Source organism: Streptomyces sp. NPDC001832 (assembly GCF_040297265.1).
Taxonomy (GTDB): Bacteria; Actinomycetota; Actinomycetes; order Streptomycetales; family Streptomycetaceae; genus Streptomyces.
In genome coordinates this window covers 1-108,776 of record NZ_JBEOYU010000019.1, presented here as the reverse complement: position 1 = coordinate 108,776, position 108,776 = coordinate 1, and the positions used below count along the sequence as shown (strand labels likewise).

The 108,776-nt window shown below is 68.7% G+C and carries 80 protein-coding genes, 1 tRNA gene, 1 rRNA gene, 4 pseudogenes and 1 riboswitch; of the genes and pseudogenes, 55 read left to right on the top strand and 31 right to left on the bottom strand.

The window, feature by feature from the left end; translation table 11 throughout:
* Both rrf and ABT115_RS17470 read left to right on the top strand, forming a co-directional pair.
* Nucleotides 1-76, top strand: a 5S ribosomal RNA gene (rrf, locus tag ABT115_RS17475); the annotation flags it as partial.
* A 221-nt stretch (nucleotides 77-297) separates the two neighbouring features.
* Nucleotides 298-370, top strand: a tRNA-Thr gene (locus ABT115_RS17470).
* A gap of 105 nt (nucleotides 371-475) precedes the next feature.
* Here the strand turns inward: ABT115_RS17470 and ABT115_RS17465 are convergent.
* Nucleotides 476-3,091 carry a SpoIIE family protein phosphatase gene (locus tag ABT115_RS17465; protein WP_351790079.1) on the bottom strand — a complete coding sequence of 872 codons (2,616 nt, stop codon included), beginning with the start codon at nucleotides 3,089-3,091 and terminating at the stop codon, nucleotides 476-478.
* Nucleotides 3,092-3,505: 414 nt separating this feature from the next.
* Here ABT115_RS17465 and ABT115_RS17460 point away from each other — a divergent pair, with 414 nt between their 5' ends.
* The 8 genes from ABT115_RS17460 (at nucleotide 3,506) to ABT115_RS17425 (ending at nucleotide 17,180) form a co-directional block, all read left to right on the top strand.
* Nucleotides 3,506-8,932, top strand: a complete 5,427-nt coding sequence (locus ABT115_RS17460; protein WP_351790076.1) for a HAMP domain-containing protein — start codon at nucleotides 3,506-3,508, stop codon at nucleotides 8,930-8,932.
* Nucleotides 8,933-9,176: 244 nt separating this feature from the next.
* Nucleotides 9,177-9,854 carry a response regulator gene (locus tag ABT115_RS17455; RefSeq protein WP_351790073.1) on the top strand — a complete coding sequence of 226 codons (678 nt, stop codon included), beginning with the start codon at nucleotides 9,177-9,179 and terminating at the stop codon, nucleotides 9,852-9,854.
* 128 nt (nucleotides 9,855-9,982) lie between these two features.
* Nucleotides 9,983-12,763 (top strand): DNA translocase FtsK, encoded by a 2,781-nt coding sequence (locus ABT115_RS17450; protein ID WP_351790070.1) that lies wholly within the window; start codon nucleotides 9,983-9,985, stop codon nucleotides 12,761-12,763.
* 204 nt (nucleotides 12,764-12,967) lie between these two features.
* Complete coding sequence (locus tag ABT115_RS17445; protein WP_351790067.1) at nucleotides 12,968-13,759, top strand: helix-turn-helix domain-containing protein; 792 nt, start codon at nucleotides 12,968-12,970, stop codon at nucleotides 13,757-13,759.
* Between the two features lie 149 nt (nucleotides 13,760-13,908).
* Entirely contained in the window at nucleotides 13,909-15,387 is a 1,479-nt protein-coding gene (gene rimO, locus ABT115_RS17440) for a 30S ribosomal protein S12 methylthiotransferase RimO (RefSeq protein WP_351790064.1), read from the top strand.
* Nucleotides 15,384-16,181, top strand: a complete 798-nt coding sequence (gene pgsA, locus ABT115_RS17435; protein WP_351790061.1) for a CDP-diacylglycerol--glycerol-3-phosphate 3-phosphatidyltransferase — start codon at nucleotides 15,384-15,386, stop codon at nucleotides 16,179-16,181. Before rimO ends, pgsA begins: the two co-directional genes overlap by 4 nt.
* On the top strand, nucleotides 16,178-16,687 hold the full coding sequence (locus ABT115_RS17430) for a CinA family protein (protein WP_351790059.1): 510 nt from the start codon (nucleotides 16,178-16,180) through the stop codon (nucleotides 16,685-16,687). Before pgsA ends, ABT115_RS17430 begins: the two co-directional genes overlap by 4 nt.
* A 109-nt stretch (nucleotides 16,688-16,796) precedes the next feature.
* The gene (locus tag ABT115_RS17425) at nucleotides 16,797-17,180 is read left to right on the top strand and encodes a helix-turn-helix domain-containing protein (RefSeq protein ID WP_114247014.1); all 384 of its coding nucleotides are present in this window, start codon (nucleotides 16,797-16,799) and stop codon (nucleotides 17,178-17,180) included.
* Between the two features lie 651 nt (nucleotides 17,181-17,831).
* Here the strand turns inward: ABT115_RS17425 and ABT115_RS17415 are convergent.
* The 3 genes from ABT115_RS17415 to ABT115_RS17405 form a co-directional block, all read right to left on the bottom strand.
* On the bottom strand, nucleotides 17,832-18,596 hold the full coding sequence (locus ABT115_RS17415; protein ID WP_351790052.1) for an SDR family NAD(P)-dependent oxidoreductase: 765 nt from the start codon (nucleotides 18,594-18,596) through the stop codon (nucleotides 17,832-17,834).
* 36 nt (nucleotides 18,597-18,632) lie between these two features.
* The gene (locus ABT115_RS17410; protein WP_351790049.1) at nucleotides 18,633-19,433 is read right to left on the bottom strand and encodes a DNA-formamidopyrimidine glycosylase family protein; all 801 of its coding nucleotides are present in this window, start codon (nucleotides 19,431-19,433) and stop codon (nucleotides 18,633-18,635) included.
* 126 nt (nucleotides 19,434-19,559) lie between these two features.
* On the bottom strand, nucleotides 19,560-24,242 hold the full coding sequence (locus ABT115_RS17405) for an Lhr family ATP-dependent helicase (RefSeq protein WP_351790047.1): 4,683 nt from the start codon (nucleotides 24,240-24,242) through the stop codon (nucleotides 19,560-19,562).
* Between the two features lie 58 nt (nucleotides 24,243-24,300).
* Here ABT115_RS17405 and ABT115_RS17400 point away from each other — a divergent pair.
* A pseudogene (locus tag ABT115_RS17400) lies at nucleotides 24,301-24,408 on the top strand (AzlD domain-containing protein); the annotation flags it as partial.
* A gap of 159 nt (nucleotides 24,409-24,567) precedes the next feature.
* Here ABT115_RS17400 and ABT115_RS17395 read toward each other — a convergent pair.
* Nucleotides 24,568-25,482 (bottom strand): hypothetical protein, encoded by a 915-nt coding sequence (locus tag ABT115_RS17395; RefSeq protein WP_351790044.1) that lies wholly within the window; start codon nucleotides 25,480-25,482, stop codon nucleotides 24,568-24,570.
* A gap of 79 nt (nucleotides 25,483-25,561) precedes the next feature.
* On the opposite strand from ABT115_RS17395, the gene ABT115_RS17390 reads away from it, so the two are divergent.
* Both ABT115_RS17390 and ABT115_RS17385 read left to right on the top strand, forming a co-directional pair.
* A complete protein-coding gene (locus ABT115_RS17390; RefSeq protein WP_351790041.1) occupies nucleotides 25,562-25,756 on the top strand; it encodes a DUF3046 domain-containing protein in 195 nt (64 codons plus the stop codon).
* Between the two features lie 163 nt (nucleotides 25,757-25,919).
* A complete protein-coding gene (locus ABT115_RS17385) occupies nucleotides 25,920-27,086 on the top strand; it encodes an AI-2E family transporter (protein ID WP_351790101.1) in 1,167 nt (388 codons plus the stop codon).
* Between the two features lie 27 nt (nucleotides 27,087-27,113).
* On the opposite strand, the pseudogene ABT115_RS17380 reads toward ABT115_RS17385, so the two are convergent.
* A pseudogene (locus ABT115_RS17380) lies at nucleotides 27,114-27,301 on the bottom strand (short-chain dehydrogenase); the annotation flags it as partial.
* Between the two features lie 201 nt (nucleotides 27,302-27,502).
* Here ABT115_RS17380 and recA point away from each other — a divergent pair.
* Nucleotides 27,503-28,630 (top strand): recombinase RecA, encoded by a 1,128-nt coding sequence (gene recA, locus ABT115_RS17375; RefSeq protein ID WP_351790038.1) that lies wholly within the window; start codon nucleotides 27,503-27,505, stop codon nucleotides 28,628-28,630.
* A gap of 3 nt (nucleotides 28,631-28,633) precedes the next feature.
* Nucleotides 28,634-29,359 carry a recombination regulator RecX gene (recX, locus tag ABT115_RS17370; RefSeq protein WP_351790035.1) on the top strand — a complete coding sequence of 242 codons (726 nt, stop codon included), beginning with the start codon at nucleotides 28,634-28,636 and terminating at the stop codon, nucleotides 29,357-29,359.
* A gap of 33 nt (nucleotides 29,360-29,392) precedes the next feature.
* Here the strand turns inward: recX and ABT115_RS17365 are convergent, their stop codons facing one another.
* The 7 genes from ABT115_RS17365 to ABT115_RS17335 form a co-directional block, all read right to left on the bottom strand.
* Entirely contained in the window at nucleotides 29,393-30,031 is a 639-nt protein-coding gene (locus ABT115_RS17365) for a DUF6197 family protein (protein WP_351790098.1), read from the bottom strand.
* Between the two features lie 285 nt (nucleotides 30,032-30,316).
* Nucleotides 30,317-30,361, bottom strand: a complete 45-nt coding sequence (locus ABT115_RS17360) for a hypothetical protein (RefSeq protein WP_502969111.1) — start codon at nucleotides 30,359-30,361, stop codon at nucleotides 30,317-30,319.
* Nucleotides 30,362-30,432: 71 nt separating this feature from the next.
* Nucleotides 30,433-32,046, bottom strand: coding sequence for an FAD-dependent monooxygenase (locus ABT115_RS17355; protein WP_351790032.1), 1,614 nt, complete (start codon nucleotides 32,044-32,046; stop codon nucleotides 30,433-30,435).
* 211 nt (nucleotides 32,047-32,257) lie between these two features.
* On the bottom strand, nucleotides 32,258-33,169 hold the full coding sequence (locus tag ABT115_RS17350; protein WP_351790030.1) for an amino acid ABC transporter permease: 912 nt from the start codon (nucleotides 33,167-33,169) through the stop codon (nucleotides 32,258-32,260).
* Complete coding sequence (locus ABT115_RS17345; protein WP_351790027.1) at nucleotides 33,166-33,831, bottom strand: amino acid ABC transporter permease; 666 nt, start codon at nucleotides 33,829-33,831, stop codon at nucleotides 33,166-33,168. The genes ABT115_RS17350 and ABT115_RS17345 overlap by 4 nt, the downstream gene beginning before the upstream one ends.
* Before the next feature lie 74 nt (nucleotides 33,832-33,905).
* On the bottom strand, nucleotides 33,906-34,751 hold the full coding sequence (locus tag ABT115_RS17340) for a glutamate ABC transporter substrate-binding protein (protein WP_351790024.1): 846 nt from the start codon (nucleotides 34,749-34,751) through the stop codon (nucleotides 33,906-33,908).
* A gap of 66 nt (nucleotides 34,752-34,817) precedes the next feature.
* Complete coding sequence (locus tag ABT115_RS17335) at nucleotides 34,818-35,603, bottom strand: amino acid ABC transporter ATP-binding protein (RefSeq protein WP_351790021.1); 786 nt, start codon at nucleotides 35,601-35,603, stop codon at nucleotides 34,818-34,820.
* Between the two features lie 354 nt (nucleotides 35,604-35,957).
* Here ABT115_RS17335 and ABT115_RS17330 point away from each other — a divergent pair, with 354 nt between their 5' ends.
* Both ABT115_RS17330 and ABT115_RS17325 read left to right on the top strand, forming a co-directional pair.
* Complete coding sequence (locus tag ABT115_RS17330; protein ID WP_351790018.1) at nucleotides 35,958-36,650, top strand: response regulator transcription factor; 693 nt, start codon at nucleotides 35,958-35,960, stop codon at nucleotides 36,648-36,650.
* Nucleotides 36,651-36,665: 15 nt separating this feature from the next.
* Nucleotides 36,666-38,060: a sensor histidine kinase gene (locus ABT115_RS17325; RefSeq protein ID WP_351790015.1), complete on the top strand. Its 1,395-nt coding sequence runs from the start codon at nucleotides 36,666-36,668 to the stop codon at nucleotides 38,058-38,060.
* A gap of 58 nt (nucleotides 38,061-38,118) precedes the next feature.
* Here the strand turns inward: ABT115_RS17325 and ABT115_RS17320 are convergent, their stop codons facing one another.
* Nucleotides 38,119-39,117 (bottom strand): TAXI family TRAP transporter solute-binding subunit, encoded by a 999-nt coding sequence (locus ABT115_RS17320; protein WP_351790013.1) that lies wholly within the window; start codon nucleotides 39,115-39,117, stop codon nucleotides 38,119-38,121.
* Nucleotides 39,118-39,352: 235 nt separating this feature from the next.
* Here ABT115_RS17320 and miaB point away from each other — a divergent pair, with 235 nt between their 5' ends.
* Both miaB and ABT115_RS17310 read left to right on the top strand, forming a co-directional pair.
* Complete coding sequence (gene miaB / locus ABT115_RS17315; protein ID WP_351790093.1) at nucleotides 39,353-40,846, top strand: tRNA (N6-isopentenyl adenosine(37)-C2)-methylthiotransferase MiaB; 1,494 nt, start codon at nucleotides 39,353-39,355, stop codon at nucleotides 40,844-40,846.
* 62 nt (nucleotides 40,847-40,908) lie between these two features.
* Nucleotides 40,909-41,622 (top strand): class III extradiol dioxygenase subunit B-like domain-containing protein, encoded by a 714-nt coding sequence (locus tag ABT115_RS17310; RefSeq protein ID WP_351790011.1) that lies wholly within the window; start codon nucleotides 40,909-40,911, stop codon nucleotides 41,620-41,622.
* 92 nt (nucleotides 41,623-41,714) lie between these two features.
* Here ABT115_RS17310 and ABT115_RS17305 read toward each other — a convergent pair whose 3' ends face one another.
* Nucleotides 41,715-42,002 (bottom strand): antitoxin, encoded by a 288-nt coding sequence (locus ABT115_RS17305; protein ID WP_351790009.1) that lies wholly within the window; start codon nucleotides 42,000-42,002, stop codon nucleotides 41,715-41,717.
* A 295-nt stretch (nucleotides 42,003-42,297) separates the two neighbouring features.
* Here ABT115_RS17305 and miaA point away from each other — a divergent pair, with 295 nt between their 5' ends.
* The 6 genes from miaA (at nucleotide 42,298) to hflX (ending at nucleotide 50,371) form a co-directional block, all read left to right on the top strand.
* Nucleotides 42,298-43,236, top strand: coding sequence for a tRNA (adenosine(37)-N6)-dimethylallyltransferase MiaA (gene miaA, locus ABT115_RS17300; RefSeq protein ID WP_351790006.1), 939 nt, complete (start codon nucleotides 42,298-42,300; stop codon nucleotides 43,234-43,236).
* A 107-nt stretch (nucleotides 43,237-43,343) separates the two neighbouring features.
* A complete protein-coding gene (locus tag ABT115_RS17295; protein ID WP_351790090.1) occupies nucleotides 43,344-43,781 on the top strand; it encodes a hypothetical protein in 438 nt (145 codons plus the stop codon).
* 148 nt (nucleotides 43,782-43,929) lie between these two features.
* Nucleotides 43,930-44,814 carry a diaminopimelate epimerase gene (dapF, locus tag ABT115_RS17290; RefSeq protein ID WP_351790003.1) on the top strand — a complete coding sequence of 295 codons (885 nt, stop codon included), beginning with the start codon at nucleotides 43,930-43,932 and terminating at the stop codon, nucleotides 44,812-44,814.
* A gap of 190 nt (nucleotides 44,815-45,004) precedes the next feature.
* Nucleotides 45,005-47,158, top strand: coding sequence for a RelA/SpoT family protein (locus tag ABT115_RS17285; RefSeq protein ID WP_351790000.1), 2,154 nt, complete (start codon nucleotides 45,005-45,007; stop codon nucleotides 47,156-47,158).
* Between the two features lie 96 nt (nucleotides 47,159-47,254).
* Nucleotides 47,255-48,709, top strand: coding sequence for a M1 family metallopeptidase (locus ABT115_RS17280; protein WP_351789997.1), 1,455 nt, complete (start codon nucleotides 47,255-47,257; stop codon nucleotides 48,707-48,709).
* A 141-nt stretch (nucleotides 48,710-48,850) separates the two neighbouring features.
* Nucleotides 48,851-50,371 (top strand): GTPase HflX, encoded by a 1,521-nt coding sequence (gene hflX, locus ABT115_RS17275; RefSeq protein WP_351789994.1) that lies wholly within the window; start codon nucleotides 48,851-48,853, stop codon nucleotides 50,369-50,371.
* 113 nt (nucleotides 50,372-50,484) lie between these two features.
* Here the strand turns inward: hflX and ABT115_RS17270 are convergent, their stop codons facing one another.
* Nucleotides 50,485-51,696 carry a trypsin-like serine peptidase gene (locus ABT115_RS17270; RefSeq protein WP_351789991.1) on the bottom strand — a complete coding sequence of 404 codons (1,212 nt, stop codon included), beginning with the start codon at nucleotides 51,694-51,696 and terminating at the stop codon, nucleotides 50,485-50,487.
* Between the two features lie 328 nt (nucleotides 51,697-52,024).
* Between ABT115_RS17270 and ABT115_RS17265 the strand changes: the two genes are divergently transcribed.
* From ABT115_RS17265 to ABT115_RS17245, 5 genes are read left to right on the top strand one after another with little or no spacing between them, the layout of a single operon-like run.
* Nucleotides 52,025-53,404: a diaminobutyrate--2-oxoglutarate transaminase family protein gene (locus ABT115_RS17265; protein ID WP_351789988.1), complete on the top strand. Its 1,380-nt coding sequence runs from the start codon at nucleotides 52,025-52,027 to the stop codon at nucleotides 53,402-53,404.
* A 29-nt stretch (nucleotides 53,405-53,433) separates the two neighbouring features.
* Entirely contained in the window at nucleotides 53,434-55,323 is a 1,890-nt protein-coding gene (locus ABT115_RS17260) for an IucA/IucC family protein (protein WP_351789985.1), read from the top strand.
* 44 nt (nucleotides 55,324-55,367) lie between these two features.
* Entirely contained in the window at nucleotides 55,368-56,174 is an 807-nt protein-coding gene (locus tag ABT115_RS17255; protein WP_351789982.1) for a GNAT family N-acetyltransferase, read from the top strand.
* Between the two features lie 60 nt (nucleotides 56,175-56,234).
* A complete protein-coding gene (locus ABT115_RS17250; RefSeq protein WP_351789979.1) occupies nucleotides 56,235-58,139 on the top strand; it encodes an IucA/IucC family protein in 1,905 nt (634 codons plus the stop codon).
* Nucleotides 58,140-58,189: 50 nt separating this feature from the next.
* Nucleotides 58,190-60,160 (top strand): ATP-dependent DNA helicase, encoded by a 1,971-nt coding sequence (locus ABT115_RS17245; protein ID WP_351789976.1) that lies wholly within the window; start codon nucleotides 58,190-58,192, stop codon nucleotides 60,158-60,160.
* 82 nt (nucleotides 60,161-60,242) lie between these two features.
* Here the strand turns inward: ABT115_RS17245 and lexA are convergent, their stop codons facing one another.
* Complete coding sequence (lexA, locus tag ABT115_RS17240) at nucleotides 60,243-61,037, bottom strand: transcriptional repressor LexA (protein ID WP_351789973.1); 795 nt, start codon at nucleotides 61,035-61,037, stop codon at nucleotides 60,243-60,245.
* 534 nt (nucleotides 61,038-61,571) lie between these two features.
* On the opposite strand from lexA, the gene nrdR reads away from it, so the two are divergent.
* Both nrdR and ABT115_RS17230 read left to right on the top strand, forming a co-directional pair.
* Complete coding sequence (gene nrdR, locus ABT115_RS17235; RefSeq protein WP_351789971.1) at nucleotides 61,572-62,084, top strand: transcriptional regulator NrdR; 513 nt, start codon at nucleotides 61,572-61,574, stop codon at nucleotides 62,082-62,084.
* A 162-nt stretch (nucleotides 62,085-62,246) separates the two neighbouring features.
* Nucleotides 62,247-65,147, top strand: a complete 2,901-nt coding sequence (locus tag ABT115_RS17230) for a vitamin B12-dependent ribonucleotide reductase (RefSeq protein WP_351789968.1) — start codon at nucleotides 62,247-62,249, stop codon at nucleotides 65,145-65,147.
* Nucleotides 65,148-65,304: 157 nt separating this feature from the next.
* Here ABT115_RS17230 and ABT115_RS17225 read toward each other — a convergent pair whose 3' ends face one another.
* Nucleotides 65,305-65,841, bottom strand: a complete 537-nt coding sequence (locus ABT115_RS17225) for a TerD family protein (RefSeq protein ID WP_351789966.1) — start codon at nucleotides 65,839-65,841, stop codon at nucleotides 65,305-65,307.
* A gap of 320 nt (nucleotides 65,842-66,161) precedes the next feature.
* Here ABT115_RS17225 and ABT115_RS17220 point away from each other — a divergent pair, with 320 nt between their 5' ends.
* The 4 genes from ABT115_RS17220 (at nucleotide 66,162) to ABT115_RS17200 (ending at nucleotide 69,583) form a co-directional block, all read left to right on the top strand.
* Nucleotides 66,162-66,767, top strand: coding sequence for a YdbC family protein (locus ABT115_RS17220; RefSeq protein ID WP_351789964.1), 606 nt, complete (start codon nucleotides 66,162-66,164; stop codon nucleotides 66,765-66,767).
* A gap of 145 nt (nucleotides 66,768-66,912) precedes the next feature.
* Nucleotides 66,913-67,815: an ADP-ribosylglycohydrolase family protein gene (locus ABT115_RS17210; protein ID WP_351789961.1), complete on the top strand. Its 903-nt coding sequence runs from the start codon at nucleotides 66,913-66,915 to the stop codon at nucleotides 67,813-67,815.
* Nucleotides 67,816-68,192: 377 nt separating this feature from the next.
* Nucleotides 68,193-68,903, top strand: coding sequence for a ribonuclease HII (gene rnhB, locus ABT115_RS17205; RefSeq protein ID WP_351789958.1), 711 nt, complete (start codon nucleotides 68,193-68,195; stop codon nucleotides 68,901-68,903).
* 59 nt (nucleotides 68,904-68,962) lie between these two features.
* Nucleotides 68,963-69,583, top strand: a complete 621-nt coding sequence (locus ABT115_RS17200; protein ID WP_351789956.1) for a hypothetical protein — start codon at nucleotides 68,963-68,965, stop codon at nucleotides 69,581-69,583.
* A 67-nt stretch (nucleotides 69,584-69,650) separates the two neighbouring features.
* On the opposite strand, the gene ABT115_RS17195 is transcribed toward ABT115_RS17200, so the two are convergent.
* The 6 genes from ABT115_RS17195 to ABT115_RS17170 form a co-directional block, all read right to left on the bottom strand.
* Nucleotides 69,651-70,289: a hypothetical protein gene (locus ABT115_RS17195; RefSeq protein ID WP_351789953.1), complete on the bottom strand. Its 639-nt coding sequence runs from the start codon at nucleotides 70,287-70,289 to the stop codon at nucleotides 69,651-69,653.
* Between the two features lie 360 nt (nucleotides 70,290-70,649).
* Nucleotides 70,650-71,546 (bottom strand): hypothetical protein, encoded by an 897-nt coding sequence (locus tag ABT115_RS17190; RefSeq protein ID WP_351789950.1) that lies wholly within the window; start codon nucleotides 71,544-71,546, stop codon nucleotides 70,650-70,652.
* Nucleotides 71,543-72,223, bottom strand: a complete 681-nt coding sequence (locus tag ABT115_RS17185; protein WP_351789947.1) for a class F sortase — start codon at nucleotides 72,221-72,223, stop codon at nucleotides 71,543-71,545. The genes ABT115_RS17190 and ABT115_RS17185 overlap by 4 nt, the downstream gene beginning before the upstream one ends.
* Nucleotides 72,223-72,912, bottom strand: a complete 690-nt coding sequence (locus ABT115_RS17180; protein ID WP_351789945.1) for a COG4315 family predicted lipoprotein — start codon at nucleotides 72,910-72,912, stop codon at nucleotides 72,223-72,225. Before ABT115_RS17180 ends, ABT115_RS17185 begins: the two co-directional genes overlap by 1 nt.
* A 90-nt stretch (nucleotides 72,913-73,002) precedes the next feature.
* Nucleotides 73,003-73,665 (bottom strand): zf-HC2 domain-containing protein, encoded by a 663-nt coding sequence (locus ABT115_RS17175; protein ID WP_351789943.1) that lies wholly within the window; start codon nucleotides 73,663-73,665, stop codon nucleotides 73,003-73,005.
* Nucleotides 73,662-74,195, bottom strand: coding sequence for a sigma-70 family RNA polymerase sigma factor (locus ABT115_RS17170; RefSeq protein ID WP_351789941.1), 534 nt, complete (start codon nucleotides 74,193-74,195; stop codon nucleotides 73,662-73,664). Before ABT115_RS17170 ends, ABT115_RS17175 begins: the two co-directional genes overlap by 4 nt.
* A 357-nt stretch (nucleotides 74,196-74,552) precedes the next feature.
* Between ABT115_RS17170 and ABT115_RS17165 the strand changes: the two genes are divergently transcribed.
* Nucleotides 74,553-76,712, top strand: coding sequence for a RecQ family ATP-dependent DNA helicase (locus tag ABT115_RS17165; protein WP_351789938.1), 2,160 nt, complete (start codon nucleotides 74,553-74,555; stop codon nucleotides 76,710-76,712).
* A 42-nt stretch (nucleotides 76,713-76,754) separates the two neighbouring features.
* On the opposite strand, the gene ABT115_RS17160 is transcribed toward ABT115_RS17165, so the two are convergent.
* The 3 genes from ABT115_RS17160 to ABT115_RS17150 all read right to left on the bottom strand — a co-directional run bounded on the left by ABT115_RS17160 (nucleotide 76,755) and on the right by ABT115_RS17150 (nucleotide 80,412).
* A complete protein-coding gene (locus tag ABT115_RS17160) occupies nucleotides 76,755-78,182 on the bottom strand; it encodes an amidase (RefSeq protein ID WP_351789935.1) in 1,428 nt (475 codons plus the stop codon).
* 268 nt (nucleotides 78,183-78,450) lie between these two features.
* Nucleotides 78,451-79,902 (bottom strand): APC family permease, encoded by a 1,452-nt coding sequence (locus ABT115_RS17155; RefSeq protein WP_351790087.1) that lies wholly within the window; start codon nucleotides 79,900-79,902, stop codon nucleotides 78,451-78,453.
* A 300-nt stretch (nucleotides 79,903-80,202) separates the two neighbouring features.
* Nucleotides 80,203-80,412, bottom strand: a complete 210-nt coding sequence (locus ABT115_RS17150) for a hypothetical protein (RefSeq protein ID WP_351789933.1) — start codon at nucleotides 80,410-80,412, stop codon at nucleotides 80,203-80,205.
* A 111-nt stretch (nucleotides 80,413-80,523) separates the two neighbouring features.
* On the opposite strand from ABT115_RS17150, the gene ABT115_RS17145 reads away from it, so the two are divergent.
* From ABT115_RS17145 to ABT115_RS17120, 7 genes and pseudogenes are all read left to right on the top strand, one after another.
* Nucleotides 80,524-81,822: a DUF4192 domain-containing protein gene (locus ABT115_RS17145; protein WP_351789931.1), complete on the top strand. Its 1,299-nt coding sequence runs from the start codon at nucleotides 80,524-80,526 to the stop codon at nucleotides 81,820-81,822.
* 419 nt (nucleotides 81,823-82,241) lie between these two features.
* Nucleotides 82,242-83,006, top strand: a complete 765-nt coding sequence (locus ABT115_RS17140; RefSeq protein ID WP_351789928.1) for an NUDIX hydrolase — start codon at nucleotides 82,242-82,244, stop codon at nucleotides 83,004-83,006.
* A 44-nt stretch (nucleotides 83,007-83,050) separates the two neighbouring features.
* Nucleotides 83,051-83,188, top strand: a pseudogene (locus ABT115_RS30900) (ATP-binding cassette domain-containing protein); the annotation flags it as partial.
* Between the two features lie 32 nt (nucleotides 83,189-83,220).
* Nucleotides 83,221-84,157, top strand: a pseudogene (locus ABT115_RS17135) (ABC transporter ATP-binding protein); the annotation flags it as partial.
* A 160-nt stretch (nucleotides 84,158-84,317) separates the two neighbouring features.
* Complete coding sequence (locus tag ABT115_RS17130) at nucleotides 84,318-85,205, top strand: FadR/GntR family transcriptional regulator (protein ID WP_351789925.1); 888 nt, start codon at nucleotides 84,318-84,320, stop codon at nucleotides 85,203-85,205.
* Between the two features lie 322 nt (nucleotides 85,206-85,527).
* On the top strand, nucleotides 85,528-87,075 hold the full coding sequence (locus tag ABT115_RS17125; protein WP_351789922.1) for an RNA polymerase sigma factor: 1,548 nt from the start codon (nucleotides 85,528-85,530) through the stop codon (nucleotides 87,073-87,075).
* A 132-nt stretch (nucleotides 87,076-87,207) separates the two neighbouring features.
* On the top strand, nucleotides 87,208-88,038 hold the full coding sequence (locus tag ABT115_RS17120; RefSeq protein WP_351789919.1) for a S1 family peptidase: 831 nt from the start codon (nucleotides 87,208-87,210) through the stop codon (nucleotides 88,036-88,038).
* Between the two features lie 118 nt (nucleotides 88,039-88,156).
* On the opposite strand, the gene ABT115_RS17115 is transcribed toward ABT115_RS17120, so the two are convergent.
* Complete coding sequence (locus tag ABT115_RS17115; RefSeq protein ID WP_189546730.1) at nucleotides 88,157-88,390, bottom strand: DUF7455 domain-containing protein; 234 nt, start codon at nucleotides 88,388-88,390, stop codon at nucleotides 88,157-88,159.
* A gap of 435 nt (nucleotides 88,391-88,825) precedes the next feature.
* Between ABT115_RS17115 and ABT115_RS17110 the strand changes: the two genes are divergently transcribed.
* Entirely contained in the window at nucleotides 88,826-90,946 is a 2,121-nt protein-coding gene (locus ABT115_RS17110; protein WP_351789915.1) for a DNA gyrase/topoisomerase IV subunit B, read from the top strand.
* A 305-nt stretch (nucleotides 90,947-91,251) separates the two neighbouring features.
* A complete protein-coding gene (locus tag ABT115_RS17105) occupies nucleotides 91,252-92,385 on the top strand; it encodes a CobW family GTP-binding protein (RefSeq protein ID WP_351789912.1) in 1,134 nt (377 codons plus the stop codon).
* A 29-nt stretch (nucleotides 92,386-92,414) separates the two neighbouring features.
* Here the strand turns inward: ABT115_RS17105 and ABT115_RS17100 are convergent, their stop codons facing one another.
* Nucleotides 92,415-94,865 carry a DNA gyrase/topoisomerase IV subunit A gene (locus ABT115_RS17100; protein WP_351789909.1) on the bottom strand — a complete coding sequence of 817 codons (2,451 nt, stop codon included), beginning with the start codon at nucleotides 94,863-94,865 and terminating at the stop codon, nucleotides 92,415-92,417.
* A 270-nt stretch (nucleotides 94,866-95,135) separates the two neighbouring features.
* On the opposite strand from ABT115_RS17100, the gene ABT115_RS17095 reads away from it, so the two are divergent.
* From ABT115_RS17095 to ABT115_RS17085, 3 genes are all read left to right on the top strand, one after another.
* Nucleotides 95,136-96,515, top strand: a complete 1,380-nt coding sequence (locus ABT115_RS17095; RefSeq protein ID WP_351789906.1) for a M16 family metallopeptidase — start codon at nucleotides 95,136-95,138, stop codon at nucleotides 96,513-96,515.
* A 26-nt stretch (nucleotides 96,516-96,541) separates the two neighbouring features.
* Nucleotides 96,542-97,924, top strand: a complete 1,383-nt coding sequence (locus ABT115_RS17090; RefSeq protein WP_351790085.1) for a M16 family metallopeptidase — start codon at nucleotides 96,542-96,544, stop codon at nucleotides 97,922-97,924.
* Nucleotides 97,925-98,275: 351 nt separating this feature from the next.
* Nucleotides 98,276-98,443, top strand: a riboswitch (cyclic di-AMP (ydaO/yuaA leader).
* 12 nt (nucleotides 98,444-98,455) lie between these two features.
* On the top strand, nucleotides 98,456-99,256 hold the full coding sequence (locus ABT115_RS17085; protein ID WP_351789903.1) for a M23 family metallopeptidase: 801 nt from the start codon (nucleotides 98,456-98,458) through the stop codon (nucleotides 99,254-99,256).
* A gap of 227 nt (nucleotides 99,257-99,483) precedes the next feature.
* Here the strand turns inward: ABT115_RS17085 and ABT115_RS17080 are convergent, their stop codons facing one another.
* Complete coding sequence (locus ABT115_RS17080; RefSeq protein ID WP_351790082.1) at nucleotides 99,484-99,765, bottom strand: HPr family phosphocarrier protein; 282 nt, start codon at nucleotides 99,763-99,765, stop codon at nucleotides 99,484-99,486.
* A 173-nt stretch (nucleotides 99,766-99,938) separates the two neighbouring features.
* On the opposite strand from ABT115_RS17080, the gene ABT115_RS17075 reads away from it, so the two are divergent.
* The 5 genes from ABT115_RS17075 to ABT115_RS17055 all read left to right on the top strand — a co-directional run bounded on the left by ABT115_RS17075 (nucleotide 99,939) and on the right by ABT115_RS17055 (nucleotide 106,643).
* Nucleotides 99,939-102,863 carry a bifunctional acetate--CoA ligase family protein/GNAT family N-acetyltransferase gene (locus ABT115_RS17075; RefSeq protein ID WP_351789901.1) on the top strand — a complete coding sequence of 975 codons (2,925 nt, stop codon included), beginning with the start codon at nucleotides 99,939-99,941 and terminating at the stop codon, nucleotides 102,861-102,863.
* Between the two features lie 128 nt (nucleotides 102,864-102,991).
* Complete coding sequence (locus ABT115_RS17070) at nucleotides 102,992-103,588, top strand: DUF5998 family protein (RefSeq protein WP_093898945.1); 597 nt, start codon at nucleotides 102,992-102,994, stop codon at nucleotides 103,586-103,588.
* Entirely contained in the window at nucleotides 103,588-104,775 is a 1,188-nt protein-coding gene (locus tag ABT115_RS17065; protein WP_351789898.1) for an alkaline phosphatase family protein, read from the top strand. Before ABT115_RS17070 ends, ABT115_RS17065 begins: the two co-directional genes overlap by 1 nt.
* 97 nt (nucleotides 104,776-104,872) lie before the next feature.
* Nucleotides 104,873-105,523: a thymidine kinase gene (locus ABT115_RS17060; RefSeq protein WP_351789895.1), complete on the top strand. Its 651-nt coding sequence runs from the start codon at nucleotides 104,873-104,875 to the stop codon at nucleotides 105,521-105,523.
* A 241-nt stretch (nucleotides 105,524-105,764) separates the two neighbouring features.
* Nucleotides 105,765-106,643, top strand: coding sequence for a PaaX family transcriptional regulator (locus tag ABT115_RS17055; RefSeq protein ID WP_351789892.1), 879 nt, complete (start codon nucleotides 105,765-105,767; stop codon nucleotides 106,641-106,643).
* Nucleotides 106,644-106,665: 22 nt separating this feature from the next.
* Here ABT115_RS17055 and ABT115_RS17050 read toward each other — a convergent pair whose 3' ends face one another.
* Entirely contained in the window at nucleotides 106,666-107,442 is a 777-nt protein-coding gene (locus ABT115_RS17050; RefSeq protein WP_351789889.1) for a VOC family protein, read from the bottom strand.
* A 230-nt stretch (nucleotides 107,443-107,672) separates the two neighbouring features.
* Here ABT115_RS17050 and ABT115_RS17045 point away from each other — a divergent pair, with 230 nt between their 5' ends.
* On the top strand, nucleotides 107,673-108,500 hold the full coding sequence (locus ABT115_RS17045) for a sulfurtransferase (protein WP_351789886.1): 828 nt from the start codon (nucleotides 107,673-107,675) through the stop codon (nucleotides 108,498-108,500).
* Nucleotides 108,501-108,776 lie beyond the last annotated feature (276 nt).

Genomic DNA, 108,776 nt, shown 5'->3' with positions numbered 1-108,776 from the left:
GAACCCGGAAGCTAAGCCTTTCAGCGCCGATGGTACTGCAGGGGGGACCCTGTGGGAGAGTAGGACGCCGCCGGACTCCTTTTACGGGAAAGCCCTGTGCCCTTGTGGCACGGGGCTTTTCTGCATTCACCCCACACGTCTGGTCCGGATCGGACCAGGTAGGCCAGGTCCACGCCTGCGTGGGGGTGGGCGGGGGTACGGGGACCAGGCGAGCGTCCGTCAGAATCTTGTGTGGTGAGTGGTTCTGAGCATCCCTGAGTTCAGGGTATGCTTTACCTCGTTGCCACAGCGCAGCAGGCCCCAATAGCTCAGTCGGTAGAGCGTCTCCATGGTAAGGAGAAGGTCTGCGGTTCGATTCCGCATTGGGGCTCAGGCAAGTAGCAAGGCCCCCGCCACTCGGCGGGGGCCTTTCGCATGTGCCGCTTGGAGCGCGCTGACCAGAGTGTCTCGGAGGCTCCGGCCCGATGAAGTGCCGTCAGGTGGTGGGCGGTTCAGGGACTCGCATGGCGAGGATGGCCATGTCGTCGGATGCCGGCTCGGCGGCGAAGCGTTCGACGGCCCGCAGGATGCGTGCTGCTACCGCGCCTGCCGTGAAGCCGGTACAGGTGGCCAGTACGTCCGCCAGACCGTCGTCGCCGAGCATCCGAGTGCCCTCACGGCGTTCCGTGACGCCATCAGTCACGCACAGCAAGACGTCGCCCGGGGCGAGCGTCACCGCCTGCTCGTACAGTTCGAGGTCTTCGATGACGCCCAGCAGGGGTTGAGGTTCGGCCGCTGATTCCACCGAGCCGTCCTGGCTCAGGCGCAACGGCAGCGGGTGCCCTGCGCAGACCACTTTCAGGAGTGCGCTCCCGTCCTCCTGGGGCCACAGTTCCCCGTACAGGAGGGTCAGGAAGCGGCTGCGGGCGCCCTCGTCAAGGATGGCGGCATTGAGGCGTTCCAGAACGGCCGGGCCGCCGAAACCTTCGCGGGCGAGAAGGCGCAGGGCGTGGCGGGCGAGGCCTGTGACGGCCGCGGCCTCCGGGCCCGTACCGCAGACGTCACCGATAGCGAAGCCGTAGGCGCCGTCGCGGATCGGGAAGACGTCGTAGAAGTCGCCGCCGACCTCGTTGCCCTCGCCCGCCGCGCGGTAGATGACCTCGATCTCGACATTGGGGACCTCGGGCAGCCCCGGCGGCAGCAGGCTGCGCTGGAGGGACTGGCTGATCGCCGTGCGCTCCGAGTAGAGGCGGGCGTTGTCGAGGGCGAGGGCGGCGCGGCGGGAGAGGTCCTCGGCCAGTTCCAGGATCTCTTGGCGGAAGTGGTCCTCGGAGGGCTTCCCGAGCGTGAGCATGCCGATGACACGGTTTCGGGCGACGAGTGGCAGGACCACCGTCTCCCCGCCCACCGCGGCCGCGGTGGCGAGTGTCGTACGGATGCCGGAGCCCAGACCGCCGGATTCGCCGAGGCCGAGCGTCCGCATCGAGGTGTGCAGGGCCGCCTGATGGGCAGCCTCGGTGGGGGCCGCCCAGACACGGGCGCCTGGGGTCGGCACGGGGTCCGGGGGAGCGATCTTGGAGAGCAGGGCCTTGAGGCCGTCGATGCGCTCCTCGTCCTCGTGCAGCACATAGGAGAGGTACGGCTCCGAGGACTGGTCCGCGATCGTGTAGACGGCGCACCAGGTGGCGAGGGTGGGGACCGTCATCTGGGCCATCAGCGCCAGGGTCTGGTCCCGGTCGAGGGTGCCGGCGAGCAAGTCGGAGGCCTCGACGAGGAAGGAGAGGGAGCCGCGGCGCAGCCGTTCCAGCTCGCCCAGGCGGGCCGATTCGACGGCCAGCGCGATGCGGTCCGCGGCGAACTGGAGGCGCAGGGCCTCCTCGTTGGAGTAGCGGCCGGCTGCTTCCGCGGCGACACCCAGCGAGCCCGTGAGGCGACCCTCGACCTTCAGCGGAACGGTCACGACGGAGCGCATCCCCGTGCCGCCGAGCAGGGGGACGGCGCCGGGCATGTTGTCGAGGTCTTCGTGGACGGCGGGCATTCGGGCGGAGCCGTAGCGTCCGGTACCGGCCTCCACCGGAACGCGGGCGAAACGCTGGCGGGCGGAGGGCAGACCGGTCGTGGCCCGTACCTCCAGTTCCGTTTCGTCGTCCGTCGCCAGCAGCAGGAAAGCCGAATCGGCGTCGAGCATGTCGCGCGCCCGCTCGACCGTGCGTTGGAGCAGGGCGTCGAGGTCGTCCGGGGCGGGGGAGCCGATGAAGATCTCGAACGGGTCCGTCGTGTGGCTCTCGGCGTTCGCGTCGGAGACCGGTGTGCGTACGGGGGACTGGAGCACGGCGCGTTCGTAGTCGCGGACGAGTAGACAGACCGTGGACGGTTCGCCGTGCGTGTCGCGGACCCGGAGATGTGAGGCGTAGACGGGGATGGTGCGGCCTTCGGCGCCCCGGATTCCGTAACTTCCCTCCCAGCGCGAGAGCTGCAGTGCGTCCACGATGCCGGTGTTGGTGCCGGGCGTCTGCGGCCAGGCGGTGAAGTCGGTGAGCTGTTTCCCGGTCACCTGTTCCGCGGCGTACCCGAAGAGGAACACGGCGTCCTCGTTCCAGGCGGCGATGGAACCGGTGCTGTCGATCTGGACGACGGCCACCCGCACGCGCTCGTCGGCGACCGGGAGCAGGCCGACCGGGAGCAGGGGGCCGGCGGAACGGATTCCCACCGGGCGCTCGGGGAGATCGAGCTGGAACCAGACATGTTTGTGGGTGGGCGAATACTCGACGCCCCACCGGGAGGCGAGTGTCGCGCAGAGCAGTAGTCCGCGGCCGTTCTCACGGTCCGGGCTGCCGAAGTTCATACCTGTGTTCTGGAGCGGGATCTCGCGTTCCGGATAACGGTCGGAGACCTCGATCCGAACGCCGTCCTCTGTGCGCAGGCACAGCACATCCGCGGCGGTGCCTGCGTGCACCACCGCGTTGGTCACGAGCTCGCTGGTGAGGACGACGGCGTCATCGACGACATCCGTGTATCCCCATCCCTGGAGAGTGTCGCGGACAAAGGCGCGGGCAGTCGCGACGGAGCGACTGACCGGGTCGAAGGTGGCAGCCGCGCGCGCGGTGATCACAGCACTCCCCATATGGTGTCTCGTCGCTTCCCTGAGTCCTGTGCCCGTTTCTCGCCGCTTCGATTCGCCTGCCAGGCTAGACGCTCGGTCTCGGTGTCCGGTACACGAGGGCCGACTTCGGGCAGGATCGACCAGGAACAGGCATGTGGCCGGTCAAGTGTGGGCTTCCCAACAGGGTGAAGCGGGACAACCGTTGGAGGCTGCACCCTGATTGGTTCGGGCCTGGTACGTTTCAACGATTTGACGTCCGCATGGTCACCCGTCGACGGTGGGCTGTGGCGGTGAGCCAATGAGGAACTGGGCAAGCTCCCAGATAAGGCCCGAGCGATACGGTCAACCCCTGCGGGAGGGATCACGGTGGAGTCTGGCGTGGCGGCGCGGGGAACAGGCACGCGCACAAAAGGCGGACAAACCGTGAAAAAGCAGCGCAATAGAACCATCAACGTTGACGCGGCAGCGCTCAACAGATTGTTGGCAGGCCTGGTGGCGATGCGCGACGGGAACTTCCGCAGGCGTCTGACCGTCTCGGGCGACGGCGTGCTGGCGGAGATCGCGGCAGTCTTCAACGAAGTCGCCGACCGGAATCTCCACCTCACCGGCGAGCTGGCCCGGGTGCGGCGGGTGGTCGGACGTGAGGGGAAGCTCACCGAGCGGCTGGAGACGGGCGCCTGCGAGGGCTCCTGGGCCGCCGCGATCGACGCCTCCAACGAGCTGGTCGACGATCTGGCACGTCCGGTCTCGGAGGTCGGGCGGGTGCTGTCGGCGGTGGCCGACGGTGATCTCGAACAGCGGATGGAGCTGCGGTCGCACAGGGCCGACGAGACGGTACGGCCGCTGCGCGGCGAGTTCCTGAAGGTCGCCCGTACGGTCAACAACCTGGTCGACCAGCTGTCGGCGTTCACCGAGCAGGTGACGCGGGTCGCGGTCGAGGTGGGTACTGAGGGCAAGCTGGGCGGACAGGCCCAGGTGCGCGGAATGTCCGGGTCGTGGAAGGACCTCACGGAATCCGTGAACACCATGGCGTACCGGCTGACCGCGCAGGTGCGGGACATCGCGCTTGTGACGACGGCGGTCGCCAAGGGCGATCTGTCGCGGAAGGTCACCGTGCATGTGGCCGGCGAGATGCTCCAGCTCAAGAACACCGTCAACACGATGGTCGACCAGCTGTCGTCGTTCTCCTCCGAGGTGACCCGGGTCGCCCGGGAGGTGGGCACGGAGGGTGAGCTCGGCGGTCAGGCGACGGTGCCCGGTGTGGCCGGTGTTTGGAAGGACCTCACCGACTCCGTCAACACGATGGCCGGGAACCTGACCTCTCAGGTGCGCGGGATCGCCGAGGTGACCACCGCGGTCGCCAACGGTGACCTGTCCCAGAAGGTCACGGTGAGTGCCCGCGGTGAGGTCGCGCAGTTGGCTGAGACCATCAATCAGATGACCGAGACGCTGCGGACCTTCGCCGACGAAGTGACCCGGGTGGCCAGCGAGGTCGGTGGCGAGGGGCTGCTCGGCGGTCAGGCGCAGGTGCCGGGTGCGGCGGGGACCTGGAAGGACCTCACCGACTCGGTGAACACGGTGTTCCGGAACCTGACGACTCAGGTGCGCGACATCGCGCAGGTGACCACGGCGGTGGCCAGCGGCGACATGACGCAGAAGGTCACCGTCGACGTGGCCGGTGAAATGCTGGAGCTGAAGAACACCGTCAACACGATGGTGGACCAGCTCCAGGCCTTCGGTTCGGAAGTGACCAGAGTGGCCCGGGAGGTCGGTGTCGAGGGCCGTCTGGGGGGTCAGGCCGAGGTGCCGGGTGCGGCGGGGACCTGGAAGGACCTCACGGACTCGGTGAACACGGCGTTCCGGAACCTTACGGGCCAGGTGCGCGACATCGCGCAGGTGACGACCGCGGTTGCCAACGGTGATCTCTCGCAGAAGGTCACCGTCGACGTCGCGGGCGAGATGCTGGAGCTGAAGAACACCGTCAACACGATGGTGGCGCAGCTGTCGTCCTTCGCCGACCAGGTCACGCGGATGGCGCGTGACGTGGGCACGGAGGGCCGCCTCGGTGGCCAGGCGCGGGTCGACGGCGTTTCCGGAACGTGGAAGGAGCTCACCGACTCCGTCAACTTCATGGCGGGGAACCTGACCTCCCAGGTGCGTCAGATCGCGCAGGTGACCACGGCGGTGGCGCGGGGCGACCTGTCGCAGAAGATTGACGTGGACGCGCGTGGCGAGATCCTGGAGCTGAAGAACACCATCAACACGATGGTCGACCAACTCTCCGCTTTTGCCGAGCAGGTGACCAGGGTCGCCCGCGAGGTGGGCACCGACGGACGGCTCGGCGGTCAGGCACAGGTGCCCGGCGTGGCCGGTGTGTGGCGTGATCTGACCGATTCTGTCAACGGTATGGCGGGGAACCTCACGGCTCAGGTCCGTAACATCGCGCAGGTCGCCACCGCGGTGGCACGCGGTGACCTGTCGCAGAAGATCGATGTGGACGCGCGTGGCGAGATCCTGGAGCTGAAGAACACCCTCAACACGATGGTGGACCAGCTCTCGAACTTCGCCGAGCAGGTGACCCGGGTCGCCCGTGAAGTGGGTACGGAAGGCATCCTCGGCGGCCAGGCGGAGGTGCAGGGGGTGTCCGGTACGTGGAAGGACCTCACCCAGTCCGTCAATGGCATGGCCAACAACCTGACCCTGCAAGTCCGTAACATCGCCGAGGTCACCACGGCGGTCGCCAAGGGCGATCTCTCCAAGAAGATCACGGTCGATGCCAAGGGCGAGATCCTCGAACTGGTCACGACCGTCAACACCATGGTCGACCAGCTGCTCAACTTTGCCGACGAGGTGACCCGGGTCGCCCGCGAGGTGGGGACCGAGGGCATTCTCGGCGGGCAGGCCCGGGTGCGCGGTGCGACGGGTATCTGGAAGGACCTCAGCGACAACGTCAACCTGATGGCCAACAACCTGACCAGCCAGGTGCGGAACATCTCCCGGGTCTCGTCCGCGGTCGCCAACGGCGATCTGACGAAGAAGGTCACTGTCGAGGCGCGCGGCGAGGTCGCCGAACTCGCCGACACCGTCAACACGATGGTGACGACGCTGTCCTCGTTCGCCGACGAGGTGACCCGGGTCGCCCGCGAGGTGGGCACGGAAGGTGAGCTGGGCGGCCAGGCACGCGTTCCGGGGGTTTCTGGAACGTGGAAGGACCTCACCGAGTCCGTGAACTCGATGGCGTCCAATCTGACGGGTCAGGTGCGCCAGATCGCCACAGTCACCACGGCCATCGCCAAGGGCGACCTCACCAAGAAGATCGACATCGACGCACGCGGTGAGATCCAGGAGCTGAAGAACACCATCAACACGATGGTCGACCAGCTGTCTTCGTTCGCCGAGCAGGTGACCCGGGTCGCCCGCGAGGTGGGCACGGAGGGGCAGCTGGGCGGTCAGGCCAGGGTCCGGGACGTCGACGGCACCTGGCGCGACCTCACCGAGTCCGTGAACGAGATGGCCGGGAACCTCACCCGTCAGGTGCGGGCCATCGCGGCCGTCGCCACCGCGGTGACCCGCGGCGATCTCAACCTCAAGATCGATGTGGACGCGGCCGGAGAGATTCAGGCCCTGCAGGACAACATCAATACGATGATCGCCAACCTGCGTGACACCACGGCCACCAACAAGGAACAGGACTGGCTCAAGGGCAACCTCGCCCGGATCTCCGGTTTGATGCAGGGGCGGCGCGATCTCGACGACGTGGCCTCGCTGATCATGAGCGAGCTGACCCCGGTCGTCTCCGCGCAGCACGGTGCGTTCTTCCTTGCCATGCAGACCGGTGACACCGACGCGGTGGGATCGGACAGCGACCAGGACGGCTCGTACGAACTCCGTATGAGGGGCAGCTACGGATACTCGGCGGGATCGATGCCGACATCCTTCCGGCCCGGCGAGACGCTCATCGGCACGGCGGCGGAGGAGAAACGGACCATCCAGGTGGACAACGTTCCGCCGGGTTATCTGAAGATTTCCTCCGGGCTCGGTGAGGCGCCGCCCGCGCACGTGATTGTGCTGCCGGTGCTCTTCGAGGGGAAGGTTCTCGGTGTGATCGAGCTGGCCTCCTTCCAGCCGTTCACTCATATTCAGCGGGACTTCCTCAATCAGCTCGCCGAGATGATCGCGACGAGCGTCAACACCATCAGCGTCAATACGAAGACCGAGAAGCTCCTTGAGCAGTCGCAGGAGCTGGCCGAGCAATTGCGGGACCGTTCAAAGGAGTTGGAGAACCGGCAGAAGGCACTTCAGGCCTCCAATGCCGAACTGGAGGAGAAGGCCGAGCTGCTTGCCCAGCAGAATCGCGATATCGAGGTCAAGAACACCGAGATCGAGGATGCTCGGCAGGTCTTGGAGGAGCGCGCCGAGCAGCTCGCGGTCTCAATGCGTTACAAGTCGGAGTTCCTGGCGAACATGTCGCACGAGTTGCGGACTCCGCTCAACTCGCTTCTCATTCTGGCCAAGTTGCTCGCGGACAACGCCGAGGGCAATCTCTCGCCGAAGCAGGTGGAGTTCGCCGAGACGATCCATGGGGCCGGTTCCGATCTGCTTCAGCTGATCAATGACATTCTCGATCTGACGAAGGTCGAGGCGGGCAAGATGGACGTCAGCCCGACCAGGATCGCACTTGTCCAGCTGGTCGACTACGTGGAGGCGACATTCCGGCCGCTCACCGCGGAGAAGGGGCTCGATTTCTCCGTACGGGTCTCGCCGGAGCTGCCCGCGACACTGCACACGGACGAGCAGCGACTGCTCCAGGTGCTGCGCAATCTCCTTTCCAATGCGGTGAAGTTCACCGACAGCGGGGCGGTCGAGCTGGTGATCCGGCACGCCAACGAGGATGTGCCGAACGCCATCCGTGAGCAGCTCCTGGAGGCCGGCTCGCTGCGTGACGCCGATGCCGACCTGATCGCCTTCTCGGTCACCGACACCGGTATCGGGATCGCGTCCAGCAAGATGCTGGTGATCTTCGAGGCGTTCAAGCAGGCGGACGGTACGACCAGTCGCAAGTACGGCGGTACGGGGCTCGGTCTGTCCATCAGCCGGGAGATCGCACGGCTGCTGGGCGGTGAGATCCACGCGGCGAGCGAGCCGGACCGCGGCTCCACGTTCACGCTCTACCTGCCACTGCACCCGAGCGAGTTGCCGTCGCAGGGCTATCCGCAGATCGGACCTGGGCCCAGCGAGGCACACGGTGCCGCAGAGGAAGGTCTGCTCCCGGAGGCCGCTTCGGGCACCGACTCGGCTTCCACCGCGCACGATTCGGAGGGTGTCGCCGGGCTGATGCGGCGTCGCCGCAAGGCCCTGGGGGGCGTGGAGCGACGGCCCGCGCTGCCGTCGCGCGCCGCCGCACCGGCTGCGCCGCAGGAGCCGTGGACGCTCGCGGGGCAGGAGGAACCGGAGGCCCGCAGGACGTTCCGGTTCCACGGCGAGAAGGTGCTGATCGTCGACGACGACATCCGTAACGTCTTCGCGCTCACCAGCGTGCTCGAGCAGCACGGTCTTTCGGTGCTGTACGCGGAGAACGGACGTGTGGGCATCGAAGTCCTGGAACAGCACGACGATGTGACGGTTGTACTGATGGACATCATGATGCCGGAGATGGACGGCTACGCCACGACGGCGGCGATCCGCAGGATGCCGCAGTTCGCCGGCCTGCCGATCGTCGCGCTGACCGCGAAGGCCATGAAGGGTGACCGGGAGAAGGCGATCGAATCCGGTGCTTCCGACTATGTCACCAAGCCTGTCGATCCCGATTATCTTCTTTCCGTTATGGGGCAGTGGATGCGCGGAGAGTGATCATGAATTGAGAGAGTCGCGGTGAGTTGGTGATCGGCTGTGCTCGCAGGAGTGTGAGAAGGCGCTGTACGGGGAACCTTCTGGTCCCTCACCGCGTTTCTGTTGTGTGCACAGTGACATCGCGGTGACAGGGTGTGGTGACAGGCGGGGTGCGGCTACCATGACCGGCACAAGGACGGACGGCGTAACGGAGTCGTCCCCTGGGGCGGCGCCCGGTGCAATTCCGGGGCGAGGAGGACGGGCCATGGTACAGAAGGCCAAGATCCTCCTGGTCGATGACCGGCCGGAGAATCTGCTGGCGCTGGAGGCCATCCTCTCTGCGCTCGATCAGACACTGGTGCGGGCATCGTCAGGGGAGGAAGCGCTCAAAGCGCTGCTCACGGACGACTTTGCGGTCATTCTGCTGGACGTCCAGATGCCGGGCATGGACGGCTTCGAAACCGCCGCGCACATCAAGCGGCGGGAACGGACCCGGGACATCCCGATCATCTTCCTCACCGCGATCAACCACGGTCCGCATCACACCTTCAGGGGTTACGCGGCGGGGGCGGTGGACTACATCTCGAAGCCGTTCGACCCGTGGGTGCTGCGCGCCAAGGTCTCGGTCTTCGTCGAGCTCTACATGAAGAACTGCAAGCTGCGCGAGCAGGCGGCGCTGCTGCGGCTCCAGTTGGAGGGCGATGCCGACGGCAGCGCCGGCCATGAGAGGGAGCCTGCAGGGCTGTTGGCCGAGCTCTCGGCACGGCTCGCGGCCGTCGAGGAGCAGGCCGAAGCGCTCTCCAAGCAGCTCGACGACGAGTCGGCGGACGCCGCGGCCGTGGCCACCGCCGCCCATTTGGAACGCAAGCTGACTGGCCTGCGCCGGGCACTCGACGCGCTGGAGCCCGGCACCGGAAGCGGCGCGGCCGCCCTTCCGTTGTAGCAGTCGTACTGCTGCAGCGGCGCAGCGACGTGAGGGCACGTCAGTTTCCTGCCTCTGTACAGCGACACGGTCGGGTGAAGCGGCAGGCGCACGTGTTCACGGCCGTCGACACCGGTAACCTCGGCACCATGGCCTCACGTACGTCCGGCAAGGGTTCCCAGGGCACGGCGGGCACCGCGAAGCGCGTCGGCCGTACCGCGGGACCAGCGAAGAAAGCCGCGCCCGCGAAGAAGACCGCACCCGCGAAGAAGAGCACACCCGCGAAGAAGGCCCCTGCCAAGAAGGCAGCGGCCAAGAAAGCGGCGCCCAAACCGGCACCTTCGCCCACCGGCGGTGTGTACCGCCTGGTGCGCGCGGTCTGGCAGGGTGCGGCCCACGCCGTCGGCGCCATGTTCCGTGGCATAGGGCGCGGTGCCAAGGGACTTGATCCCGCGCACCGCAAGGACGGCATCGCGCTGCTGCTGCTGGGGCTCGCGCTGGTCGTCGCCGCGGGCACCTGGTCGAATCTGCGCGGGCCCGTCGGTGACCTCGTCGAGATGCTCGTCACCGGAGCCTTCGGCCGACTCGACCTGCTCGTACCGATACTGCTCGGCGCCATCGCCGTACGGCTGATCCGCTACCCGGAGAAGCCCGAGGCCAATGGCCGCATCGTCATCGGGCTCTCCGCCCTGGTCATCGGGGTGCTCGGACAGGTCCACATCGCGTGCGGCTCGCCCGGCCGGGGGGACGGCACCGCGGCTATGCAGGACGCGGGCGGACTCGTCGGCTGGGCGGCCTCCAAACCGCTGGTGTACACGATGGGCGAGGTCCTCGCCGTGCCGCTGCTGTTGCTGCTCACCGTCTTCGGACTGCTGGTGGTCACCGCCACCCCGGTGAACGCCATTCCGCAACGGCTCCGGCTGCTCGGCACCAAGCTGGGCATCCTCGATTCGGTGTACGACCCCGACGCGGACGAGGAGAACGACGACGAGCGCTACGACGAGCAGTGGCGCGAGGCGCTGCCCGCCCGCTCCCGCCGCTCCTCCGCACGCCGCTCCGAAGTCCCCGCGGAGTACCGCCCCGACCAGGTGGAGTCCGACGCGCTCTCCAAGCGCCGTAGGCCGCGCAGCCCCTCCGTGCAGCCCTCGATGAACCGCACCATGGACGCGGTGGATGTCGCCGCCGCAGCGGCCGCCGCGCTCGACGGGGCCGTGCTCAATGGCATGCCGCCCTCGCCGGTCGTCGCCGACCTCACCCAGGGCATCTCCGTCGAGCGCGAACGTCCCGGCACGCCGGTGCCGGGCGCCGGGGAGGGTGAATCCGGCGGCGGGAAAGGGAGGCCGGCGAAGGGGGCGGTGCCCTCGGGCGGCGTACCGGATCTGACGAAGCCCGCGCCCGACCGGTCGCAGTCCCAGCCGCTGCCCGCCCGCGCCGAACAGTTGCAACTCTCCGGCGACATCACGTACTCACTGCCCTCGCTCGACCTGCTGGAACGCGGCGGGCCCGGCAAGACCCGCAGCGCCGCCAACGACGCGATCGTCGCGTCCCTGACGAACGTCTTCACCGAGTTCAAGGTCGACGCCGCCGTCACCGGCTTCACCCGGGGGCCGACGGTCACACGGTACGAGGTGGAGCTCGGCCCCGCAGTGAAGGTCGAGCGGATCACCGCGCTCGCCAAGAACATCGCGTACGCCGTCGCCAGTCCCGACGTCCGGATCATCTCCCCGATCCCGGGCAAGTCGGCGGTCGGCATCGAGATCCCCAACACCGACCGGGAGATGGTCAACCTCGGCGATGTGCTGCGCCTCGCAGACGCTGCCGAGGACGACCATCCAATGCTGGTCGCGCTCGGCAAGGACGTCGAGGGCGGATATGTGATGGCCAACCTGGCGAAGATGCCGCACGTGCTGGTGGCCGGTGCGACCGGTTCCGGCAAGTCGTCCTGCATCAACTGTCTGATCACCTCGGTCATGGTGCGGGCGACTCCGGACGACGTCCGGATGGTGCTGGTCGACCCCAAGCGGGTCGAGCTGACCGCGTACGAGGGCATCCCGCACCTGATCACGCCGATCATCACCAACCCCAAGCGCGCCGCCGAGGCCCTCCAATGGGTCGTACGGGAGATGGACCTCCGGTACGACGACCTTGCCGCGTTCGGGTACCGGCACATCGACGACTTCAACCAGGCCGTCCGCAACGGCAAGATCAAGATGCCGGAGGGCAGCGAGCGCGAGCTCTCGCCGTACCCGTATCTGCTGGTGATCGTCGACGAGCTGGCCGACCTGATGATGGTCGCTCCGCGCGATGTGGAGGACGCCATCGTCCGTATCACCCAGCTGGCCCGCGCCGCCGGTATCCACCTGGTGCTTGCGACCCAGCGGCCCTCGGTCGACGTCGTCACCGGTCTGATCAAGGCGAATGTGCCCTCGCGGCTCGCCTTCGCGACGTCTTCGCTGGCCGACAGCCGCGTCATCCTCGATCAGCCCGGCGCCGAGAAGCTCATCGGAAAGGGTGACGGTCTGTTCTTGCCGATGGGGGCCAACAAGCCCACCCGTATGCAGGGTGCCTTCGTCACCGAGGACGAGGTCGCGGCTGTCGTCCAGCACTGCAAGGATCAGATGGCGCCGGTCTTCCGTGAGGACGTGGTGGTAGGCACCGCAAAGAAGAAGGAGATCGACGAGGACATCGGCGACGATCTGGATCTGCTCTGCCAGGCCGCCGAACTGGTCGTATCCACCCAGTTCGGGTCCACCTCGATGCTTCAGCGCAAGCTGAGGGTTGGCTTCGCCAAAGCCGGCCGGCTGATGGACCTGATGGAGTCGAGGAACATCGTCGGGCCGAGCGAGGGATCCAAGGCGCGCGATGTCATGGTGAAACCGGACGAGCTGGACGGGGTGTTGGCGCTGATCCGCGGGGAAACCGCTTCGTAGGAGAAGTACGGGCAACCGTTTCGTCGGGTCGTACGTCAAGTTGGAGGGAAGGGCGGCAAGAATGTCCTTCTCGGGGTGGCCCGGCGAATCGGACGGTGTTCGAGTCTGATGGCGTACAAAGTCCTTCCTCCCGGTTGCCCCACCCTTTCGTACCCCCCCTAGACTGAACACCCAGCAGGTGGCTCACGCTCGAAAGGCGCCCCCGTGTCCATCGGCAACTTCCCCGAAAACGACCGGCCTTCGATCGGTCGAGTGCTCCAGCAGGCTCGTATCGCCGCAGGTCTCACGGTCGAAGAGATCAGTTCGTCCACCCGGGTGCGCATCCCCATCGTGCACGCGATCGAAGAGGACGACTTCTCCCGCTGCGGCGGCGACGTGTATGCGCGCGGCCATATCCGTACCTTGGCGCGTGCCGTCGGGACCGATCCGGAACCGCTGGTTTCGCAGTACGACGCCGAGCACGGCGGCCGTCCCGCACCCACGCCCGCGGCGCCGCTGTTCGAGGCCGAGAGAATCCGTTCCGAACCCCGACGGCCCAACTGGACGGCGGCCATGGTCGCCGCGATCGTCGCCGTCGTCGGTTTCGTCGGCTTCACCTTCTTCAAGGGCGACGACAGTTCCACGACGGTCGCGGAGGGCTCGACGCCCAACACGAAGAGCCCCAAGCCGAAGACCGACAAGCCCGTCGACCCCAAGCCGGTACCCTCCGACAGTGCCATCGCCGCGGCACCCGGTGACAAGGTGACGGTGAAGCTCAGCGCCAGCCAGGGCAAGAGCTGGATCTCCGCCAAGGACCACAATGGGCGGCTGCTCTTCGACGGGCTGCTGCTGCAGGGCCAGTCCAAGACCTTCCAGGACAAGGAGCGGGTCGACCTCGTCCTCGGTGACGCCGGGTCCATCGAGCTCTTTGTGAACGGCAAGAAGGTCGAGGACAAGTTCCAGCCGGGCCAGGTCGAGCGGCTCTCGTACACGAAGGGCGACCCCGCGGTCGGCTGACCCGGGCACGGAGGGCTTCGCTGGCGGCATCAATCAGCAATACGGCGCGCGCCCGGCAATTTGTCGGGTGCGCGCCGCCTTCGTCACTCGGTGTGATGGTGGAACCCTGCACGGCAGGGCGAGTGCCGGGACAAAGTAGTCTTGTGCCCATGCCCGAACGCCGTACCGTTGCCCTTGTCACTCTTGGCTGCGCCCGTAACGAGGTGGACTCGGAGGAGCTCGCAGGCCGCTTGGCAGCGGACGGCTGGGAGCTCGTCGAGGATGCCTCCGACGCGGATGTCGCCGTAGTCAACACCTGTGGATTCGTCGAGGCCGCCAAGAAGGACTCCGTCGATGCCCTGCTCGAAGCCAACGATCTGAAGGACCACGGCAGAACCCAGGCCGTGGTGGCCGTCGGCTGCATGGCCGAGCGCTACGGCAAGGACCTCGCCGAGGCCCTGCCCGAGGCGGACGGCGTCCTCGGATTCGACGACTACGCTGACATCTCCGACCGCCTCCAGACCATCCTCAGCGGCGGTATCCACGCCTCGCACACCCCGCGCGACCGCCGCAAGCTCCTGCCGATCAGCCCGGCCGAGCGGCAGGACGCCGCCGTGGCCCTGCCGGGGCATGCGCAGGAGGCCGCCGCACCGGTCCCCGCCCCCGACGACCTCCCGGACGGAGTGGCCCCGGTCTCCGGGCCGCGGGCGCCCTTGCGCCGACGGCTGGGCACCAGCCCGGTCGCCTCGGTGAAGCTCGCCTCCGGCTGCGACCGCCGCTGCTCCTTCTGCGCCATCCCGTCCTTCCGCGGCTCCTTCATCTCGCGCCGCCCGTCGGACGTGCTGGGGGAGACCCGCTGGCTGGCCGAGCAGGGGGTGAAGGAGGTCATGCTGGTCTCCGAGAACAACACCTCGTACGGCAAGGACCTCGGTGACATCCGGCTGCTCGAGACGCTGCTGCCGGAGCTCGCCGCCGTCGACGGGATCGAGCGCATCCGGGTCAGCTATCTGCAGCCGGCAGAGATGCGGCCGGGCCTCATCGACGTACTGACCTCGACTCCGAAGGTCGCCCCCTACTTCGACCTGTCCTTTCAGCACTCGGCCCCCGGCGTGCTGCGGGCGATGCGCCGTTTCGGTGACACCGACCGCTTCCTGGAGCTCCTGGACACCATCCGTAGCAAGGCGCCGCAGGCCGGTGCCCGCTCCAACTTCATCGTGGGCTTCCCCGGCGAGACCGAGGCCGACCTGGCGGAGCTGGAACGCTTCCTCACCGGCGCCAGGCTCGACGCCATCGGCGTCTTCGGCTACTCCGACGAGGAGGGCACCGAGGCGGTCGGTTACGAGAACAAGCTGGACGCCGACACCATCGCGGAGCGGCTCGCGCACATCTCGCAACTGGCCGAGGAACTGACCTCGCAGCGTGCCGAGGAGCGCCTGGGGGAGTCCCTGGAGGTGCTGGTCGAGTCCGTGGACGAAGAGGACGGTGCGGTGGGGCGCGCGGCGCACCAGGCCCCCGAAACGGACGGCCAGGTGCTCTTCACCGCACGCGACGGCCTCGTGCCCGGCCGTATGGTCGAGGCAAAGGTTGTGGGCACCGAAGGAGTGGACCTGGTGGCCGAGCGTTCCGAACTCGTGGAGGCGGCCAGATGACGGGAGTCCCGGCATCCGCGGCAGGCGGCTCCGGTGCGAAGCCGGTGCGTGGCGGCAAGCTGGGGACTGCGGCCGTCAATCAGGCCAGCCTTTGGAACATCGCCAATCTGCTCACCATGCTGCGACTGGTACTGGTGCCCGGCTTCGTGATGCTGCTGCTGCACAACGGCGGCTACGACCCGGTCTGGCGGTCGTTCGCCTGGGCGGCGTTCGCCATCGCCATGATCACCGACCTGTTCGATGGCCATCTCGCGCGAACATACAACCTGGTCACCGACTTCGGGAAGATCGCCGACCCGATCGCGGACAAGGCGATCATGGGTGCGGCGCTGATCTGTCTGTCGTATCTCGGTGATCTGCCCTGGTGGGTAACGGGCGTGATCCTCTTCCGCGAGATCGGCATCACGCTGATGCGGTTCTGGGTGATACGGCATGCAGTGATTCCGGCCAGTCGCGGCGGGAAGATGAAGACTCTGGCACAGGGGACGGCCGTAGGGATGTACATCCTGGCACTGACCGGTCCACTTGCCACCCTGCGCTTCTGGGTGATGGCGGTGGCTGTCGTGCTGACGGTCGTCACGGGGCTCGACTACGTGCGCCAGGCCGTCGTGCTGCGGCGCAAGGGGCTCGCGGCCGAGCGGGCCGCTGCGGTGGGATCCGGGATGTCTGCGGGATCTGCAGCGGCTGGAGCCTCCGGGGCTGCTGAGAGGTCTGGAGCGGCCGGGGCCGCTGAGGGTGCAGGGCCGGTCTCCGGGGTCTCGGGTGCCCGCGGTTCGGCGGAGGCCGAGCGGTGACCGCCGCGGCCCGGGTGCTGGAACTACTCGCGGAGCGCGGTGAGACTCTTGCCGTCGCCGAGTCGCTGACCGGCGGTCTGGTCGCGGCGGAGCTTACTTCCGTACCGGGTGCCTCGCACTCCTTCCGTGGGTCCGTGACGGCGTACGCAACGCCCGTGAAGCGGGAATTGCTGGGTGTGGACGGGGTCCTCCTGGCGGAACGCGGTGCGGTCGACCCGGAGGTGGCGCGGCAGATGGCGACGGGTGTGCGGCGCGTTCTCCGGGCAGACTGGGGTATGGCCACTACCGGCGTCGCGGGCCCCGAGCCGCAGGACGGCAAGCCCGTCGGCACGGTCTATGTTGCGGTGGCCGGGCCGGACGGCGCGGAGAATGTGACCGCGCTGCGATTGAACGGCGGGCGTGCGGACATCCGTAGAGAGAGCGTACGGAGCGTGCTGGCATTGCTCTCCGGCGAACTCGGCAAGAATGCAAGCGCACAGGATACGGAACAGAACGGGGGGAATTGATGTTTGCAGCCCTGAGTGAACACGACATCGCTCCCCGCACGGCCGCGGCGCAAGGCGGTACGGTGGGGCGTGAAGGATGCGGCTACGCGGTCCGAGGAGGGAGCCACCGATGATTCTGCTCCGTCGCCTGCTTGGTGACGTGCTGCGTCGGCAGCGCCAGCGCCAAGGCCGTACTCTGCGCGAAGTCTCCTCGTCCGCCCGAGTCTCGCTCGGCTATCTCTCCGAGGTGGAGCGGGGGCAGAAGGAGGCATCCTCCGAACTGCTCTCCGCTATTTGCGACGCGCTTGACGTACGGATGTCCGAGCTCATGCGTGAAGTGAGCGATGAGCTGTCGCTGGCCGAACTGGCCGAGTCGGCAGCAGTCAGCGATCCGGTGCCTGTGCCGGTACGCCCCATGCTCAATTCCGTCTCCGTGACGTCGGTGGCAGGTGTGCCGACGGGACGGGTGACCATCAAGGCGCCCGCGGAAGCGGTGGATGTCGTCGCCGCCTGACCCGCGCGTTCCGGTGTGAAGCGGAGCCCCGGCCGGCCCCTCAGGGGTCGGCCGGGGCTTCTGCGTGGTCCAGGGCGGGTGGGCGCGGTCCGTTCTGGATGCGGCTCGGGAGTGTCTGGGCGAGACTGCGAGTACGGCCGACCGGCAGTTGGGGCGGGGCTGGGTGCGTGGAGCCGCGATCCGGAGAAGGCCCGGATGTCCCGGGCAGAGAGCGCACAACCGTGTGCGGCAGCTCACTGCGCGCCGGTGGTGCAACCGGTGCGCCCTCCCGCCGGGGGAGCGGGCCGGACTAGGTTCGGCCGGAGGAGGCAGCCATGGTACGGCGATGGGTGCCGGCGCTCGTTCTCGGCGGGGTGTGGTGGTGGGCCGTGCTGCGGCTCGTGCTGGAACCGGCCCATGCGGGGCTTGTCGAGGGTGCGGTGGCGGCGGGCGGATGGGGGCTCAGCCTCCTGCCTGTGCATGTGGCAGCGACCGCTGGGCCGACGGGGGCGAGCGGGGCGGATGCGGGTGCGGGGCGGTGGCCCGCTCTTTGCGCGGGTCGGTGGTCCGGCGTCGGCATGTGGTGGCTGGGGCGGTGGTCCGCCGTTGGGATGCAGTGTGTGAGTCGGTGGTCCGCTGTCGGGATGCGGCGCGGTGGCTGGGCCTGGCGGACTACCAGGGCATGGCTACGCCGCCGTTCGGGCGGAGGACCTGACCGGTCATGAACGCCGACGCATCGGATGCGAGATAGAGCAGGGTGTGGGCGACGTCCTCGGCCTCGCCGACCCGGCCGAGCGGGGAGATCCGCGCCATCGTGGCCTCTGTCCGGTGTTGCTGTTCCGCGTCGTGGCGGGCGGTCATGGGCGTACGGATCCAGCCCGGGGCGACAGCGTTGACACGGATGGAATGAGGTCCCAGCTCGGTCGCGAGGGTCTTCGTCAGCTGGACGACCGCCGCCTTGGCCGCGCTGTAGCAGAGCAGCCCCGGGCTCGCGGCGTCGACCGCTCCCGAGGCCATGGTGATCAGCGAGCCGGGTGCGCCGCGCGTGATCATGCTGCGGGCCACTTCCTGGCAGGCGTACAGAACGCCCCTGAAATTGACTGAGAAGACGCGATCGAGGTCGTCGTCCGCGGTCTCCAGGACGCTGCTCGTATGCATGATTCCGGCAATGGCGGCCAGGATGTCGAGCTCGCCGGCGGCGGCCACCGCGGCCCTGATCCGACTGCGGTCGGTGACATCGAGGGTGTGGATGTGGGATGTGCCACCCGCTTCGGCAATCAGGTCCCGCGTCTTCAGCAGGCCCTTCTCGTCGCGGTCTGCGCAGTGCACGGTGGCGCCCGCCGCTGCGAGCAGGATGGCGCCGGCGCGGCCGATGCCACCCGCCGCGCCGGTGATGAACGCGGAGCGGCCCGTGAGGTCGTACGCGGTGAGGGACATGACCGGACGGTACGACCTGATCTGACGGATCGTCAACTAGCTTATGGGGCCTGTTTGGCAGCGCGGGCACCAGTAGGTGGGGCGGGCGTTCTGATCGGCCTTGCGGATGGGCGTGCCGCAGCGCAGGCAGGGGCGGTTGGTCCTGCCGTAGACCCAGAGCCGTTCGTTCGTGCCGTGTCCGCGCGGTGCTGCGCCGGTGGTTGTGCGCATGGAACGGTCGCGGTTGGCCTCGAGGAGTTGTTTGGCCGTGGTGACAAGACGGGCGGCAGTGGGGGCGGTCAGGTCGCCGATGGCGAGCCAAGGGGTCGCACGGGCGAGGAAGCAGAGCTCGGCCTTGTAGACGTTGCCGATTCCGGCCAGGTTGCGCTGGTCCAGGAGGGCCTCGCCCAGGGGACGGGAGGGGTCGCTGAGTAGATTGTGCAGAGCTGTGTCGGGGTTCCAGTCGGGGCCCAGCAGATCGGGGCCGAGATGGCCGATCGCCTTCTCCTCGTCCCGGGTGCGGAGGAGCTCGAGGACGGGGAGCCGGTAGCCGACGGCCGTGTGCTCCGCGTTGGCGAGGACGGCGCGGATCTGGTGGGCGGGGCCGCCGCGCCAGCGTTCGCCCTGAGCATAGATGCGCCAGGTGCCGTCCATCTGCAGATGGCTGTGGAGGGTCAGGCCGCCCTCGATACGGGTGAGGAGATGCTTGCCGCGCGAGGCGATGTCCAGCACTGTCCGGCCGGTGAGGTCGGCGGTGGCGAACCGGGGGACACGCAGGTCGGAGTGGGTGAGGACCTGGCCGGCGAGTGCGGTGTGCAGACGCTTGGCGGTCTGCAGGACGGTGTCTCCTTCGGGCATGTCTCCAATGATGCGGGGTCGGGTGGGGAGAGGGGCGTGGACGGCATGTGGTGGTGCAAGCGGTGTGGGGTGCGTGGTGTTGGGGGTGGGCGGTGTCGCGTATGAGGCGTGAGGTGTGCGGGTGATTCAGGCGCGCAGGCGCAGTCCCCTCGGAGTGGCCAGGAATCCGGCAGCCTCCAGCGTGCGGCCGAGCGGGGAGGTCAGGGACGAGGCGCCGTTGGTGCGCTCCACCGTGACCGTGCCGAGTGCTCCCGCGCGGGCGGCTGCCGCCAGAGCCCCGGCTGCCGCGAGGAGTGCCGGTTCCTCCGGGTCGGTGGGCCAGGCCAGCAGCGTCTTGCCGCCACGCTCCATGTACATCGCCAGTTCGCCGTCGACCAGCACCACCAGGGCTCCCGCCTTGCGGCCAGGCTTGTGCCCGGCACCGTCCGGCGGCTCGGGCCAGGGAAGAGCCGCGCCATAGGCATTGGCCGGGTCCGCCGCGGCGAGGACCAGGGCATGGGGTGCGGCGTCCGGCTCCGCACGGTCTCGGGCGGTGGACGTGGCACGCAGCCGGTCGACCGCGCCGTCCATCGCGAACTGGGCCGCTCCCAGGCCCTCGACGACATAGCCGCGCCGGGCCTGCCCGTTCTCCTCGAAGGCGGACAGTACGCGGTACGTGGCCAAGAAGCCACCCTCGATGCCTTCGGCCTGGACCGCGCCGCGGGTCACCACCCCGTGGCGGTCGAGGAGCGTGCGGGCCAGGGCGTGTGCACGGTGCGTGGGGTCGGGTTCGGTGGCGGGCAGCAGGGACCAGCGGCCCGAGACGGTGGGCGGGCCGGTGCGGGACGCTGGCCGGGCGGCGGCGGTGAGTGATCCGTAACGTCCGCGCGGGACGCTCCGTTTGGCACGGTGGGCGGTCGACCCTGCTGTGCGACCGGAGCCGAGGAGCGCACGCAGTGGGGCGAGCGTGTCATTGGTGAGCCGACCCGACCAGGCCAGGTCCCAGACTGCATCGGCCAGTTGAGGATCGGTGCAGTCCGGATGAGTGGTGGCGCGGACCTGGTCGGCGATCTGCCGGAAGAACAGGCCGTAGCCGCCGGTCAGGGCCGTCAGGACGGATTCGTGCAGCGCGCTCAGTTCGAGGGGGTGCGGGGGCGGGAGGAGCAGGGGCACGCTGTCGGCGAGGTAGAGGGACAGCCAGCCGTCCTTGCCGGGAAGGGCGCCTGCACCAGCCCAGACGACCTCGCCGGTGGTTGTCAGCTCGTCCAGCAGCGCGGGGGAGTAGTCGGTGACCCGGCCCGGCAGGATCAGCTTTTCCAGGGCCGACGCCGGGACGGGCGCACCCTGCAATTGTTCGATGGCGCGGGCCAGTCCGTCGATTCCGCGCAGGCTGTTGCCGCCCAGGTGCTGCCACTGCGGAAGGAAGCCGGCGAGGGCGGCGGGCGGGACGGGCTCCAACTCATGGCGGAGCGCGGCGAGCGAGCGGCGGCGCAGTCGGCGCAGCACGGTGGCGTCGCACCACTCCTGGCCGATGCCGGCGGGGTGGAACTCGCCCTGGACGATCCGGCCAGTCGCGGCGAGCCGCTGCAGCGCGCCTTCCGTGACAGCGGTGCCGAGGCCGAAACGGGCGGCGGCCTCGGTGGAGGTGAACGGGCCGTGCGTACGCGCGTATCGGGCGAGGAGATCGCCGAGGGGGTCCTTCACCGGTTCGGTGAAGGCCTCGGGGACGCCGACCGGGAGGGCGGTGCCCAGTGCGTCGCGCAGCCGTCCTGCGTCCTCGATCGCGGCCCAGTGGTCTGCTCCGCCGATCCTGACCCGGATGGCCCGGCGGGCAGCGGAGAGCTCCGGAGCCCAGGGCAGCTGGGCGCCGCGCTCGGCCAACTCCGCGTCGGTGAGCGGACCGAGGACCCGAAGGAGATCGGCGACCCCTTCGATGTCCTTGACCCGGCGGTCCTCGGCCAGCCACTGGAGTTCCTGCTCCAGCTCGGTCAGGACGTCGGCGTCGAGCAACTCGCGCAGTTCTGCCTGGCCGAGGAGCTCGGCCAGGAGGTGGGAGTCGAGGGAGAGGGCGGCTGCCCGCCGCTCGGCGAGGGGCGAGTCGCCCTCGTACAGGAACTGGGCGACGTAGCCGAACAGGAGCGAGCGGGCAAAGGGCGAGGGCTCCGGGGTGGTCACCTCCACCAGCCGGATACGACGTGCTTCGAGGTCGCCCATGAGTTCCGCCAGCCCCGGGACGTCGAAGACATCCTGGAGGCATTCGCGGACCGCTTCCAGAACGATCGGGAAGGAGCCGAACTCGGAGGCGACCTGAAGGAGTTGTGCGGCGCGCTGGCGCTGCTGCCAGAGCGGGGTGCGCTTGCCGGGGCTGCGCCGCGGCAGCAGCAAGGCGCGCGCTGCGCATTCGCGGAACCGGGAGGCGAACAGGGCTGATCCGCCTACCTGGTCGGTGACGATCTGGTTGATCTCGCCCTGGTCGAAGGTCACGTCCGCAGCGCCGACGGGCGGTTGTCCGCTGTCGTACGAGGAGCCCGGCAGCGGTGCCGGATCCTGGGCCGGGTCCTGCGCCGGATCGAAGTCCAGGAGATCCAGGCCCATCAGGTCTGCGTCGGGCAGCCGCAGCACTATGCCGTCGTCGGCATGCATCACCTGGGCGTCCATGCCGTACCGCTCGGCGAGGCGGGCGTTCAGCGCCAGCGCCCACGGGGCATGCACTTGCGCGCCGAACGGAGAGTGGACGACGACCCGCCAGTCCCCCAGCTCGTCACGGAAACGCTCGACGAGGATGGTGCGGTCGTCCGGTACGTGACCGCAGGCACGGCGCTGTTCGTCGATGTACGAGAGCGTGTTGTCGGCGGCCCAGGTGTCGAGACCGGCGGCGAGCAGACGCTGCCGGGCATCTTCCTGGGACAGTCCGCCGATCTCGCGGAGGAACGCGCCCAGCGCACGGCCAAGCTCCAGCGGACGGCCCAGCTGGTCGCCCTTCCAGAACGGCAGCCGGCCGGGAACCCCGGGGGCGGGCGACACCAGGACCCGGTCGCGGGTGATGTCCTCGATCCGCCAGGACGTGGTGCCCAGCGTGAAGACGTCGCCGACCCGGGACTCGTACACCATTTCCTCGTCCAGCTCGCCCACCCGGCCGCCGCCCTTCTTGGGGTCGGCGCCGGCGAGGAAGACCCCGAAGAGCCCGCGGTCGGGGATGGTCCCGCCGGAGGTGACGGCGAGCCGCTGGGCGCCCGGGCGGCCCGTGACCGTACCGGCGATCCGGTCCCAGACCACACGTGGGCGCAGCTCGGCGAAGGCGTCGGACGGATAACGCCCGGCGAGCATGTCCAGCACGGCGGTGAAGGCCGACTCGGGCAGGGCGGCGAAGGGGGCGGCACGGCGGGTCACGGCCAGCAGATCGTCCACCTGCCAGCTGTCCAGGGCAACCATGGCGACGAGCTGCTGGGCCAGCACGTCCAGGGGGTTGGACGGGATCCGGAGCGCCTCGATGGAGCCCTCGCGCATCCGCTCGGTGACCACGGCCGCTTGCACCAGATCGCCCCGGTACTTCGGGAAGACCACTCCGGTGGAGACCGCACCGACCTGGTGCCCGGCCCGGCCGACCCGTTGCAGCCCGGAGGCGACCGACGGCGGCGACTCCACCTGGACCACCAGATCGACCGCCCCCATGTCGATGCCCAGCTCCAGGCTGGAGGTGGCGACCACGGCCGGAAGCCGACCCGCCTTGAGGTCTTCCTCGACCTGGGCGCGCTGTTCCTTGGAGACCGAACCGTGGTGGGCGCGGGCGAGCAGCGCGGGCGCGCCCTTCGCCGCGCCCGACTGGGCCATGATCTCGGCCGCGGAGTGTCCTTCCGGCAGCGTCGGAGCGGGGCCGTGCTCATTGAGCACAGTGCCGGTAGCCCGCTCGTACGCGATCTCGTTCAGCCGGTTGCACAGCCGCTCCGCGAGGCGGCGGGAATTGGCGAAGACGATGGTGGAGCGATGCTCCTGGACGAGATCGACGATGCGTTCCTCGACATGGGGCCAGATCGACGGCTTGTCCGCCTGGCCCGCCTGGTCGGTGTCGGTGGCGGGGGAGCCGCCGAGCTCGCCCAGATCCTCGACTGGCACGACTACCGACAGGTCGAACCGCTTCGTGGACGGCGGCTGGACGATCTCCACCTTCCGCTGCGGTGAGAGGAAGCGCGCCACCTCGTCGACCGGTCGGACCGTCGCCGACAGGCCGATCCGCCGTGCCGGCCGTGGCAGCAGCTCATCGAGACGCTCCAGCGATACGGCGAGATGGGCGCCCCGCTTCGTACCGGCCACGGCATGTACTTCGTCCAGAATCACCGTCTCGATGCCTGACAGCGCCTCCCGGGCCGATGAGGTCAGCATCAGGAACAGAGATTCGGGCGTGCTGATCAGAATGTCCGGCGGCCGGGTCGCCATCGAGCGGCGCTCGGCCGGCGGGGTGTCGCCGGAGCGGATTCCCACCCGGATCTCGGGCTCAGGCAGCCCCAGGCGCACCGACTCCTGGCGGATGCCGGTCAGCGGTGAGCGGAGATTGCGCTCGACATCGACCGCGAGGGCCTTGAGGGGCGACACGTACAGCACGCGGCAGCGCTTCTTCGCCTCAGCGGGCGGCGGGACGGACGCCAGCCCGTCCAGCGCGGCGAGGAATGCGGCCAGGGTCTTGCCGGAGCCGGTCGGCGCGACAACCAGCACGTTCGAGCCCTCGCCGATCGCGCGCCAGGCGCCTTCCTGCGCGGCGGTGGGAGCGCTGAAGGCACCCGCGAACCAGCTGCGGGTCGCAGGGGAGAACGAGTCGAGCGCAGAACCGGCCATGTCCCCCATCGTGCACCCCGCCACTGACAACAGCCGTGACGGTCATTGGCGACCAGGGGCGCGGGGGCTCGCCGCGGCGGCGCTCGCACTGGTTCGGTGCGCGCCCTTCCTTGTGGTCGTAGGGACTGCTGTGGTCGTCACCGCAGGAGTACGTGCCCTCGGTTAGACACCATGTCCGTCGAGGCGTTCAGTGCGCTGGCGAGGCTTATCGGTGCGGTCTTTGCCACGTCCAGCCGTGCCGCGTCCTTCTCCGGCCGGAGGGAGCAGACAGCGAGCACACCGGCCAGCGCCATCAGCAGATTCCGGTAAGTGCATGGACGAGGTCTCAGTCGAGGCTGCGTCCATGGGCCCGCAGCGTCAGAAGCGCCTTGAGCGTCACGATGGGCCGCCCCTCCAGAGCCGTCCCCGGCGCCCACTGCCGCCAGTTCACCGGCCAGCCGCCGTCCGGCTGCTGCTCGGCCGCGAGATGGTCGAGCGAGCGTGCCAGCTCCTGGTCGGTGAACCAGCGGCAGGCAAGCGAATCGGGCGTGCGGGCGTAGTCGTACGGGAAGTGCTGCTCGCCCGGTGCGTATCCGGCTGCCGCCGGGTACTCCGCGCGCCGCTCCGGATCCAGCACGGCGAGCCGCTGCTCCCGCACCAGCCGCCCGAGCCGGTCCGCCGCCGCCTTTGCGCGGGCCCGGTCCGGAGCGCCGTCCAGAAAGGCGAGCGCCGCCTCGATCTCGTACGGATGCGACCGGTCCAGGGCGTCGACCGCTGCCCAGCAGAAATCGGTGGCCCGGAACAGCCAGGCATGCCACACCGCATTGCGGTGCAGGAGCCCGACGACGGGTCCGGTGGTCAACAGCTCCGAAGGCGGGTCGTCGACGATCGGGATGAACGGCGCGGCCGGATAGCCGCGCTGTGACGGCAGGAGAGCGGGCAGCGCCCCTTCCTTGGTGGACACCTCGGTCAGGAAGCGGCAGATCCGCTCCGCCCGCAGCCCGCTGCAGCGGCCGATGGAATCGAGGACATTGAGTGCGTGCGCGGTGTGCAACGGCTGACTGACGGGGCCACGCAGATCGGGTTCGAGCGCGTGCCCGTATCCGCCGTCCTCATTCAGATAGGCGGCGAGTGCGGTCTCCACGGCCTCCGCACTTCCATTCAGGAAGTGATGGGCGAACCGCCGCTGCTCCAGGACGCGGGCCGTGAGCCAGATGAACTGCTCGGCACGGTTGAGGGGACTTTTTCCGGTTCCAGCCATGGACCGACCGTAGGGCGCTGAGCGCTCTCAGCAAGACGTAGCGGCCTGGCTGCACTCTCAGGAGCGGGATACTGAGGTCATGCGGTTGACGATTTTCTGGGAACGGATGGCGGACCACTTCGGCGCAGCGTACGCCGATTCCTTTGCGCGCGATCACGTGATGGCCGAGCTCGGCGGGCAGACGGTGTACCAGGCACTGGCCGCGGGCTGGGATGCCAAGGACGTCTGGCGCGGTGTCTGTACGGCGGTCGACATCCCCGCCGACAAGCGCTGACCGCTGGCTCGTCGATGGCCGGAGCTGTGAGGTTGTCCGGGGCGGGCGGCTGAATGTCACAGCGGTACGCGAGACTGGAGCCGTGTCACCGACAGATGAGACAGCCCAGACCCAAACGCCGCCCGCCCAGCCCGCCCCGCCGTCCGGCACCGGGTCGGCCCGCATGCCGGCGTGGCTGCCGCGTGCCATGGCGCTCGCCCTGGCGCTCTACGCCTGTTTCCGGCTCGGCAGCTGGGCGTTTGACCGGCTCGTCGGGCTGCTGATCAATGTGCTGATCGCATTCTTCCTGGCCCTTGCCATCGAGCCCGCTGTGAGCCGGATGGCGGCGCGCGGCATGCGTCGCGGCCTTGCCACTTTCCTGGTCTTCATGGCCGTGCTGATAGCCGCGGTCGGTTTCGTCGTGCTGCTCGGCTCGATGCTCGCGGGCCAGATAGTCGACATGGTCGAGCAGATCCCGAACTACCTGGACTCGGTGATCAACTGGATCAACGAGAACTTCCACACCGAGCTCTCCCGGGTCGACGTCCAGGACAGCGTGCTGCACTCCGACTGGCTGCAGAAGTACGTCCAGAACAGTGCGACCGGAGTGCTCGATGTCTCCACCACCGTGCTCGGCGGGCTGTTCCATGTGCTGACGATCTTCCTGTTCTCGTTCTACTTCGCCGCCGACGGCCCCAGGCTGCGGCGTGCCCTGTGCTCCGTACTCCCGCCCGCCAAGCAGGCCGAGGTCCTGCGGGCCTGGGAGATCGCGGTCGACAAGACCGGAGGCTACCTCTACTCGCGCAGCCTGATGGCACTCATCTCCGGGATCGCGCACTACATCCTGCTGGTGATCCTCGGCGTTCCGTATGCGCCCGCGCTCGCCATCTGGGTCGGACTGGTCTCTCAGTTCATCCCCACGATCGGTACGTATCTGGCGGGCGCTCTGCCCATGCTGATTGCGTTCACCATCGACCCCTGGTACGCGCTGTGGGTGCTTGGATTCGTCGTGGTCTACCAGCAGTTCGAGAACTATGCGCTGCAGCCCAAACTCACCTCCAAGACCGTCGACATCCATCCGGCGGTCGCCTTCGGATCGGTCATCGCGGGCACGGCGCTGATGGGCGCCGTGGGTGCGCTGATCGCGATCCCGGCCGTCGCCACGCTTCAAGCGTTCCTCGGCGTCTATGTGAAGCGGTACGACGTGACGGACGACCCGCGGGTGCACGGCCGCCACCGGCAACGTGGTGAGCAGGTGCTCTCGCGGCTGCGCCGGTCCTGGCGGGCCGCCGAGAGCAGTGAGAGCCGGGGCGGACAGGACCGGGCCGAGGAGCATCCGGAACGCGTCTGACCGACTCGGTTGTGGGGGCTCTTCTCGGCGACAGCCCGCTACGTCGGCCGGCCCCGAGGCCTGGACCTCGGTGACATGTCTCCAGGCATCGGGCCGACTGCCGTCGAGGCCGGTGAAGCCGTAGAGCTGCGCCACCTGTCCGCAGGAGAGCGACTTGCCGTTCCAGCGCGACATCGGCGGTCCTGCGCGAGCGCGGCCACCGCCCGGCCGACGAACGACCCTGCGGGCAGTTCGGTCCGGTGCGGTGCGCTTGACACTAAAATCGAACATCCATTCTCATGGGATTCCGGCCGGGTTTTCCCGGGCCCGACCGTGGAGTTGTCCACAGGCCGGGAGGACGTCGAGGCCCGTTGTCAGTGGCAGGGGTTAGCGTCTTTGACGTGAAGCGATCGACTCAAGCAAATCGGGTGGAACCCATGGCAGGAACCGACCGCGAGAAGGCGCTGGACGCCGCGCTCGCACAGATTGAACGGCAATTCGGCAAGGGTGCGGTGATGCGCCTCGGTGAGCGGCCGAACGAGCCCGTCGAGGTGATCCCCACCGGGTCGACTGCCCTCGACGTGGCCCTCGGTGTCGGCGGCCTGCCGCGCGGCCGTGTGGTGGAGGTGTACGGACCGGAGTCCTCCGGTAAGACGACGCTGACGCTGCACGCGGTGGCGAATGCGCAGAAGCTCGGCGGCTCGGTGGCCTTCATCGACGCCGAGCACGCCCTCGACCCCGAGTACGCGAAGAAGCTCGGCGTCGACATCGACAGTCTCATCCTGTCCCAGCCGGACAACGGCGAGCAGGCCCTCGAAATCGTGGACATGCTGGTTCGCTCCGGCGCCCTCGACCTGATCGTCGTCGACTCCGTCGCGGCGCTCGTGCCGCGCGCGGAGATCGAGGGCGAGATGGGCGACTCGCACGTGGGTCTGCAGGCCCGCCTGATGAGCCAGGCACTCCGCAAGATCACCAGCGCGCTCAACCAGTCCAAGACCACCGCGATCTTCATCAACCAGCTCCGCGAGAAGATCGGCGTGATGTTCGGCTCGCCGGAGACCACCACCGGTGGCCGGGCGCTCAAGTTCTACGCCTCGGTACGCCTCGACATCCGCCGGATCGAGACGCTGAAGGACGGCACCGAGGCTGTCGGTAACCGCACCCGCGTCAAGGTCGTGAAGAACAAGGTCGCGCCGCCCTTCAAGCAGGCCGAGTTCGACATCCTCTACGGCCAGGGCATCAGCCGCGAGGGCGGTCTGATCGACATGGGTGTGGAGCACGGCTTCGTCCGCAAGGCGGGCGCCTGGTACACGTACGAGGGCGACCAGCTCGGCCAGGGCAAGGAGAACGCCCGCAATTTCCTCAAGGACAACCCCGATCTCGCCAATGAGATCGAGAAGAAGATCCTTGCGAAGCTGGGCGTCGGCGTCAGGGCTGATGCTGACGCCGCCAAGCCCGGCGCGGATGCGGCGGGCGGCGCCGCGGCTTCGGCCGACAACGCGAAGTCGGTGCCCGCTCCGGCCGGCAAGGCCAAGCCGGCCAAGACTGCGGCGGCCAAGAGCTAGACCGTGACGCGTCGTACGGAGTGGCCGGTCAGCGTCACTGACCATGGCGCCGGTCCCGGCCCCGAATTCGCCGCCGGACACACAGCCGAGTCCGAGGGCGCGTACGAGCCGGAGGCCGGTCACGGCACCTACTCGGACGCCGGATTCGGCGAGGGGGCGGGTCGTCGTGCCCGCTCCCGCTCCAGGAGCAGCGGCTCCCCTTCCTCGTCGAGGGCCGAGAAGGGGGAGCCGCGAGACCCGGTCGAGCAGGCGCGCAACATCTGTCTGCGGCTGCTCACCGGGACCCCGCGCACCCGAAAGCAGCTTGCGGACGCTCTGCGCAAGCGGGAGATCCCGGATGAGGCGGCCGAAGAAGTGCTGTCGCGCTTCGAGGATGTCGGGTTGATCGACGATGCCGCGTTCGCGGACGCCTGGGTGGAGTCCCGGCACCACGGCCGAGGGCTGGCCCGTCGCGCTCTCGTCCGTGAGCTGCGCACCAAGGGGGTGGATTCCGCCGTGATCGACGAGGCCGTCGGGCAGCTCGACTCCGAGCAGGAGGAGGCGACCGCCCGAAAGCTGGTAGCGCGCAAGCTGCGCTCCACTCGCGGCCTGGACTGCGACAAACGGTTGCGCCGCCTTGCAGGCATGCTCGCCCGCAAGGGATACGGCGAAGGCATGGCCCTGCGCGTGGTACGGCAGGCACTGGAAGAAGAGGGCGAGGACACGGAAGGCTTGGGCGAGCCCTTCTGACCGGGCCCGTACTGGGCGGGACGGTTGTGGTGATTACTGCCCGGCGCGAGCGGCGCGGCTGATGGTGGCATCGATCAGGATGAGCGCATCTGCGGCGGTGCGGCCGGGGTGCCGGTTCCAGGGTCCGATCAGCCCGGTCCAGCCCTGGGAGCGGAGCTCGGCGATGAGCCAGGCGCCGGCCCGGTCCACGGTGTCGCGGGAGCCGTAGCCCAGGCGGTGCGCGGTGAGGAGGGCGCCGCAGATGCATCGCGCGCCGCGGGCGTTGCGTAACCGGTACGGGGTGTTCTGCCAGCCCCACTCGGTCAGGACCTGCCGTGCGTAGGCGAGGTGGGTGGAAGGCCGCACCTCGGGGTGCCCGATACGCCGCCAGGAGTGGAGCCGGTCGGGGAGGATCGCACCCAGGCGCCCGGGAAGAGGCCGTTCGCGCGGCGCGGTCGTCGGCAGGGCACGGACGGAGTCGGCGATGAGCTGGTCGACCGGTACGGACAGCAGGTCGCGCCAGTCGGCCGGGCGCCTGTCCGGCTGTTGTTCCGCGGTGCCGGGGGAGGAGGGGAGTACGGGTTCGGGGGTGCTGAGGTCCCAGCCGGAGACGATCTGCTGCCACGCCTCGGTGTCATGGAGGTGAGCGGCCTGCACGTCGAGCTGGTCGGGGGTGAGGGCGGGGGGCGGCATGGGTGCGAGGTCTCCGTCACGTCGGTCCTTGGCGTTGAGGTGAATGTCCGTCGGGTACGGGGATTGCTCCACCGGAGCGTGGCGTTCGGGTGTGTCGGGACGGATTCGGGGGACTGGCGAACGGCACGGGGGAGGAGGGCTGCCCGGGCCGGCCCCGGTACCGCCGCGATCAGTGAATTCGCCGCCGACCAGCGCGGCCTCCGTCCCGGCAGAAAGTTGAAACTCCACCGTAGCGACGGCACCCCCGCTCCCTCTCCGGCGCACGGGGCGGCCGGAAAAGGCGATTCAGACCGACCGGCACACGCAGCCCGTATAGCGGACGAGGTCCATATGGCCCCTCCGCCACAGGCGCACATCGGTGACGGTCACTTTTCGGAGTGCGCCACGTGCGCCCGTGGTGGTCAATTGACGTCAGCTGTCCGGTCGGAGCGTACGGAGGTGCGTGCCGCGCCGCCACGCGCAGCGTCCGCCGCTACGAAGAGCTCGCGGGGTCGTACCCCGCCGAACGACGCCACCAGGTGACCGTCCGGCCTGATCAGCAGCACGGTGTGCGCCGACGCCCCCGGATAGCTCTCGGTCACCAGCAGCTCGCCCTTCACCGGCAACGCGTCGACAGCCGCGACGAGACGGGGCATGACGCCCGCGGTCATCCAGTGCCGCCGGTCCCACACCCCGGTTCCGGGTGCCACCAGGACCACCAGCAGATGCCCCTGCCCCAGCCGCTCGCGCAGCCACACGGTCGTGCCGTCGGGTGCCGTCACCCGTACATCGGTGACCGGCGTACCGGGGGGCGTAGCCACAGATGTGTGCGCCTCGGCGTGTGGGGGAGCAAGCGGTGAGTGCGAGTACGAGGGGGGTGCACCGAGGGGGCCGCACCCCAGATGCCCGTCGGTGAGCAGCGAGTCGTGCCCCCGTGCACTCCCCGGTACCAGGGTTCGCAGACCTCCGCCGCCGCGCAGTATCGGCAGCGACTGGTCCGCGGCGCGCAGCCGGGCGGCGACCGCGGCCCGGCGCTCCGCCTGGTAGCTGTCGAGCAGTACGTCGGAGGCGCCGTGGTGCCAGGCCTGAGCCAGCTTCCAGGCCAGATTCTCGGCGTCCCGCAGCCCCTCGTCGAGCCCCTGGGTGCCGAGCGCGCCCAGCAGATGGGCGGCGTCCCCGGCGAGGAATGCCCGGCCGACCCGCCAGCGCAGGGCAAGCCGGTGGTGCAGCGTGTACACGCCGGTGTCCAGCAGTTCGTACGGCGGTGTCTCGCCGCACCATCCCGCCAGGGTGTCCCGGACCCGGGTGATCAGGGCATCCGGGGTGACGAGCTCGCCACGCGGCGGCAGCAGCCAGTCCAGCCGCCAGGCACCGTCCGGCAGAGGTCGTGCGGTCACCTCGGCGCCGCCGGTGCGCCATGGCGGCAGCCGGTGTAGGACAGCCTGCCCGGACCAGGGAAGTTCGGTGCGCAGCGCGGCGACGGCATGCCGCTCCACTGCCGTACGCCCGGGGAATCGGATGTCGAGGAGCTTGCGCACGGTGGACCTGGCACCGTCGCAGCCCACCAGATAACTCCCGCGCAACCAGGTCGCGTTCGGCTTCCTGGTGTGCACCGTGACCCCGGCCGGGTCCTGCTCCAGCGTGTCGATCCGGCTGTACGGAGTCACCCGCACCAGCTCCTGTGCGGCCACCGCTTCGCGTAGCCCGCGCGTCAGGACGTGCTGCGGCAGATGGATGGGGGCCGGCAACGCGTCACTGTCGGGGGAGTCCTCGCCGAGCGGCAGTTCACGCACCAGTTGCCTGCGGCGCATGGATCGCCAGCCGGACCACTGGATGCTTTCGTGCCGAAGCGCTTTGCAGCCGAGCCGCTCCACCAGGGCCGCTGTGTCCTCGCGCAGCACCACCGTACGGGCGGGACGCGTCTCGTCCTTGGCCGGATCCTCGTCGAGAAGGACGGAAGGGACGCCCTGCGCCGCGAGGGCGAGCGACAGCGCCAGGCCGACGGGCCCGGCGCCGACGACGATCACCGGGTCCATGGCGCAGCTCCTCGATTCCGTACGGATGAAAGGAGTGAACGGTGCGAATGGGGTGCAGGGGGCGGAGGAGGCGTGGCGGCGGGGGCTCGGTGCGCGATCACAGAATGTATGCAACCCACTGCCGGTGCTTGCGTCAAGCGACACCGGAGCGCGGCGAGGGGGCGGTGGCAGATGCGCCACCGCCCCCTCGGGGACTGATTTCGACGAGCCGTCAGACGGCACGTCCGTCATCGACTTTGAGCACCGGAGCATCAATGGTCTCCGGACCGCCCCCGGGTCCGGCGCCGACCATCGCACCGCTGCCCTTCTTGGTGCGCCGGAGCCGCCGTTCCAGCCAGCTCGCGAGAGACGTGAGCGCGAAGTTCACGACGACGTAGATCACGGCGACGACGGTGAAGCACGCGATGGTGTTCGCGCCGTAGTTCGCACTCATCGGGCGGACCGATGCCAGCAGTTCGGGGAAGGTCAGCACCGCACCACCGAGCGCGGTGTCCTTCACGATCACGACGAGCTGGCTGACGATCGCGGGCAGCATCGCAGTCACCGCCTGCGGCAGCAGCACGAACACCATGGTCTGGCCCTTGCGCATGCCGATCGCCTTGGCAGCGTCCGTCTGACCCTTCGGAAGCGAGTGGATTCCGGCCCGCACGATCTCGGCGAGCACCGAGGCGTTGTAGAGGACCAGGCCGGTCACCACGGCGTACAGCGGTCGTACATCCGTGCTGATGTTCGTGTACTCGGCGTACACCGCGTTCGCGGTGATCATCAGGATCAGTACGGGGATGGCGCGGAAGAACTCCACGACCACGCCGGCGGGCATGCGCATCCACCGGTGGTCCGAGAGCCTGCCGATCCCGAACAGGGCGCCGAGCGGCAGCGCGATGATCAGGGCGAAGAACGCCGCCTTGAGCGTGTTCTGGACGCCCGGCCAGATGTACGTTTCCCAGGGCTGAGAGCTGGTGAAGAAGGGCTTCCATTTGATCCAGTCGAGCTGGTGCTTGGCAGCGAGGCTGTCGTACACCCACCACACCGCAGCTGCGGCGCACAGGACGAACAACACCGTGTACAGGACGTTGCGCTGCTTGGCGCGCGGTCCCTGGGCGTCGTAGAGGACGGAACTCATCGCTTCACCGCCACCTTCTTGCTCACCCAGCCGAGGATCAGGCCGGTCGGGAGGGTCAGAACGATGAAGCCGAACGCGAAGACGGAGGAAATCAGGATCAGTTGCGCCTCGGCCTCGATCATGCTCTTCATCAGGTACGAGGCTTCGGCGACCCCGATCGCGGAGGCGACCGTGGTGTTCTTCGTCAGCGCGATCAGCACATTGGACAGCGGATTGACGACTGCGCGGAATGCCTGCGGGAGGACGATCAGCCGCAGTACCTGGGTGAAGCTCAGCCCGAGGGCACGTGCCGCCTCCGCCTGTCCCACCGGGACCGTGTTGATGCCGGAGCGCAGCGCCTCACACACGAAGGCGGAGGTGTAGGCGATCAGGGCGAGCACCGCGAGCCGGAAGTTGATGTCCGTGAAATCGCTGGCGCCGAGGCTGATGTTCAGGGTCTGGAAGAGCCCCAGAGACGAGAACACGATGATCACGGTCAGGGGAATGTTCCGGATCACGTTCACATAGGCGGTTGCGAAGCCGCGCATCAGGGGGACCGGGCTGACCTTCATGCCGGCCAGCAGCGTTCCCCATATGAGGGAGCCGAGAGCGGAGTAGACGGTGAGCTGCACCGTCACCCAGAAGGCCCCCAGCAGGTCGTAACCTTCAAGAAAGTCGAACACGATCTCCCGCGCTTCCGCGTGTAGGAGGGCACGGCGCGCCGCCGTCAGCGGTGGCGCGCCCGGTCAGCCCTGCTTCACTTGACGATGTTGCCGATCTTCGGGGCGATCTCGTTCTTGTAGTTCGCCGGACCGAAGTTGGCCTCCACGGCCTTGTCCCAGGAACCGTCCGAGACCATCTTGGTGAGCGCGTCGTTGATCTTCTTCTTGAGGTCGGCGTCGCCCTTCTTCAGGCCGATGCCGTAGTTCTCGTTGGTCATCTTGAAGCCGGCCAGCTTGAACTTGCCCTGGTTCGCCTGCTGTGCCGCGTATCCGGCCAGGATGGAGTCGTCGGTGGTCAGCGCGTCGACAGCCTTGTTCTCCAGACCGCTCAGGCACTCCGAGTAGCCGCCGTACTCCTGGAGCTGGGCCTTCGGAGCCAGCTTGTCATGGACGTTCTGCGCCGAGGTCGAGCCGGCGACCGAACACAGCTTCTTATTGTTCAGGTCTGCCGGGGACTTGATCGAGTCGTCGTCGGCACGGACCAGAATGTCCTGATGCGCCAGCAGGTACGGGCCCGCGAAGTCGACCTTCTGCAGCCGCTCGTCGTTGATCGAGTAGGTGGCGGCGATGAACTTCACGTCACCGCGCTCGATCGCCGTCTCACGGTCGGCGCTCTTGGTCTCCTTGAAGTTGATGTCCTTGGCGTCGTAGCCGAGTTCCTTGGCGACGTACGTGGCGACATCGACATCGAAACCGGTGTACTTGCCGTCGGGCGTCTTCAGACCGAGGCCCGGCTGGTCGATCTTGATGCCGATCGAGATCTTGTTGCCGCCGCCCGAACCGTCCGAGCCGCCGTCCTTGTCGTCGGAACCACAGGCGGTGGCGGTCAGGGCAAGGGCGAGCACGGCGGCCGAGGCGGCGGTGACCTTACGAAGCTGCATGATGAATTTCCCTAGAGTTGACGCGATGTGAGATCAGCCGGTCCGGTATCCGGCGTGAAGAGCCAGTCAGTGGTGAAGGATCTTCGACAGGAAGTCCTTGGCCCGGTCACTGCGCGGGTTGTTGAAGAACTGGTCGGGTGTGGCCTCTTCGACGATCTTTCCGTCCGCCATGAAGACGACCCGGTTTGCGGCCGAGCGCGCGAAACCCATCTCATGGGTGACGACGACCATCGTCATGCCGTCCCGGGCAAGCTGCTGCATGACCTCCAGCACCTCATTGATCATCTCCGGGTCGAGCGCGGACGTCGGCTCGTCGAAGAGGATGACCTTGGGGTCCATCGCCAACGCTCGGGCGATCGCAACGCGTTGCTGCTGACCACCGGAGAGCTGGGAAGGATACTTGTCGGCCTGTGTCGCAACGCCCACCCGGTCCAGCAGTGAACGGGCCTTGTCCTCGGCAGCCTTCTTGTCCGTCTTGCGGACCTTGAGCTGGCCCAGCATCACGTTCTCGAGCACCGTCTTGTGCGCGAAGAGATTGAACGACTGGAAGACCATGCCGACATCGGCACGCAGCCTGGCCAGTTCCCTGCCCTCCTTGGGCAGCGGCCTGCCGTCGATCGATATGTCGCCCGAGTCGATCGTCTCCAAGCGGTTGATCGTGCGGCACAGCGTGGACTTCCCGGACCCGGAGGGCCCGATGACGACCACGACCTCGCCACGGGCGATGGTCAGGTCGATGTCCTGGAGCACATGCAGCGCGCCGAAGTGCTTGTTGACGTTGCTCAGTACGACAAGGTCGTTCGCCGCAGGTGCGGCGTCCTCGGCGCCCTTGGTCACTGAAACTCCGCTCATCGGCTTCTTGCTCCGTCCTCCTCGGTTGGGCAGGACCCTAGTGACGGGGTGCGACCAGCGTCATCACATCTGAGCGGAAATTGAGGATAACGATCCGGCGGCGACAGGACACTCCGCGTGAACGGGACGGCGGTTGAGACGCCCGGAGCGTACCGGGTGGATAACAGATGGCTCGATGCGGTGGGCGGGCCCTTGACTGGCGTACCGGTCATCGGAGTGGATGCCCTGGTACGCCATGACGTGAAACACCTCGGTACGGGGAAGTGACGAAGGGCGTACGAGAAACCACACCGACACACACCGGCGCCGCACTGACCAAGGAACGGCGCGCCGCATCTTCGGAAAGGGGGGCCCATGAGACTGCTGCTCGTCGAGGACGACAACCACGTCGCCGCCGCCCTCTCCGCGGTCCTCGCCCGGCACGGCTTCCAGGTCGTGCACGCGCGCAGCGGCGAGGAGGCCCTGCAGGCGCTGCTGCCCACGGACAGCGAGCCCTTCGGTGTGGTGCTCCTCGACCTCGGTCTGCCCGACCAGGACGGCTACGAGGTGTGCGGGAAGATCCGCAAGCGCACCTCAACCCCGGTGATCATGGTGACTGCGCGCGCCGATGTCCGGTCGCGGATCCACGGCCTCAACCTCGGGGCCGACGACTACGTGGTCAAGCCGTACGACACCGGCGAGCTCCTCGCCCGTATCCACGCCGTCAGCCGACGCAAATCGGCAGGTGAGGACACCGCGCCCACGCCCGTCACCGCCCTGCACCTCGGCCACGTACACATCGAGCTGCCGACCCGCCGGGTCAGCGTCGACGGTTCGGAAGTCCAGCTCACCCGCAAGGAGTTCGACCTGCTCGCGCTGCTCGCCCAGCGCCCCGGTGTGGTGTTCCGCCGGGAGCAGATCATCAGTGAGGTGTGGCGCACGAACTGGGAGGGGACGGGACGCACGCTCGAAGTGCATGTCGCGTCCCTGCGTTCCAAACTGCGGCTGCCCGCACTGATCGAGACGGTGCGCGGGGTCGGCTACCGCCTCGTCGCCCCGTCCGCGTAGAGGCGTACGTCCCAGGTGCGCACCCGGCTGCTTCCCCTGCTCATCATCCTCATGGCGAGCGTGCTGCTCGCGCTGGGCTTCCCACTGGCCGTCAGCGTGGCAGCCGCCCAGCAGCAACGCGTCGTCATCGACCGCATCGACGACACGGCACGCTTCGCCGCGCTCGCCCAGTTCATCGCCGAGGGGACCCCCGGTTACGACGAGCGGCGCCGCACCCTGCGCACCGAACTCGACACCTACGCATCGGTGTACGGCATCCGCGCCGGTGTCTTCTACCGCGACGACAGTGCCATGGCGAAGGCCCCGGCCGACTGGCAGCTCCCGATCGAGGGGGAGGGGAGAGAGGCCTTCAAAGAGGCGCTCCTGGGGCGTCGCAGTCACGATCCGCCGCAGGTCTGGCCCTGGCAGCAGGGCAGGGTCGTCGTCGCCTCACCCGTCGTACGGGACGGCGATGTCGTGGCCGTCGTGGTCATCGACTCGCCCACCTCCGAAATGCGCGCACGCACGCTGCGCGGCTGGTTGCTCATCGCGGCCGGCGAAGTGCTCGCGATGCTGGTGGCGGTCGGTGCCGCGATCCGGCTCACCGGCTGGGTACTGCTGCCCGTACGCACTCTGGACGCGGCCACCCACGACATCGCCAGCGGCCGGATGAGATCCCGGGTCGCGGCCCTGGGAGGGCCGCCGGAACTAAGGCGCCTGGCCCGCTCGTTCAACGAAATGGCCGACAACGTCGAGGACGTGCTGGAGCAGCAGCGCGCCTTCGTCGCCGACGCCTCGCACCAGTTGCGCAACCCCCTTGCCGCGCTGCTGCTTCGGATCGAGCTCCTCGCGCTCGAACTTCCCGAGGGCAACGAGGAGATCGCTTCCGTGCGCACGGAGGGCAAGCGCCTCGGGCAGGTCCTGGACGACCTGCTCGACCTGGCGCTGGCCGAACACGCCGCGGCTGATCTTCAGCTCACGGACATAGGCGCGCTCACCGCTGAACGCGTCGCTTCCTGGCGGCCGGTCGCCGAGGAGAAGGGAGTACGGCTCACGGCGGACGGCTCATCCGCCGTGACCGCCTGGGCAGACCCCATCGCCCTGTCGAGCGCCCTCGACGCCATCATCGACAACGCCCTGAAATTCACGCCCGCCGACGAAGAAGTCCTCGTCACGGTCGCCTCCGGCCGCGATGACGTCACGGTCGTCGTCGCCGACCGCGGACCGGGCCTCACCGAACAGGAGATGGAGCGCGTCGGAGACCGCTTCTGGCGCAGCGCCCAGCATCAGAACGTGCAGGGTTCCGGACTCGGGCTCTCCATCTCCCAGGCCCTTCTGGCGGCGGGCGGCGGCTCTCTCAGCTACGCCGCCCATGAGCCGCACGGGCTGCGGGTGACGGTGTCGGTGCCGCGCCAGGGCCCGCAGGGCTGAGAGGCTGTCGGGTGAGTGCCCGGCGCGGGGGCCGGGCTCGACCGAGCGGTACTGGGGATCAGGGCTTGACCGAGCGGTAGTAGCGCCTCGCCCCTTCGTGCAGCGGCAGCGGATCGGTGTAGATCGCCGTACGCAGATCAACCAGCTGGGCCGCGTGCACCTCGCGCCCGATCCGGTCCCGGCTGTCGATCACGGTCCGGGTGAACGCCTCCGTCATAGCCGGATCCGTACGGTCCGTGGTCACCAGCACATTGGCGACCGCCACCGTCGGCACCGCCTGCCCTTGCTGCGCGTTGCGGTAGGCATCGGCGGGCATCACGGCCGACCGGTAATAGCGGGCGGACCCGCCCACGGCCTGAAGCTCCTTGACCAGCGAGGCCTCCAGCGGCACCAGCCGGATCGCAAAGCGGTCCGACAGCTCCTGCACCGCGGAGGTGGGCAGCCCGCCGGACCAGAAGAACGCATCGAGCAGGCCGTTCTCCAGCCGCGTCGGCATGGTGTCGATACCGTCGGGAACCGGCGTCACATCGGTCGCGGGATCGAGACCGGCAGCCGTCATCAGCCGGTCGGCGACCAGCCGTACCCCCGAACCCGGCTGCCCCACCCCGACGCGCTTGCCGGCCAGGTCCGCTACCTTCCGCACCTCCGAGTTCCGGGGCACGACCAGCTGGATGTAGTCGTCGTACAGCCGCACACAGCCCCGCAGCCGGTCGGCGCCCGGCTTGCCGTCGCGCAGATAGGTGGCCAAGGCATCGGTCGTGGCGATGGTGAAGTCGGCCTTCCCGGTCGCCACCCGCGCGATGTTCTGCTGCGAGCCCTCACTGGTCTGCAGCTGTATCGACACCTGGGGCAGATCCTTGGCCAGGTCCCCCTTGAGCCGCTCCCCGTAGCGATGGTAGACACCGCTGCGTACGCCGGTGCTGAAGGTCAGCGTGCCGTTCGGCGCCGGCTCCCCGAGCGGGAGCAGCCACCACAGCAGCAGCCCGAGCACGACGACGAGGGCGGCGCACGCCTGAAGGGTGCGCCGTCGGCCGATACGGGACAGTGCCTGGAGCATGGCGGCGATCCTGCCAGCCCGCCGGGGCGATGACCAGGGCCGGGCCCCGGCGGCCCGGAGCCGCTTTCCCCGAACCCGGGGACAGGATCCGTGAGCCCGGCCGGAGAGGTATTCATCGTTGCGGCCCGATCGGAGCCCTTACGGCGGCCTGGTGCACGATAGCGAGCGGGCTCTCTACGGTGCACCAGGCCGTTACCCTGGACGGGTGAGCGGCAACGACGTGGCTGGTGGAGCGGTGGACGGTTTGAAGACGTACGAGGTGCGCACCTACGGGTGCCAGATGAACGTCCATGACTCCGAGCGGCTGTCGGGGCTGTTGGAGGGCGCGGGTTATGTACGTGCCGCCGAGGGCTCCGACGGCGACGCCGACGTCGTCGTCTTCAACACCTGCGCGGTGCGGGAGAACGCCGACAACAAGCTCTACGGCAATCTCGGCCGGCTCGCCCCGATGAAGACCAAGCGGCCCGGCATGCAGATCGCCGTCGGCGGCTGCCTGGCGCAGAAGGACCGCGACACCATCGTCGAGCGGGCCCCCTGGGTGGATGTCGTCTTCGGTACGCACAACATCGGCAAGCTGCCGGTGCTGCTGGAGCGCGCCCGTATCCAGCAAGAGGCGCAGATCGAGATCGCCGAATCCCTGGAGGCATTCCCCTCCACGCTCCCCACCCGCCGCGAGTCCGCCTATGCGGCGTGGGTCTCCATCTCCGTCGGCTGCAACAACACCTGCACCTTCTGCATCGTTCCTGCGCTGCGCGGCAAGGAGAAGGACCGCCGCACCGGCGACATCCTCGCCGAGATCGAGGCACTGGTCGCAGAGGGCGTCTCGGAGATCACCCTGCTCGGCCAGAACGTGAACGCGTACGGCTCCGACATCGGCGACCGGGAGGCCTTCTCCAAGCTGCTGCGCGCCTGCGGGAAGATCGAGGGCCTGGAGCGGGTCCGTTTCACCTCGCCGCACCCCCGCGACTTCACGGACGACGTGATCGCGGCGATGGCCGAGACGCCCAATGTGATGCCCCAGCTGCACATGCCGATGCAGTCGGGCTCGGACACGATCCTCAAGGCGATGAGGCGCTCGTACCGGCAGGAGCGCTTCCTCGGCATCATCGAGAAGGTGCGTGCCGCGATGCCGGACGCCGCCATCTCCACCGACATCATCGTCGGCTTCCCCGGCGAGACCGAGGAGGACTTCGAGCAGACCCTGCACGCGGTCCGCCAGGCGCGCTTCGCCAACGCGTTCACTTTCCAGTACTCCAAGCGCCCCGGAACCCCGGCGGCCGAGATGGAGGGGCAGATCCCCAAGGAGGTCGTCCAGGAGCGGTACATGCGCCTGTCCGCCCTCCAGGAGGAGATCTCCTGGGAGGAGAACAAGAAGCAGGTCGGCCGAACGCTGGAGATCATGGTCGCGGAGGGCGAGGGCCGCAAGGACGGCGCCACCCACCGCCTCTCCGGCCGCGCCCCCGACAACCGCCTGGTCCACTTCACCAAGCCGGACGAGGACGTGCGTCCGGGCGATGTGGTGACCGTCGAGATCACCTATGCCGCCCCGCACCACCTGCTGGCCGAGGGCGTTCCGGTGGGTGTACGGCGGACCCGGGCCGGGGACGCCTGGGAGAAGCGCACCGCCACCGAGGCCGCCAAGCCGGCCGGAGTGATGCTGGGTCTGCCCGGTATCGGCGCCCCGGCGCCGATACCGGCCGCTGCTGCCCCCGGCTGCGGCTGCGACTGACGCCGACGGGACGCAGACGGCGGCCGACGGGCGCATCGCACCCAAGCAGTACGCTGCGCACCATGCTTGTCGCCGCCGCTGTCTGTCCCTGCCCGCCCCTGCTGGTACCCGAGGTCGCCGCCGGTGCCGCGCCCGAGCTCGACGCCTTGCGGGACGCCTGCGCCGATGCGCTCGGCGTGTTGGCTGCTTCCCGGCCCGATCTGCTGATCGTGATCGGGTCCGCAGACCACGAGGGGCGTGGCCCGCATCCCGAGGGGGCCACCGGAACCTTCAAGGGCTTCGGCGTCGGCCTCGGTGTACGGCTGGGGCGCGACAAGGGGCCGGTGGCGGACCGCCCGCTTCCGCCGTCCCTCGCCGTCGGCGCCTGGCTGCTGGCCCGCGCACAATGGGCGAAGGCACCGGTTGAAGGGCTCGGCGTGGGGGAGCTGCTGGGAACCGCTCGCTGCACGAGCACCGGGCGGGACCTGGCCGCCAGGGCGGACCGGGTGGCCCTGCTGGTGATGGGCGACGGCAGCGCCTGCCGGACGCTCAAGGCACCGGGCTATCTGGACGACCGCGCCGAAGCGTTCGATGCGGCGGCCGCCCAAGCGCTGGGCACGGCGGACCCCGACGCGCTGATCGCGCTGGACGAGTCACTGGCGCGCGAACTGAAAGCGGCGGGCCGGGCGCCCTGGCAGGTGCTCGCGGGCGCGGCCGAAGGTGCAGGCCTGGGCGGACAGCTGTTGTACGAGGATGCTCCGTACGGCGTGGGCTACCTGGTCGCCACCTGGTGCTGAGCCCCGTCCCTACGCTTGCCCGAGCCGATGCGGCCGACGGCCGTGCAGCGTCGTCGCTCCACGGCCGTCCGTCGGGCTTGATCAGTTGGTGTTCAGGAAGCGGGCGGGGTACCGGGCGGCGTACCGGGTGGCGGCGTACCGCCCTCCTCGTGCTTGGTACTGCCCTCGTCGTGCTTGTGGGACAGGCGCTCGACCGCGTCCTTGGCCTTCTTCGTGCCGGACTCGATCTTGTCGCTGTACTTGCCCTTGGTCTTTTCGTCGACCGTCCGTGCGGCCTTGTCGAGCCCTTGGTCGATCTTGTGCCCGTGCTGGTGGGCGAGATCGCCGACCTTGTCCTTGGCGGGGCTCAGTTTGGCCTTCAAATTGTCCAGGAAGCCCATCGGGCACCTTCCCTGCTGGGGGACTAGGGTCGGGCGTCCTCTCCTGACCTCGCTGCCGACGGCCTCATCAAGAAACCCTGAGGGCGAACGGCAAACCGTGAAAAAACGCCCCTATTCACTTATGAATTCTAGTGGTACGGGCGAAGATCTGCGCCGCTCGCAGCGTCGCCCCCCGCCACTTGCCTGCCACGTGGCCGGGGCGGGAGGCTTGTGGCCGGAGGGGCAACGACTCCTGTTCGGAGCCGGTCACCTCACTCGTTCCGGAGGAGGACCGGAGGTTTGCGAGACTGGGGCGGTGAGAAGTTCAGCTCCCGCACCGCGGGTCATCGCCGTCGTCGGTCCCACTGCAGCCGGAAAGTCCGATCTGGGGGTATTCCTTGCTCAGCAGCTCGACGGCGAAGTGGTCAACGCCGACTCCATGCAGCTCTACCGGGGGATGGATATCGGCACTGCGAAGCTGACGCTCTCCGAACGCGGCAGCGTTCCGCATCACCTGCTGGACATCTGGGACGTCACCGAGACCGCCAGTGTCGCCGAGTACCAGCGGCTGGCCCGCGCCGAAATCGATCGGCTGCTCGCCGCGGGCCGTACACCCGTTCTGGTCGGCGGCTCCGGGCTCTACGTGAAGGGCGCCATCGACGCCCTGGAGTTCCCCGGCACGGACCCCGGCGTACGGGCCAGGCTGGAGGAGGAACTGGTCGAGCGCGGCTCCGGGGCACTGCACGCCCGGCTCGCCGCCGCCGACCCCGAAGCGGGCCGGGCCATCCTGCCCAGCAACGGCCGCCGAATCGTCAGGGCTCTTGAAGTCATCGAGATCACCGGCAAACCCTTCACCGCTAATCTCCCCGGTACCGATGCGGTGTACGACACCGTCCAGATCGGCGTCGACGTGGCCCGCCCCGAACTCGATGAACGCATCGCGCTGAGGGTCGACCGGATGTGGGCGGCCGGACTCGTGGACGAGGTGCGCGCCCTGGAGGCGCACGGTCTGCGCGAAGGGCGGACCGCGTCCAGGGCGCTCGGCTACCAGCAGGTGCTTGCCGCGCTGGCCCAGGAGTGCACCGAGGACGAGGCGCGTGCCGAGACCGTACGCGCCACCAAACGATTCGCGCGCCGTCAGGACTCATGGTTTCGTCGCGACCCGCGGGTCCACTGGCTGAATGGCGCCGCTGAGCACCGCGGGGAACTTCCGCACCAGGCGCTGGCGTTGGTCGAAGGAGCGGTTACAGCCTGATCACGTGATGGCATCGGGAAGCCCTGCCCGTCATTTCGGCGGCCGGGAGCGTGCCATCATCGAGCATCGATCGACCAGTGGAGTCCGAGTTGGGAGGGCGCGTGGCGATGGAGGCCGGCCCTCGCGACACAGAACAAGACGCACCGGACACGCTGCACGATGCCGGACGCTTGAGCCCCGACGGGCCCGATGAGCTCGAGGTGACCCCCGAGGTCGAGGTCGAGCTGCGGCCTGCGTGGCGTCTGCGCATCTGGCAGCTCGCGCCGATCGTCATGCTCGCCGCCCTGGGATCGCTGATGTTCGCGTTCCCGCTGGCCTTCGAGTTCGGCGACGGCGGCGTGGTCGTCGCCATGCTGGGCCTGCTGATCAGCTGCTGCGCCGCGGGCTGGGGCATGATGGCCGCCCGCCGCGTGGGTTACACCTGGCCCGGGCTGCCGCAGCGGGGCTCGGGCGAGCGGTCCGACTGGCGCGTGATCGCGCTGTACGTCGTCGTGTGCGCCGCAATGGTCGCACTGGCCGTCTGGCGTGTGGCACGGCTCCGCTGACGGACGCGGCGGCGCCGCCGGCGTGAACCCCGGCTTCCGTCCGGTGCGCTGCCCGGCTCCTGCTCCGGTGTCATGCCGGACCCTGTCCGGTGCACCGTCTCGCAGGCCGGTTTCGTCGGCTGTCGGTGCCGCCTCGTACAGTTGCCCTGTGAGCACCTCGCAGATCACCTTCCTCAAGGGCCACGGCACGGAGAACGACTTCGTGATCGTTCCCGACCCGGACAACGCCATCGACCTGCCCGCCTCCGTCGTGGCTCGCCTGTGCGACCGCCGGGCCGGTATCGGCGGTGACGGGCTGCTGCACGTCGTACGGTCCGCCGCGCACCCGGAGGCGCGGGCCATGGCGGGCGAGGCCGAGTGGTTCATGGACTATCGCAACGCCGACGGTTCGACCGCCGAGATGTGCGGTAACGGCGTACGGGTCTTCGCCCACTATCTGCAGCGTGCGAAGTACGTCGAGGAGGGCGATCTCGCCGTCGCGACCCGGGGCGGTGTGAAGAAGGTGCACATAGCCAAGGGGGGCGACATCACGGTCTCCATGGGGCGCGCGCTCCTTCCCGAGGACGGCGTCACGGTCAGCCTGGGCGGCCGCAGCTGGGAAGCCCGCAATGTGAACATGGGCAATCCGCACGCGGTCGCCTTCGTCGACGACCTGGCGCACGCCGGCAGTCTGCTCTCTGTGCCGCCGTTCAGCCCCGCGGCCGTCTACCCCGACGGCGTCAACATCGAATTCGTCGTGGACCGCGGACCGCGACATGTCGCGATGCGGGTCCATGAGCGCGGCTCGGGCGAGACCCGCTCCTGCGGTACGGGCGCCTGCGCCGTGGCCGTCGCCGCGGCCCGCAGGGACGGCGTCGACCCCATGGAGACCGGCACCCCGGTCACATACACGGTCGATCTGCCCGGCGGCACCCTCATGATCACCGAGCGGCCGGACGGCGAGATCGAGATGACCGGAGCCGCCGTGATCGTTGCCGAGGGCCGGATCGACTCTGCCTGGCTCGAAAAGGCGACCGGCAAGGTTTGCCCGTAAAGGAGCGGCGGCCGGTGCGTGTGATCGCAAGGCGGCCGGAAGCTCTTGGAGCTTCGCTCGAATGGGTGATCCGTTTCACGCTGAGCGAGAGCTGGTCTCCGCCACGTGGTGGGCTCGGTAAAATCAAGCACCGGCCCGGTGGTGCGTCCGCACCCCCCCCACCGCCGGTCGATGCCGCCGGAGGTGCCCCATGAGCGCAGAGGCCACCAACCCAGGTGCTCCCATCCGCAGACGGGGCCGTCCCCGGATCGATCTCCGCAGGCTCGGCCGCGTCGCGCTGCTCGGCCCCGTCTCCCGCGACCGGCTGCCCGACGCGATCGGCCATGTCGCCGAGGCCCACAGGGTGCACCACCCGGATGCCGACCTCTCCATCCTGCACCGGGCCTACGTACTCGCGGAGTCCTCGCACCGCGGACAGATGCGCAAGAGCGGGGAGCCGTACATCACGCACCCGCTCGCCGTCACGCTGATCCTTGCCGAACTCGGCGCCGAAACCACAACACTCACGGCCTCACTGCTCCATGACACCGTCGAGGACACCGAAGTGACTCTCGATCAGGTGCGGGAACAGTTCGGCAAAGAGGTCTGTTACCTCGTCGACGGCGTTACCAAACTCGAAAAGGTCGACTACGGAGCGGCGGCCGAACCCGAGACCTTCCGTAAGATGCTGGTCGCCACCGGAGACGACGTCCGGGTGATGTCGATCAAGCTCGCCGACCGGCTGCACAACATGCGCACCCTCGGCGTGATGCGCCCCGAGAAGCAGGCCAGGATCGCCAAGGTCACCCGCGACGTGCTGATCCCGCTGGCCGAACGGCTCGGCGTACAGGCCCTCAAGACCGAGCTGGAGGACCTCGTCTTCGCGATCCTCCGCCCCGAGGAGTACGAACACACTCGCGCACTGATCGCCGCCTCCGCGCAGCCGGATGCCTCCGGCGCCGCGGCGCCCCAGGACCTGCTCGCCGCCGTCGCCGAGAATGTCGCAGCGGCGCTGCGGGAGGCCGACATCCCCGCAGAAGTCCTCATCAGGCCGCGCCACTACGTCTCCGTGCACCGGGTCAGGATCAAACGCGGCGAACTGCGCGGCACCGACTTCGGCCGGCTGCTGGTTCTCGTCGGCGAGGACGCCGACTGCTATGCCGTGCTCGGTGAACTGCACACCTGTTTCACGCCGGTGATCTCCGAGTTCAAGGACTTCATCGCCGCACCCAAATTCAACCTGTACCAGTCACTGCACACCGCGGTCGTGGGCCCCGACGGGGCGGTCGCCGAGGTCCTCATCCGTACGCACCGGATGCACAAGGTCGCCGAGGCGGGCGTCATCGCCCTCAGCAATCCGTACGCCGCGGACAGCGGCTCAGCGCTGCAGTCCGCCGAACCCGCGGACGGAGAGCGAGCGGACCCGACCCGGCCCGGCTGGCTCTCCAGGCTCCTGGAATGGCAGCAGTCCGCCCCGGACCCGGACACCTTCTGGACCACACTCCGCGCCGACCTCGCCCAGGACCGGGAGATCACGGTCTTCCACACCGACGGCGGCACGCTCGGGCTCCCCGCCGGAGCCAGCTGCATCGACGCCGCCTACGTGCAGTACGGGGACGAGGCACACCGCTGCATCGGCGCCCGGGTCAACGGACGGCTGGCCACCCTCGGCACCATACTGCGCGACGGCGACACCGTGCAGCTGCTCCTCGCCGAGGACGCCACCTCCGGCCCCTCGCCCGACTGGCTCGACCACGCCCGGACCCCCGCTGCCCGTATCGCCATCACCGGCTGGTTGGACGCCCATCCCGAGGGTGCCCGGGGCCCGCACAGCAGCAGGCCCGCGGCGCCAAGGCCGGAGCCACAGCTTCAGGAAGACACCGGCCCCGGTCACGCCAGGTCCGCGAGCCGCATCGCGAGCGTCGTGGTGGACCGGCCGGATGCCACCGTGCGACTCGCGGGCTGCTGCACCCCCGTACCACCCGACGCCGTCACCGGATTCGTCGTGCGTGGCGGCGCCGTCACCGTGCACCGGCTGGAGTGTCCCGCGGTGGCCCGGATGCAGTCCGTCGGCCGGGTGCCGATCTCGGTGAGCTGGGGCGACGAGGCCGGGTGCCGGGTCACCCTGGTCGCCGAGTCCTTCGGACGGCCCCGGCTGCTCGCCGATCTCACCGAGGCGATCGCGACGGCGGACGCGGCGATCATCTCGGCCACCGTCGAACCACCCAGCGAACAGCGAGTCCGGCACACCTACACACTGCAGCTCCCCGATGCCGCCGGACTGCCGTCGCTGATGCGCGCGATGCGTGACGTACCCGGGGTGTACGACGTGAGCCGCGCCCAGCATCCGGCCGCCACCTTCTGACCCCGCCGCGCAGCGCCATCTGCCACAGCGATCTCGTTCGAGTGGCGTGGCGCGCGCCGCACCTGCCCAGGTGGGAGTCGCTGGTAGCGGTAGTCCATGCCGATCATCTCCCGCCGTCTGCGGACCGCTCTGCTGGCCACCGCATCGGCCGCCCTCGTTGCTGCCGCCCTCCCCTCACCCGTGCCGCTCGGCATCGGCGACCCACTCTTCCCGCATCTCGGCAATCCTGGGTACGACGTTCTCTCGTACGACATCGGACTGACCTACCACGGCAGCAACAGCAAGCCGCTGGATGCCGTCACCAGGATCGACGCGCGGACCACCGAGCCGCTGGACCGGATCAACCTCGATTTCGCCCGGGGCACTGTCCGCACGGTCGAAATCAACGGTCAGCGCGCCGACTTCGCCGTGGCGGACGAGGACCTGGTCGTCCAGCCCCCCGGCCGGCTTCAGGCCGGAGCGCCGCTGCACATCACCGTCCAGCACACCAGTGACCCGAACGACGGCAAGGACAGCGGCGGCTGGCTGCGCACTGCCGATGGTCTGGCCATGGCCAATCAGGCCGACGCCGCGCACCGGGTCTTCCCGAGCAACGACCATCCCGCCGACAAGGCGTACTTCACCTTCCGGATCACCGCACCCAAGGACCTCACGGTGGTCGCCAACGGCCTGCCCGCCGGCACGGCCCGACAAGACGCCGAGACCACTTGGACCTACCGGACCGAACACCCCATGGCCACCGAACTGGCCCAGGTCACCATCGGCCGCTCCGCCGTCCTGAAGCGCACCGGGCCGCACGGACTGCCGGTACGCGACGTGGTGCCGAGCGCCGACCGCGAGCAGCTGGAACCCTGGCTCAGCAAAACACCCGGTCAGCTGGAATGGATGGAACGGCAGGTCGGCCGCTACCCCTTCGAGACATACGGACTGCTGGTCGCCGCCACCGACACCGGCTTCGAGCTGGAGACCCAGACGCTCTCGCTCTTCGAACGGTCCCTGTTCACCCGGACCGCCTTCCCCAAGTGGTACGTCGAATCGATCATGGTGCACGAACTCGCCCACCAATGGTTCGGCGACAGCGTCTCCCCGCAAGCATGGTCCGATCTGTGGCTCAACGAGGGACATGCCAGCTGGTACGAGGCCCGCTACGCCGAGGAACACGCCAACAAGCCACTGGAAAGCCGGATGCACGACGCCTACATCAGGTCCGACGGCTGGCGCGCCGCGGGCGGCCCGCCGGCCCGCCCCGACGTTCCGGCGCCCGGACACAAGCTCAGCCTGTTCCGGCCGGTGGTGTACGACGGCAGCGCACTGATCCTCTACGCCCTGCGCCAGGAGATCGGAGAGGCCGCCTTCGACCGGCTGGAGCGGAGTTGGGTGAAGGAGCACCAGGACTCCAATGCCGCCACCGCGGACTTCGTCCGGCTGGCGTCACAGACCGCGGGCCGCGACCTGACCTCGTTCTTCGACGGCTGGCTGTACGGCAAGAAGACCCCGCCGATGCCGAGGCATCCGGACTGGCACAGTGCCAAGCCCGACGGACAGCGATAAACCCGGATGACGGGCCCGGCGGACCATGCCACTATCGAGGGGTCGCCGCGGTGGCCGGACCGGACTCCCGACAGCGGGAATCATCGGGAGAGGTCACGCGTTGTGACTGATGTAACGGACTTCCATCGACGTAAGGATCCAATGACCTCCTCTTCTTCCCTTCCCCAGGACGCGCAGGACGCGCAGAGCGCTACGGAGAATGTCACCGAGAGCCTCACCGAGAGCCTTCGGGCCGACGCCCTGATGGAAGAGGACGTCGCCTGGAGCCACGAGATCGACGGAGAGCGGGACGGCGAGCAGTTCGACCGCTCGGAGCGCGCCGCTCTGCGGCGTGTGGCGGGACTCTCGACCGAGCTCGAGGACGTCACCGAGGTCGAGTACCGGCAGCTGCGCCTGGAGCGTGTGGTGCTGGTCGGTGTCTGGACCTCGGGGACCGTGCAGGACGCGGAGAATTCCCTCGCGGAGCTGGCCGCGCTTGCGGAGACGGCGGGCGCCCAGGTGCTCGACGCCGTCTTCCAGCGCCGCGACAAGCCCGACCCGGCCACCTACATCGGCTCGGGCAAGGCGCTGGAGTTGCGCGACATCGTCCTCGAATCAGGGGCCGACACCGTCGTCTGCGACGGTGAGCTCAGCCCCGGCCAGCTGATCCATCTGGAAGACGTCGTCAAGGTCAAGGTGGTCGACCGGACCGCCCTGATCCTCGACATCTTCGCCCAGCACGCCAAGTCCCGAGAGGGCAAGGCGCAGGTCTCGCTGGCACAGATGCAGTACATGCTGCCGCGGCTGCGCGGCTGGGGCCAGTCGCTCTCCCGTCAGATGGGCGGCGGCGGTTCCAGCGGCGGTGGCGGCATGGCAACCCGCGGTCCCGGTGAGACCAAGATCGAGACGGACCGGCGTCGGATCCGCGAGAAGATGGCGAAGATGCGCCGGGAAATCGCGGAGATGAAGACCGGCCGCCAGATCAAGCGCCAGGAGCGCAAGCGCAACAAGGTGCCCTCGGTCGCCATTGCCGGCTACACCAATGCGGGCAAGTCCTCGTTGCTCAACCGGCTGACCGGTGCGGGCGTCCTGGTGGAGAACGCACTGTTCGCCACCCTGGACCCGACGGTGCGCCGGGCCGAGACGCCGAGTGGCCGGATCTACACCCTGGCCGACACCGTCGGGTTCGTACGGCATCTGCCGCACCACCTCGTCGAGGCGTTCCGCTCCACCATGGAGGAGGTCGGTGAAGCCGATCTGATCCTGCATGTGGTGGACGGCTCCCACCCGGTGCCGGAAGAACAGCTCGCCGCGGTGCGCGAGGTGATCCGCGAAGTGGGCGCGGTGGACGTGCCAGAGATCGTGGTGGTCAACAAGGCGGATGCGGCCGATCCGCTGGTGCTGCAGCGGCTGCTGCGCATCGAGAAGCACGCGATCGCCGTCTCGGCGCGTACCGGCGCAGGTATCGACGAACTGTTCGCACTCATCGATACCGAACTGCCTCGGCCCTCGGTCGAGATCGAGGCACTGGTCCCGTACACCCGTGGCGGCCTGGTCTCCAGGGCGCACGCCGAGGGCGAGGTGATCTCCGAGGCGCACACGTCGGAGGGCACCCTGCTCAAGGCGCGGGTACATGAGGAACTGGCAGCCGAGCTCTCCGCGTTCGTTCCCGTGGCGCACTGACCGCAGCACGGTACGCCTCAGTACGGACCGAAGGCCCGCTCCCGACGGGGGAGCGGGCCTTCGGGCTTGCGGCCGTCACCTTCGCACCATTCTGGCCGGGTGACGGTCCGTCGTCACTGCCCCGCGTACTTCTTGCTGACGGACTCGTAGATGCCCTTGGCTTCCTTGCCAAAGCGTGGTCCGGCCAGCCAGCCGGCCGTCGCCGGGCCGATGGAGGTGTTCGAGACCAGCGCGGGCTTGCCGTCCTGGCCCTCCGCGACCCAGCCACCACCGGAGGAGCCGCCCGTCATGCTGCAGCCGATGCGGTACATCGTGGGGTCCTGCGCGGTCAGCGAGAGCCGGCCCGGCTTGTCCGCGCACTGGAGGGCCTTCTGGCCGTCGTACGGCGGAGCGGCCGGGAAGCCGGTGGCCGTCATGCTGTCGATCTCCGGCACGGCCGGCGCGTTGAATTCGACTGGCAGCGCGGAACCCACCGTCTCCTCCAGGGACTTACCCGCCGCGCCCTTCTCAGGCGTGACATGCAGCACCGCGAAGTCGTACGGGGCGCCCTGCCCGCCGGTCGAGGAACCCTGCGAGATCCACTGGTCGGACGTCTGCGCCCACTGGCCCCACCACACGCCGTAGGGCGCGATCTCCTGCTTGGTCGCCTTCTGCAACTCTGCCGTCGACATACCGCTGTTGTTGTACGACGGCACGAAGGCTATGTTGCGGTACCAGCCGCCCTTCTTGCCCGCGTGCACACAATGCCCCGCGGTCCACACCAGGTTGGACTTTCCGGGGTGTGCCGGGTCCTTCACCACGGTCGCGGAGCAGACCATGGAGCCCTCGGGGCTGTCGAAGAACAGCTTCCCGGATTCCGCGGCATTGGTGTGGTACGGCGTACGGACACCAGCGGCCTGGACCGGCGCGGGCGTCGGGTCCGTCACGCCCACGTCACCCGAGATGTCATTGTCGACCGGCCTCTCCGGCGACTTGTCGGCATCCCGCATCCGGTCCGGGTCCCAGAGGTCCTCGATGATCGGGTTGACGAAGTCCTTGGCCTCGCGCAGCCACTCGTCCTTGTCCCAGTTCTTCCACTCGCCGTTCTTCCACTGGTCGAGGTCGATCCCGTGCTCCTTGAGCCGGTCCTTCAGGTCGTCCGGAATAGTGATCTCGCCGTCCGAGGCCTGGCTGGCGGCGCTGCTCGCCTTGTCACTGGCGGTGTCCTCACCCGGACCGCAGGCAGTTGCGGTGAGCGCAAGGGCCGCAGTGACCGTGGCCACGGCGAGCACCGAGGGACGTGCGCTCCCCCGACGTGCGGTGAGAACTGGCCGAATGAGTCGCATGTAGTGATCCCCCTGGGACTTCGAAACTCAACACGTATGTACTGCACTTCGGAGCTGCTCCGAGCCAACTGCTCCGAACGGCCTGAGGACTCCCGAAAATTGGACCGAGACCTCCGTGCGGCCACCACTATGCCGGGGCCGAGGGGGACGGCACGCACCAGGGTCACGGTTCCGCCTCCGCAAGGATCTTCGGATTTACCCGTGATCCCCGGCGTCCGGCGTCGTTGGTACGACGAGGGACTCGAGGGCGGCGTTCATCCGCACAGTCCGTCCATGTGTCGATGTACTGACGTGCAACGCAATCGTTACAGCGGGAGGACCAACAGCCGTGGCCGTGACCGAACCAGCTCCGGTGGCAGCACCGGCGGTGCACGAGGGGATCCTGCGCCGCCAGTCGCTGCGCGAATCCGCCGCCCGTACCTATGCGCGTTCACTGCCGATCGTGCCGGTACGCGCCCGTGGGATGACCATCGAAGGCGCGGACGGGCGGCGATACCTCGACTGTCTCTCCGGGGCCGGCACTCTGGCGCTAGGGCACAACCATCCGGTGGTCCTGGAGGCGATCAAGAAGGTGATCGCCTCGGGCGCACCGCTGCATGTGCTCGACCTCGCCACGCCGGTCAAGGACGCCTTCACCACGGAGCTGTTCGCCACCCTGCCGCGGCAGTTCGCCGACAATGCCCGGATCCAGTTCTGCGGACCGGTCGGTACGGATGCCGTCGAGGCAGCATTCAAACTGGTCCGTTCCGCGACCGGTCGCAGCGGACTCCTCGCCTTCACCGGCGCCTACCACGGGATGACGGCAGGAGCCCTTGCCGCCTCGGGCGGCGCCGAGGACGTACGGGTGACGCGTCTGCCCTTCCCGCAGAACTACCGCTGCCCCTTCGGTATCGGCGGCGAGCGCGGCGCGGAGATCGCCGCCCGGTGGACCGAGAACCTCCTGGACGACCCCAAGGGAGGCGCACCCACGCCGGCCGGGATGATCCTCGAACCGGTGCAGGGGGAGGGCGGTGTGAACCCCGCCCCCGACAGCTGGATGCGCCGAATGCGCGAGATCACCGAGAACCGGTCCGTCCCCCTGATCGCCGACGAGGTTCAGACGGGCGTCGGCCGTACCGGTGCATTCTGGGCGGTCGAGCACAGCGGGATCGTGCCCGACGTAATGGTGCTCTCCAAGGCCATCGGCGGATCCCTCCCGCTCGCAGTGATCGTCTACCGCTCCGAACTCGACACCTGGCAGCCGGGCGCCCACGCCGGCACCTTCCGGGGCAACCAGCTCGCGATGGCGGCGGGCACGGCCACCCTTGCCTTCGTGCGGGAGCACCACCTCGCCGAGCGCGCCGCGACACTCGGCGCCCGGATGGTCGCACGCCTCCAGGCACTGGCCACGGACCACCCGTCCATCGGGGACGTCCGCGGGCGGGGCCTGATGATCGGGGTGGAGCTCGTCGACCCCGAGGCCGCTGCGGGGAGCGACAGGCCCGAGCCACCGCCCGCCCCGGTTCTGGCCGCCGCAGTCCAACAGGAATGCTTGCGCCGCGGCCTCATCGTCGAACTCGGCGGACGCCACTGTGCCGTCGTACGCCTGCTCCCTCCCCTCACGCTCACCGACGAACAGGCAGCAGCGGTTGTGGACCGTCTCGCCGACGCCCTGTCAGCTGCCGAGCGCTCGCCGCACCGCCGAACCACGACCGGGTCGGCTCGCTGACCCCGGACACCCTCACAAGGAAGACCGCCGTGAACCCCACTCCCGCGCCCCAGGCCGACGGCTCTCCCCCCACCCAACAGCGAGGACAGGCCGGACTCACCGGCGATCTCGTCGTCGAGCAGACCACCGTGCCCCGCCAGATGGCGGCACCACACGACGAGCGGTACGCCCCGAAGGCCACGTTCACCTGTGCGGCACCCCTCGACCTCCTCGACCATCCGGATCCGCTGCGGGCCGCCGACACCGCGGGCGTCGAGAATCTGCTCCGCTGCTGGGTCCGGGAGAACGACCTGCCCCGGCCGGGCGGGGACAGACTCCGCATCCCGCTCCCCGCCAGCGGGACCGCTCTGCTCGTCCCCGTTCTCTACTGGTCCGCCACGGGCTGGCACCGCTTCGGCATGCCTGCCCTGGAGGGGGCACCCGAAGGAGCACCGCCCACCGACGCCGTCACGGTCGCCGCTCTCCTGGGCCGCGAGTCCGACCGCCACGAAGGCGCCGACATGGTGGCCCGGGTCGCCGACTCCGTACAGCGGACGGCCGGCTTCATCGCCGAGCGGCGCCGCACCCCCGGCGCCCCGGCCGAAGCGGACCTTTTCCTCACCGCCGAGCAGTCACTTCTCCTCGGACATCCGCTCCACCCCACCCCCAAGAGCCGAGAAGGCCTCTCGGACTCCGAATCCCGCCTCTACTCACCCGAGTTGCACGGCTCCTTCCCGATGCACTGGATGGCTGTCGACCGGTCCGTGCTGGCCACCGACTCCGCCTGGACCGACACAGGCCGTCCCGTGTCGGCCACGGAACTGATCACCTCCCATGCGGAAGGACTGCAACTCCCCGACAACACTGCGCCGATTCCGCTCCACCCCTGGCAGGCCCGCGAACTCGGACACCGGCCCGAAGTCGCCGCCCTGCTCGACGCCGGACTCCTGCACGACCTCGGACCGCACGGGAAGCACTGGCACCCCACCTCATCCGTCCGTACTGTGCATCGACCCGGTGCCGAGGTCATGCTCAAGCTCTCCCTCGGCATTCGCATCACCAACTCCCGTCGTGAGAATCTCCGCAAGGAACTCCACCGTGGAGTGGAGGTCCACCGGCTGCTCCGGAGCGGACTCGCCGCACAGTGGCACGCCGTCCACCCGGGCTTCGACATCGTCCGTGACCCCGCCTGGCTCGCTGTCGACGGCCCGGACGGCGAGCCGGTCGCGGGCCTCGACGTGATGCTGCGCCACAACCCGTTCGGTCCGTACGACGACGCGGTCTGCATCGCCGCGCTCACCGCCCCGCGCCCCTGGCCGGACCGGACGGGCATGCATACGCGCATCGCCGAGATCGTGATCTCCCTGGCCGCTGCCACCGGAAGAGCAGTGGGAGCCGTCGCCACCGAGTGGTTCCTGCGTTACCTCGACCGCGTCGTACGCCCCGTGCTCTGGCTCGACGCCCACGCAGGCGTGGCCCTCGAAGCCCACCAGCAGAACACCCTGGTGCTGCTCGATCCCCACGGTTGGCCCGTCGGCGGCCGGTACCGCGACAATCAGGGCTACTACTTCCGCGAGTCCCACCGTGCGGCACTGGAGCACCGACTCCCCGGCATCGGATCGGCCAGCGACACCTTCGTCTGTGACGCGGTCACAGACGAGCGCTTTGCCTACTACCTCGGCATCAACAATGTGTTGGGCCTGATCGGGGCCTTTGGTGCCCAGCACCTCGCCGACGAACGCGTGCTCATCGCCGCGTTCCGTCGATTCCTCGGCTCGGCCGCCGCGCTGGGCTCCCCGCTGCCCGCACATCTGCTGGAAAGCTCCCACCTGCGGTGCAAGGCCAACCTGCTGACTCGGCTTCACGGACTCGACGAACTCGTCGGGCCTGTCGACACCCAGTCCGTCTACGTCACCATTGCCAACCCCCTATGTGTCTGAGGGAACATGACCACCGCCTGAACCGCCGAGAGGAGAGCGACACCGTGGCTCCCGCCGATGCGCACACCGGCACCGGTACCGGCCCTGCCCCAGAGGCCGACAAAGCTACCGAGGATACCTTGGACCTGCCGCTCTTCGAAGAAGTCCACATGCTGTTCGGCGAGGACGCACCAGCCACCGCAACACGCCCCAAACCGCCGAACGCGTCCGCGTCATCCGAATCGGACGACGCGGGTCCGGCCGCAGGCACGCAGGCAATCATGAGCAGGCCGACCGCCTCGGATTTGCTCGACCACCCTGGCGACTGGGGACCGGTCACCACCCAGGCCGGAGTGTTCCAACTCGTCCCCGTGCGACTGGAACGTGATCTCGCCGTGATCAGCCGCTGGATGAACGATCCCGCAGTCGCCGCATTCTGGGCACTCGCCGGATCCGAGTCCGTCACAGCCGACCATCTGCGCCCTCAACTCGACGGCGACGGGCGCAGCGTCCCGTGCCTCGGCGTGCTGGCAGGCGTGCCCATGAGCTACTGGGAGATCTATCGCGCGGATCTCGATCCGCTGGCGCGTCACTACCCCGCCCGACCGCACGACACCGGAATCCACCTCCTCATCGGCGGTGTGAACAACCGCGGGCGCGGGGTCGGCACCACCTTGCTCCGGGCCGTCTCCGACCTCGTACTCGACAACCGTCCGCTGTGCGCACGTGTCGTGGCAGAGCCCGACCTGCGTAACACCCCTTCCGTCTCCGCCTTCCTCAGTGCAGGCTTCCGCTTCTCCGCGGAAGTCGAACTCCCCGACAAACGAGCCGCCCTGATGATCCGCGACCGAACGCACCGTGCCCAGCTGTGAACGATCTGCTGCATTGCCTATACCGCTCGAACCCCATCGGTTCCATCCCGAGGAGTCACCGTGCCGAAATATCCTGCGAGTCATGATTCAGCGGAGGCTGTTGCCCTGCCCAATACACCAGAACTGAACCGGACGGTCTGGGACGGAGCCGCCACCCGACTGCTTGCGAAGATGCTCGGTCAATTCGCCTACGAGGAAGTCATCGAGCCGGTCCGGCAGGCCGGCGGGGGTGATGCGTACACCCTCAGGCTCGACGACGGTGGAACCTTGAGCTTCAGCGCACGGCGGGGCGTGTACGGCAGTTGGCACATCGTCCCCGATTCGATTCTGGAGACGTGCGGGAGCGCCCAGGAGCCGTCGGCGGACTCGACGCGGAACCGCGGCCGGGGCGTGCCTGCCGAGCCACTGCGGGACCGGAACACCGGCACCGTCCCGTTCCGTGACCCATTGCAGTTCCTCGCCCGCGCCCGACACCTCCTCGGGATCGACGGCGCCACCCTCGGCCACCTCATCCGCGAGATCACCACCACCCTCGCCGCCGACGCCCGGCTCGACCGCACCGCGCTCTCCGCCGCCCGGCTGGCCGATCTCGACTACGCCGAGCTGGAAGGGCACCAGACAGGACACCCCTGGCTCGTCGCCAACAAGGGGCGTCTCGGCTTCTCCGCCACCGACGCCTCCCGCTACACACCCGAGGCCCGCAGGCCGGTCAGGCTGCCGTGGATCGCCGTCTCCACCCGGATCGCCGCCTACCGAGGGGTGACCGGTCTGGCCTCACCCGAGCAGCTGTACATGCGGGAACTCGATCCGGCGGTTCGTGATTCCTTCGCCGCCCTGCTCCGCGCCCGCGACCTCGATCCCGGCAGCTATCTCTGTCTTCCCGTGCACCCCTGGCAGTGGGACGAATGGATCGTTCCGGTCTTCGCCCCGGCCATCGCCGCAGGCGACATCGTTCCGCTCCACACCGACGCCGACCTCCGGCTGCCTCAGCAGTCCATCCGCACCTTCGCCAATGTGACCCGCCCCGACCGGCACACCGTCAAACTGCCGCTGTCGATCCTCAATACGCTGGTCTGGCGAGGACTGCCGACCGAACGCACCCTCGCAGCCCCCGCCGTCACCACCTGGGTCCAGGGGCTGCGCGACCGGGACGCCTTTCTGCGCGACACGTGCAGGGTCATCCTGCTCGGCGAGGTGGCCTCCGTGACCGTCGAGCATCCGCTCTACGACCACCTTCCGGAGACTCCGTACCAGTTCAAGGAGATCCTCGGCGCGATCTGGCGAGAACCCCTCCAGCCCCGGCTCGCGCCGGGCGAACGGGCCCGGACCCTTGCCTCGCTGCTCCACACCGATCCACAGGGCCGCGCTTTCACGGCCGAGCTCGTCGCCCGCTCGGGGCTGACGCCCACCACCTGGCTGACCCGGCTCTTCGCCGCGCTGCTCCCGCCGCTGCTGCACTTCCTCTACCGCTACGGCACCGTGTTCTCCCCGCACGGAGAGAACGCCATCGTTGTCTTCGACGACCAGGACGTACCGGTTCGCATGGCGATCAAGGACTTCGTGGACGACGTGAACATCAGCGCCCAGCCGCTGCCGGAGCACGAGTCGATGCCGGGGGATGTACGCCGCATCCTGCTCACCGAGCAGCCCTCCTTCCTCACCCAGTTCATCCACTCCGGACTGTTCATCGGTGTCTTCCGCTTCCTGTCCCCGCTGTGTGAGGAACAACTCGGAGTCCCGGAGGCTGATTTCTGGTCACTCGTGAGGGCCGAGATCCTGCGGCACCACGCCCGCTTCCCCGAGCTCAAGGAGCGATTCGAGATGTTCGACATGCTGACGCCCCGCATCGAACGTCTCTGTCTGAACCGGAACCGCCTGTACGTGGACGGTTACCGGGACCGGCCCCGGCGCCCGCACGCCGCCATCCACGGGACCGTTCCCAACCCGCTCCACGCCTCCGTCTGAGTCCGGGAGTGATCGCCGTTGTCAGTGGTGCCCCGTAGGGTGGTCGGGCTATGACAAAGCCATCCCTCCCCGAGCTTCTCCACGCCGCCGTGACCGCCGTCGGTGGTACGGAACGGCCCGGCCAGGCCGCCATGGCCGAGGCTGTTGCCGAGGCTGTCGACGACAATGCCCATCTGCTCGTCCAGGCCGGCACCGGCACGGGCAAATCCCTTGGCTACCTGGTGCCCGCGCTGGCGCACGGGGAGCGCGTCGTGGTGGCGACGGCGACCCTGGCACTGCAACGCCAGCTCGTGGAGCGCGACCTTCCGCGTACGGTCGACGCTCTGCATCCGCTGCTGCGCCGCCGCCCCCAGTTCGCCATGCTCAAAGGCCGCTCGAACTATCTCTGCCTGCACCGGCTCCATGAAGGAGTGCCCCAGGATGAGGAGGAGGGGCTCTTCGACCAGTTCGAGGCAGCGGCCCCGTCGAGCAAGCTCGGTCAGGATCTGCTGCGGCTGCGGGACTGGTCGGACGAGACCGACACAGGCGATCGCGACGACCTCACCCCGGGCGTATCCGACCGTGCCTGGGCGCAGGTCTCCGTCTCCTCCCGCGAATGTCTGGGCGCCAGCAAGTGCGCGTACGGTGCGGAGTGCTTCGCGGAGCAGGCCCGTGAGCGTGCCAAGCTCGCCGATGTCGTTGTCACCAATCACGCCCTGCTTGCCATCGATGCCATCGAGGGCGCTCCGGTGCTTCCACAGCACGAGGTACTGATCGTCGACGAGGCCCATGAACTGGTCTCCAGGGTCACCGGAGTGGCCACCGGCGAGCTCACGCCCGGCCAGGTCAACCGCGCGGTACGCCGAGCGGCGAAGCTGGTCAACGAGAAGGCCGCCGACGCACTGCAGACCGCGTCGGAGGGCTTTGAGCGAGTGATGGAGCTGGCGCTTCCCGGTCGTCTGGAAGAGGTCCCCGAGGACCTCGGCTACGCATTGCTCGCGCTGCGTGACGCCGCGCGCACGGTGATCTCGGCCCTGGGTACCACCCGGGACAAGTCCGTCCAGGACGAGGACGCCGTCCGCAAGCAGGCACTCGCATCGGTGGAGACCATTCACGGCGTGGCCGAGCGCATCACCCAGGGCTCGGAGTACGACGTCGTCTGGTACGAGCGTCATGACCGTTTCGGCGCCTCTGTGCGGGTCGCCCCGCTCTCCGTCTCCGGGCTTCTTCGCGAGAAGCTCTTCGCCGAGCGGTCTGTCGTCCTCACCTCGGCCACGCTCAAGCTCGGCGGGGATTTCAATGGGGTGGGGGCGTCGCTCGGACTCGCTCCCGAAGGCACTGCGGGTGACGACATCCCGCAGTGGAAGGGGCTCGACGTCGGATCGCCGTTCGACTACCCCAAGCAGGGAATCCTGTACGTCGCCAGGCATCTGGCCACGCCCGGTCGGGAGGGTTCTCGCACCGACATGCTGGATGAGCTCGCCGAACTGGTGGAGGCGGCGGGCGGGCGCACTCTCGGACTGTTCTCGTCCATGCGGGCGGCCCAGGCCGCCGCCGAGGAACTGCGCGGCCGACTCGACAAGCCGATCCTGCTGCAGGGCGAGGAGACTCTCGGAGAGCTGATCAAGAATTTCGCGGCCGATCCCGAGACTTGCCTCTTCGGCACGCTTTCGCTCTGGCAGGGCGTGGATGTGCCAGGAGCCAGCTGTCAGCTGGTGGTCATGGACAGGATCCCATTCCCGCGCCCCGACGACCCGCTGATGAGCGCACGCCAGAAGGCGGTCGAGGAGGCGGGAGGAAATGGGTTCATGGCTGTCGCGGCGACGCATGCCGCGCTTTTGATGGCTCAGGGCGCCGGCCGGCTCGTACGGGCCACGGGCGACAAGGGTGTGGTCGCGGTGCTCGATCCGCGGCTGGCCAACGCCCGGTACGGCAGCTATCTGCGCGCCTCGCTGCCCGATTTCTGGTACACCACCGACCGCAACCAGGCGCGCCGCTCACTTGCGGCTATCGACGCGGCAGCCAAGGCCAACGGCCAGTAGCCCGCCCGGGTGCGCGGCGCAACAGGCAGGGCCCCGGGATCGGCGCAGTGGATCCCGGGGCCCGGTCGGAACCGGCGAGTGTTCACACCCGCCGCAGCACTGCCACCACCTTGCCGAGGATCGTCGCCTCGTCGCCCGGGATCGGCTGGTACGCGGAGTTGTGTGGGAGCAGCCACACATGGCCGTCCTCCCGCTTGAAGCGCTTGACCGTGGCCTCACCGTCCAGCATGGCTGCCACAATGTCGCCGTTCTCCGCGACGGGCTGGCGCCGCACGGTGACCCAGTCGCCGTCACAGATCGCCGCCTCGATCATCGAGTCACCGACGACCTTGAGCACGAACAGCTCTCCGTCACCGACCAGCTGGCGGGGGAGCGGGAAGACGTCCTCGACCGATTCCTCGGCAAGGATCGGGCCACCGGCTGCGATCCGGCCGACCAGCGGCACATACGATGCCGCGGGCTTTCCCGTCGTATCAGTGGGCTGCGGGCTGGGCTGGTCCGAACCGCGGACCTCGTACGCCCGCGGGCGATGGGGGTCGCGACGCAGGAAACCCTTGCGCTCCAGAGCCATCAGCTGATGGGCTACGGAAGACGTGCTGGACAGGCCCACCGCCTGACCGATCTCCCGCATCGAGGGCGGGTACCCACGCCGCTGCACGGAGTCCCGGATCACCTCGATCACTCGCCGCTGCCGGTCCGTGAGTCCCGAGCTGTCCGCCCGGATACCTGGAGGGCGGCCGGGCAACGACCGCGCTGGGCGCACGGGCTCCGGCCCCTCCGTGTTCGTGACTGAGTCATTCATGGCATGCACCGGCTCGAGTCGGTTCTGGGAGCGGTCCTGGGCAGTGATGGTGGCACTGTCTGCGGTGGTGGTCACGTCGGCCCCTCTCGAATGGTCTCCCTAGCTGGACAACGGTAGTAGCTTTCGAAAGGTTGCGCCAAACACACGTTCGAGTGAAAAACAAATAAAAGTCTGTCCTGTGTTCACTGCTGGGTGTATGTGCGACGGTCGGAGTGACCGGGACCCTGCTTGGGTCGACCCCTTGGGACGGCCGGCAATTCGGACCATCACGCTAGCGTTCGGCGGCGCGGCGTCGCCACGCGGGGTGGCCTCCGTGTCGTTGTCCGAGTCCGACAGCAGGAGCCCCGCAATCCTGGCAGCCCCGCGATTCCCGTAACCTCGTGCTCGGCCGTACGCTGCCTGCGGTCCGCTCGCGATGCGCGACACGCGCCAGGACCGATTGTGCGACCAAACCCAAGATCTAGTGGTTGGATTGTTCCAGTCGCCCAGAAGTTGTGGTCTCCGGTCCGCCGGGGGTGCGGCCATCGCCTATGCTTGTGATTGCTTCGAGGGGCCCTGGCGGGCCCTGAAGAGGCTATTCAGTCGTGCTGTGAAGGAGGGTTGGGAGCCATGCACTGCCCCTTCTGCAGGCACCCCGACAGCCGGGTCGTCGACAGTCGCACCACCGATGACGGCACGTCGATCCGCCGCCGCCGCCAGTGCCCCGACTGCTCCCGCCGTTTTACGACGGTGGAGACCTGCTCGCTGATGGTGGTGAAGCGCAGCGGTGTGACCGAACCCTTCAGCCGTACCAAGGTCATCTCCGGCGTGCGCAAGGCATGCCAGGGGCGGCCGGTCACCGAGGACGCCCTCGCCAAGCTCGGCCAGTGGGTCGAGGAGGCGGTGCGTGCCACCGGCAGCGCCGAGCTGACCACCCATGACGTGGGTTTGGCCATCCTCGGTCCCCTGCAGGAACTCGACCTCGTCGCGTACCTGCGTTTCGCGTCCGTGTACCGGGCGTTCGACACACTTGAAGACTTCGAGACCGCCATCGCGGAACTCCGCGAACGGTGGCCTCACGTGGAGGAGAGCGGGAGGGGCGAGACCGTTGAGGTCCCCGTTCCCGCCGTCGCCGCCGACTGAGCGACACCGGCCGATCGGCACAGGTCCGTGGATCGGCGACAGGGCGGCTGTATATAGACCCGCTCCGGGTGCTGTGCGTGGCGCCCGAAGCATCGGAGACAGACTGTGCCCCGGGAAGTTCTGGGCACTTCAGGGCGTTTTTGCCCACATATGGGAGGCGGCATGACAGAGACGGCGAGCGGCCCGGCACGAGGTTCCCGAGCCAAGGGATCCAAGTCGAGCAAGGGGCTGCGTATCGAGCGCGTCCACACCACCCCCGGCGTACATCCGTACGACGAGGTGGCGTGGGAGCGCCGTGACGTCGTCATGACCAATTGGCGCGACGGCTCGATCAACTTCGAGCAGCGCGGCGTCGAGTTCCCCGACTTCTGGTCGGTGAACGCGGTCAACATCGTCACCAGCAAGTACTTCCGCGGGGCTGTCGGCACCCCGCAGCGCGAGACCGGTCTGCGACAGCTCATCGACCGGATCGTGAAGACGTACCGCAAGGCCGGCGAGGACCACGGCTACTTCGCCTCTCCTGCGGACGCCGAGATCTTCGAGCACGAGCTGGCGTACGCCCTCCTGCACCAGATCTTCAGCTTCAACTCGCCGGTCTGGTTCAACGTCGGCACGCCACAGCCGCAGCAGGTCTCCGCCTGCTTCATCCTGGCCGTCGACGACTCCATGGAGTCGATCCTCGACTGGTACAAGGAAGAGGGCATGATCTTCAAGGGCGGCTCCGGCGCCGGCCTGAACCTCTCCCGTATCCGCTCCTCCAAGGAGCTGCTGTCCTCCGGGGGCAACGCCTCCGGCCCGGTCTCCTTCATGCGTGGTGCCGACGCATCCGCCGGGACGATCAAGTCCGGCGGAGCCACCCGACGCGCTGCCAAGATGGTCATTCTCGACGTCGACCACCCCGACATCGAGAACTTCATCGAGACCAAGGTGAAGGAAGAGGAGAAGATCCGCGCCCTGCGCGACGCGGGCTTCGACATGGACCTGGGCGGCGACGACATCACGTCCGTCCAGTACCAGAACGCCAACAACTCGGTGCGTGTGAACGACGAGTTCATGAAGGCCGTCGAGTCCGGCGGCAAGTTCGGGCTGCGTGCCCGGATGACGGGTGACGTCATCGAAGAGGTCGAAGCCAAGTCCCTCTTCCGTAAGATGGCCGAGGCCGCCTGGGCCTGTGCCGACCCGGGCATCCAGTACGACGACACGATCAACCGCTGGCACACCTGCCCGGAGTCCGGCCGGATCAACGGCTCGAACCCCTGCAGCGAGTACATGCACCTGGACAACACCTCGTGCAACCTGGCCTCGCTGAACCTGATGAAGTTCCTCAAGGATGACGGCAAGGGCAGCCAGTCCTTCGACACCGAACGCTTCGCCAAGGTCGTCGAGCTGGTCATCACCGCGATGGACATCTCCATCTGCTTCGCCGACTTCCCGACCCAGAAGATCGGCGAGAACACCCGCGCCTTCCGCCAGCTGGGCATCGGTTACGCCAACCTCGGCGCCCTGCTGATGGCCACCGGCCACGCGTACGACAGCGACGGCGGCCGCGCCCTCGCCGGTGCCATCACCTCGCTGATGACCGGCACCTCGTACAAGCGTTCCGCCGAGCTCGCCGCGGTCGTCGGCCCGTACGACGGCTATGCCCGCAACGCCGAGCCGCACCAGCGCGTCATGAAGCAGCACGCCGACGCCAACACCGCGGCCGTCCACATGGACGACCTGGACAGCCCGATCTGGGCCGCCGCGACGGAGGCCTGGCAGGACGTGATCCGCCTCGGCGCGAAGAACGGTTTCCGCAACGCCCAGGCATCGGTCATCGCGCCCACCGGCACCATCGGTCTCGCGATGTCCTGCGACACCACCGGCCTCGAGCCCGACCTCGCCCTGGTCAAGTTCAAGAAGCTGGTCGGCGGCGGCTCGATGCAGATCGTCAACGGCACCGTCCCGCAGGCCCTGCGCCGCCTGGGCTACCAGGAGGAGCAGATCGAGGCGATCGTCGCCCACATCGCCGAGCACGGCAATGTGATCAACGCCCCCGGTCTGAAGACCGAGCACTACGAGGTCTTCGACTGCGCGATGGGCGAGCGTTCCATCTCCGCGATGGGCCACGTGCGCATGATGGCGGCGATTCAGCCGTGGATCTCCGGCGCGCTCTCCAAGACGGTGAACCTGCCGGAGACGGCCACCGTCGAGGACGTCGAAGAGGTCTACTTCGAGGCGTGGAAGATGGGCGTCAAGGCGCTCGCGATCTACCGCGACAACTGCAAGGTCGGCCAGCCCCTCTCCGCGAAGACCAAGGAGAAGGAGAAGTCCGCAGCGGACGCAGTCACGGCCAAGGCCGAGGAGACCATCCGTACCGCGGTCGAGAAGGTTGTCGAGTACCGCCCGGTCCGTAAGCGCCTTCCCAAGGGCCGTCCCGGCATCACCACCTCCTTCACGGTGGGCGGCGCCGAGGGCTACATGACCGCCAATTCCTACCCGGACGACGGTCTCGGCGAGGTCTTCCTGAAGATGTCCAAGCAGGGCTCCACCCTCGCCGGCATGATGGACGCCTTCTCCATCGCCGTGTCGGTCGGTCTGCAGTACGGCGTCCCGCTGGAGACGTACGTCTCGAAGTTCACGAACATGCGCTTCGAACCGGCCGGTATGACGGACGACCCGGATGTGCGGATGGCGCAGTCGATCGTCGACTACATCTTCCGCCGCCTCGCGCTGGACTTCCTGCCCTTCGAGACCCGCTCGGCACTCGGCATCCACTCGGCCGAGGAGCGTCAGCGGCACCTCGACACCGGTTCGTACGAGCCCTCTCTGGAGGACGAGCTGGACGTCGAAAGCCTGGCCCAGTCCGCCCCGGTGCGGACGGAGCCTCTGAAGGCGGTGGCTGCCGTGCAGGAGGCCGAGAAGCCCGCCCCGAAGACGGCGCACACCTCGGCTGAGCTTGTCGAAATGCAGCTGGGCATCAGCGCGGACGCGCCGCTCTGCTTCTCCTGCGGTACGAAGATGCAGCGCGCCGGATCCTGCTACATCTGCGAGGGCTGCGGCTCGACAAGCGGTTGCAGCTGACATCGGGCGCCATCGCGTGGGGCACAACGTCCGCCCCCGCCCGCGCGCCTAGCTGATCAGCAGCTCGTACGAAGGGGACCGACCACAGCCGGTCCCCTTCGTCGTGCCGCAGCCCCGGGGGACGGGGACGGGAGGTGTGCTGCGTGGACGTAACGTGTCACGTTCCGGGCGTACGGCTTCCCATCATTCCGGCGAACGAATCGGGGTCCCCGTTGAAACCCCGGACCGATCCGCGGAACTCCCAGACGCCGGAGGCACCGCGGATGAACTCGGCGACGATTGCCGCGGTGGCGGCGCCGACCGCTGAGAAGTCGTCCTCCGCAAGGTTCGTGTAGCCCTCCCGGATCTGAACGCTGGTGTTCGCTATTTCGGCGAATGTCCTGCGGCCGTCGCGCTGCTGAATGGCGACTCCGACGACGACCCGGGTGTAGGCGGTCGACAACCGGTCCAGTTCCAGAGTCATGACCTCGTCGAACCCGAAGCCCTGGCCGTTCCTGCTGTCGCGGTTGAGGGTGATGGTGCCGTCCGGGGAGCGGCTGTCGAAGTGCACGAGATACGCAGGGCTGCCGTACGGCGCCTGCGCGAGGTAGGTCGCCGCGATGATGTCGAGGTCGTGGGCCGGGGCACCCGGAGGGCTGGGGTCCCATTTGAGTCTGACTTCGACCTTTTCGATGTTCTTGTTGGGTGTGCTCATCGGATCTGCCTCCCTGGCTTGCCGCTGGGCCTTCGTAGGGCCGTTCATGCCACCTGATCATGTCCGCAACTGACCGTGGATCCAACCGGCTTGGCCGTCGGCGACGGAATCGGGCCACTGTCGGTTCCGGTGAGGGTGCCGGGGAACAGTGCGCCCAAGACCGTACGGGGCGTGCGGCTGAGCGGGCTCACTCCCGCTCGGTCCAGAAGAACGGTTGTGCAACGAGGCCACGGAGATCATTCTGCGATTCACGGCCATTGATTCGGGCGTACTCCATCAGAGCGTGACCCGCGCCGCGTTCGGCACCGTACGATGGCGCGGTGCTGGTCAAGTGGATTCGTTGCACCGTGGTGGACCGTCGAGGTTTTGAACGGGGACAGCGAAAGTGGGCGGGGCTGCTGGGTGAGCCGGGGTTCAGGGGACAGGGCGGAGGGTGGAGCCGAGGGCGTCCGGAAGTGGCCCACGTCTTCGCTTTCTGGGAGAACCGCGTCTTCTACGACTCGTTCATGGCGCGCGCGCACGACCAACTGGCTGCCGCGCAGTCCGGCACGTACAGCAGCATCCAGGTCAAGCTGTTCGAGTACCGCTTCGATGTGAAGACGGGCTTCGAGCCCCGCTTCACCGATGCGGATGTTGTCAGGGTGGCGCACAGCAAGGTGCACGAGGACCGGGTCGAGCATTTCGCGTTGATGCAGGAGAGAGTGTGGAATCCGGCGATGGCCGGATCGCCGGGCATGCTGCGAGGGGTGTTCGGGGAAGCGCCGGGGCACGAGTTCCTCGTGTTGTCCATGTGGCAGTCGAGCGCCGAGCGCGGCAAGTATCGGGCGGGAAGCATTGAGCGGCTGACACAACGGGCACAGACCGAGGACGACGTGTCGGCGGTGACGGGAGACGTCGTGCAGCTTGAGCCGTCCTGGACGGTGTGATCGGCTGACGGTGCTGCGGGGACAGCGCGTCGGAGCGATTCGTTCGCTGATGCTCGGAGAGGACGGGCGCTACACCCTTGACCGGCCGTTCGAGCGCTGGCGTACCCCTGAGCCGTACGGCATCAGCGGATAGAGTGGAAGGGCGATGACGACCGCTGACTCTGCTTCCGATCAACGTTTCGAACGAGCCCTGGCCAGTCTGCGAGGGCTGTCCGTGGGGGACGCACTCGGTTCCCAGTTCTTTGTGCCCGCCAACTATCCACTGCTGAAGCAGCGCGAACTTCCACCCGGCCCCTGGCAGTGGACGGACGACACCGAGATGGCCTCGTCGGTGCTGGCCGTGCTGGTGGGGCACGAGCGAATCGACCAGGACGCGCTCGCTCGTTCCTTCGCCGAGCATCATGACTTCGACCGGGGATACGGCCCTGCCGTGAACCGGCTGCTCAGGCTGGTAAGGGAGGGCGGCGACTGGCGGGAGCTGGCGTCGGCGCTGTTCCAGGGCCAGGGCTCCTGGGGCAATGGCTCGGCGATGCGTATTGCGCCGCTCGGCGCCTGGTACGCAGACGACCCTGAGCAGGCCACACACCAGGCCGAGATCTCCTCGTACCCCACACACCAGCATCGCGAGGCGGTCGCGGGAGCGATGGCTGTTGCGGCCGCAGCCTCGCTGGCGGCGGCGACAGAGGGACCACCCAGCCCGACAGAGCTCCTTGATGGTGTGATCGCGCTCGTGCCCCGCAGCGCGGTCGGTGCAGGGCTGCGCCGGGCACGCGACATGATCGACTACGGCGATGCCGGGACAGTCGCCGCGGTCCTCGGCAGCGGTCGCCGTACCAGTGCGCATGACACCGTTCCGTTCGCCCTCTGGTCGGCGGCGCGGAGCCTTGGCGATTTCGCGCAGGCTTTCTGGGGTACGGCCCAAGCGGGCGGCGATGTCGATACGACCTGTGCGATCGTCGGTGGGATCGTCGCAGCGGGCAAGGCGGGCGCACCACCTGCCGACTGGTCGGCACAGACTGAAGAGCTGCCGGACTGGCTCCCGCGGTAGTCCGATCTGGCGCAGGCATGCAACGCTTCGCGTACGAAAGGCGGAGGCAGTGATCGCGGCGGTGACGGAGACGATATCAACAGGTACGCCCCCGCCCCGGCTCCGCGTCGCGTTCCATCCTTCACGAATGTGATGCGGTCACTGCTGAGCACTGCCAGTTGGTGATCACCATTCGCGATTTCCTGGCGCCGGCACAACACCTCATGAGCACTGTCTTCGTACGCACAGGTCTTCGGGCGCATGTACCGCAGCAAACTGGCCACCAGGGGTTCATGACCGTGCAGCACTCCGTTCTGCGGCTCGGCGTGTGGCAGGGTCGGCCGTGGGGCGCCCCGGGGTGTTGTCGGCGCCCCCATCGGCGTACGCTGACAGGCGCCATGCCGTACGAACCACCCACGCACACTGTCGAGCGCTCACTGCGCGCTACCACTGGTGCCAAGACCGTCGCCGGTGTCGATGAGGTCGGACGCGGAGCGTGGGCGGGACCGGTCACTGTGTGTGCGGCCGTCACCGGCCTTCGCAGACCCCCCGCCGGACTCACCGACTCCAAGCTGATCAGCCCCAAACGCCGCGCGGAGCTTGCCCCGTTGCTGGAGCGCTGGGTCACCGCGTTCGGTCTGGGCGATGCCTCTCCGCAGGAGATCGACGACTTGGGGATGACGGCTGCCCTGCGCCTCGCAGCTGTGCGTGCCCTCGAAGCCCTGCCGGTGCGGCCCGATGCGGTGATACTCGACGGCAAACACGACTACCTGGGACAGCCCTGGCAGGTCCGCACGGTGGTCAAGGGCGACCAGTCCTGTATCGCGGTCGCGGCTGCTTCGGTGATCGCGAAGGTCCGACGGGACTCGATGATGGCCGAACTGGGCACGGATTCCGGCGAGTACGCCGCCTTCGCCTTCGGTGCCAATGCCGGTTACCCGTCGCCCGTGCACAGGGCCGCGCTGGAGGAGTGGGGGCCTACACCCCACCACCGCCTCTCGTGGTCCTACCTCGACGCGCTGCCCAGGTGGCAGCACCTCAAGAAGGTTCGCTTCTCCGCCGAGGCGGCTGCACTGGAAAGCGGGGGCCAACTCGGCTTCGAATTCTGATTGCGCACATGTACCCACCCGCTGATGCCTTGCGTGTCGGCATTTGATAGACAACAACCATGCCTCTCATCCCCGAGGAGCCTCAGATTCACGAGAGCGCCCAGGGTCCCCGCGTCACTCCGGCCGCAGGCCGCACCGCGTCGACCCCCCGTCCCGTACCCGGTCCGCGTTCAGCGGCCATGCCGCGCCCCGGTCGTCCGGGACCCGGCCCCGCGAGGCCCGCGCCCCCGGCGCAGCGTCCGCACTCCACCTCCGGCCAGCCGCAGGCGGCCCGGCCGGAGAATCGTTCCGCACCGCAGATCCAGCTGATCCCCGCCTCGGCCGCCGGCGCACTCGACGCCGCCGACGAAGCGGTGGACCTGCTGCTGGACTCCGGACGCGCACCAGGCGACATCCTGGTGCTCACCACGGATGAGCAGCACCCGTGGGCCGCGCACGAACTCTCCTTCGGAGAGGCCGCCTACTGGGAGCAGCAGGAAGCCGGCGATGACGTCTTCTTCGCCGGTGCCGCAGCCACGGACCGGGTGAACCCCCGCCCCGTGGTGATCGTCGCCGTCAACGGCGACGGCGGCGACGCCGTTACCGGCGCACTGTCCAGTGCTCAGGAACGCGCTGGTGCCCTGCTGATCGTGTGCGGGGACCCGCAACGGATCAACGCGGCGCTCGGCGCCGGCGTCTGATCCGCAGGGCGCACAGGGCCGTGGTGGCCCGGCTGCTCGACAGGGCAGCCGGGCCCGCAATCACGGGTCAGCGTGCCACGGTGCGTCGCAGCGCCTGAGCCGCACCGCCGCCGGTACGCAGCGGGACCGGATCGTGGTCGAGCGAAGTGCCGGCGAGAGCGGACGGCTGTGATGTCGAGTCGGGCCGACGCCCGCCCCGGCCCTCGCCCAGCACCTGCCAGCCACCGCGGGTCAGCGTGATGTAAGCGCCGCACCGAAGGCCGTGCAACGTGCAGGCGTCCCGCAGGCCCCACATCCACGCTCCGTCCTCCTCCGTCCAACGCTCGTCGCCCTCGCGGCAGTAGAGCAGTACTGCGGTACGGACAGGCGTGCGGCGGCGCAGGTCGTGCGGGATGACCCGCCGCAGATGCGCCAGCAGCGCGTTGCGGAACTCCCAGCCGTCCGCGGCTATGGAGCGGCGGGCGAACGAGGCGCTGGCCGTGAGGCGTTCCTCATGGTCGAGTACGGCGACGACAGCGGTCGCCGGGGTCGGCCGGTGCCGGGCGTGCAGGCCGCTGACAACCTCGCGGGGACTGCGCAGCAACGGTATGCCCGCCTCGGCCCACTCGGCCGGTTCGAGCATCCTGGCAAGGCGGTTGGCGGAATCGGCGGATGCCGAGGACGCCGACAACGAAGTAGCTGCGGACGGAGCGAATCCGAAGGTCACGATCCTCCCTTCGCATGCGCGCCCACGGCGCGGGCAGAGTCGGGTGAGGGCGCGCCACGGCACAGCCCTTCCGGGCCGCGAAGGGACCGTGCGGGGAGCGAGTCCAATTCTTCCTGGCGTATCGGCAGGCGGCAACGAGCAATTGGCGCAGCTGACGGGAATCAGCCGGATTGACTCTGATATCCCTGCCCACGCCATGCCCGGATGACGCCCCCTGCCACGCTTGAACGGCGGGGACCAGCGGAATCACTCCCGGCGCAGCAGCCGCGCGTGGTCGGGCACAGCATGCTGCTTGTTCAAAGACGCGATGCGTGGGGCGGACCGGGCGAAGGAGCCGGTCCGCCCCACGTTGTCACTGCGTCAGCGGTTGATCTCGACGAACCGTATGCCGTCGTTGTTGGCAGGATTGGCATCGGTCGAGCCGACTGTCTGGATGCTGTACCGCACGGCCTCCGGAACGCCGGTGGCTTCCTTGGGCACCTTTACCTTGAACGTGAAGGTGGCCTGCGCAGGGATGTCCCCGAGATCGCAAGTGACGGTTCCGTCCTTGGCAGGCACGGCGCACCCCTTGGGCCGCCCGTGCAGCGAGTATCCCGGGAAGGGCTCGAGCCGGATCGTCCCCTTGGCGGGCTGCGAGCCCTGATTGCCGTAGTCGAAGTCGTACGTGACCACTCCATCGGCATCCGGCTTCGAGGCACGGGGCGGCGGAAACATGAACAGGTCCACGTCGGCTTCCTCTGCCACGGCCTTGGTCGCGCTGACGCTGTCGCCCGAGGCGGAACCGCCGGCCGCGCCCTTCTCGACCAGCTCGACGCTCAGCGCGGGCTTCGAGGCGTCCCATGCGCCGTCGGGCGCCTGCAAACGAGCCTTGGTCTTACCGGACTTGGGCAGGTCGTCGTAGGTGATGCTCACCGTTGACCGGTCTACCCGCGTGCCCCTGCTGGCGACGGCCGCCCAGGTAAATCCGTTCTCCACGGTCATCCTCAACTCGGCCCCCGCCGCCGGGCGCTCGCCCTTCCATCCGAAGGTCACGGGGACGGCCAGGCGGCCCCCGCGCGGTACGTTCAACGAGTCCGGGGTCTGCGCGAAGAGGCTCGTGCGGGCATTGGTGGAGGCGGAGGCAGCACTCGGCGTGGCCTTCGCGGAAGAACTGTCGGGCGACGAGCATGCACTGACCAGCAGGGTGGCGGACAGTGCGGCGACGCAGGCAAGGCGGGCGGTGCGCATGCGGGACGGAAGTGCGTGCTGGGTGGTCATGTGGTTCGGGTCAACTCCGCGTAGACGATGATGTTGTCGGGCCTGTGGCCGTCGGTGAGGGAGCCGCCGCAGGTGACGACGCGCAGGGCGGCTGTGCTGGTGTCGCCGTAGACCCGCTCGGTGGGAAAGTGGTCCTTGGGGACCTGTTGCAGCTCACGGACGGTGAACTCGGCTCGCGTGCCGTCCGCCCGGTCAACCAGGATCGTGTCCCCGGGGCGCGTACGGGAGATGTCGTGCAGCACGGCGGGGCCCTCGACAGTGTCGAAGTGGCCGATGAGTACGGCCGGCCCACGCTCCCCCGGAGTGACTGCTCCGGTGTACCAGCCCATGCGGTCCGCCTGGGCGACGGAGGGCACCTGCACGCTCCCGTCGCTGCGCAGTCCGAGTGGCAGCAGCGGCCCCGTGTCCACGCCCGCGGCCGCTATGCGGACCCGGACCGGCTCGGACCGGGCCAGGGGAGGCACGGCAGCGGGCGTGGTCGTCGATGGGGAGGTGTCAGGCCGGGAGGCTGCCGTCGGGATGTGCGCGCCCGGGTCGCCGGCCGGGGCGCCCAGGCCGCCGTACACGGCGATGCCAACGCCGAGGGCGAGCGAGCCCGCCCCCGCCACGGCGCCGCCGCCGGGGCGCCGCGGACGCGAGCCCGCGACGCCCCGGCGGCACGCGTGCCTGCCGGTCATCAGACGGCGGAGCCGCGGCGCCGCCTGATGACGGAGTAGCCGAGGGCCGCGGCACCGAGGGCGGCGACACCGCCGCCTACGGCGATGAGAGTGGTGTTGTTGTCCGTGACACCCTCGGCACCGGCATCGACGCCACCCTTGGGCTTGTCGGCGGTCTGTCCGGCGCCCTTGTCCTTGTCCGTGCCGGCGTCGGAGCCCGCACCGCCGGTGGAAGCCTTGACGGCGAGAGGCTTGCCGTCGGCGCCGACGAGGTACCAGGTGGTCCCGGCACCGCCCGGGGCGAGGCCGTGCCCCTTGACGTCGCCGGCCGCCGCGTCCTTGGAGAAGTAATACAGCGCCTGGTCGTTGATGGTGAGCTGCTGCTTGCCCTTGGTCGGGGCCTGGGCGGAGTCGATGTGTCCGAGCTTGCCGGTCACAGCGCTGTCCGCCTCCTGCTTGTCGTCCGCGAGTGCGGCAGGCCAGGCGGTCACGCACTTCTCGTCGGCGCAGGCGGAGGTGCCCGCAGAGTCCTTCTCCCAGACGTAGAGGGCGTTGCCGTCCGAGTCGGCGAGCGCCTTGCCGTACTGAGTGTCGATCAGCTTGAGTTCGCCGGTCACGGTGGACTCGGTGAGCGCGAGCGCGCTGGGGGCGCCGAGGCCGACGAGAAGGAAGGCGGCGGCCGCCGTGGTCGCGAGGCGCTTGCTGGTCATGCTGTCACTCCTGTTGGTGTTGTCCTGCGATGCGATGGTCGGCAGGTCTGGACCGAACTGCCGTACCGGGAAGGGAAAGATGAATACGCCTCAGGCGTGAAGACGTGTCAGGTCTTGTTGCTCGGCGTCGAGAATGCTGATCCGGGCGATGTCCTGGGCCTTGATGCCCGTGGCGCCGGTGACGCTGACCTTGCCGTTGTCGGGGCTGACCCAGACCGCTGCCACTTCCTTGCGGCCGTCGCGGTTCTCGGTCACGAGCGTCACACGCTCATTCGGTGGAAGGTCGTGCAGAGTGAGGCGTACCTCGGTGCCCCAGGGCCGGGAAGCCAGCTCGGCGCTGCCGGTGACTTGGCCGGGGGCTCCGCCGAGGGGTATGTCGCGCACGGCGGCGGCCTGCGGCGGCGCGCCGCCACCGGACGTGGCGGTGCCGAGAGTGAAGCCGATCCCTGCGGCGCAGGCGGCCAGGGCGACCCCGGCCGCGGCCAGCCGCCATCTCATCGGCCGTGCCGACGACGGCATGGTCTCGACGCGGCCCGGCGGCACCGGTGGGGTGCCTGCGGACAGGGCATCCGGGACGTCGAGCAGCGCGTCGCAGGCGCGGATGCACTCTTCGCAGGCCAGCAGGTGGGCATCGACACGGGCCCGGTCGCCGGTGCTGAGCCCGCCGAGTACGTACGCCCCCAACCAGCCGCTGACCTCGGCGTGTTCGGACGACCGACGGAGTCGCGGGTCATCCGGGTCGGACGCGCTCATGGCACCATCCCCTGCTCCTGCAGGGCGGCACGCAGGGCACGGGCGCCGTAGTAGGCACGGGACTTGACGGTCCCCTCCGGGATGCCGATGCGTTCGGCGGTCTCTGCCACGGTGCGTCCGTGGTAGTAAAGCTCCACAACTACCTCTCGATGGGATGGAGTGAGCCGGTCGAGTGCCGCGCGCACGAGCCAGACGTCCGTGAGCCGGTCGGTCTCCGTGGCCGGCAGGCTCGTCGCGTCGCTCAGGGCGACCAGTTCCTCGTGACCTCGGGTCAGTGCGGGCCGTCGGCTCTCGGCCCGGTGGTGGTCAACGAGCACGCTGCGCGCGATGGTGAACAGCCAGGACCGTATCTGGGCTTGCGTGTACGGACCGTCGAGTGCGGGAACGCCCGAGCGCCAAGCCCGCAGGAAGGTCTCCTGGAACATGTCCTCGGCCTGGTGCCTGTCCCGCCAACGGGAATTGAGGTACGCGCGTACCGCAGGGCCGAACTCCAGCTGGAGCCCATCGAGGCTGCGGACCGCCTCGGTCAACGGGTTGCCACAGCGGCTGCTGTCTGCTGGCGGGCTGGGTTCCTGTGCATGTCGACTCCCGGGTCACGGCGTTTACCTTGCTCAGCACCTGGAACGGTGAGCCCGGGGCGTCTGGTTCAACCGTAGACGGATTTCTTTGAGCCCCTGTGAGACCTCCAGGCTACGGAACTGGGAAAGCATCGAGTTCCAGCCGGATTGGTGACCTGACCTGCATAAACGCATCGATCGAGGATCCTTGTGACCGAGCGCTCTCTCGCGGACATCCTCGATCGACGCCTGACGGGTGCACCGATCGCGAGCCGACTGTCACACTGAGTGAATTGGCCGATGGTCCTCGGGATCGGGTTGCATGGGGGCATGGACAACCTGGAGCTGCGCGCTGAAGCCGATGCCATCCTTGCTGAGCTCGTCGGTGCCCCAAAGGGTTCGGCGCGGCTGCGGGAGGATCAGTGGCAGGCGGTGGCGGCTCTGGTGGAGGAGCGTCGGCGTGCGCTGGTGGTGCAGCGCACCGGCTGGGGCAAGTCGGCGGTGTACTTCGTTGCCACCGCTCTGCTGCGTCGGCGTGGATCGGGCCCCACGGTGATCGTCTCGCCGCTGCTGGCGCTGATGCGCAACCAGGTCGAGTCGGCGGCGCGGGCCGGAATCCGGGCGCGCACCATCAACTCGGCCAATCCGGAGGAGTGGGACACCATCTATGAGGAGGTCGAGCGCGGCGAGACCGACGTTCTCCTCGTAAGTCCGGAACGCCTCAATTCTGTGGATTTCCGAGAGCAGGTACTTCCCAAGCTCGCGGCCACGACCGGTCTGCTGGTGGTCGACGAGGCCCACTGCATCTCCGACTGGGGCCACGACTTCCGGCCGGACTACCGCCGGCTGCGTGCGATGCTCGCTGAGCTTGCCGCCGGGGTGCCGGTGCTGGCCACCACCGCGACCGCCAACGCGCGGGTCACTGCGGATGTGGCCGAGCAGTTGGGTACCGGCGTCGGCGAGGCTCTGGTGCTGCGCGGCCCGCTCGAGAGGGAAAGCCTGCGGCTGGGTGTGGTCCAGCTTCCGGACGCCGCACATCGCCTGGCCTGGCTCGCCGAGCACCTGCACGAGCTGCCGGGCTCCGGGATCATCTACGCCCTCACTGTCGCCGCAGCCGAGGAGGCCACCGCCTTCCTGCGACAGCGCGGCTTCAAGGTGGCCTCCTACACAGGACGTACGGAGAACGCTGACCGGCTGCAGGCCGAGGTCGACCTGCAGGAGAACCGGGTCAAGGCGCTGGTCGCGACTTCGGCGCTGGGTATGGGCTTCGACAAGCCGGACTTGGGCTTCGTGGTCCATCTCGGCTCACCTTCCTCACCGATCGCCTACTACCAGCAGGTGGGGCGGGCAGGCCGCGGAGTCGAGCACGCCGATGTGCTGCTGCTGCCGGGCAAGGAGGACGAGGCCATCTGGCGCTACTTCGCCGATACCGCCTTCCCGCCCGAGGCACAGGTTCGACAGACCCTCTCGGCGCTCGCCGGTGCGGAACGGCCGCTGTCCGTGCCTGCACTGGAGGCATCGGTGGATCTCCGGCGCACCCGGCTGGAGACGATGCTCAAGGTGCTCGACGTGGACGGGGCGGTCAAACGGGTGAAGGGCGGTTGGACGGCCACGGGAGCCGAGTGGGTCTACGACTCCGAGCGGTACGCCTGGGTCGCCCGCCAGCGGGCGGCCGAACAGCAGGCCATGCGCGAATACGCGAGCACGTCCCGGTGCCGGATGGAGTTCCTGCGCCAGCAGCTGGACGACGAGGGGGCGACCCGGTGCGGGCGTTGCGACAACTGCGCCGGAGCCTGGGCCGATTCCTCTGTTTCGGCGGAGACGTTGGCGGGAGCGGCGAAGGAACTGGATCGCCCGGGGGCGGAGGTTGAGCCGCGCCGGATGTGGCCGACGGGGATGCCCGCCCTGGGCATCGATCTCAAGGGGCGCATCCCGGCCAAGGAGCAGTGCTCAACCGGCCGTGCCCTGGGGCGGCTCTCGGACATCGGCTGGGGCAACCGGCTCCGCCCGCTGCTGGCTGAGAGTGCATCCGATGGGCCGGTGCCCGACGATGTCCTGAGGGCCGCGGTGGCGGTGCTCGCCGATTGGGCGCGCTCGCCGGGCGGCTGGGCGCCGAATGTCCCGGACGCCTCTGCCCGACCGGTGGGAGTCGTCGCGGTGCCGTCCGCGGCCCGCCCGCAATTGGTCGGTTCCCTTGCCCAGGGAATTGCGGCCATCGGCCGCCTCCCCTTTCTGGGAACCCTGACGTACACCGGGTCGAGCGACGTGTACGCGGCACGCCGCAGCAACTCCGCCCAACGCCTCAGGACGCTGTCCGGTGCCTTCACCATTCCTGAGGGCCTGGCTGATGCGCTGGTCGGCTCTCCCGGCCCCGTTCTGCTCGTCGACGACTACACCGACTCCGGATGGACCCTCGCAGTCGCTGCCCGCCTGCTCCGCCAGGCAGGCAGCGAACACGTCCTGCCGCTGGTCCTTGCCGCAGCGGGCTGACATCGCCTGTTCCGTCCACGCCACCAACGGCCAGACGTCAAGTCAGAGAACCGGCAAGCTGTTCCAGGGGCGGACGGCCTCGATCGCTGCCGCGGCGCGGAACACTGTGGCGTCGTCGTAGGTGCGTCCGACCACCTGCACACCGGTCGGTACGCCGGTCGAGGCGAAACCGGACGGCACGCTCAGCACCGGGCACCGGCTGGCGATGTTGAACGCCGTGGTCATCGCCGATTCCAGATAGAAGTCCAGCTCGACGCCATTGATCACAACCTTGGTCGAGAGATAGTCGTCGTCCGCCTTCAGCGCCGGAACGGCGGTCGTCGGGCACAGCAGGACGTCGTAGCGGTCCAGCAGGGCGCCGAGCGTCGTCTGCACCGCAGCCTCGATCTCAAGGCCCTGCAGGAAGCTGCCGGGCTCGCGAACGGCCTCGTCGCCCCGCCGGGCGAAGTCGAGTGCGTATGTGGTGAGCTGGTCGCCGTGCTCGGCGGCGACCGACGCGATGTAGGGGCCGAAGATGGAGCCGAAGTGGATCATCGCTGCCCGCATCACATCCGCCCGCATGACGGGGACCTCTACCTCCTCGACGATGGCTCCGGCCGCGCGCAGCGCCTCCGCGACCGCGCGGGTGTTGGACTCGACCTCTGGATCGACCGGCCAGTCCCCGAGGGTGACCGAAAGCGCCACCCGCAGGCCTTCGACGCCGTCGAACCGCTCGGGCAGGACGAGCTTGGGCCGCAACGAGACCGCGTCCAACGGGTGGGGCCCCGCGATGACGTTCTCCAACAGGGCGCAGTCGCCGACGGTGCGCGCCATCGGACCGTCGTGGCAGTACGTGTCGAGGTTGAACGGCGTCATTGCCGGCACGCGCCCGTACGGCGGCTTGAAGCCGACCGTGCCCGTGTACGAAGCGGGGATGCGGATCGAGCCGCCGATGTCGGAACCGGTCGCGAGCGTTGTCTCACCCGCCGCGAGCGCGGCGCCTGCGCCGCCTGAGGAGCCGCCCGGAGTGAACTCCAGGTTCCACGGGTTGCGGGTGATGCCCCACAGCCGCGATTGCGTGTACCCCGCGCAACTGAACTCCGGGGTCGTGGTCCGGGCGTGCACGATGCCACCGGCAGCCTGGACCCGCTCGATCACCGGGTGCGTCTGCTCGGCTATCTCGCCCTGGTACGCCAGGGAGCCGTCCGTGATGCGGCGGCCCGCGATGGGCTGCTCCTCCTTCGTCGCGACGGCGAGACCCTCCAGCGCGCGGGGTGCCTCGCCCTTGCCCCCGTACCGCGCTTCGGCCTCGCGGGCGGCGGCGAGCGCCTCCTCGAAGGTCCGCTCGGCAAGGGCGTTGACCTTCGGCTCGACGGCTTCGGCGCGCGCGATGACCGCGGTCATCAGCTCGACCGGTGACAGGGAGCGGTCACGGAAACGGCGCAGGGCCTCGGTGGCCGGCAGATAGGCGATGTCGGTGAGGTCGGTCATGTGATGGTCCTTTGCGATGAATCAGAAAGGTCGGGTGGGCGCGTGGCGGGGGAACCGCGCGTCATGGCCGACGGCCGAGATCCGCTCCCCAGTGACGGCGAGGCTGGTCGCCCGGGTGCGGGCGGGGTCCCCGGTGTGCACGGGGCTTGGGTGAAGACCAGATCGGCCTTGGCCATGGGAGGCGCTCCTGGTGGGCCGGCGGTCCGCGAGCGGGCCGCCGGAGGTAGCGATGCGTCGCGGTCCGTGCCGCGCGTCAGAAGTACGCCGGTCAGCCGACGCTGACCAGTTCGCGGTCAGCGGCGGCGTCGCGGGTACGGGTGAAATAGGGCGACCGGCGGTTCCAGCGGGCCCACGCGGCAGCCAGCAGCCCGGAGCCGATCATCAGTACCGGGACGAGCAGCGCGAACCAGCCGTTGTCGGCGGAGACTTCGAAGTGATCGGTGGAGCGATAGAAGGTCCAGGCGAGGTAGCCGCCGGTGGCGAGCAGCGTGAGCGCGCCCAGCACCGGTCCGACGACCGCGCGCAGGGCCTCCAGGGGTGAGGTGCGCAGCAGGTGGCGGAAGCGCACCGCGGCGGCCGCCGCGGTGAGGGCGTAGTAGAGGGCGACGACGATACCGATCGCGTTGACGGCGGCGAAGATCAAGTCGTTGACGGTGGGGATGACCAGCGCCATCGCGGCGAGGACCAGGGCGATCGCGGTGATCAGCAGGGTGCCGGCGGCGGGGGTTCCGTGCTTGGGGTGGAGGCGCGTCCAGACGGAGCCGAGAACGCCGTCGCGGCCCATCGCGTACATCCCGCGGGCGGTCGGGATGACCGAGGCCTGGAGCGACGCCACCGCGGAGAACATGAGGGCGATGAGCGGCAGTGCGGCCAGCGGTTGCTCGGCGAGCTTCATGCCGAAATAGGCGAGCCCTTGCGCGCCGTTGTCGGCCAGTTCGTCCAGCGGCAGGACCCGCTGGAAGGCGGTGCCGGCCAGCAGGAAGAGGAGCAGCATGACGGTCAGGGCGATGAACCCGCCGCGGGAGGCGTCCCGCGGGTCACTGACCTCTTCACCGACACTGAAGACCGACTCGAAGCCCCAGTAGCAGAAGACCGCGAGAACCATGCCCTGGGCGAGGGCCTCCGCCGAGGGGATGTCGAAGGGGTTGTACCACTGGAGCGAGAAGGGCTGGTCCCCGGCGAACAGGCCGTAGCCGCAGAAGGCGAGCAGCACGCCGTACTCGAAGATCAGCAGGTACTTCTGGAGACGCGCCGCGAGGTCGAGCCCGCGGACGGCGACCAGCGCGGCGGCGACCAGCACGGCCATGCCGAGGAGTGTGGACTGGAGTGTGGAGTCCGGATCGAGGGAGAGGCCGGCGACGCTGTGGACGCCGGCCTGGCCGAGGAGTTGGATGATCGCCGAGCCGGTCACCGTGGTGGTGTAGGCCATGAACACGATGGTGCCGACGACGTTGACCCATCCGGTCAGGAAGCCCAGCCAGGGGCTGAAGATGCTGCCGACCCACTTGTAGCTGCTGCCGGCGTTGGGGTCGACACGGTTGAGCCGCCCGTATCCGCCGGCTATGCCGAGCACGGGCAGGAAGGCCAACAGCATGATCGCCGGCAGGTGCAGGCCGACGATGCTCGCCATCAGACCGAGTCCGATTCCGATACTGCTGGTGGCCGCAGTGCTTGATGCGGCGAGAACGATGCCGTCGACGACGCCTATGGACTTCCGCATCGCGGCCTGGGGGGCCTGGGCGTCTCTTCTCGGCGTGGTGCTTGCATTCTTCACTGGTACCACCAACGATCGTCGCCTTGCCTGGGGGAAGTTGGCCGGAGGGCCCGGATGGCAGGCCATGAAACCGTTGACCCCTTAACGCGTCAATGACGTTGTCATAAGCTCTGGGTCATGGCGGGAATCCAAGCCACCAGGTGGTCTCTCGCCCGCGCGGACGAGAACTCCGGGCGACGTAACCTCTGGCTCAAGACCCTCGACCGGCTCGGCCTCGGCTTTGGAAGCTGATGTCCCGTCTTCCGATCAAGGCCTGTCGTCCGGCGAGTTGAACCTCCAGGTCCGGCCGGTGACCTGGGCGGAGCGGATGCCGACCTGGTCGGCGGTGAGCACCTCGGCGCCCTCGGCCTCGCCCTCGTGCGGATCGCCGACCAGGTCTCCTCCCGCCAGACGTGTACCGCCTCGGCGTTCTGCTCGACGACGCTTGTCCGGGCGCTGGAAGGTCAGGCTGGTCATGCCCCCATGCAACCTGATGGCTACGACAAACCGCCAACGGCCCCGCGACCCCTGTGGATAATGTTATCCACAGGGGTCGCGGAATCTGGCCTCCCGCGGGACGGTCGTGCCATGAACCAGCACCACGAATCCACCGGTCCTGCCGATGAGCAGCAGATCACCCTGCGGGGGCCTGCCGAACTCGCCGATGCCCTCCCATATCTCATGGGGTTTCACCCGAATGACAGTGTGGTCATGGTCGCCCTGCACGGCGGCCGGGGCCGCTTCGGCGGGCGGCTCAGGCTCGGTATCCCGCAATCACCCCAAGAATGGCCACCCGTCGCCGAGCAGCTTGCCGAGTGCCTGATCAAAGGGAGCGAGCGGCGTGGGGAGCGCCCTGACGCGATCGTCATCTTCCTCTGCCAGGATCCTGCCGAAGGCGAGAGCGGCAGTCAGATCATGGAGCGGCTGAGGCCCCTTGCCCAGCGTCTGCGTACGGCCTGCGGTGCGCTCGACGTACCCGTACTCGAAGCGCTCTGCATCTCTGACGGCCGGTACTGGTCGTACTGCTGCCCGGACGAGCGTTGCTGCCCGACCGAAGGGAACCATGTGGCTCTGCCCGGCACCTCGGTGATGGCGGCCGCCGCCGCTTACGCGGGCATTCAAGTGCGCGGAACGCTTAGGGAGATGGAGGCGAGGCTTGCACCCCTGAACACGACGGCGGCTGCAGAGCAGCAACGGGCACTTGACTCGGCCGGGGCCGAGCTGGTGCCGAAGATCCTCGACGAGGTGGGACGCAAGGACGTGGCCAAAGAGACCTTGGGGCTTGCCCGAAGGCTCATGAAGCGCCTCAAGGAGGCGCCGGTGACGGTGCCTCCCACATCGGACATCAATGACGACCGGCTGATCAGTCATGACGAGGCAGCTGCGGTGATCCTCGGTCTGCAGGACCGGGAAACCCGCGACAAGGCCGCGGAATGGATGGAAGGACCCGAAGCCGATTCCGCCCTGCGACTCTGGCGGGCGCTGTCCCGTCGATGCGTCGCACCGTACGAGGAGCACGCCGCGGCGCCACTGACCCTGGCCGGGTGGGTCTCCTGGTCGACGGGCGATGAACCGGGCGCACGGGTCGCATTGGGTCTCGCCCTGCGGGTGGATCCCGGGTACACCTTTGCTCAACTTCTCCATGAGGCGTGCAACCAAGGCCTTGATCCGGAGACGCTGCGCCGCTGTCTGCGGGGGGAGCGCAGTGCCCGGACGGACCGTCGCGGTCACCGTACAGACCGGAGCACGCGGCCGCGCACTGCACGTCCGACTGCCGCACGGCGAAGGAAGACCCCACCCGGCTTCGCCCGCCCCGAAACGGCCACTACCCGACGCCGTCCCCGGCAAGCCTCCCCCAGCCGTCGCGGGTCCAGGAGCGGTCGATGACCCAGGTGCCTCGTCGCTCCTACCCAGCCACCCTCCCAGCCAGAGGGGGCCGCAGAACCTGGGCTGTTGCCGTCGATGGCCCTCGCAGGAGGTTGTGAGGCGGCCTGGGTGCTGCGGCGGTACGCGGTGTCGGCGGCCGGCGCTCTCTACGACACCGGCCTGAGCGGGTACGCGGCCCGCTGCGCCGAAGCCGGTGCCGACCGAAGGGTGGCTGTGGATCGCCCCCCAGTGCTGCTGGGACGCGCCGCAGGAGTCGCCATGGTGAGAGGACTCGGTGATCTCCAGGGCGTCTGCGGCCGGCGCCCGGAGATTTCCGGCCGGCGAGCGGGCCTGGGCCCAGCCAGGAATCCGACGTCGTGACGGACGAAGAGCACGGCGAAGGGAGTGTTTATCGTCAGGCAGACGACTATGATCACCTCATGCCGCCCTACGACCCGTCGACCTTTCCGCCCTTCGCTGTCACCGTCGACCTGGTCGTGCTCACGGTGCGCCGTCATGCGCTCTGCGCGCTGGTGGTACGCCGCGGTGAGCCGCCGTTCCAGGGGCGATGGGCGCTGCCCGGCGGCTTCGTCAAAGCCGATGAGGATCTCGGAGCCGCAGCAGCGCGCGAGCTCGTCGAGGAGACCGGCCTGTGTGCCCAGGACCCGGCAGCCCCGGCGGTTGGCAACGGCGCCCATCTCGAACAGCTCGCCACCTACGGCGACCCCGGGCGTGACCCCCGGATGAGGGTCGTCAGCGTCGCTCACCTCGCTCTGGCCCCCGATCTTCCCGCTCCCCGGGCGGGTGGCGATGCGCACAGTGCGCGTTGGGCGCCTGTCGAGGATCTGCTCGGACCGGAGGGTGGCTTCGGCCATGAGAGCGAAGACCAGGCTCCACTGGCCTTCGATCATGCGCAGATCCTTGCCGACGGCGTCGAACGGGCGCGTTCCAAGATCGAATACTCCTCTCTGGCCACCGCTTTCTGCCCCCCGGCTTTCACTGTCGGTGAGCTTCGGCGGGTGTACGAGGCAGTGTGGGGCGTGGTTCTCGACCCGCGGAACTTTCACCGCAAGGTGACAGGAACGCCCGGCTTCCTGGTGCCTGTCGGCGGGACGACCACTCGGCAGGGCGGCCGCCCTGCCCAGCTCTTCCGCGCCGGTGCGGCTACGGTGCTCAACCCGCCAATGTTGAGGCCAGAGGTCTGACCTTACGGAACGCCGGCGCCCGCCGCCGCGGCCTTCCGGCCGCCGTGGACGATCTCACCTTCGAAGCCCGGCCCGGCCGTGTCACCGCACTTCTGGGCGCCCACGGTTCGGGCAAGACCACAGCCCTCCGCCTGATGCTCGAACTCGACTCGGGATGGGGAGTCACCTACTTCCGGGGCAGACCACTGCACCGCATCCCGCCCCCGGCGTGTGAGGACTCCTGGTGCACCGACTCGCCGACGAGGTCGGCGAAACCGGTCCTACGGAACTTGCAGATCCCGCAGATCCCGCTGTCAGTGAAGGCGGAGGGCGAGCCGAACCGCGACCGGCCGCGCAGGCGACCGGCTCGGAACTGCCTCCGCCGATCCGGCGCCGCCCACCGCGTGGCCCGTTCCACCCGCTGCGATACGAACTGCGCCGCCCCCTCGGTGTCAGAACAACAACCGTGATCACGGCTGCTGTTCTGGTCGCCTCGGTCGGGCTCTCCGTCCTCCTTGCCCGCTCCGGTCATGCTCAGCTACCGAAGGTATTGACGGGCCCGGCCCTCGCTGCTGCCACTGTCGCCTGCGGCGGTCGGGCTGGACTGCTCGGCGCTCTCTCGTTCGGCGACGAGTTCCGCTACCCCGCGCTCGCGGGGAGCCGAGGCGCCGTACCCCGCCGTCCAGGACTGCTTCTTGCCAAGCTGATGGTGTCAGCGGGCGTCGCCCTGGTGCTCGCTCTGGCTGTCGTGCTGGCTTCCGCGGAAGCCCTTCACCCTGCGTACGGTAGCGATTTGAGCAAATTTCTACCAAATTCGGTCTATCTAGGCATGAGTTGGTCGGGGCTGACCGTGGGCTGCGCCTGGGCGGGCCTCCTGGCTGCTGGAGTCTTCAGAGTGGCGACGGCCGGAGTAACTGCAGTACTTGCCGTTCCTGTTTCGTTTCTGTTGTGCCGATTGCCCAGGGCTTGCTGATGGGTTTGGTCTCTCGTCCGGTCGTCGGGCTTCCGGTCAGGCTCCGCGAGCTGGTGTGGCCGCGCTGCCGCAGGAGACGGACCGATGGGTGGCGGATGTCGTGCGGGTGGCGGAACGCCCGGTGGGGGCTGCGTTGTCGTTGTCGGTCCTGATCTGTGCGTATCTGGTTACTGCTCTTCGCGGCAGGGTCCGTTGGTGATTGCAGGGCGATGGCGGATCGCTCCGAGCCTCATAACTTCCTTGAAGATGACCGATTTCAACCGATAAGGCGTCAATTGGGGGGTGGGTGCCGATCACCCTTTCGTGTGCTTTTCACCAAAGACCTCAAGGGCCGGCTGGGCCGCGCCGACAAAGGATCCGTGAGTACCCTTGCGCACACCATGATGACCGCCGCCCGCTCCGCCGACTCCGGCCTCGCCGGCCCGGGTGAACTCGACCGCTACCCGTATGCGGAGGCGCCGGCCGGCGAGCGTGCCGCCCTTCGTTCCTGGGACGGCCCCGATGCCGAGCTCGGCCGGGCGAGCCGGCGGGGCTCGGCCAGCCGGGGCCGTGGCCTCCACGGCCAACTCGTCCAGCAGCTGGGCCAGATGATCGTCTCCGGTGATCTGGGCGCCGACCGCCCCCTCGTGCCGGAAGAGATCGGACAGCGTTTCGAGGTCTCCCGAACTGTCGTACGCGAATCGCTGCGCGTTCTTGAGGCCAAAGGCCTGGTCAGCGCCCGGCCCAACGTGGGTACCCGGGTCCGCCCCGTCAGTGACTGGAATCTGCTGGACCCCGACATCATCGAATGGCGTGCCTTCGGCCCTCAGCGCGAGGATCAGCGCCGTGAGCTGGGGGAGCTCCGGTGGACGATCGAGCCGCTCGCTGCCCGTCTTGCCGCAGGCCACGGCCGTGAGGACATTCAGCAGCGCCTCGGTGACATGGTCGAGATCATGGGGCACGCGCTCGGGCAGGGTGACGGGATCACCTTCTCCCGGGCCGACGCGGAGTTCCACTCCCTGCTCATTCAGGCGGCGGGTAATCGCATGCTTGAGCACCTCTCCGGCATCGTCTCCGCGGCCCTGCAGGTGTCGGGCGGCCCCGTTACGGGCTGCGACCGCCCCGGCGAGACATCTCTCGGTCACCATGCCCGGATTGTCGATGCCCTCGCATCCGGCGACTCGGCGGGCGCCGAAGCCGCCATGCGTCAACTGCTCGTCGTCCACCCTGAGGTGGAGCGGGTGGTGCCCGCGCCACGCGAGCACTGAGCGCAGCACGGCCAGGGTGTGCGAACCATGTGCCGCCGGGCCTCGGCGGTCCGGCGGCACAATTGTGGGGGATGACACCTCTGGTCACGTTCGTCGCAAATGAGGTGTGACTCGGGCCACGCGGATTGGGCGTAACACTCCTCGAAACAGTGCGATGACTTAAGAGGTGACCGCCGCGGAAGGAATACAGCAGCCATTCAGTGCGCTGTGCAGTTCTGAGGCCAAACCCGCGCCGTCGGTACATTCCCAGCCCGACGGTCGTCGGTCCAGCCCTCTCCAGGGCCGGGCCGGAAGCCGTTTCCATCGTTCCGAGAGGTTGTTCGTGTCGGCCAGCACATCCCGTACGCTCCCGCCGGAGATCGCCGAGTCCGAGTCTGTGATGGCGCTCATCGAGCGGGGAAAGGCTGATGGGCAGATCGCCGGCGATGACGTGCGTCGGGCCTTCGAGGCTGACCAGATTCCGCCAACCCAGTGGAAGAATGTTCTGCGCAGCCTCAACCAGATCCTCGAGGAAGAGGGTGTGACGCTGATGGTCAGTGCCGCGGAGCCGTCAAAGCGTGCCCGCAAGAGCGTCGCAGCAAAGAGCCCGGTCAAGCGCACCGCCACCAAGACTGTCGCGGCCAAGACGACCGTGACCAGGACCGTCGCGGCCACTGCCGCCCAGTCGGCAGAGACCGTGGACGTGGTGGCTGACGACGCTGCCGCGGCCGGACCTGCGAAGAGGGCAGCAGCCAAGAAGACGGCTACCAAGAAGACCGCCGTGAAGAAGACGGCGGCCAAGAAGACAGCAACGAAGAAGTCCGGAAAGCAGGACGACGATCTCCTCGACGGCGACGAGGCGATCGAGGAAGTAAAGGCCGGTAAGGGTGAGGAAGAGGAGGGCGAGGGCGAGAACAAGGGCTTCGTCCTCTCGGATGACGACGAGGACGACGCACCTGCGCAGCAGGTCGCCGTCGCCGGCGCCACCGCCGACCCGGTCAAGGACTACCTGAAACAGATCGGCAAGGTTCCCCTCCTCAACGCCGAGCAGGAGGTCGAGCTCGCCAAGCGCATCGAGGCCGGTCTTTTCGCCGAGGACAAGCTGGCGAACTCCGACAAGCTTGCGCCGAAGCTGAAGCGCGAGCTTGAGATCATCGCCGAGGACGGCCGCCGCGCCAAGAACCACCTGCTGGAGGCCAACCTCCGTCTCGTGGTTTCGCTGGCCAAGCGCTACACAGGCCGCGGCATGCTTTTCCTGGACCTCATCCAGGAGGGCAACCTCGGTCTGATCCGTGCGGTCGAGAAGTTCGACTACACCAAGGGCTACAAGTTCTCCACGTACGCCACATGGTGGATCCGTCAGGCGATCACGCGTGCCATGGCCGACCAGGCCCGCACCATCCGCATCCCGGTGCACATGGTCGAGGTCATCAACAAGCTCGCCCGCGTGCAGCGTCAGATGCTCCAGGACCTGGGCCGCGAGCCCACGCCGGAGGAGCTGGCCAAGGAACTCGACATGACCCCCGAGAAGGTCATCGAGGTCCAGAAGTACGGTCGTGAGCCGATCTCCCTCCACACCCCGCTGGGTGAGGACGGGGACAGCGAGTTCGGTGACCTGATCGAGGACTCCGAGGCAGTCGTCCCGGCCGACGCGGTCAGCTTCACGCTCCTCCAGGAGCAGCTGCACTCGGTACTCGACACGCTCTCCGAGCGTGAGGCGGGCGTGGTCTCGATGCGCTTCGGCCTCACCGACGGACAGCCGAAGACACTGGACGAGATCGGCAAGGTCTACGGCGTGACGCGCGAGCGCATCCGCCAGATCGAGTCGAAGACCATGTCGAAGCTGCGCCACCCGTCGCGTTCGCAGGTGCTGCGCGACTACCTCGACTAGGTCGTAGAAGCACGCAGGCCGAGGGCCCGGATCCCGTGGAGGAGCCGGGTCCTCGGCCTATCTGCGGGTGCGGTCGGCGACAAGCCGGATAACTCTGGGTGGGAATGGTTCACCACAGAGTCAGGAGTGTGCATGTTACGTAGAGTCTTCCGCGCCATGACCGGGGTGTTCGCGTTGACGGCCGTCACGACTGCAATACCGCTCGGACTCCCCGCTCCGGCTGTTGCGGACAGCATCGTCATCGGTGGCCAGCCCGCACACGTCAAGGACAGTCCCTGGGTTGTGGCACTGTCCAGCCGTGACCGGTTTGGAGAGACACGCGCCGGGCAGTTCTGCGGAGGTGTCGTGGTGGCGCCGAAGAAGGTACTGACCGTCGCACACTGCCTGACCCGGGAGGCGCTCGGCGTCGATGTCGGCGAGGTGCACGATCTGCGGGTCATCTCAGGCCGGGATGTCCTGCGTGGTACCGGAGGGCAGGAGACACCTGTACAGGCGGTGTGGAGCAATCCGGGGTTCGACCCCGCCACGAACGCGGGGGACCTGGCGGTACTTGCTCTGGCCGACGCGCTGCCCGCAACGAGTGCGATTCCGATGGCCGAATCCGGTGACCCGGCATACGAGCCGGGTGCCGGCGCTGTCGTCTACGGATGGGGTGACACGACCGGCAACGGCGACTATGCGTCGTCACTCCGCTCTGCCGCAGTGAGCGTCCTGCCGGACAGCCTGTGTCGGCAGGCATATCCCGGCGGCAGAGCCGGTGCGTACGACGCCTCAGCAATGCTCTGCGCGGGCGAACTGCTGGGTGGATACGACTCATGCCAGGGCGACAGCGGCGGGCCGCTGATGGCCCGCGGGCGGCTCATCGGGCTGGTGTCCTGGGGGAACGGCTGCGGCCGAGTCGGGAGCCCCGGTGTGTATACGCGGATCTCCGCTGCGATCGGCTGGATGCCGGGCGGTAGCTGAACGAATCGCGGTGGCTGAACGAATCACTGCGACGCACGAGAACGGGCGGCTCCTCTTCTGGGAAGCCGCCCGCCGTCAGGTCTGGGACCCGGCCCTGGCTCGTCGTGGATGCGAGGTGTCAGCGTTGTTCCTCTTCGGCGGCTTGGGCCTGCACGGCCGTCAGCCGGTCCGTCTCATCCTGTATTTCCGCGGCGATCTTCTTGAGTTCCGGCTCGAACTTGCGACCATGGTGGGCACAGAAGAGCAGTTCACCGCCGCTGATGAGGACGACGCGCAGATATGCCTGGGCGCCGCAACGGTCGCAGCGGTCTGCTGCGGTCAGCGGGCTCGCGGGGGTCAGAACAGTGGTCACGTCGCCTCTTCTCTAGCTCGACGAGCTGTCGTACCAGGGTCAACATCCAACCAGGCCGAAAACGTTCCCGCTCGTGGCTTTTCTTCGAAACTTCTTCTCAAGATGGCTGTCTGTTGCCGGTTGGCGGCGAATGTGCCGTATTGCGTAGCGCTACGGTTTCGCGTTGCTTGTCTTGGTGGATCCTCCCGGCTGGCTTGCCGGTTTGTTCATGAGGACGTGCCCGGAGCCTAAATGGTTCATGCCTGAAAGGGAACGTGATGTGCGCTTCACTCCTACGAGGGATCGAACGTGTATGCGAGGCTGGACTAGTCTGAGGGTTGTCGGAGGGTGGCGTTACAGCCGCTCTACCAGGCCTCGGTACCCTCTCAGCGGCGACCGAAGCCGAGCCCGTTACCCACTGGGGCCCTAAATGAAATTCAGCGAGGAGCGAACCGCGTGACCGCCGATACGTCCGTGCCGTCCACTGCGCTGCTGACCGGAGCAGACCGAGACGGTTCCAACTACACCGCGCGGCACCTGCTCGTACTCGAGGGGCTCGAAGCGGTTCGCAAGCGCCCCGGGATGTACATCGGGTCCACCGACAGCCGCGGCCTCATGCACTGCCTCTGGGAGATCATCGACAACTCCGTCGACGAGGCTCTGGGCGGCTACTGCGATCACATCGAGGTCATCCTCCACGACGACAATTCCGTAGAGGTCCGGGACAACGGGCGCGGCATCCCTGTCGACGTCGAGCCCAAGACGGGCCTGTCCGGCGTCGAGGTCGTGATGACCAAGCTGCACGCCGGCGGAAAGTTCGGCGGCGGCTCGTACGCCGCGTCGGGTGGTCTGCACGGTGTCGGCGCCTCCGTGGTCAACGCGCTCTCCGCCCGGCTCGACGTCGAGGTCGACCGCAACAGCGCGACCCACTCGATCAGCTTCCGGCGCGGAGTCCCGGGGATCTTCACCGAGCGGGGTCCGGACAGTCCGTTCGACCCGTCCAACGGCCTGCTCAAGGGCAAGCGGGTACCGAAGGCGCGCACCGGCACCAGGGTGCGCTACTGGGCGGACCGACAGATCTTCCTCAAGGACGCCAAGCTCAACCTGGAGACGCTCCACCAGCGGGCGCGGCAGACGGCCTTCCTCGTCCCCGGCCTCACGATCGTCGTCCGTGACGAGCGTGGTCTCGACGGCGAGGGCAAGACCGAGGAGACCTTCCGCTTCGACGGCGGAATCAGTGAATTCTGCGAGTACCTTGCTCAGGACAAGGCGGTCTGCGACGTCCTGCGCCTGACCGGTCATGGCACTTTCAAGGAGACGGTGCCGGTCCTGGACGAGCGCGGACATATGACGGCGACCGAGGTCACCCGCGAGCTCGCCGTCGACATCGCCCTGCGCTGGGGCACCGGATACGACACCACCCTCAAGTCCTTCGTCAACATCATCGCCACCCCCAAGGGCGGCACGCATGTGACCGGATTTGAACGCTCCGTGACCAAGACGGTCAACGAGGCGCTGCGCTCCGCCAAGCTGCTCCGCGTCGCCGAGGACGACATCGTCAAGGACGACGCGCTGGAAGGTCTCACCGCGGTCGTCACCGTGAGACTGGCGGAGCCGCAGTTCGAGGGCCAGACCAAGGAGGTGCTCGGTACCTCGGCGGCCAACCGGATCGTCGCCAACGTCGTAGCCAAGGAGCTCAAGGCGTTTCTGACCTCGACGAAGCGCGATGCCAAGGCCCAGGCCAGGGCGGTCCTGGACAAGGCCGTGGCGGCCGCGCGCACCCGCATCGCGGCCCGCCAGCACAAGGACGCACAGCGCCGCAAGACAGCGCTGGAGTCCTCTTCGCTGCCGGCGAAGCTCGCCGACTGCCGAAGCGACGACGTGGATCGCAGCGAGCTCTTCATCGTCGAGGGCGACTCCGCGCTCGGTACGGCCAAGCTTGCCCGGAACAGCGAGTTCCAGGCACTGCTGCCGATCCGGGGCAAGATCCTCAATGTCCAGAAGGCGTCCGTCTCGGACATGCTGAAGAACGCCGAGTGCGGTGCGATCATCCAGGTCATAGGAGCCGGGTCGGGGCGGACCTTCGACATCGACGCCGCTCGCTACGGGAAGATCGTCCTGCTGGTGGACGCCGATGTCGACGGCGCGCACATCCGCATTCTTCTGCTGACGCTGTTCCAGCGCTACATGCGGCCCATGGTCGAGGCAGGCCGGGTCTTCGCCGCTGTACCCCCGCTGCACCGGATCGAGCTGGTCCAGCCCAAGAAGGGCCAGGACAAGTACATCTACACGTACTCCGACGGCGAGCTGCGTCAGCGGCTGCTGGAGCTGCAGAGGAAGAACATCCGGTACAAGGACTCGATTCAGCGCTACAAGGGCCTGGGCGAGATGGATGCCGACCAGCTGGCGGAGACCACGATGGACCCCCGGCACCGCACACTGCGGCGGATCAACATCGGCGACCTGGAATCGTCCGAGCAGGTCTTCGATCTGCTGATGGGCAATGAGGTGGCGCCGCGCAAGGAGTTCATCACCAGCTCGGCCGCCACTCTGGACCGCTCGCGCATCGACGCCTGAGGCTGAGAGCCTGTCGGGTGGCCTGCGATCGGAAAGCGGACGCGGTCCGGTGCGTGCGGTCCCCCGAGCCCAGCAGGGGTTGGACAACAGCTTCTGACGCCACGTGAGCCGGAGTGCTGATCCTGATCGCGGAGAGGCTGTCCAACCTGGCCGAGAGCTCGGGGAACATCGCGACTGACGACAACGCGGGAGGCCGAGGTTTCCAGGCGCTGCGACGCCGCTGCCAATCGTGGGTGAGGTCGTTACGTCGATACGCCCCCGCCACAGCCGGTCCGGCGCTCTGACGTCCCCGAGGAAGGTCCCCGTTGAACCCGTCGTCCCCGCCCCGCAAGCAGCAGATCCCGGTCATCGTCCTTGCGGGGTTCCTGGGAGCCGGCAAGACGACACTGCTCAATCACCTCCTCCGCAACCGTGCGGGAAACCGGATCGGCGTGATCGTCAACGACTTCGGCTCCATCGAGATCGACGCCATGACGGTCTCGGGGCAGGTCGGCTCGACGGTATCGCTGGGCAACGGATGTCTGTGCTGCGCGGTCGACGCGAGCGAACTCGACACCTTCCTGGAGACGCTGACCCGGCCCGCCGCGCGCCTCGACGTGATCGTCATCGAGGCCAGCGGGCTTGCGGAGCCGCAGGAGCTCGTGCGCATGCTGCTGGCCAGCGACAATCCGCAGATCATGTACGGGGGACTGGTGGAGGTCGTCGATGCCGCAGAGTTCGACGCCACCCGCCGGCGCCACCCGGAGATCGACCGCCATCTTGCCGTCGCCGATCTTGTTGTGCTCAACAAGACCGACCAGGTCGGGAGCGAGGAACAGGCCCGTATCCGGGACGTCATCGCTGCGGCAGTTGCCCCGGCCGGCGATGCGGCGGGAGGTGGCGGCGCGGCTGCCGTCGTCTGCGCCACGTACGGACGCATTGACCCCGAGTTGCTCTTCGACCCGATGCAGCGGCCGGACGGTGAGGAAAAGGCGCGTCAGCTCACGTTTGAAGATCTGCTCCTGGCGGAGCGGGCCGAGGAAGAGGCCGGCGCCGGACACGACCATCATCTGCATGCCGCGTACGAGAGTGTGTCCTTCACCGCGGACGTAGCCATGAACCCCCGCCGATTGATGGAGTTTCTCGACTCCAGGCCGCAGGGTCTCTACCGGATCAAGGGGTTTGTCGACTTCGGCGCGGGTGACCGCGGCAACAAGTACGTCCTGCACGCGGTCGGCAGATTCCTGCGGTTCGCCCCGCAGCCGTGGACACGCGACGAACCGCGCCTCACCCAGCTGGTGCTGATCGGCTCAGGCATCGATCCGGAGCAGCTGCACAAGGAGCTGGACGGCTGCCGCGAGCGCGTCGCGTCGACGCCTGACACGACGCAGGACGCCGCACATGAGCGAAGCATGTGGGGCGTCCTGCGGTACGTACAACGGCCCGACGACGACGCGTAGCGGCAGGCCACCCGCCGTCGGTCGACTGCCTACACCGGTCCCGCGACCACCGCGACCGGCTTGACCAGCGGCGTTCCCGAACCGTCTCGCCGCGGGTCGGGCTCCGGCAGCTCGGTCGGCGTGCCGTTCTTCTGCGCGGCTCGGGCAGGCGTCGCGCCCGCCCAGCCGAACACCAGAACGTCCTCGCCCTTGAGGAACCGCTGACAGCGCACCCCGCCGGTGGCCCGGCCCTTGCGCGGATACTGGTCGAGCGGGGTGAGCTTGGACGTCAGCACCGAGTCGTCCAGCGTGCCGTGCGAACTCGCCACCGTGAACACCACGGCGTCCGCCGCCGGATCCACCGCGGTGAACGAGATCACCTCGGCGCCCGCCGCGAGCTTGATCCCCGCCATGCCTCCCGCGGGCCGGCCCTGCGGCCGCACCTGTGCCGCCGGGTAGCGCAGCAATTGCGCGTCGGATGTGATGAAGACCAGGTCCTCCTCGCCCGTACGCAGTTCGGCCGCGCCGACGATCCGGTCACCGTCCTTGAGGGTGATGACCTCCAACTCGTCCTTGTTGGCCGGGTAGTCCGGCACCACCCGCTTGACGACGCCCTGAAGGGTGCCGATCGCCAGGCCGGGCGAGGCCTCGTCGAGCGTGGTGAGGCAGATGATCTCCTCGTCGCTCTCCAGCGTGAGGAACTCAGAAACCATCGCACCGCCCGAAAGGCTGGGCGCCGCGTGGGTGTCCGGCAGCTGGGGCAGATCGATCACCGCGAGCCGCAGCAGCCGCCCCGTGGACGTCACCGCGCCCACATCGCCACGGGCCGTCGCCGGCACGGCCGACACGATCACATCATGCTTGGCGCGCTTGGCGTCCTCGGCGAAGACGATCGGATCGTCATTGGCGGTACGGGCCAGCAGGCCGGTCGAGGACAGCAGCACCCGGCACGGGTCGTCCGCGACCTCCAGCGGCACCGAGGCGACCTGCGAACCGGCCGACTCCAGCAGCACCGTACGCCGGTCGGTGCCGAACTTCTTGGCCACCGCGGCGAGTTCGGAGGAGACGAGCTTGCGGAGCTCGGTGTCCGATTCGAGGATGGCGGTCAGCTTTTCGATCTCGGTGTTGAGCCGGTCCCGCTCGCTCTCCAGCTCGATCCGGTCGAACCGGGTCAGCCGGCGCAACGGGGTGTCCAGGATGTACTGCGTCTGGGTCTCGCTCAGCGAGAAGTACTCAATGAGCCGCTCCTTCGCCTGCGCCGAGTTGTCGCTGGACCGGATGAGACGGATGACCTCGTCGATGTCGATCAGCGCGACGAGCAGGCCCTCGACCAGATGCAGCCGGTCGCGACGCTTGCCGCGGCGGAACTCGCTGCGTCGGCGCACCACGTCGAAGCGGTGGTCGAGATAGACCTCGAGGAGCTCCTTGAGGCCCAGCGTGAGCGGCTGTCCGTCGACCAGCGCCACATTGTTGATACCGAAGGAATCCTCCATCGGCGTCAGCTTGTAGAGCTGCTCCAGCACGGCCTCCGGAACGAAACCGTTCTTCACCTCGATGACCAGGCGCAGGCCGTGCTCGCGGTCGGTCAGGTCCTTCACATCCGCGATGCCCTGGAGCTTCTTCGCCGAGACAAGATCCTTGATCTTGGCGATCACTTTCTCCGGGCCGACGGCGAAGGGCAGTTCGGTGACGACCAGACCCTTGCGGCGCGCCGTCACATTCTCCACGGCGACGGTCGCACGGATCTTGAACGTGCCGCGCCCGCCGGCGTACGCATCCTTGATGCCGCCCAGGCCCACGATCCGGCCACCCGTCGGCAGATCGGGACCCGGGATGAACCGCATCAGGGTCTCCAGGTCCGCCCCCGGGTGCTTGATCAAATGACGGGCAGCGGCGATGACCTCGCCCAGGTTGTGCGGCGGCATATTGGTCGCCATGCCGACCGCGATTCCGGACGACCCGTTGACCAGGAGGTTCGGGTACGCAGCCGGGAGAACGGTCGGCTCCTGCTCCTGGCCGTCGTAATTCGACTGGAAGGCGACGGTGTCCTCGTCTATCGACTCCGTCATCAGTGACGTTGCGTCGGCCATCCGGCACTCGGTGTAGCGCATGGCGGCCGGTGGGTCGTCGTTTCCGAGCGAGCCGAAATTGCCGTGGCCGTCGACCAGGGGGAGCCGCATGGAGAACGGCTGCGCCAGACGGACCAGTGCGTCGTAGATCGACGCATCGCCGTGCGGGTGCAACTTGCCCATGACCTCGCCGACGACACGGGCACACTTCACATAGCCACGGTCGGGGCGCAGGCCCATCTCGTTCATCTGATACACGATGCGACGGTGCACCGGCTTCATGCCGTCACGGGCGTCCGGCAGGGCCCGTGAGTAGATCACCGAGTACGCGTACTCAAGGAAGGAGCCCTGCATTTCGTCGACGACGTCGATGTCGAGGATCTTCTCCTCGAAGTCGTCCGGCGGCGGGGTCTTCGTGCTGCGGCGGGCCATCGCTGCTGCGACTCCTTCACGGATTCTGTTCGGGCAACCTCAGGTTCTGACGCGGACCATTGTGGACCGCCGCGCTGACATCGCCCACCTCGACCCGTCCCAAGAGCCGTTCCCGACCCCTGCCGAGGTGGTTTCGCGACCCGTCCCGCGGGAGATGCGCCCCTCTTTCACGCGAACTTCCGCAGTATGGGAACTTCGCCAGGTGTCTGTGCGCTTGCTTAAAGTGGCAGGGCTCGCAAGAAATCCAGTATCGCGATCGAAGGGACGTACATGCCCATGGGTCACACGGCCACAGCCCAGGCCGGCTCCGGCGGCTTGACAGCGACCGAGCACCGTCTGGCCAACGGCCTGCGCGTGGTGCTCTCCGAGGACCATCTGACCCCGGTCGCCGCGGTCTGCCTCTGGTACGACGTCGGCTCGCGCCACGAGGTCAGGGGACGCACCGGTCTGGCTCACCTCTTCGAGCACCTGATGTTCCAGGGCTCCGGCCAGGTCAAGGGGAACGGCCACTTCGAGCTGGTGCAGGGAGCCGGCGGTTCGCTCAACGGGACCACCAGCTTCGAGCGCACCAACTACTTCGAGACCATGCCTACGCACCAGCTGGAGCTGGCCCTCTGGCTCGAGGCCGACCGGATGGGCTCGCTGCTCGCCGCGCTCGACGAGGAGTCCATGGAGAACCAGCGCGACGTCGTCAAGAACGAGCGCCGACAGCGCTACGACAACGTCCCCTACGGCACGGCGTTCGAGAAGCTGACGGCACTGGCCTACCCCGAGGGCCACCCGTACCACCACACGCCGATCGGTTCGATGGCCGACCTGGACGCCGCGACCCTCGAGGACGCCCGCACCTTCTTCCGTACGTACTACGCGCCCAACAACGCGGTGCTCTCGGTCGTCGGTGACATCGACCCCGAGCAGACCCTCGCCTGGATCGAGAAGTACTTCGGCTCCATCCCGTCCCATGACGGCAAGCAGCCGCCGCGCGACGGCACGCTCCCCGAGATCATCGGCGAGCAGCTGCGCGAAGAGGTGCATGAGGAGGTGCCTGCGCGGGCGCTGATGGCCGCCTACCGGCTGCCGCACGACGGCACCCGTGAGTGTGACGCGGCAGACCTCGCGCTGACCGTGCTCGGCGGCGGTGAGTCGTCGCGGCTGCACAACCGCCTGGTCCGCCGTGACCGTACTGCCGTGGCGGCCGGGTTCGGGCTGCTGCGCCTGGCCGGTGCGCCCTCGCTCGGCTGGCTGGACGTCAAGACGTCCGGCGGCGTCGAGGTGCCGCAGATCGAGGCCGCGGTCGACGAGGAGCTTGCCCGATTCGCTGCCGAGGGCCCCACGCCCGAGGAAATGGAGCGTGCGCAGGCCCAGTTGGAGCGCGAGTGGCTGGACCGGCTCGGTACGGTCGCCGGCCGCGCTGACGAACTCTGCCGGTTCGCCGTGCTGTTCGGCGACCCGCAACTCGCTCTGACCGCCGTCCAGCGGGTGCTCGATGTCACCGCGGAAGAGGTCCAGGCGGTCGCCAAGGCCCAGCTGCGCCCCGACAACCGGGCGGTGCTGGTCTACGAGCCGGTCGAATCGGCCGAGCCCGCAGACGCAGCGGACGCCGAGACCGGCGCCGACGACACCGACGCGCACGAAGGAGCGGACAAGTGACCGAGGCTGCCGCGACTGGAGTTTCGATGCAGTACCACCCGCAGCCGGCTCCCGGCGTCGCCCGCCCCTGGGCCTTCCCCGCGCCGGAGCGATGCGCCCTGCCCAACGGCCTCACGGTGCTGCGCTGCCACCGCCCGGGCCAACAGGTCGTGGCGGTCGAGATCTTCCTCGACGCCCCGCTGGACGCCGAGCCCGAGGGCCTGGACGGCGTGGCCACGATCATGTCGCGGGCGCTGTCCGAGGGCACCGACAAGCACACCGCCGAAGAGTTCGCCGCCGAGCTGGAGCGCTGCGGCGCCACCCTCGACGCGCACGCCGACCACCCCGGCGTCCGGGTCTCCCTGGAAGTCCCGGCCTCCCGGCTGGCCAAGGCTCTCGCACTGGTTGCCGAGGCACTGCGGGCGCCCGCCTTCGCCGACAGCGAGATCGAACGGCTGGTACGCAACCGGCTGGACGAGATCCCGCACGAGCAGGCCAACCCGGCCCGGCGCGCAGCCAAGCAGCTCTCCAAGGAGCTCTTCCCGGCCGCGGCGCGAATGTCGCGCCCGCGCCAGGGCACCGAGGAGACGGTGGAGCGGATCGACTCGGCGGCTGTGCGTGCCTTCTTCGACGCCCACGTCCGGCCGTCCACGGCGACCGCCGTGGTCGTCGGTGACCTCACCGGCATCAACCTGGACGCCCTGCTTGCCGACACCCTCGGCGACTGGTCGGGAGACACCGCGGAGCCCCGTCCCGCCCCGCCGATCACCGCCGACGACACCGGCCGAGTGGTGATCGTCGACCGTCCGGGCGCGGTGCAGACGCAGCTGCTGATCGGCCGGATCGGCGCCGACCGGCACGACAGCGTATGGCCGGCCCAGGTGCTGGGCACTTACTGCCTGGGCGGAACGCTCACCTCCCGGCTGGACCGTGTGCTGCGCGAGGAGAAGGGCTACACCTACGGCGTCCGGGCCTTCGCCCAGGTGCTGCGGTCCTCGGCCCCGGGTTCCGCCTCGGGGGCGACGGGTGCCGCGATGCTTGCCATCAGCGGATCGGTGGACACGGAGTCCACGGGGCCGGCGCTGAAGGATCTGTGGACGGTCCTGCGGACCCTGGTGGTCGAAGGGCTGACCGATGAAGAGCGCGAGACGGCCGTGCAGAACCTCGTGGGTGTCGCGCCGCTGAAGTTCGAGACGGCGGCCTCGGTCGCGGGCACCCTCGCCGACCAGGTCGAGCAGCACCTCCCGGACGACTACCAGGCACAGCTGTATGCCCGGCTCGTGGAGACCGGCACGGTCGAGGCGACCGCAGCCGTGGTCAACGCGTTCCCGGGTGACCGGCTGGTCACGATCCTTGTCGGTGACGCGGCACAGATCGAGGAGCCGGTCCGGGCCCTGGGCATCGGAGAGGTGTCGGTGGTCGCCGGCTGACAGTCGTGCCCGCCGCGGACGCCGGACGGCCGGCCGGGCCGAGGCGGACGCCGCCCGCCCGGCCGGCCTGTTGCGTGTGACAGTCCACCGGTCGACTGTCACGTTCGACCGAGCACCGACGGAACCGGCCGGCCCACCGACCCGTCACGCGTTCATATCGGGACAGAAAAGGAAGACCCGGGTGAGATCTCACTCACACGGGTCTTCCTTTTTTGTTCGTTTTTTGGGGAGGTTGCCTGTTTGCCCTGTGGGATGCGCTACAAAACGCCCTGTCCGTTTGGTGAATGAAAGTGACCCCCCTTAGCGTCAGCTGGGCTGTCCGTCACTCGTATGCCGCATCCGCGACGTACCGGACAGCCATCGCCGAGTCCCTGTCAGGCGTGAGCCTGGGGAGCCGGGGACCCATGGAGTCCCTGGGGTGAATCGGATGCCTGAGCCTCGGTGAGGCCGGGACGTCCGTAGGAGACCTTCCTGCTCCGAACCCGTCAGCTAACCCGGTAGGCGAGAAGGAAGGAAAGGATCAGCCCCTTCATGGCGTTCACCCGTGCCACCGGGAAGCATCGTGCCCCGAGCCGACTGACGCGCAGGAGCGCGAAGATCGCCGGAGTCGCGGCTCTGGCCACCACCGGCGTCGTCGGCGGCATGGTCTCTCCGGCCCTCGCCGCGGACTCCTCCGTCAGTGAGACCGGTCTGAACCAGGTCATAGCCATCGAGGGCGCCATCGCCGACCAGATCGACGCCCAGGCCGACGCGCAGAAGCACCAGGCCGATGTTGCGGCGAAGGCGGAGGCCAAGAAGAAGGCCGAGGCCAAGAAGAAGGCCGAGGCCAAGAAGAAGGCCGACGCCAAGAAGAAGGCGAAGGCCGAGGCCGAGGCGCGCGCCGAGGAGGCCCGCGCCGCCCGGTCTGCCGAGCGCGCTCGCCTGGGTTCCTACCAGCTTCCGGTCGCCGGCTCTTACGTCACCACCGGCTACAAGTCCAGCGGCTCGCTCTGGTCCTCCGGCAGCCACTCGGGCATCGACTTCCACGCCGCGTCCGGCAGCTCCGTCGTCGCTGTCGGCGCCGGCACGGTCGTCGAGGCAGGCTGGGGTGGCGCGTACGGCAACAACGTCGTGCTCCGGATGACGGACGGTACGTACACGCAGTACGGCCACCTCTCCTCGATCAACGTCTCCGTCGGCCAGAGCGTCGGCGCCGGCCAGCAGATCGGCCTCTCCGGCTCGACCGGCAACTCCACCGGCCCGCACCTCCACTTCGAGGCCCGGACCACGCCGTCGTACGGCTCAGACATGGACCCCGTCGCCTACCTGCGCGCCCACGGCGTCAACGTCTGACGACGCTTCACCCGCATCATCTCTTCGAAGGCCCCTGCAGCACTGCCGGGGCCTTCGCCGTGCCCGACCTTCGCGCCGTCCCGCAAACGTTGGCGGCTTCCTTTGGGCTGCCTGAATTCGCTCCCGCCCCCGAATAGGACAAACACACCTCGCGGTCTCCCGGGTCAGGAAAACGAAAAAGCCGCGACCCCGAATGCAGGTGCCGCGGCTCTCTCACAGGACATGGTTCAGACGGTCTCCGGAAGCTCGTCAAGGCCTTCGGCGACAAGCTTCGCCAGACGGTCCAGGGCGGCTTCGGAGTCGTCCGCCTCGGACGCGAGCACGATCTCCTCGCCGCCGTGCGCGCCAAGACCGAGCACCGCGAGCATGGAGGCGGCGTTCACCGGGTTGCCGTCGGCCTTGGCGATCGTCACGGGGATGCCGGAAGCCGTGGCGGCACGGACGAAGATGGAAGCGGGGCGGGCGTGCAGCCCCTCGGCCCAACCGACGTTGACGCGGCGCTCAGCCATGGTTCTGCCCTTCATGAAGCAATGGTTGTCTAGACCAGTCTCTCATGTGGTGCGCGGTGCTCCGGCCGAACCGGGGCACGCCCACAACCCGTGCTGTGCCCGCCGATCGGCCCCCTCAGACTGCCCCGGCCCCAAGAACTACGCGACCGCTGACGCAGTCGTAGTCTTTGCGCATGCAGCCCTCGCCGGAGCAGAGTCCGCATCACGCGTATCCCGACCACTGGGAAGCGGACGTGGTCCTCCGTGACGGAGGAACCGCCCGGATCAGGCCCATCACCACGGACGACGCCGAACGGCTGGTCAGTTTCTACGAGCAGGTCTCCGACGAGTCGAAGTACTACCGTTTCTTCGCCCCGTACCCGCGCCTGTCCGACAGAGACGTGTACCGCTTCACCCATCACGACTACGTCGACCGGGTGGGGCTCGCGGTCACGGTCGGCGGCGAGTTCATCGCGACCGTCCGCTATGACCGGATCGACGAGCGGGGCAGGCCGGCCTCCGCACCCGCCGACGAGGCCGAGGTCGCCTTCCTGGTCCAGGATGCGCATCAGGGCCGGGGCGTGGCATCGGCGCTCCTCGAGCACATCGCCGCCGTCGCCCGCGAGCGCGGCATCCGCCGCTTCGCGGCCGAGGTGCTGCCCGCCAATAGCAAGATGATCAAGGTGTTCCGGGACGCCGGGTACACCCAGCAGCGCAGCTTCGAGGACGGCTCCGTCCATCTCACGCTGGACCTCGAACCGACCGCCGAGTCGCTCGCCGTGCAGCGCGGCCGTGAGCAGCGGGCCGAGGCACGCTCCGTGCAACGGCTGCTCGCCCCGGGATCCGTCGCCGTCATCGGCGCAGGCCGCACTCCGGGCGGGGTCGGCCGCACGGTCCTGCGCAACCTCCTCGGGGCCGGCTTCACCGGCCGTACGTACGCCGTGAACCGCGCCTTCGCCGCCGACCAGGGCACGATCGACGGTGTCCCCGCTCACCGTTCCATCGGCGAGATCGGCGAACCGGTCGACCTCGCAGTCGTCGCCGTCCCCGCCGACCGGGTTCCCGAGGCCGTCGCCGACTGCGGTGAGCACGGCGTTCAGGGCCTGGTCGTCCTCTCCGCCGGATACGCCGAATGGGGCGCCGAAGGCAGGGGGCGGCAGCGTGAACTGGTCCGCCAGGCCCGCTCGTACGGGATGCGGATCATCGGCCCGAACGCCTTCGGCGTCATCAACAATGCCGAAGCCGTCCGGCTGAACGCCTCCCTCGCCCCCGAGCCGCCCGCGCCCGGACGCATCGGCCTCTTCACCCAGTCCGGAGCGATCGGCATTGCGTTGCTCTCCGGGCTCTACCGACGCGGCGCCGGCCTCTCCACCTTCATCTCCGCCGGCAACCGGGCTGACATTTCGGGCAACGACTTCCTGCAGTACTGGTACGAGGACCCGGACACCGATGTCGTCCTGCTGTACCTCGAATCGCTCGGCAACCCCCGCAAGTTCACCCGCCTCGCGCGGCGCACCGCGGCCGTGAAGCCGGTGGTCGTGGTGAAGGGCGCCCGGCACAGCGGTTCCACCCCGCCCGGCCATGCGGTACCGGTCAGCCGGATCCCGGATGCGACGGTCTCCGCGCTCATGCGGCAAGCGGGCGTGATCCGCGTCGACACCGTGACGGAGATGGTCGACGCGGGTCTCCTGCTCGCCGGCCAGCCCCTCCCGGCGGGCCCGCGGGTCGCGATCCTCGGCAACTCCGAATCGCTCGGCCTGCTCACGTACGACGCCTGCCTGGCCGAGGGGCTGCGCCCGCGCCCGCCCCGCGACCTCACCACCGCCGCCACCCCGCAGGACTTCCGGGACGCCCTGGCCGAGGCCCTTGCCGACGAGGGCTGCGACTCGGTGGTCGTGACGGCGATCCCATGGGTGGGCGAGAACGGCGAGGCGGAATCGGGCGGTGGAGAGGTGCTGGCGACCGCGCTGCACGCGGCAGCCGCGGCCGGTCCCGCCAAGCCGGTGGCCGTCGTCCATGTGGAGATCGGCGGCCTGGCGGAGGCCCTTGCCGCGGCCACCAGTACGGTCGCGCTGCCGCGTCCCTCTGCACAGTCCTCCGCAGCCGCGACGCCCTCGCGCGCCGGAGCCGCCACCACGACCGGCCACGACCCTGCGCGCACCCCCTCGGCACCCGGAACCGGCAGCGGCACAGCCACCGCCGCCACCGGCGCGGGCACTGACGGCGGCTCCGGCATCCGGATCGGCCGGATCCCCGCCTACCCCGCCGCCGAGCGGGCCGTGCGTGCCCTGGCCGAAGCGGCGAGGTACGCGCAGTGGCGACGGCAGGCAGCCGTGCCCGGCAAGGTGCCCGAGTTCCTCGACGACACCATCGACGAGCCGGGCGCCGCCGACCTGATCGACACCCTCCTCGGCCCCGACCCCGACCCGCGGGGCAGACCGCTCGCACACGACGAGGCGCGCGAACTCCTGGGCCGCTACGGCATCGCCGTACGCCCGACGCTTCCGGCCCCCGACCCGGAAGCAGCCGTGGCCGCGGCAGCGCAGCTCGGCTATCCCGTGGCGCTCAAGACCACTGCGCCCCATCTGCGTCACCGCGCCGATCTGGGCGGTGTCCGGCTGGACCTCGCCAACGAGGGCGCGTTGCGCCGGGTGTACGGCGAACTGACCGACCTGCTCGGCAAGCCCGCCGAGCTCCAGCCCGTCGTCCAGGCCATGGCGCCGCGCGGTGTCGACACCGTCGTACGGGCCACGATCGACCCGGCGGCGGGCGCTGTCCTCTCCTTCGGGCTCGCGGGTGCGCCCTCCGAACTCCTCGGCGACACCGCCCACCGTCTGATTCCGGCCACCGACCGCGACGCCGCCGAGCTGATCCGGACCATCCGAGCGGCTCCGATGCTGTTCGGCTGGCGTGGCGCGGCGCCCGTGGACACCGCGGCGCTCGAAGAGCTGCTGCTGCGGGTGTCGCGGCTGGTCGACGATCATCCCGAGGTGGTCTCCATCGCTCTGGAACCGGTCGTGGTCGCCACGCAGGGGCTGACAGTCCTCGGCGCGAGCGTCCGGCTCTCGCCGCCCCCGGCCCGCACCGACCTCGGCCCGCGCCGCCTCCCTGATTACTGACCCGCCGCGCACCGTTTCGCACCGATCGCCGGACGGGCGCGAAACCGGACCCGTCCGCCGCTCGGGCGCCGGTCCACCCTGCCGCACAACGTCCCCGGCAGTCATCCGTCCCCCGTAGGATGGTGCTCATGGCAAAGACCGGTACGACGACTCAGGGGCTGCGCGCGGCGATCGAGCGCAGTGGCTACTACCCGGCCCTCGTGGCCGAGGCGGTGGAGGCCGCCGTGGGCGGTGAGCCGGTCGCTTCGTACCTGGTGCACCAGGAGACCACCTTCGACTCCAACGAGGTGCGCCGCCACGTCACGGTCCTGGTCCTGACGGACAACCGTTTCATCGTCAGCCACACCGACGAGCAGAATGCGGACACCAGCTCCCCGACGCCGTACGCCACCACCTCCACGGAGTCGGTGAAACTTGACCGGATCTCGTCGGTCGTGGTCAGCCGCGTCGTGGCCAACCCCGAGAAGTACGTACCGGGCACGCTGCCCCGCGAGGTCGTCCTCACCATCGGCTGGGGCGCGGTCTCCCGCATCGACCTGGAGCCGGCCGCCTGCGGCGACCCCAACTGCGAGGCCGACCACGGCTACACCGGCAGCTCCACCGCCGACGATCTGAGCCTGCGGGTCAGCGAGGCCGGTGACGGCCCGGACACCGTGCGCCAGACCCTCGCCTTCGCCCAGGCGCTCTCCGAGGCCACGGCCGCGACCGCGGCGACAGGCCGCTGATGGCCCAGCCGGCCTGGCAGGACCCCGTTCTGCTCCCCGTCGACACCGCGCCCGTCCCCGAGTACGGCAGCGGCTCGCTCTCCGATCTGCTGCCCACGCTTGCCGCCGGACAGGGCGTACCCGGCTTCACCGCCGCGATCCCCGAACTCACCCCCGCCGACCGGAACTGCGTGTTCCTGATCGACGGTCTCGGCTGGGAGCAGATCAAGGCCCATCCGGACGAGGCACCGTTTCTGCACTCCCTGCTGCCAACCTCGCGCGGCGGCACCGGCCGTCCGATCACGGCGGGCTTCCCGGCCACCACCGCGACCTCGCTCGCCTCGGTAGGTACCGGACTTCCGCCGGGGGAGCACGGCCTTCCCGGCTACACCGCGCGCAATCCGGAGACCGGCGAGCTGATGAACCAGCTCCGCTGGCAGCCCTGGACCTCGCCGAAGGCCTGGCAGCCGTACCCCACCGTCTTCAAGCTTGCCGACGACGCCGGCGTGCGCACCGCTCAGGTCTCCGCCCCCGCCTTCGAGCAGACTCCGCTCACCAAGATCGCGCTCAGCGGGGGCGCGTTCCTCGGCCGGCTGTCCGGCGAGGAGCGGATGGACGTCGCCGCTGAACGGCTGGCCGCAGGTGACCGGTCGCTCGTCTACACGTACTACAGCGAGGTCGACGGCAAGGGCCATCGCTTCGGCGTCGACTCCGACGCCTGGCGCGGACAGCTGATGTACGTGGACGGTCTGGCCCGGCGGCTGGCCGAACAGCTCCCGCGCCGCTCGGCGCTGTACATCACCGCCGACCACGGCATGATCGACATCCCCTTCGACGAGCAGTCCCGGATCGACTTCGACGAAGACTGGGAGCTGCGCGCGGGTGTCGCCCTGCTCGGCGGCGAGGGCCGGGCCCGTCATGTGTACGCCGTCCCCGGGGCCGAGAACGATGTGCTGACCGTCTGGCGGGAAGTGCTCGGCGAGCAGTTCTGGGTGGCGAGCCGGGACGAGGCGATCGCGGCCGGCTGGTTCGGCCCGAAGACCGACGAACGCGTCCACGGCAGGATCGGCGATGTCGTCGCGGCGGCCCGCGATGACGTGGTGATCACAGCCTCGGTCAATGAGCCCCACGAGTCCGCGATGGTCGGCATGCATGGTTCGATGACTTCCGTCGAGCAGCTCGTCCCGCTGCTCGAAGTACGCTCCTAAGGACACCTCTTAGCCGCGTTTTTCCTCTGCAGCGTTCCCCACCACCGTCCCCCTGCCCTGCCCTGCTTCGCCCCGCCCGAAAGGTGCTCAGCCCCTCATGCCCGAGCTTGTGTTCTTCTCCGGAACGATGGACTGCGGAAAGAGCACGCTGGCGCTGCAGATCGGCCACAACCGTTCGGCGCGCGGCCTGCAAGGCGTGATCTTCACCCGCGACGACCGGGCGGGGGAGGGCAAGCTCTCCTCACGGCTGGGGTTGGTCACCGAGGCCGTCGAGGCCGATGAGGGCATGGATCTGTACGCGCACCTCGTCGACCTCATCAGCCGGGGCGGCAAGGCGGATTACGTGATCGTGGACGAGGCGCAGTTCCTGGCTCCCGCCCAGATCGACCAGCTCGCCCGCATCGTCGACGACCTCGGGATGGACGTCTTTGCGTTCGGCATCACCACCGACTTCCGGACCAAGCTGTTCCCCGGATCCCAGCGGCTGATCGAACTGGCCGACCGGGTTGAGACGCTCCAGGTCGAGGCGCTCTGCTGGTGCGGTGCACGGGCCACGCACAATGCCCGTACGGTCGGCGGCGAGATGGTCGTCGAGGGTGCCCAGGTGGTCGTGGGAGACGTCAACCAGCAGGCGGGCGAGGTCGGTTACGAGGTCCTGTGCCGGCGTCACCACCAGCGCCGGACGACCAGCGCGAGCGCCCGCGCGGCCGCGCTCTCACCGGACGTGCTGCCCGTCAACTCTGTCTGAGAGGCTGTCGGGTGACCTCTGATCGGGCGGCCACGCCCTGGCACGCACGCTTCCCGCGTTGCCGAAATATCCTCGTAGCGCCTTCCCCAAGCTCTCAAGGAGCAGGGGAGACCCCATCCGAGGACATCCCGGCGCCTTGGAATCGCACGCACCAGACCGCGTCCGCTTTCCGATCGGAGGCCACCCGACAGCCTCTGAGCCGTCCCCTCGGGTGTCCGGTGCGGATGCTTAGGATGACGCTGTGAACACGGTGAGCGGAGAAGAGGCCGAGTCCGAACCGGGCCTGCTGGGCAAGGTGCAGCCGAGGCAGCTGATCGTGACGGTCTACGGGCTGTACGCGCGCGACACCCACGGCTGGATCTCCGTGGCCGCACTGATCCAGCTGCTCGCCGACCTCGGCGTCGAGGGGCCGACCGTACGGTCTTCGGTCTCCCGGCTGAAGCGCGCCGGACTGCTCGAAGCCGAATCGGTCTCCGGAGCTGCCGGATACCGGATCTCACCCGAGACCGAGCAGATTCTGCGCGACGGCGATCCGCGGATCTTCGTGGCCAGACGGGCCACCGTGGACGAGGGCTGGGTGCTGGTCGTCTTCTCGGTGCCCGAGTCCGAACGCGCCAAACGGCACACCCTGCGCACCCAGCTCACCAGGCTCGGCTTCGGCTCCGTGGCTGCCGGAGTGTGGATCGCACCCGGACATGTGCACGACGAGGCGGAGGACATGCTGGCGCGGCACGGGCTGCGCTCGTACGCCGACCTCTTCCGGGCCGACTATCTGTCGGTGGGCGGGGGCAAGGACGGAAGCGGGGACCTTGCGGCGAAGGTGCGCTCCTGGTGGGACACAGTCCGGCTGCAGCAGCTGTACGCCGAATTCCTCGCGGTGCACCGTCCGGTGGCCGAGCGCATTGCGAGCGGAAGCCCGGTGACGGACCGCGAGGCGTTCACGACGTACATCAGGGTCCTCACCGATTGGCGTCGGCTCGTCTACCTCGACCCCGGTGTCGCGCGTGAACTGCTGCCGGCCGAGTGGAGCGGAACCGAGGCGTCGGAGCTCTTCGACGAGCTGCACGCCCGACTGGCCGGCCCAGCCCATCGACATGTCGAACGGGTCCGGGCCGGCTGACCCACCCCCGCAGCCTGGCAGCTCAGCGAGCGGCCGACTGGACGATCGTGAACGCCGCACCCTCCGGGTCCGCCACGGTCGCCACCCGGCCGCTCGACCCGTCACGGGCCGGCTGCAGGATGTATCCGCCGAGCTCTACCACGTGGTGCGCGGCCTCGTCGGCGTCAGTGACCTCGAAGTACGTCAACCAGTGCGGGCCCCGGTCGCGCGGCAGGGCGCGGCCTACGCCATGCAGTGAGGCCACCGGGCGGCCGTTCAGATGCAGGGTCTGGTAGTCGAAGTCGGCCGAGACGACCGCCTCCGCCTCGTAGCCGAAAACCGTTTGGTAGAACTTGCAGACCGTCGAGGTCTCGCTGGTCACCAGCTCGTTCCAGACAGGTGTGCCGTGGGTTCCCGCGAGCGCCGTACCGACGTGCGCGGCGGCCTGCCAGATTCCGAAGACCGCGCCGCTGGGGTCGGAGGCGATGGCGAGCCGGCCCGCCTCGCCCGCGTCGAGTGGTCCGACGGCGACCGTGCCGCCGCAGGAACGGATCATCTCCGCCGTGACATCGGCGTCGGCGGTGGCCAGGTAGGTCGTCCAGGCAACCGGTAGATGACGGTCGGCCGGCAGCTGTCCGATGCCCGCGACCACTTTCCCGTCGATCAGTGCGCGGACGTATGGACCCGGCTGGTCCGGGCTGGGCACGAACTGCCAGCCGAACAGATTGGCGTAGAAGTCCTGGGTCGTGCTCAGGCCGTGCACGATCAGACTCACCCAGCATGGTGTTCCGGGCGTGCGCCGAGCGGCAGCCTCGGTCATCGTCACTCTCTCCTCGGACCATCGTGGTGGCCGTACGGGGGAACGGGGCCGGTGTGCCGCGTGCGGTACAGGGTGTGTACGCCCCGTGCAGATGCTTGCACCACCCGGCGCACGATGTGCCCCGGCCGCGCCGCACTTTCCGGGATCTCGACAGAGAGAGACCTGTTTGACGCGATACATCCGTTCGCAGGCGTTACAGGTGGGGCGGCTCCTGCGCGAGGATGGCACCCATGAAGCCCATCATCACCGCATCCGAATGCGTGAGCGAGTTGGCGGGGCCACGTCCGCCGGTGCTCCTGGACGTACGTTGGCAGCTGGGCGGCCCGCACGGCCGTCCCGACTACGAGGCCGGGCACATCCCCGGCGCGGTTTTTATCGATCTCGATGCTGAACTCGCCGGTGAGGCAGGCAGCGGCGGCCGTCACCCGCTGCCCGATCCGGAAGAATTCGGCGCGGTGATGCGCCAAGCCGGAGTCTCCCGCGACACTCCGGTAGTCGTGTACGACGGCGGCCAGGGCTGGGCGGCGGCACGCGCCTGGTGGCTGCTGCGCTGGACGGGGCACGAGGACGTCCGGGTCCTGGATGGCGGTCTCGCGGCCTGGAAGGGGGAGCTCCAGACTCAGACGCCGACCCCGGCCGAGGGCGATTTCCGGCCCGTCCCCGGCGCTCTGCCGCTGCTGGACGCGGACGGCGCGGCGGCGCTGGCACGCTCGGGTCTGCTGCTCGACGCGCGAGCCGCCGAACGCTACCGGGGCGATGTGGAGCCGATCGACCGGGTGGGCGGCCACATCCCGGGTGCCGTCTCGGCCCCGACCTCCGCGAACTCGGGTGACGATGGCCGATTCCTGCCCGCGGAATCGCTGGCGGCCCGCTTCGCGAAGCTCGGGGCCGACCGGGCGCCGGAGGTGGGTGTCTACTGCGGCTCCGGCGTCTCCGGCGCCCATGAGGTGCTGGCCCTGGCCATTGCCGGGATCCCTGCGGCGCTGTACGCGGGCTCCTGGTCCGAGTGGTCCGGTGACGAGTCGCGCCCGGTGGCAAAGGGCCCCGACCCCCAGTAACGACCTCACCCACGATGGGCAGTGGGAGAAGGAGCGGTGTCTGGGGCCTTCGAATCCGAGGCGGAGGAGGGAGCGATGGGCATGGGGCCTCCCCTGCTCGAGCGAAGCCGAGAGCTCGGGGAACATCGCGACTGACGACAACGCGGGAGGCGGAGGTCCTAGGGCGTGTTTCGAAAGTCCCGCCTGCCCCGCGGCGTCTGGCACGCACGCTCGCCGCGTTGTCGGGATCGTCCTCGTACGCCCAGTACGAGGACGACCCTCCGCCTTGCGAGATCG

Coding starts and splice junctions, on each gene's coding strand:
- ABT115_RS17305 (WP_351790009.1), bottom strand. CDS start 42,002: ATGGGCTTCCTGGACAATTTGAAGGCCAAACTGAGCCCCGCCAAGGAC.
- ABT115_RS17455 (WP_351790073.1), top strand. CDS start 9,177: ATGGTACAGAAGGCCAAGATCCTCCTGGTCGATGACCGGCCGGAGAAT.
- ABT115_RS17285 (WP_351790000.1), top strand. CDS start 45,005: ATGAGCGCAGAGGCCACCAACCCAGGTGCTCCCATCCGCAGACGGGGC.
- ABT115_RS17080 (WP_351790082.1), bottom strand. CDS start 99,765: ATGGCTGAGCGCCGCGTCAACGTCGGTTGGGCCGAGGGGCTGCACGCC.
- ABT115_RS17120 (WP_351789919.1), top strand. CDS start 87,208: ATGTTACGTAGAGTCTTCCGCGCCATGACCGGGGTGTTCGCGTTGACG.
- ABT115_RS17140 (WP_351789928.1), top strand. CDS start 82,242: ATGCCGCCCTACGACCCGTCGACCTTTCCGCCCTTCGCTGTCACCGTC.
- rimO (WP_351790064.1), top strand. CDS start 13,909: ATGCCCGAACGCCGTACCGTTGCCCTTGTCACTCTTGGCTGCGCCCGT.
- ABT115_RS17090 (WP_351790085.1), top strand. CDS start 96,542: ATGCAGTACCACCCGCAGCCGGCTCCCGGCGTCGCCCGCCCCTGGGCC.
- ABT115_RS17450 (WP_351790070.1), top strand. CDS start 9,983: ATGGCCTCACGTACGTCCGGCAAGGGTTCCCAGGGCACGGCGGGCACC.
- ABT115_RS17060 (WP_351789895.1), top strand. CDS start 104,873: ATGCCCGAGCTTGTGTTCTTCTCCGGAACGATGGACTGCGGAAAGAGC.
- ABT115_RS17225 (WP_351789966.1), bottom strand. CDS start 65,841: ATGAGCACACCCAACAAGAACATCGAAAAGGTCGAAGTCAGACTCAAA.
- ABT115_RS17175 (WP_351789943.1), bottom strand. CDS start 73,665: ATGAGCGCGTCCGACCCGGATGACCCGCGACTCCGTCGGTCGTCCGAA.
- ABT115_RS17340 (WP_351790024.1), bottom strand. CDS start 34,751: ATGCAGCTTCGTAAGGTCACCGCCGCCTCGGCCGCCGTGCTCGCCCTT.
- ABT115_RS17045 (WP_351789886.1), top strand. CDS start 107,673: ATGAAGCCCATCATCACCGCATCCGAATGCGTGAGCGAGTTGGCGGGG.
- ABT115_RS17280 (WP_351789997.1), top strand. CDS start 47,255: ATGCCGATCATCTCCCGCCGTCTGCGGACCGCTCTGCTGGCCACCGCA.
- ABT115_RS17230 (WP_351789968.1), top strand. CDS start 62,247: ATGACAGAGACGGCGAGCGGCCCGGCACGAGGTTCCCGAGCCAAGGGA.
- ABT115_RS17095 (WP_351789906.1), top strand. CDS start 95,136: ATGCCCATGGGTCACACGGCCACAGCCCAGGCCGGCTCCGGCGGCTTG.
- ABT115_RS17350 (WP_351790030.1), bottom strand. CDS start 33,169: ATGAGTTCCGTCCTCTACGACGCCCAGGGACCGCGCGCCAAGCAGCGC.
- ABT115_RS17355 (WP_351790032.1), bottom strand. CDS start 32,046: ATGGACCCGGTGATCGTCGTCGGCGCCGGGCCCGTCGGCCTGGCGCTG.
- ABT115_RS17145 (WP_351789931.1), top strand. CDS start 80,524: ATGAACCAGCACCACGAATCCACCGGTCCTGCCGATGAGCAGCAGATC.
- ABT115_RS17185 (WP_351789947.1), bottom strand. CDS start 72,223: ATGACCGGCAGGCACGCGTGCCGCCGGGGCGTCGCGGGCTCGCGTCCG.
- nrdR (WP_351789971.1), top strand. CDS start 61,572: ATGCACTGCCCCTTCTGCAGGCACCCCGACAGCCGGGTCGTCGACAGT.
- ABT115_RS17365 (WP_351790098.1), bottom strand. CDS start 30,031: ATGCCGCCCCCCGCCCTCACCCCCGACCAGCTCGACGTGCAGGCCGCT.
- ABT115_RS17050 (WP_351789889.1), bottom strand. CDS start 107,442: ATGACCGAGGCTGCCGCTCGGCGCACGCCCGGAACACCATGCTGGGTG.
- ABT115_RS17160 (WP_351789935.1), bottom strand. CDS start 78,182: ATGACCGACCTCACCGACATCGCCTATCTGCCGGCCACCGAGGCCCTG.
- hflX (WP_351789994.1), top strand. CDS start 48,851: ATGACCTCCTCTTCTTCCCTTCCCCAGGACGCGCAGGACGCGCAGAGC.
- ABT115_RS17245 (WP_351789976.1), top strand. CDS start 58,190: ATGACAAAGCCATCCCTCCCCGAGCTTCTCCACGCCGCCGTGACCGCC.
- ABT115_RS17190 (WP_351789950.1), bottom strand. CDS start 71,546: ATGACCACCCAGCACGCACTTCCGTCCCGCATGCGCACCGCCCGCCTT.
- ABT115_RS17150 (WP_351789933.1), bottom strand. CDS start 80,412: ATGACCAGCCTGACCTTCCAGCGCCCGGACAAGCGTCGTCGAGCAGAA.
- pgsA (WP_351790061.1), top strand. CDS start 15,384: ATGACGGGAGTCCCGGCATCCGCGGCAGGCGGCTCCGGTGCGAAGCCG.
- ABT115_RS17310 (WP_351790011.1), top strand. CDS start 40,909: ATGCTTGTCGCCGCCGCTGTCTGTCCCTGCCCGCCCCTGCTGGTACCC.
- ABT115_RS17065 (WP_351789898.1), top strand. CDS start 103,588: ATGGCCCAGCCGGCCTGGCAGGACCCCGTTCTGCTCCCCGTCGACACC.
- ABT115_RS17335 (WP_351790021.1), bottom strand. CDS start 35,603: ATGAGCGGAGTTTCAGTGACCAAGGGCGCCGAGGACGCCGCACCTGCG.
- ABT115_RS17425 (WP_114247014.1), top strand. CDS start 16,797: ATGATTCTGCTCCGTCGCCTGCTTGGTGACGTGCTGCGTCGGCAGCGC.
- ABT115_RS17295 (WP_351790090.1), top strand. CDS start 43,344: ATGGAGGCCGGCCCTCGCGACACAGAACAAGACGCACCGGACACGCTG.
- ABT115_RS17415 (WP_351790052.1), bottom strand. CDS start 18,596: ATGTCCCTCACCGCGTACGACCTCACGGGCCGCTCCGCGTTCATCACC.
- ABT115_RS17390 (WP_351790041.1), top strand. CDS start 25,562: ATGCGGTTGACGATTTTCTGGGAACGGATGGCGGACCACTTCGGCGCA.
- ABT115_RS17410 (WP_351790049.1), bottom strand. CDS start 19,433: ATGCCCGAAGGAGACACCGTCCTGCAGACCGCCAAGCGTCTGCACACC.
- recA (WP_351790038.1), top strand. CDS start 27,503: ATGGCAGGAACCGACCGCGAGAAGGCGCTGGACGCCGCGCTCGCACAG.
- ABT115_RS17395 (WP_351790044.1), bottom strand. CDS start 25,482: ATGGCTGGAACCGGAAAAAGTCCCCTCAACCGTGCCGAGCAGTTCATC.
- ABT115_RS17270 (WP_351789991.1), bottom strand. CDS start 51,696: ATGCGACTCATTCGGCCAGTTCTCACCGCACGTCGGGGGAGCGCACGT.
- ABT115_RS17180 (WP_351789945.1), bottom strand. CDS start 72,912: ATGACCAGCAAGCGCCTCGCGACCACGGCGGCCGCCGCCTTCCTTCTC.
- ABT115_RS17155 (WP_351790087.1), bottom strand. CDS start 79,902: ATGCGGAAGTCCATAGGCGTCGTCGACGGCATCGTTCTCGCCGCATCA.
- rnhB (WP_351789958.1), top strand. CDS start 68,193: ATGCCGTACGAACCACCCACGCACACTGTCGAGCGCTCACTGCGCGCT.
- ABT115_RS17200 (WP_351789956.1), top strand. CDS start 68,963: ATGCCTCTCATCCCCGAGGAGCCTCAGATTCACGAGAGCGCCCAGGGT.
- ABT115_RS17085 (WP_351789903.1), top strand. CDS start 98,456: ATGGCGTTCACCCGTGCCACCGGGAAGCATCGTGCCCCGAGCCGACTG.
- ABT115_RS17100 (WP_351789909.1), bottom strand. CDS start 94,865: ATGGCCCGCCGCAGCACGAAGACCCCGCCGCCGGACGACTTCGAGGAG.
- ABT115_RS17210 (WP_351789961.1), top strand. CDS start 66,913: ATGACGACCGCTGACTCTGCTTCCGATCAACGTTTCGAACGAGCCCTG.
- ABT115_RS17075 (WP_351789901.1), top strand. CDS start 99,939: ATGCAGCCCTCGCCGGAGCAGAGTCCGCATCACGCGTATCCCGACCAC.
- ABT115_RS17165 (WP_351789938.1), top strand. CDS start 74,553: ATGGACAACCTGGAGCTGCGCGCTGAAGCCGATGCCATCCTTGCTGAG.
- ABT115_RS17405 (WP_351790047.1), bottom strand. CDS start 24,242: ATGGCCGGTTCTGCGCTCGACTCGTTCTCCCCTGCGACCCGCAGCTGG.
- ABT115_RS17385 (WP_351790101.1), top strand. CDS start 25,920: ATGCCGGCGTGGCTGCCGCGTGCCATGGCGCTCGCCCTGGCGCTCTAC.
- ABT115_RS17320 (WP_351790013.1), bottom strand. CDS start 39,117: ATGCTCCAGGCACTGTCCCGTATCGGCCGACGGCGCACCCTTCAGGCG.
- ABT115_RS17070 (WP_093898945.1), top strand. CDS start 102,992: ATGGCAAAGACCGGTACGACGACTCAGGGGCTGCGCGCGGCGATCGAG.
- ABT115_RS17330 (WP_351790018.1), top strand. CDS start 35,958: ATGAGACTGCTGCTCGTCGAGGACGACAACCACGTCGCCGCCGCCCTC.